The 115,343-nt window shown below is 41.4% G+C and carries 106 protein-coding genes, 4 pseudogenes and 1 riboswitch (1 of these 111 running past the window's edge); of the genes and pseudogenes, 51 read left to right on the forward strand and 59 right to left on the reverse strand.

Features of this window, described 5'->3' with window-relative positions; translation table 11 throughout:
• Positions 1-212: 212 nt before the first annotated feature.
• The 3 genes and pseudogenes from lnt to V7L12_RS19825 all read right to left on the reverse strand — a co-directional run.
• Complete coding sequence (gene lnt / locus V7L12_RS19815) at positions 213-1,826, reverse strand: apolipoprotein N-acyltransferase (RefSeq protein WP_335086793.1); 1,614 nt, start codon at positions 1,824-1,826, stop codon at positions 213-215.
• Entirely contained in the window at positions 1,807-4,419 is a 2,613-nt protein-coding gene (gyrA, locus tag V7L12_RS19820; protein ID WP_335086795.1) for a DNA topoisomerase (ATP-hydrolyzing) subunit A, read from the reverse strand. Before gyrA ends, lnt begins: the two co-directional genes overlap by 20 nt.
• Positions 4,420-4,560: 141 nt before the next feature.
• A pseudogene (locus tag V7L12_RS19825) lies at positions 4,561-5,157 on the reverse strand (chloride channel protein); the annotation flags it as partial.
• Between the two features lie 376 nt (positions 5,158-5,533).
• Here V7L12_RS19825 and V7L12_RS19830 point away from each other — a divergent pair.
• Positions 5,534-6,511, forward strand: coding sequence for a pentapeptide repeat-containing protein (locus V7L12_RS19830; protein WP_335086797.1), 978 nt, complete (start codon positions 5,534-5,536; stop codon positions 6,509-6,511).
• Between the two features lie 202 nt (positions 6,512-6,713).
• On the opposite strand, the gene V7L12_RS19835 is transcribed toward V7L12_RS19830, so the two are convergent.
• The 3 genes from V7L12_RS19835 to V7L12_RS19845 form a co-directional block, all read right to left on the reverse strand.
• Positions 6,714-7,118: a hypothetical protein gene (locus V7L12_RS19835; RefSeq protein ID WP_335086798.1), complete on the reverse strand. Its 405-nt coding sequence runs from the start codon at positions 7,116-7,118 to the stop codon at positions 6,714-6,716.
• Positions 7,119-7,231: 113 nt separating this feature from the next.
• Positions 7,232-8,101 (reverse strand): zinc metalloprotease HtpX, encoded by an 870-nt coding sequence (locus tag V7L12_RS19840; RefSeq protein WP_335086800.1) that lies wholly within the window; start codon positions 8,099-8,101, stop codon positions 7,232-7,234.
• A 286-nt stretch (positions 8,102-8,387) separates the two neighbouring features.
• Positions 8,388-8,939: a Chromate resistance protein ChrB gene (locus V7L12_RS19845; RefSeq protein ID WP_335086802.1), complete on the reverse strand. Its 552-nt coding sequence runs from the start codon at positions 8,937-8,939 to the stop codon at positions 8,388-8,390.
• A 356-nt stretch (positions 8,940-9,295) separates the two neighbouring features.
• Positions 9,296-9,380: riboswitch (Fluoride riboswitch) on the forward strand.
• A gap of 95 nt (positions 9,381-9,475) precedes the next feature.
• On the opposite strand from V7L12_RS19845, the gene V7L12_RS19850 reads away from it, so the two are divergent.
• Both V7L12_RS19850 and V7L12_RS19855 read left to right on the forward strand, forming a co-directional pair.
• Positions 9,476-10,816, forward strand: a complete 1,341-nt coding sequence (locus V7L12_RS19850; protein WP_335086803.1) for a voltage-gated chloride channel family protein — start codon at positions 9,476-9,478, stop codon at positions 10,814-10,816.
• Positions 10,817-10,873: 57 nt separating this feature from the next.
• A complete protein-coding gene (locus tag V7L12_RS19855) occupies positions 10,874-11,065 on the forward strand; it encodes a hypothetical protein (protein ID WP_335086804.1) in 192 nt (63 codons plus the stop codon).
• A 249-nt stretch (positions 11,066-11,314) separates the two neighbouring features.
• On the opposite strand, the gene V7L12_RS19860 is transcribed toward V7L12_RS19855, so the two are convergent.
• The 5 genes from V7L12_RS19860 to V7L12_RS19880 form a co-directional block, all read right to left on the reverse strand.
• On the reverse strand, positions 11,315-11,950 hold the full coding sequence (locus V7L12_RS19860; RefSeq protein ID WP_335086805.1) for a Uma2 family endonuclease: 636 nt from the start codon (positions 11,948-11,950) through the stop codon (positions 11,315-11,317).
• Positions 11,951-12,061: 111 nt separating this feature from the next.
• Positions 12,062-13,297: an LL-diaminopimelate aminotransferase gene (locus tag V7L12_RS19865; protein ID WP_335086807.1), complete on the reverse strand. Its 1,236-nt coding sequence runs from the start codon at positions 13,295-13,297 to the stop codon at positions 12,062-12,064.
• A 132-nt stretch (positions 13,298-13,429) separates the two neighbouring features.
• A complete protein-coding gene (locus tag V7L12_RS19870; RefSeq protein WP_335086808.1) occupies positions 13,430-14,788 on the reverse strand; it encodes an NAD(P)/FAD-dependent oxidoreductase in 1,359 nt (452 codons plus the stop codon).
• A 233-nt stretch (positions 14,789-15,021) separates the two neighbouring features.
• Positions 15,022-15,942, reverse strand: a complete 921-nt coding sequence (locus V7L12_RS19875; RefSeq protein ID WP_335086810.1) for a DUF4349 domain-containing protein — start codon at positions 15,940-15,942, stop codon at positions 15,022-15,024.
• Positions 15,943-16,050: 108 nt separating this feature from the next.
• Positions 16,051-16,683, reverse strand: a complete 633-nt coding sequence (locus V7L12_RS19880; RefSeq protein WP_335086812.1) for a DUF1003 domain-containing protein — start codon at positions 16,681-16,683, stop codon at positions 16,051-16,053.
• A gap of 365 nt (positions 16,684-17,048) precedes the next feature.
• On the opposite strand from V7L12_RS19880, the gene ilvC reads away from it, so the two are divergent.
• Positions 17,049-18,044, forward strand: a complete 996-nt coding sequence (gene ilvC / locus V7L12_RS19885; RefSeq protein WP_335086814.1) for a ketol-acid reductoisomerase — start codon at positions 17,049-17,051, stop codon at positions 18,042-18,044.
• Positions 18,045-18,167: 123 nt separating this feature from the next.
• Here the strand turns inward: ilvC and V7L12_RS19890 are convergent, their stop codons facing one another.
• The 4 genes from V7L12_RS19890 to ovoA form a co-directional block, all read right to left on the reverse strand.
• The gene (locus V7L12_RS19890; RefSeq protein ID WP_335086816.1) at positions 18,168-18,650 is read right to left on the reverse strand and encodes an SET domain-containing protein; all 483 of its coding nucleotides are present in this window, start codon (positions 18,648-18,650) and stop codon (positions 18,168-18,170) included.
• A gap of 88 nt (positions 18,651-18,738) precedes the next feature.
• Positions 18,739-19,584 carry a DMT family transporter gene (locus V7L12_RS19895; protein WP_335086818.1) on the reverse strand — a complete coding sequence of 282 codons (846 nt, stop codon included), beginning with the start codon at positions 19,582-19,584 and terminating at the stop codon, positions 18,739-18,741.
• Positions 19,585-20,249: 665 nt separating this feature from the next.
• Positions 20,250-21,101: a sterol desaturase family protein gene (locus V7L12_RS19900; RefSeq protein ID WP_335086820.1), complete on the reverse strand. Its 852-nt coding sequence runs from the start codon at positions 21,099-21,101 to the stop codon at positions 20,250-20,252.
• Positions 21,102-21,139: 38 nt separating this feature from the next.
• Positions 21,140-22,477, reverse strand: coding sequence for a 5-histidylcysteine sulfoxide synthase (gene ovoA / locus V7L12_RS19905; protein WP_335086822.1), 1,338 nt, complete (start codon positions 22,475-22,477; stop codon positions 21,140-21,142).
• 551 nt (positions 22,478-23,028) lie between these two features.
• On the opposite strand from ovoA, the pseudogene V7L12_RS33260 reads away from it, so the two are divergent.
• The 3 genes and pseudogenes from V7L12_RS33260 to V7L12_RS19915 all read left to right on the forward strand — a co-directional run.
• Positions 23,029-23,097: pseudogene (locus tag V7L12_RS33260) on the forward strand (hypothetical protein); the annotation flags it as partial.
• Between the two features lie 62 nt (positions 23,098-23,159).
• The gene (locus V7L12_RS19910) at positions 23,160-24,155 is read left to right on the forward strand and encodes a glycerophosphodiester phosphodiesterase (protein ID WP_335086824.1); all 996 of its coding nucleotides are present in this window, start codon (positions 23,160-23,162) and stop codon (positions 24,153-24,155) included.
• A 35-nt stretch (positions 24,156-24,190) separates the two neighbouring features.
• Positions 24,191-25,366 carry a DUF3466 family protein gene (locus V7L12_RS19915; RefSeq protein WP_335086826.1) on the forward strand — a complete coding sequence of 392 codons (1,176 nt, stop codon included), beginning with the start codon at positions 24,191-24,193 and terminating at the stop codon, positions 25,364-25,366.
• 153 nt (positions 25,367-25,519) lie between these two features.
• On the opposite strand, the gene V7L12_RS19920 is transcribed toward V7L12_RS19915, so the two are convergent.
• The 4 genes from V7L12_RS19920 to V7L12_RS19935 form a co-directional block, all read right to left on the reverse strand.
• Entirely contained in the window at positions 25,520-26,215 is a 696-nt protein-coding gene (locus tag V7L12_RS19920; RefSeq protein ID WP_335086828.1) for an SAM-dependent methyltransferase, read from the reverse strand.
• 219 nt (positions 26,216-26,434) lie between these two features.
• Positions 26,435-27,532, reverse strand: a complete 1,098-nt coding sequence (locus V7L12_RS19925) for an iron-containing redox enzyme family protein (protein ID WP_335087187.1) — start codon at positions 27,530-27,532, stop codon at positions 26,435-26,437.
• 553 nt (positions 27,533-28,085) lie between these two features.
• Positions 28,086-29,924, reverse strand: a complete 1,839-nt coding sequence (locus tag V7L12_RS19930; protein WP_335086830.1) for a peptidoglycan D,D-transpeptidase FtsI family protein — start codon at positions 29,922-29,924, stop codon at positions 28,086-28,088.
• Between the two features lie 20 nt (positions 29,925-29,944).
• Complete coding sequence (locus V7L12_RS19935; protein ID WP_335086832.1) at positions 29,945-30,625, reverse strand: hypothetical protein; 681 nt, start codon at positions 30,623-30,625, stop codon at positions 29,945-29,947.
• A gap of 491 nt (positions 30,626-31,116) precedes the next feature.
• Between V7L12_RS19935 and V7L12_RS19940 the strand changes: the two genes are divergently transcribed.
• The 4 genes from V7L12_RS19940 (at position 31,117) to ligA (ending at position 37,206) form a co-directional block, all read left to right on the forward strand.
• Complete coding sequence (locus V7L12_RS19940; protein ID WP_335086834.1) at positions 31,117-31,314, forward strand: hypothetical protein; 198 nt, start codon at positions 31,117-31,119, stop codon at positions 31,312-31,314.
• A gap of 513 nt (positions 31,315-31,827) precedes the next feature.
• Positions 31,828-32,160, forward strand: coding sequence for a hypothetical protein (locus tag V7L12_RS19945; protein ID WP_335086835.1), 333 nt, complete (start codon positions 31,828-31,830; stop codon positions 32,158-32,160).
• 219 nt (positions 32,161-32,379) lie between these two features.
• On the forward strand, positions 32,380-34,671 hold the full coding sequence (gene glgB / locus V7L12_RS19950; RefSeq protein ID WP_335086837.1) for a 1,4-alpha-glucan branching enzyme: 2,292 nt from the start codon (positions 32,380-32,382) through the stop codon (positions 34,669-34,671).
• A 504-nt stretch (positions 34,672-35,175) separates the two neighbouring features.
• A complete protein-coding gene (gene ligA, locus V7L12_RS19955) occupies positions 35,176-37,206 on the forward strand; it encodes an NAD-dependent DNA ligase LigA (RefSeq protein WP_335086839.1) in 2,031 nt (676 codons plus the stop codon).
• A 117-nt stretch (positions 37,207-37,323) separates the two neighbouring features.
• Here the strand turns inward: ligA and V7L12_RS19960 are convergent, their stop codons facing one another.
• A complete protein-coding gene (locus V7L12_RS19960; RefSeq protein ID WP_335086841.1) occupies positions 37,324-38,097 on the reverse strand; it encodes a Uma2 family endonuclease in 774 nt (257 codons plus the stop codon).
• A 165-nt stretch (positions 38,098-38,262) separates the two neighbouring features.
• Here V7L12_RS19960 and V7L12_RS19965 point away from each other — a divergent pair, with 165 nt between their 5' ends.
• Positions 38,263-40,479, forward strand: coding sequence for an FUSC family protein (locus V7L12_RS19965; RefSeq protein WP_335086843.1), 2,217 nt, complete (start codon positions 38,263-38,265; stop codon positions 40,477-40,479).
• 183 nt (positions 40,480-40,662) lie between these two features.
• On the opposite strand, the gene V7L12_RS19970 is transcribed toward V7L12_RS19965, so the two are convergent.
• Positions 40,663-41,331, reverse strand: coding sequence for a cadmium resistance transporter (locus V7L12_RS19970; protein WP_335086845.1), 669 nt, complete (start codon positions 41,329-41,331; stop codon positions 40,663-40,665).
• Positions 41,332-42,016: 685 nt separating this feature from the next.
• Here V7L12_RS19970 and V7L12_RS19975 point away from each other — a divergent pair.
• The gene (locus V7L12_RS19975) at positions 42,017-43,156 is read left to right on the forward strand and encodes an aliphatic sulfonate ABC transporter substrate-binding protein (RefSeq protein ID WP_335086847.1); all 1,140 of its coding nucleotides are present in this window, start codon (positions 42,017-42,019) and stop codon (positions 43,154-43,156) included.
• Positions 43,157-43,348: 192 nt separating this feature from the next.
• Here the strand turns inward: V7L12_RS19975 and V7L12_RS19980 are convergent, their stop codons facing one another.
• Positions 43,349-43,540, reverse strand: coding sequence for a hypothetical protein (locus V7L12_RS19980; RefSeq protein ID WP_335086848.1), 192 nt, complete (start codon positions 43,538-43,540; stop codon positions 43,349-43,351).
• On the opposite strand from V7L12_RS19980, the gene V7L12_RS19985 reads away from it, so the two are divergent.
• Positions 43,530-43,757 carry a hypothetical protein gene (locus tag V7L12_RS19985; RefSeq protein WP_335086849.1) on the forward strand — a complete coding sequence of 76 codons (228 nt, stop codon included), beginning with the start codon at positions 43,530-43,532 and terminating at the stop codon, positions 43,755-43,757. The two genes, V7L12_RS19980 and V7L12_RS19985, sit on opposite strands and share 11 nt — an antisense overlap.
• 61 nt (positions 43,758-43,818) lie before the next feature.
• On the opposite strand, the gene V7L12_RS19990 is transcribed toward V7L12_RS19985, so the two are convergent.
• Entirely contained in the window at positions 43,819-44,484 is a 666-nt protein-coding gene (locus tag V7L12_RS19990) for a phosphoribosyltransferase (protein WP_335086851.1), read from the reverse strand.
• A gap of 805 nt (positions 44,485-45,289) precedes the next feature.
• Here V7L12_RS19990 and V7L12_RS19995 point away from each other — a divergent pair.
• On the forward strand, positions 45,290-45,793 hold the full coding sequence (locus tag V7L12_RS19995) for a hypothetical protein (protein WP_335086853.1): 504 nt from the start codon (positions 45,290-45,292) through the stop codon (positions 45,791-45,793).
• Positions 45,794-46,233: 440 nt separating this feature from the next.
• Here V7L12_RS19995 and V7L12_RS20000 read toward each other — a convergent pair whose 3' ends face one another.
• Positions 46,234-47,025, reverse strand: coding sequence for an ion transporter (locus V7L12_RS20000; RefSeq protein ID WP_335086855.1), 792 nt, complete (start codon positions 47,023-47,025; stop codon positions 46,234-46,236).
• A gap of 88 nt (positions 47,026-47,113) precedes the next feature.
• On the opposite strand from V7L12_RS20000, the gene V7L12_RS20005 reads away from it, so the two are divergent.
• The gene (locus V7L12_RS20005; protein ID WP_335086858.1) at positions 47,114-47,539 is read left to right on the forward strand and encodes a nucleoside deaminase; all 426 of its coding nucleotides are present in this window, start codon (positions 47,114-47,116) and stop codon (positions 47,537-47,539) included.
• A gap of 180 nt (positions 47,540-47,719) precedes the next feature.
• Here V7L12_RS20005 and V7L12_RS20010 read toward each other — a convergent pair whose 3' ends face one another.
• The 3 genes from V7L12_RS20010 to V7L12_RS20020 form a co-directional block, all read right to left on the reverse strand.
• The gene (locus V7L12_RS20010; RefSeq protein WP_335087189.1) at positions 47,720-48,217 is read right to left on the reverse strand and encodes a macro domain-containing protein; all 498 of its coding nucleotides are present in this window, start codon (positions 48,215-48,217) and stop codon (positions 47,720-47,722) included.
• A gap of 285 nt (positions 48,218-48,502) precedes the next feature.
• A complete protein-coding gene (locus V7L12_RS20015) occupies positions 48,503-49,165 on the reverse strand; it encodes a response regulator transcription factor (protein WP_335086860.1) in 663 nt (220 codons plus the stop codon).
• Complete coding sequence (locus V7L12_RS20020; protein ID WP_335086862.1) at positions 49,165-50,430, reverse strand: sensor histidine kinase; 1,266 nt, start codon at positions 50,428-50,430, stop codon at positions 49,165-49,167. Before V7L12_RS20020 ends, V7L12_RS20015 begins: the two co-directional genes overlap by 1 nt.
• A 338-nt stretch (positions 50,431-50,768) precedes the next feature.
• Between V7L12_RS20020 and V7L12_RS20025 the strand changes: the two genes are divergently transcribed.
• The 3 genes from V7L12_RS20025 (at position 50,769) to V7L12_RS20035 (ending at position 52,517) form a co-directional block, all read left to right on the forward strand.
• Positions 50,769-51,287, forward strand: coding sequence for a Spy/CpxP family protein refolding chaperone (locus tag V7L12_RS20025; protein ID WP_335087191.1), 519 nt, complete (start codon positions 50,769-50,771; stop codon positions 51,285-51,287).
• Between the two features lie 372 nt (positions 51,288-51,659).
• Positions 51,660-51,902, forward strand: a complete 243-nt coding sequence (gene sipA, locus V7L12_RS20030; RefSeq protein ID WP_334817366.1) for a regulatory protein SipA — start codon at positions 51,660-51,662, stop codon at positions 51,900-51,902.
• Between the two features lie 57 nt (positions 51,903-51,959).
• The gene (locus V7L12_RS20035; RefSeq protein ID WP_335086864.1) at positions 51,960-52,517 is read left to right on the forward strand and encodes a peroxiredoxin; all 558 of its coding nucleotides are present in this window, start codon (positions 51,960-51,962) and stop codon (positions 52,515-52,517) included.
• A gap of 147 nt (positions 52,518-52,664) precedes the next feature.
• Here the strand turns inward: V7L12_RS20035 and modA are convergent, their stop codons facing one another.
• The gene (gene modA, locus V7L12_RS20040) at positions 52,665-53,459 is read right to left on the reverse strand and encodes a molybdate ABC transporter substrate-binding protein (protein WP_335086866.1); all 795 of its coding nucleotides are present in this window, start codon (positions 53,457-53,459) and stop codon (positions 52,665-52,667) included.
• 94 nt (positions 53,460-53,553) lie between these two features.
• On the opposite strand from modA, the gene V7L12_RS20045 reads away from it, so the two are divergent.
• Positions 53,554-53,997, forward strand: coding sequence for a TOBE domain-containing protein (locus V7L12_RS20045; RefSeq protein ID WP_335086868.1), 444 nt, complete (start codon positions 53,554-53,556; stop codon positions 53,995-53,997).
• Between the two features lie 206 nt (positions 53,998-54,203).
• Here V7L12_RS20045 and V7L12_RS20050 read toward each other — a convergent pair whose 3' ends face one another.
• Positions 54,204-55,172, reverse strand: coding sequence for a TauD/TfdA dioxygenase family protein (locus V7L12_RS20050; protein ID WP_335086870.1), 969 nt, complete (start codon positions 55,170-55,172; stop codon positions 54,204-54,206).
• A gap of 627 nt (positions 55,173-55,799) precedes the next feature.
• Here V7L12_RS20050 and V7L12_RS20055 point away from each other — a divergent pair.
• A complete protein-coding gene (locus V7L12_RS20055; protein WP_335086872.1) occupies positions 55,800-57,392 on the forward strand; it encodes a glycosyltransferase family 39 protein in 1,593 nt (530 codons plus the stop codon).
• Between the two features lie 300 nt (positions 57,393-57,692).
• Entirely contained in the window at positions 57,693-61,655 is a 3,963-nt protein-coding gene (locus tag V7L12_RS20060) for a DUF2157 domain-containing protein (protein ID WP_335086874.1), read from the forward strand.
• A gap of 320 nt (positions 61,656-61,975) precedes the next feature.
• On the opposite strand, the gene V7L12_RS20065 is transcribed toward V7L12_RS20060, so the two are convergent.
• On the reverse strand, positions 61,976-62,611 hold the full coding sequence (locus V7L12_RS20065) for a hypothetical protein (protein WP_335086876.1): 636 nt from the start codon (positions 62,609-62,611) through the stop codon (positions 61,976-61,978).
• Positions 62,612-62,850: 239 nt separating this feature from the next.
• Here V7L12_RS20065 and V7L12_RS20070 point away from each other — a divergent pair.
• Positions 62,851-63,558, forward strand: a pseudogene (locus V7L12_RS20070) (DUF2157 domain-containing protein); the annotation flags it as partial.
• Positions 63,559-63,693: 135 nt separating this feature from the next.
• On the opposite strand, the gene V7L12_RS20075 reads toward V7L12_RS20070, so the two are convergent.
• From V7L12_RS20075 to V7L12_RS20110, 8 genes are all read right to left on the reverse strand, one after another.
• Positions 63,694-64,962, reverse strand: a complete 1,269-nt coding sequence (locus V7L12_RS20075) for a GTPase (protein ID WP_335086878.1) — start codon at positions 64,960-64,962, stop codon at positions 63,694-63,696.
• Positions 64,963-64,965: 3 nt separating this feature from the next.
• Positions 64,966-66,678 (reverse strand): GTPase, encoded by a 1,713-nt coding sequence (locus tag V7L12_RS20080; RefSeq protein WP_335086880.1) that lies wholly within the window; start codon positions 66,676-66,678, stop codon positions 64,966-64,968.
• 186 nt (positions 66,679-66,864) lie between these two features.
• A complete protein-coding gene (locus V7L12_RS20085) occupies positions 66,865-67,197 on the reverse strand; it encodes a DUF433 domain-containing protein (RefSeq protein ID WP_335086881.1) in 333 nt (110 codons plus the stop codon).
• Between the two features lie 506 nt (positions 67,198-67,703).
• Complete coding sequence (locus tag V7L12_RS20090) at positions 67,704-68,057, reverse strand: hypothetical protein (RefSeq protein WP_335086883.1); 354 nt, start codon at positions 68,055-68,057, stop codon at positions 67,704-67,706.
• Between the two features lie 23 nt (positions 68,058-68,080).
• A complete protein-coding gene (locus V7L12_RS20095; RefSeq protein ID WP_335086885.1) occupies positions 68,081-68,986 on the reverse strand; it encodes a hypothetical protein in 906 nt (301 codons plus the stop codon).
• Positions 68,987-69,180: 194 nt separating this feature from the next.
• Entirely contained in the window at positions 69,181-69,447 is a 267-nt protein-coding gene (locus V7L12_RS20100; protein WP_335086887.1) for a beta/gamma crystallin-related protein, read from the reverse strand.
• Between the two features lie 279 nt (positions 69,448-69,726).
• The gene (locus V7L12_RS20105; RefSeq protein ID WP_335086889.1) at positions 69,727-70,116 is read right to left on the reverse strand and encodes a hypothetical protein; all 390 of its coding nucleotides are present in this window, start codon (positions 70,114-70,116) and stop codon (positions 69,727-69,729) included.
• A gap of 11 nt (positions 70,117-70,127) precedes the next feature.
• Positions 70,128-70,493, reverse strand: a complete 366-nt coding sequence (locus V7L12_RS20110) for a hypothetical protein (protein ID WP_335086891.1) — start codon at positions 70,491-70,493, stop codon at positions 70,128-70,130.
• A gap of 113 nt (positions 70,494-70,606) precedes the next feature.
• Here V7L12_RS20110 and V7L12_RS20115 point away from each other — a divergent pair, with 113 nt between their 5' ends.
• Complete coding sequence (locus V7L12_RS20115) at positions 70,607-70,774, forward strand: hypothetical protein (RefSeq protein WP_335086893.1); 168 nt, start codon at positions 70,607-70,609, stop codon at positions 70,772-70,774.
• Between the two features lie 62 nt (positions 70,775-70,836).
• Here V7L12_RS20115 and V7L12_RS20120 read toward each other — a convergent pair whose 3' ends face one another.
• Complete coding sequence (locus V7L12_RS20120) at positions 70,837-71,796, reverse strand: NAD-dependent epimerase/dehydratase family protein (RefSeq protein ID WP_335086895.1); 960 nt, start codon at positions 71,794-71,796, stop codon at positions 70,837-70,839.
• Between the two features lie 823 nt (positions 71,797-72,619).
• Here V7L12_RS20120 and purD point away from each other — a divergent pair.
• A complete protein-coding gene (gene purD / locus V7L12_RS20125) occupies positions 72,620-73,897 on the forward strand; it encodes a phosphoribosylamine--glycine ligase (protein ID WP_335086897.1) in 1,278 nt (425 codons plus the stop codon).
• 138 nt (positions 73,898-74,035) lie between these two features.
• A complete protein-coding gene (nblS, locus tag V7L12_RS20130) occupies positions 74,036-75,982 on the forward strand; it encodes a two-component system sensor histidine kinase NblS (protein ID WP_335086899.1) in 1,947 nt (648 codons plus the stop codon).
• 405 nt (positions 75,983-76,387) lie between these two features.
• On the opposite strand, the gene V7L12_RS20135 is transcribed toward nblS, so the two are convergent.
• Complete coding sequence (locus V7L12_RS20135) at positions 76,388-76,759, reverse strand: zinc ribbon domain-containing protein (RefSeq protein ID WP_335086900.1); 372 nt, start codon at positions 76,757-76,759, stop codon at positions 76,388-76,390.
• A 258-nt stretch (positions 76,760-77,017) separates the two neighbouring features.
• Here V7L12_RS20135 and V7L12_RS20140 point away from each other — a divergent pair, with 258 nt between their 5' ends.
• The gene (locus V7L12_RS20140) at positions 77,018-78,394 is read left to right on the forward strand and encodes an AAA family ATPase (protein WP_335086902.1); all 1,377 of its coding nucleotides are present in this window, start codon (positions 77,018-77,020) and stop codon (positions 78,392-78,394) included.
• The gene (locus V7L12_RS20145; protein ID WP_335086904.1) at positions 78,394-79,110 is read left to right on the forward strand and encodes a ParB N-terminal domain-containing protein; all 717 of its coding nucleotides are present in this window, start codon (positions 78,394-78,396) and stop codon (positions 79,108-79,110) included. The genes V7L12_RS20140 and V7L12_RS20145 overlap by 1 nt, the downstream gene beginning before the upstream one ends.
• Positions 79,111-79,243: 133 nt before the next feature.
• Here V7L12_RS20145 and V7L12_RS20150 read toward each other — a convergent pair whose 3' ends face one another.
• From V7L12_RS20150 to V7L12_RS20160, 3 genes are all read right to left on the reverse strand, one after another.
• A complete protein-coding gene (locus tag V7L12_RS20150; RefSeq protein WP_335086906.1) occupies positions 79,244-80,191 on the reverse strand; it encodes a glycosyltransferase family 2 protein in 948 nt (315 codons plus the stop codon).
• A 65-nt stretch (positions 80,192-80,256) separates the two neighbouring features.
• Complete coding sequence (locus V7L12_RS20155) at positions 80,257-81,285, reverse strand: Npun_R2821/Npun_R2822 family protein (RefSeq protein WP_335086908.1); 1,029 nt, start codon at positions 81,283-81,285, stop codon at positions 80,257-80,259.
• A gap of 302 nt (positions 81,286-81,587) precedes the next feature.
• Positions 81,588-82,037, reverse strand: coding sequence for a hypothetical protein (locus tag V7L12_RS20160; protein ID WP_335086910.1), 450 nt, complete (start codon positions 82,035-82,037; stop codon positions 81,588-81,590).
• Positions 82,038-82,276: 239 nt separating this feature from the next.
• Between V7L12_RS20160 and V7L12_RS33265 the strand changes: the two genes are divergently transcribed.
• Together V7L12_RS33265 and V7L12_RS20170 are read left to right on the forward strand one after the other, a co-directional pair.
• Positions 82,277-82,438, forward strand: coding sequence for a hypothetical protein (locus V7L12_RS33265; RefSeq protein WP_442947900.1), 162 nt, complete (start codon positions 82,277-82,279; stop codon positions 82,436-82,438).
• Between the two features lie 248 nt (positions 82,439-82,686).
• Positions 82,687-83,544 carry a lysophospholipid acyltransferase family protein gene (locus V7L12_RS20170; protein ID WP_335086914.1) on the forward strand — a complete coding sequence of 286 codons (858 nt, stop codon included), beginning with the start codon at positions 82,687-82,689 and terminating at the stop codon, positions 83,542-83,544.
• 68 nt (positions 83,545-83,612) lie between these two features.
• On the opposite strand, the gene V7L12_RS20175 is transcribed toward V7L12_RS20170, so the two are convergent.
• The 4 genes from V7L12_RS20175 to V7L12_RS20190 form a co-directional block, all read right to left on the reverse strand.
• Positions 83,613-83,873 carry a MoaD/ThiS family protein gene (locus V7L12_RS20175; protein WP_099103963.1) on the reverse strand — a complete coding sequence of 87 codons (261 nt, stop codon included), beginning with the start codon at positions 83,871-83,873 and terminating at the stop codon, positions 83,613-83,615.
• A 353-nt stretch (positions 83,874-84,226) separates the two neighbouring features.
• Positions 84,227-84,517: an Asp-tRNA(Asn)/Glu-tRNA(Gln) amidotransferase subunit GatC gene (gene gatC / locus V7L12_RS20180; protein ID WP_292856937.1), complete on the reverse strand. Its 291-nt coding sequence runs from the start codon at positions 84,515-84,517 to the stop codon at positions 84,227-84,229.
• 130 nt (positions 84,518-84,647) lie between these two features.
• Entirely contained in the window at positions 84,648-85,169 is a 522-nt protein-coding gene (locus V7L12_RS20185) for a photosystem I assembly protein Ycf3 (RefSeq protein WP_334822439.1), read from the reverse strand.
• 149 nt (positions 85,170-85,318) lie between these two features.
• Positions 85,319-86,044, reverse strand: coding sequence for an SOS response-associated peptidase (locus tag V7L12_RS20190; RefSeq protein WP_335087192.1), 726 nt, complete (start codon positions 86,042-86,044; stop codon positions 85,319-85,321).
• Positions 86,045-86,243: 199 nt separating this feature from the next.
• Between V7L12_RS20190 and V7L12_RS20195 the strand changes: the two genes are divergently transcribed.
• Positions 86,244-86,855 carry a glutathione S-transferase family protein gene (locus V7L12_RS20195; RefSeq protein ID WP_334822443.1) on the forward strand — a complete coding sequence of 204 codons (612 nt, stop codon included), beginning with the start codon at positions 86,244-86,246 and terminating at the stop codon, positions 86,853-86,855.
• 122 nt (positions 86,856-86,977) lie between these two features.
• Here V7L12_RS20195 and V7L12_RS20200 read toward each other — a convergent pair whose 3' ends face one another.
• Both V7L12_RS20200 and V7L12_RS20205 read right to left on the reverse strand, forming a co-directional pair.
• The gene (locus tag V7L12_RS20200; RefSeq protein WP_322670473.1) at positions 86,978-87,205 is read right to left on the reverse strand and encodes a DUF167 domain-containing protein; all 228 of its coding nucleotides are present in this window, start codon (positions 87,203-87,205) and stop codon (positions 86,978-86,980) included.
• Positions 87,183-87,599 (reverse strand): ribosomal maturation YjgA family protein, encoded by a 417-nt coding sequence (locus V7L12_RS20205; RefSeq protein WP_335086916.1) that lies wholly within the window; start codon positions 87,597-87,599, stop codon positions 87,183-87,185. The genes V7L12_RS20200 and V7L12_RS20205 overlap by 23 nt, the downstream gene beginning before the upstream one ends.
• Before the next feature lie 1,108 nt (positions 87,600-88,707).
• Between V7L12_RS20205 and V7L12_RS20210 the strand changes: the two genes are divergently transcribed.
• The 5 genes from V7L12_RS20210 (at position 88,708) to V7L12_RS33270 (ending at position 91,862) form a co-directional block, all read left to right on the forward strand.
• The gene (locus V7L12_RS20210) at positions 88,708-90,078 is read left to right on the forward strand and encodes a calcium-binding protein (RefSeq protein ID WP_335086919.1); all 1,371 of its coding nucleotides are present in this window, start codon (positions 88,708-88,710) and stop codon (positions 90,076-90,078) included.
• A gap of 111 nt (positions 90,079-90,189) precedes the next feature.
• A complete protein-coding gene (locus V7L12_RS20215; protein WP_335087194.1) occupies positions 90,190-90,420 on the forward strand; it encodes a PPC domain-containing protein in 231 nt (76 codons plus the stop codon).
• Between the two features lie 23 nt (positions 90,421-90,443).
• Positions 90,444-90,755, forward strand: a complete 312-nt coding sequence (locus V7L12_RS20220; protein WP_335086921.1) for a hypothetical protein — start codon at positions 90,444-90,446, stop codon at positions 90,753-90,755.
• 535 nt (positions 90,756-91,290) lie between these two features.
• The gene (locus tag V7L12_RS20225) at positions 91,291-91,626 is read left to right on the forward strand and encodes a hypothetical protein (RefSeq protein WP_335086922.1); all 336 of its coding nucleotides are present in this window, start codon (positions 91,291-91,293) and stop codon (positions 91,624-91,626) included.
• A 101-nt stretch (positions 91,627-91,727) separates the two neighbouring features.
• Positions 91,728-91,862: a PIN domain-containing protein gene (locus tag V7L12_RS33270; protein WP_442947903.1), complete on the forward strand. Its 135-nt coding sequence runs from the start codon at positions 91,728-91,730 to the stop codon at positions 91,860-91,862.
• Between the two features lie 186 nt (positions 91,863-92,048).
• Here V7L12_RS33270 and ilvN read toward each other — a convergent pair whose 3' ends face one another.
• The gene (gene ilvN / locus V7L12_RS20230) at positions 92,049-92,567 is read right to left on the reverse strand and encodes an acetolactate synthase small subunit (protein WP_335086924.1); all 519 of its coding nucleotides are present in this window, start codon (positions 92,565-92,567) and stop codon (positions 92,049-92,051) included.
• A gap of 269 nt (positions 92,568-92,836) precedes the next feature.
• Here ilvN and V7L12_RS20235 point away from each other — a divergent pair, with 269 nt between their 5' ends.
• Positions 92,837-93,202, forward strand: a complete 366-nt coding sequence (locus tag V7L12_RS20235; protein WP_335086926.1) for a BON domain-containing protein — start codon at positions 92,837-92,839, stop codon at positions 93,200-93,202.
• Between the two features lie 35 nt (positions 93,203-93,237).
• Here V7L12_RS20235 and V7L12_RS20240 read toward each other — a convergent pair whose 3' ends face one another.
• Positions 93,238-94,170: an alpha/beta fold hydrolase gene (locus V7L12_RS20240; protein WP_335086928.1), complete on the reverse strand. Its 933-nt coding sequence runs from the start codon at positions 94,168-94,170 to the stop codon at positions 93,238-93,240.
• A gap of 333 nt (positions 94,171-94,503) precedes the next feature.
• Entirely contained in the window at positions 94,504-95,523 is a 1,020-nt protein-coding gene (gene bioU / locus V7L12_RS20245) for a (S)-8-amino-7-oxononanoate synthase BioU (RefSeq protein WP_335086930.1), read from the reverse strand.
• 189 nt (positions 95,524-95,712) lie between these two features.
• Between bioU and V7L12_RS33275 the strand changes: the two are divergent.
• From V7L12_RS33275 to V7L12_RS20270, 5 genes and pseudogenes are all read left to right on the forward strand, one after another.
• Positions 95,713-95,799: pseudogene (locus tag V7L12_RS33275) on the forward strand (toxin-antitoxin system HicB family antitoxin); the annotation flags it as partial.
• A 78-nt stretch (positions 95,800-95,877) separates the two neighbouring features.
• Positions 95,878-96,369, forward strand: coding sequence for a hypothetical protein (locus V7L12_RS20255; RefSeq protein ID WP_335086932.1), 492 nt, complete (start codon positions 95,878-95,880; stop codon positions 96,367-96,369).
• Between the two features lie 49 nt (positions 96,370-96,418).
• Positions 96,419-96,625 carry a Uma2 family endonuclease gene (locus tag V7L12_RS20260; RefSeq protein WP_335086934.1) on the forward strand — a complete coding sequence of 69 codons (207 nt, stop codon included), beginning with the start codon at positions 96,419-96,421 and terminating at the stop codon, positions 96,623-96,625.
• A gap of 217 nt (positions 96,626-96,842) precedes the next feature.
• Positions 96,843-97,751 (forward strand): hypothetical protein, encoded by a 909-nt coding sequence (locus V7L12_RS20265; RefSeq protein ID WP_335086936.1) that lies wholly within the window; start codon positions 96,843-96,845, stop codon positions 97,749-97,751.
• Positions 97,752-98,321: 570 nt separating this feature from the next.
• Positions 98,322-98,918: a hypothetical protein gene (locus V7L12_RS20270; RefSeq protein ID WP_335086938.1), complete on the forward strand. Its 597-nt coding sequence runs from the start codon at positions 98,322-98,324 to the stop codon at positions 98,916-98,918.
• A gap of 271 nt (positions 98,919-99,189) precedes the next feature.
• On the opposite strand, the gene gloA2 is transcribed toward V7L12_RS20270, so the two are convergent.
• Positions 99,190-99,576, reverse strand: coding sequence for an SMU1112c/YaeR family gloxylase I-like metalloprotein (gene gloA2 / locus V7L12_RS20275; protein WP_335086940.1), 387 nt, complete (start codon positions 99,574-99,576; stop codon positions 99,190-99,192).
• Between the two features lie 1,429 nt (positions 99,577-101,005).
• Positions 101,006-101,695, reverse strand: a complete 690-nt coding sequence (locus tag V7L12_RS20280) for a Crp/Fnr family transcriptional regulator (RefSeq protein ID WP_335086942.1) — start codon at positions 101,693-101,695, stop codon at positions 101,006-101,008.
• A 242-nt stretch (positions 101,696-101,937) separates the two neighbouring features.
• Between V7L12_RS20280 and V7L12_RS20285 the strand changes: the two genes are divergently transcribed.
• Positions 101,938-102,561: a chemotaxis protein CheB gene (locus tag V7L12_RS20285; protein WP_335086944.1), complete on the forward strand. Its 624-nt coding sequence runs from the start codon at positions 101,938-101,940 to the stop codon at positions 102,559-102,561.
• 212 nt (positions 102,562-102,773) lie between these two features.
• Here V7L12_RS20285 and V7L12_RS20290 read toward each other — a convergent pair whose 3' ends face one another.
• The 4 genes from V7L12_RS20290 to V7L12_RS20305 all read right to left on the reverse strand — a co-directional run bounded on the left by V7L12_RS20290 (position 102,774) and on the right by V7L12_RS20305 (position 106,343).
• Positions 102,774-102,968 carry a type II toxin-antitoxin system VapC family toxin gene (locus V7L12_RS20290; RefSeq protein WP_335086946.1) on the reverse strand — a complete coding sequence of 65 codons (195 nt, stop codon included), beginning with the start codon at positions 102,966-102,968 and terminating at the stop codon, positions 102,774-102,776.
• A 318-nt stretch (positions 102,969-103,286) separates the two neighbouring features.
• Positions 103,287-103,487: a hypothetical protein gene (locus tag V7L12_RS20295; RefSeq protein WP_104905357.1), complete on the reverse strand. Its 201-nt coding sequence runs from the start codon at positions 103,485-103,487 to the stop codon at positions 103,287-103,289.
• Between the two features lie 306 nt (positions 103,488-103,793).
• Positions 103,794-105,074 carry a vWA domain-containing protein gene (locus V7L12_RS20300; protein WP_335086948.1) on the reverse strand — a complete coding sequence of 427 codons (1,281 nt, stop codon included), beginning with the start codon at positions 105,072-105,074 and terminating at the stop codon, positions 103,794-103,796.
• A gap of 12 nt (positions 105,075-105,086) precedes the next feature.
• Positions 105,087-106,343: a vWA domain-containing protein gene (locus V7L12_RS20305; RefSeq protein WP_335086950.1), complete on the reverse strand. Its 1,257-nt coding sequence runs from the start codon at positions 106,341-106,343 to the stop codon at positions 105,087-105,089.
• A gap of 242 nt (positions 106,344-106,585) precedes the next feature.
• On the opposite strand from V7L12_RS20305, the gene V7L12_RS20310 reads away from it, so the two are divergent.
• From V7L12_RS20310 to V7L12_RS20325, 4 genes are all read left to right on the forward strand, one after another.
• On the forward strand, positions 106,586-107,248 hold the full coding sequence (locus V7L12_RS20310; protein ID WP_104905354.1) for an ATP-dependent Clp protease proteolytic subunit: 663 nt from the start codon (positions 106,586-106,588) through the stop codon (positions 107,246-107,248).
• A gap of 120 nt (positions 107,249-107,368) precedes the next feature.
• The gene (locus V7L12_RS20315; protein WP_104905353.1) at positions 107,369-107,980 is read left to right on the forward strand and encodes an ATP-dependent Clp protease proteolytic subunit; all 612 of its coding nucleotides are present in this window, start codon (positions 107,369-107,371) and stop codon (positions 107,978-107,980) included.
• A 257-nt stretch (positions 107,981-108,237) separates the two neighbouring features.
• Entirely contained in the window at positions 108,238-108,861 is a 624-nt protein-coding gene (locus tag V7L12_RS20320) for a J domain-containing protein (RefSeq protein WP_335086952.1), read from the forward strand.
• Positions 108,862-109,227: 366 nt separating this feature from the next.
• Positions 109,228-109,683 (forward strand): hypothetical protein, encoded by a 456-nt coding sequence (locus V7L12_RS20325; RefSeq protein ID WP_334822499.1) that lies wholly within the window; start codon positions 109,228-109,230, stop codon positions 109,681-109,683.
• A gap of 125 nt (positions 109,684-109,808) precedes the next feature.
• Here V7L12_RS20325 and V7L12_RS20330 read toward each other — a convergent pair whose 3' ends face one another.
• Positions 109,809-111,011 (reverse strand): aminotransferase-like domain-containing protein, encoded by a 1,203-nt coding sequence (locus V7L12_RS20330; protein ID WP_335086954.1) that lies wholly within the window; start codon positions 111,009-111,011, stop codon positions 109,809-109,811.
• A gap of 132 nt (positions 111,012-111,143) precedes the next feature.
• Here V7L12_RS20330 and V7L12_RS20335 point away from each other — a divergent pair, with 132 nt between their 5' ends.
• From V7L12_RS20335 to V7L12_RS20350, 4 genes are all read left to right on the forward strand, one after another.
• A complete protein-coding gene (locus tag V7L12_RS20335) occupies positions 111,144-111,959 on the forward strand; it encodes a basic amino acid ABC transporter substrate-binding protein (protein WP_335086956.1) in 816 nt (271 codons plus the stop codon).
• The gene (locus V7L12_RS20340; RefSeq protein ID WP_335086958.1) at positions 111,956-112,312 is read left to right on the forward strand and encodes a hypothetical protein; all 357 of its coding nucleotides are present in this window, start codon (positions 111,956-111,958) and stop codon (positions 112,310-112,312) included. The genes V7L12_RS20335 and V7L12_RS20340 overlap by 4 nt, the downstream gene beginning before the upstream one ends.
• A gap of 152 nt (positions 112,313-112,464) precedes the next feature.
• Positions 112,465-114,459: a serine/threonine phosphatase gene (locus V7L12_RS20345; protein WP_335086960.1), complete on the forward strand. Its 1,995-nt coding sequence runs from the start codon at positions 112,465-112,467 to the stop codon at positions 114,457-114,459.
• 225 nt (positions 114,460-114,684) lie between these two features.
• A protein-coding gene (locus V7L12_RS20350; RefSeq protein WP_335086962.1) for a protein kinase domain-containing protein crosses the window boundary here: on the forward strand, positions 114,685-115,343 show its 5' portion. Its footprint extends 625 nt past the window's final position; only the first 659 of its 1,284 coding nucleotides appear in the window; it begins with the start codon at positions 114,685-114,687; the stop codon falls past the right edge of the window.

Below are 115,343 nucleotides of genomic sequence, written 5' to 3' on the forward strand. Positions count from 1 at the left end.
GAAATACTGAAATACTCTATTCGATTATTACTTCACTACTTGAAGTATCGTTTTATCCTGGTGTTCAATTGATTCATACCGCACTCAGCAACGCCGATAATTTTAGTAAATTGAAAAGTTTTCCCCCAAAAGCCGCCCGATAATAGAAGTTGACTTGTGATTAAATCATTAAATAGTCAAGCGATCGCTAATAACTCCAAAGACTCAATCCGCTAGGAATTGCCCAAATTACTGAATTTCTTTATACCGCGAATTACCAGCCAAGCTCCTCCAGAAGAGATCAATAACAAGGGTGTTAACCAATCACCCCAACGCACATATAAAGTCTGTGTCTGTCGTCGATAAATTGTTTCAGCATGAGTTTCGTAGGTATTATATCCAGACATCCATAAGGTTTTGCCATGAGGATCTACAAAGGCTGAATATCCAGTATTAGTTGCTCGTGCTGACCAGCGATCGGTTTCAATAGCCCGCATGATATCCTGTGCATGATGCTGAAATGGCATGGATGCAGTGTAATGGGCATCGTTAGAAGAACTGAGAATAAACTGCCCACCCGCCGCCGCTTGACGGCTAAATTGTTCAGGAAAAGCAGATTCATAACATATACTAGCGATCGCTCGACCAAAAGGAGTGTCAAATAGCTGATTTGCTGAACCAGCAACTTGGTGTGCATCCAAAGGCGATAAGCGTTGAACTAACCCACCTAAAATTCCTTCAAAGGGAATATATTCTCCCAAAGGTACTAGTTTGGACTTATCGTAGCGGCTGACAATTTCACCTTTAGCATTGAAAGTAAACAAGCTAATTGTATAACTATCTCCCCGTTCGCCAAAAGCCCCAATCCAAGCAACTACGCCTTTTTCTTTCACAGCTGCGACTAAGGCAGTTGCTAGCAAATTACGCTGGAAAATAGGTAAGGCTCCTTCTGGGGTCAGGACTGCATCTACACCTTGATCTGCTAAAGTTAGATATCCACTGGTGTAATTTTCTTGAGCGCGACGAAACCCTTCAGAACTTCGTAAAAGTCGGTTCGGGATATTACCCTGAACAATCCCCACTTTCAAGGCTGCTTCTGGTACTTGGGCGATAGGACGGCTGTATAAGATAAAACCGATGAGGTGTAAGGTAATTAATAATCCTGTGGCGGTAACTAAATATTTATTAACGAACCGCAAAGGCACAGGGGACACAGAGGAAATTCTCTCTGCGCTCTCTGCCTCTTTGCGGTTCATCCATCCTTCAGCAATTAGGCCATTAACAGCAACTATTGCCGCTGTTACAGTATTAGGCCCAGACAGTTGACCCAGATGTACAATTACGAGATTATGCGGACTTTGTGTGTAAGCAAGGGAACTCCACCACAAAGGACCAGCACTCCACAGACTTTCTAAACCGCACCAGACGGCTGTACCAATCAGTATACGTAGCCACGGTTTTTGTCCGGCTAGGCGAACCATGACAGCCGCCCAAATAGCAACGAATACCCCTCCCAAGAGGCTGATAAATCCCCAACAAAAAAGGGTGATTGCCAAACTTGGCAACCACGGAACGCCCAACCAAGTCATGGGATGAATTCCCGTAATCCAAGATAGGGCGACACCATGATAACCGATACCCCAGAAGAAAGCAGGGGGGAATTGGTTTTTGCCTTTGGCTGAAGTGACAACTACCACCCATAAGGGGACTAGGGCAATCCAAGCCAAGAACCATGCACCTACAGGGGCAACGGTTAGCCCCATTAAAATGCCGCTAGCGAATGCAATGAAATAAGGGAGTAAGGCGGTTAACCTCTCCCCCTGCTTTTTATTCTGCTTCTTCTGCATCGCCAGCATCAGGTGGAACTATTGCCACTCCAGTAATGGCGTCGTCTTCGTCTAGACGCTGCACTCTGACTCCAGTCGCCGATCGCGATTGGATCGAAATCGCATTCACTGCTTGACGGATGATAATACCGCGATTTGTCACCATCATAATTTCATCAGCATCATTGTTGACAATGCGTAGGGTTGCCAACTTATCTTTGTTTTTGCGGTTTTTGAACTTGGTTGCCATTAAACCCTGACCAGCACGATTTTGCAGGCGGAATTGGGCAACTGGTACGCGCTTACCATATCCTCCCATTGTAATTACCAACACCCAAGGGCCAATAATGCCACTGCTAGGCACTTCAGCGGACTCTTCATTAATTTCGGTAATTTCGATATCTTCTGTTTCGATTGTTTCGATTGTTTCGATATCTTCAATTTCGGCTTCTGTAACATCCAAAGTTTCAAGAATTGCTGCGGGCAGAATATCCATACCCACGAGTTCATCTTTATTTTTGAGTTTCATGGCTTTCACCCCACGAGTTGCCCTACTTAAAGGACGCAGTTGTTCGTGGTTGCACCGGAAGTTAATCGCCATCCCGTTACGAGAACCAATAATTACACTGTCCTCTACTCTAGCGCGTCGCACCCAGCGCAGTTGGTCGCCTTCGTCTAAGGAAATGGCAATCAAGCCATTGGCGCGAATGTGACTAAAGGCTGCCAATTCGGTTTTCTTGATATTGCCGCCCTTAGTGAGCATGACCAGATATTCTTCGTTGCTAAACTCGTCAACCGGTACAATCGAGGTGATTTTTTCCTCTTTGGGAATCGGTAGCATTTGAACAATTGGTGTCCCGCGACTGGTACGCGAACTCGCTGGAATTTGATAAGCTCTCAAGCAATAAACAACACCACGCTCACTAAAGAATAAAATACTGTCGTGATCGCAGCAAGTCAAAAAATGCTCAATGGTATCATCATCTTTCACCTTGGCTGCGGCTTTGCCTCTGGTAGCACGGCTTTGCGCTTCAAAGGTGTTGACTGGCATCCGTTTGATGTAGCCTTGTTCTGTAACCAAAATAATCGCTTTTTCATTGGCAATTAGGTCACGGTCATCTAATTCCCCTTCCCCTGGTAAAATCACCGTGCGGCGGGGTGTGGCAAAGCTAGTTTTGAGTTGCGTGACTTCGGTTTCAATGATTTCCAGCACTCTCTCCCGACGGGCCAAAATATCCTGCAAGTCGGTAATCTTCGCTTGTAATTCTTCGTGTTCTAAACGAATTTTGTCTGCTTCTAAAGCAGTCAAGCGCCGCAATTGCATTTGCAAAATCGCATCTGCTTGCACTTCTGAGAGTCCGTAAGTTGTGATTAATTCGCCTTTGGCTGTGGGTGCATCGGGAGCATGACGAATTAAGACAATAATTGGATCTAAATGAGACAGGGCAATTAATAATCCTTGGAGGAGATGGTCGCGTTCCTCGGCTTTCCGCAGTTCGTAGCGGGTGCGTCTGGCAATGGATTCTATGCGGAAATCTAAGAAGACGGTTAAGAACTGCTTGAGGGTGAGTACTTGGGGTTCGCTATCCACCAACGCCAGCATATTCGCGCCGAAGTTGGCTTGCAGCGGCGTTTGCTTGTAGAGGTTGTTTAGCACAACACGGGGATAAGCATCACGCTTGAGTTCGATCACAATTCGCATCCCGTCGCGATCGCTTTCATCCCGGATATCTGCAATCCCTTCTAGACGCTTCTCGTTCACCATTTCGGCGATTTTTTCAATCAGCGCCGCTTTGTTGGTTTGATAGGGCAATTCGGTGATGATAATTGCTTCTCTATCTGGGCGTCCCCGTTGTTCAACGGTTTCAATGTTAGCTACACCACGCATGGTAATGGAACCACGTCCGGTAGTGTAAGCTTCTCGAATGGCTGATGTTCCTAAAATCTGCGCCCCAGTCGGAAAGTCTGGGCCGTGGACATACTGCATTAATTCCAGGTCGGTGATTTCTGGATTGTGGATTACTGCCACCAAAGCATCAATCAATTCGCCCAAGTTGTGGGGGGGAATGTTGGTGGCCATGCCCACTGCAATTCCAGAGGAACCGTTAAGCAATAACTGGGGAATTCGTGCTGGTAAAACTGTGGGTTCTTGCTGAGAACCGTCGAAGTTATCGGCAAAGTCTACAGTTTCTAATTCGATGTCGTGGAGTAGACCAGCGCTAGTTAAAGCTTGCAACCGACATTCGGTGTACCGCATGGCGGCTGGCGGATCGTTGTCTACCGAACCAAAGTTACCATGCCCGTTAACTAGGGGCGATCGCATGGAAAAATCCTGCGCCATCCGCACCAAGGCATCATATACTGCCGTGTCACCGTGGGGGTGATATTTACCCAATACTTCACCCACTACACGGGCGCATTTCTTAAAAGGGCGATCGTGGAGCAGACCTAGCTCGTGCATTGCGTAAAGAATGCGACGATGCACAGGTTTTAGACCATCCCTGGCATCTGGCAGCGCCCGACCCACTATCACGCTCATGGCGTATTCCAGATAAGACTGCGACATTTCGTTTCGCAAGTCTGTCGGGATAATCCTCTCCTGTGAGGTTGTCATAACCTAAAAATCTCCAAAAATCGTAGATTTTAGCTTTTTTACTGAACAAAGCGCAAAATTATTCTAAATTGCTCTTGAATAATTGCTATAATTTGATACAATTCTATCACATTATTGCTTTTTTATGCCTGTGCAGCTAACTCAGGCGCTTGTTTGATCCGTAGCTTCTCTCTGGGATTTGAGTTGAGATGCGATCAGAGGAACTTTAAGGGCAAGAAAAAATCCAATCAAACTGGCAAAAAGGTTTGGCGTAAAGGGACTCAAGTTAGTCAGTTTTGACAGTAGCGAAGTCGTACTTATAGGTGTGCGCGTTACGGCTGCGTTGACAGCCGCCATTGTACAAATCATGGCAAGGGCAGGATCGAGTCCTGGAATTAAGACTGCTACTGCTTTACCAATGCAATCACCAGTGAAAAATAGGGGAATGATGAATCCACTGCGCCACCTACCTGTTACCGTAATGCTAATGGCAGCCATTTTCCCAAGAGCTAGAGTTAAGAGAAAAACAGCACCAAAGTTAGCAGTCAGGACTGAATCTAACTCTTCATCTCCAAAATAACGCGTCAGGGGTAATAAAACTGCTAAACTGCCAAGTCCAACTCCTGCTAGTGTTGTGCGTACATAAATGGGGAAAGGAATCAGGGCAAAGACGCGATCGCAACTGCGAAAAATGCCCATAAAAATCCATCCTGCCACTGCCCCGATAATTCCAAACACGATCGCGATCGCAAAATCATCATTCCTTAGTTTAGTGAATCATTTTTAGTCTACAAAGAGCGATATTTTTGACGGGCTATAAAAAAGGGCGTACATCTATCTGTACGCCCCTAAAATATTTATCTGCACGCACCCTTTCCTGTCCTTGGAACCGTAATATTTCTCTCACCGGAAGGATAATTTTTCTGCTCATGTGCTATAAGTCGTATTTCCACGTTAGGCAATCGCAGCCCTTATTGGGAGACTAGAAGCATAACATTTCCGAAAGTCCAAATTGGAAGTATAAGCTTTCTGCAGGACATTGCAGCGTTATAAGCAAGGTAACGTTACACAGAAACACAGGAAAGCTGTCTCCGTAATTAGGTTCTAAAACAAAATGCTAAGGAAACTACAACGATTGCCTCAACTAATAACCCAACAATCTATTCCAGTCGAATTAATTCAGGCTAAGGCTTATGAGATATGGGCAACTCGTGAACGCAAGGGAGAAAACGGTAGTTCTGAAGATGATTGGTCTAATGCAATAGAATTTCTAAATAAACAATGGTGGTTTGTCAGTTCATGGAAGATAAACAGACAATATCAAGAATTAAAAGTCTTTGCTACAACTTCAATAAAAAATGCCATATCCTTTAAAACTTTAAGTCAAGCAGTAAACGCTTCAGTACTGATTGGTGCAATTACATTTATCGCTGGTGAACAGCAACGTCGTGATTTACAAGTCTATCAAGCATGGCAAGTCATTACTGCTGCACATGGACAGCCTGGCAGCGGTGGAAGAGTGCAGGCATTAGAATTTCTCAGCAGTGAACCAAGAAAAATTCCTTGGTTTTGGTTACGCTGGCAGAGAGAAAGTTTGTCTGGCTTAGAAGTACCAACGGCTTATTTGGTTCCTTCTCGTAAAGATATTGAAGATTTTGAGAAAAAGGGTGGTATTCAACTCTTAGAGGCAGACTTGAACAATGCCAATCTACAAGGGGCGGACTTAGAATACGCTAATTTACAAAGGGCACTCCTGATAGAAACAAATTTAAAAGAGGCAATTCTGTTCAAAGCCAATCTGAAGGGGGCAATCCTGTTTAAAGCTAATCTACAGAAGGCACTCCTGTTCAAATCTAATTTACAGGAGGCAAACCTATCCCAAGCTAATCTACAGGAAGCAAAGCTGATAGCAGCTAATTTGCAGAGGGCAGACCTAAGCCAAGCCAATTTACAAGAGGCAAACCTGAGCCAAGCCAAACTGCAAGAAGCTAAATATACAGATAAAAGTACTAGTGCTAAAACGTGTGAATCTTATTCAAAAGACTACCCATGTCCTACTATCTTCCCCCTCAATTTTGACCCGGAAGCAGCAGGGATGACTTTGCTAAAGTGATAATCAATCTTTTCAGTTGCAAGCTAGCAAAAATCATAAGCATCGCACCTCTGTACAAATTTCATCACTACCCTCCTTGCCATGTTTCAAAATTAATAATTTTGTCAAATCTAAAAAATTGTCAGCATAATATTTCCGAAGTGCATTGCAAGCAGAAGCTTTCCGTGACGGAAAAGTTATGCTTGCAGTGACATTTCCCTCTTTAACGAGAGTAAGGATTATTGAAGGTTTCCCAAGCAGCAATAGCCGCCTTTTGCAGACGAAAGCTGAAGTCTACTACGTCTTTCATCAATAAGTGCCAGTTTCTCTCAGCTTCATCTTGAATTACCGCCCAAGAGTTTTCTAAGCGATCGCGTTCCATCAGTTTCCTTCCTTCAATTAATTCCCGTGCTTGACGCACGACTTTCAAATAGGTTTCACGGGTGAGAGTACCTGCTGAATCAGCCTCAGCTTGAGCGCGTCTTTTTAGCGCCTCAATTAACGCTTTGGTTTCGCGTTTCACCTCATCAGTTTCACCAGCCATTTCGGTTTCCACTAATTTGTCGGTTTCAGAACTTATTTTTACAATTACTCTGGATTCAGTAGATTCGATATTGTTAGAATTCATACTTAAAACATCCTTAATTGCAAAGTTTACTCTCCAATAAAAATTGCACCCTATCTTAATAGTCATTAGTCATTTATTTTACAAAGGACAAATGACAAATGACTAATGACAAATTAATAAGTTTTTGTTGGCAGTTGTTGCTCTAATTTTAGTAATGCAGCAACTCGCATTTCTGTCGCCGGGTGACTGGAAAATAAGTTACCCAAAAATTGTCCAGAGATGGAATTGATAATTAATAACGGCTCATAAGCTGGATTGGCATTTAAAGGCATTTGCTTTGCTGAAGCTTCTAAGCGTTGCAATGCCCTAGCTAAGGCGCGGGGATTACCAGTTAATCTAGCAGAACCTGCATCAGCGGAAAATTCTCGTGTGCGCGAAATTCCTAGCTGAATGATTGTCGCAGCCACTGGCGCAAGCATGACTGTTAATAAAACACCTAAAGGATTTCCACTTCTGTTGTCATCTCGTGAACCACCGCCAAACCATAGGCTGTAACTAACCATTTGGGCTAGGAATGAGATCGCACCAGCCACAGTAGCAGCAACAGCTTGTGTGAGAGTGTCACGATTAATAATATGGGTTAGCTCGTGGGCGATAACACCTTCGAGTTCATCATCTGGCAATATATTTAGAATACCTTCAGTGACAGCCACAGCAGCGTGTTCTGGATCGCGCCCTGTAGCGAAGGCGTTAGCACCTTGGCTTGGAACGATATAAACTTTAGGCATGGGAATGTTAGCGCGATCGCTCAATCTCTGCACCATCCGATAAAGTCCTGGTGCTTCACTTTCACTTACAGCTTGCGCCTGGTATACTGCTAGGGCAATTTTATCTGATTGATACCAAGAAAACAGGTTGGTTGCTGCTGCCAAGCCAATCCCGATAATCAAGCCACTATAACCGCCAATTACCCAGTAACTAATTGCAATCAAAAGACCACTTAATGCAGCTAGCAAAGCAGTCGTTTTCAATTGATTTGTCATATTTTTGCTCTCCTGCTAATGCTGTGTAAATTTTTGAGAAAACAGCATTACTTCAGCTACATTTTGATTTTATCCAGCTAAACTTAGATATATGGTATAGAAAACCTATCAGATAAGTACGGTTTTCCTGCTTAAGTTTTAGTAATACTAATTTAGTAATAGAATTAATACGTATAGATACTAAAAACGCATCTATCTATAGGAATAAATTGTTTATCTAGTCAGAAATTACGAGTGTGATGCTTAGATTGGGTTATGCGTACACCATTAGTTAAGAGCCATTTCCTTATGAAGGTTCTGAGTCTATTCCTTGTGCTTGATATACTTGTTCGGTAAATAGCTGAAAATCTAATTCGCACGCCTTCAAAGCTTCAGTAGCTTGTGAATATTTTGGGGCATCAAACAAATCGCGATCGCGAATTTTTGGCAACCAAGAACGCAGTTTCGTTAGTTCTGCCTCATTCTCTTGCAGTTCTGCAAAAGAGAGATTACTTATTCTCCGTTCCTCGCTCAATTCGCTATTGAAATCTCGACATTGCCCTAAAAACTCTTGATATTTTTGGTCTACCTGCTGTTGAAAGCGCTCTAGGAACATAGCATTTTGCTCAGGTTCATCAATGCAAATGGTGAATAAATCTGCTTCACCACCACCTGCTGTAATGTCTGCTTTCAATTCTTTCAAATGGCTCTGCAAGTCTTCTCGCTGTGGTAGCAAGCACACCGACTGCTGTAGATAAAGTGCGCCCAATCCCTTAAGTTTACGCCAAACATACACCCGTTGCGTTGAAGGCTGTGCAGGTACTTTGTACACCAATAGATTCCAAGATTTTCTATCCATAGACGCATTGTAACAAGTGTTGCCTTCAATCTAATATTTCTATCCGAGTTTATAAAACATCTGTTGAATTAAGAAAATTATGATGAATCTGAACTATAAAGTTGGGAGCATTGACCAAATAATTACTAATTCGTAATGACGCTCGATGACTCGCTAACACTGCGCTAAGGTAATTCGTAATTATTAAAAGGGTACAAGCCCCCACTAAATTTTTAATTTAGTGGTCAACAAGACACTGGAGGGTTCAAAATTTCTGATGATGGCAGCATATAATACCGCCAATGATACACATTATTTATCTATATCGTAGAATACCAAAGATATTGACCCACAGTAAAAATGGTATTATTAATCAAATCATTAACGGCGATGGAGCTCGCCAAAACCGCCTTTCCAGTGCGATAAACTCTCTTATGGAAGGCTGATGGCTCCTACTTTCCTTGCTAACTGCGGGAGAGTAGGGCTTGGCTAAATGCATTACCTGACTCTCCTGTAGAAAGTATCTGTCTACAAATCGCACCTCAAGGAGTCATGGGATGAAACACTTTCGTCAGTTTGAACCATTTATTGCCTTGCCTCATCTAATCAAGTGGTTGCCCATCTCCTTTGTAGTTGGCATTCTTGCTGGAACTGCTTCTGCGGCTCTTTTAGCATCATTGGAATGGGCAACTGATTGGCGGGAATCACATCGGTGGATTATCGCCTTGCTTCCTCTTGGTGGCTTCTTGAGTGGTTGGATTTATCATCAATTTGGTCAGACTGTAGAAGCCGGAAATAATCTTTTACTAGAAGAAATTCATAACCCCAAAAATATTATTCCCTTCCGTATGGCTCCTCTTGTTTTACTAGGAACAGACCTTACCCATTTTTTTGGTGGTTCAGCCGGTCGTGAAGGTACAGCATTACAAATGGGTGCTTCTTTGGCAGACCAGTTAACTAAAATATTGCGTTTTCAAGGAGCTAATCGGCGAATTTTGTTAACAGCAGGTATCAGTGGGGGATTTGCTTCAGTTTTCGGCACTCCCTTAGCTGGAACTGTATTTGGTCTAGAAGTTTTAGCGATTGGTAAAATTCATTACGATGCTCTTTTTCCTTCTTTAATTGCTGCGATCGTTGGAAATCAAGTCACCTTACTATTAGGTTTACATCATACAGCATACCGACACCCTCCCTCTATACCGACGCTTACAATTTGGGGATTGATTTCTGCCATTATTGCAGGTGCAATTTTTGGAATTGTAGCGAGATTATTTGCTAAAGTAACTCACCAAATTAGTCACTTCTTTAAAGCAAAAATATCTTATCCTGCACTGCGTCCTTTTATCGGCGGTGCAATAATAGCAGCAATTGTCGGGTTGAGTGGTACAACTAAATACATTGGGCTTGGTATCCCTACTATTGTTGATTCTTTTTTCACTCAGCTACCTCCTTGGGATTTTGCAGCCAAATTGGGTTTGACTGCTCTAACTTTAGGAGCAGGTTTTAAGGGTGGGGAAGTGACACCTTTATTTTTTATTGGTGCAACTTTAGGTAATGCTTTATCGTTGCTTTTAGCATTACCTGCACCACTGTTAGCAGGGATGGGATTTGTGGGTGTATTTGCGGGTGCAGCAAATACACCTTTGGCATCCACCTTAATGGGAATTGAATTATTTGGTCTGAAATCGGGGGTATTTATTGCTATTGCCTGTATAGTGAGCTATTTATTTTCAGGTCATTCAGGAATTTACTCTGCACAGCGTATTGGGTTGAGTAAATACTCTGCTGTATATTTAGAAGAAGGGGTGACTTTGGCTAATTATGGACGAGAAAAAGTTGAGAAAAAAGTTGATTTACTTGATGATGGTGAAGAAGAAAGAAGTAATTCTGAGAAATAACTTTTTGATGTAATTAATTGATAATTGAGAGTTGTTAAGCGATAAGAGGTTTGACAAATGAATAATCATGGATTCAGCAAATTAGTTGCCTTTCTAAATCAATTGGAACAAGAGAGAATTAGTTACACTTTAGCCCATCATCAGGATGAGACTATTATGGTGAATGTGGCGGTGGCTGGTGAACGATGGGAAGTGGAATTTTTTGAGGATGGTTCGGTTGAGGTAGAACGATTTGTTAGTAGTGGATAGATTAATGGGGAAGAAGTTTTTAGTGAATTATTTGCTATGTATTCTGAGCCAGAAAATAATTCTGCCAAACATACTCAAAATGCTAATTTGGCAAGCACGACGTGAAGGCGATCGCGCTTTGTCTAACCTGTAAAATCGAACCTTGAATTTAACTGCTCATCTAAAGGCTAATCATTATTTGTATATGTGATTGCTGGGGAACGAAGTTCGTGTCCGACTATGGCAGAGTAGAGACGGCGTATAACGTCTTCAAATTGCTTCCAATTCTTCCAAAGCTTGAAAACTTCCTACTTGCCAACTACGTTCTACGGCAGAAGGGATAATCTGAGTAATAGCTATATCCTCAAAATCAGGGCTGGTGTTAGATTTTATATATTTCCCCTCTTTCAGCAAATAAATAGAAAGGGTTCCACTGTCGTAAACCCATAATTCTGGGACTCCAATGGCTTCATAAGCATCAAGAGTAGTTTTTGGTGTGACATCAGTCTCAATCGCTAAATCTGGTGGTGGATCATCAGCTTGTAAGCGGCGATGACCAATCATCCGTTGATAATTTTGAATATAAAAGCAAGCATCAGGTTCAACTCCTGCTACACCTTGCTGTTTAAAAGTAGTGGAACCAAAAGGTTGGTATCTGATATCTTTAGCCTTCAGCAATATTTTGACAATATCAGAAATTAAATCTTTGGGTATTTCATGTTCTGGTAAAGGAGCCATAATTTCTAAAGTACTCTGGCTGTAGGCAATTCGTGTGGTTCTTTTTTCTCCCAATTCTTGTAAAATAGATTCAAATTCTTCCCAGCTAACATCTGGAATTGTCACTGTGCTACCAGGTGCTAACTGCATCTGGCTAACAGCTTTGAAAACGGGGATAGCAGTAGTCATAACCAAAATATTAGTAAGCTGAATCTCAATAATTATGTATCAGGTTGCGGTGGATAATACAGCCCACCGTAACCTTTAGACTAATAGAATGAGTTTAACAAAAGCGATCGCCTACACCTTAAAATTCTCGGTAATCCGCTTCATCGCTTCTTCCACATTCTCACGGCTGTTAAACGCCGAAATGCGGAAGTAACCTTCACCCGCAGCACCAAAGCCAGAACCAGGTGTTCCGACAACGTTGACAGTTTGCAGCAACTTATCAAAGAATTCCCAACTGGATAAACCATTAGGCGTTTTTACCCAAACATAAGGTGCATTCACGCCGCCATACACCGCTAATCCTGCGGCTGTGAGTTTCTCGCGGATAATTTTGGCGTTTTCTAGATAGAAACTAACCAATCCCTTGATTTGTGCCTGTCCTTCTTCAGAGTAAACCGCTTCGGCTCCCCGTTGGACGATGTAAGAAACACCGTTGAATTTGGTAGACTGGCGACGATTCCAGAGTTTCCATAGTTCGACATCGGAACCATCGGCGGCTTTTGCTGTGAGTGTCTTCGGTACTACAGTTAACGCGCAACGGGTTCCTGTAAAACCTGCATTCTTAGAGAAAGACCGAAATTCGATCGCAATTTCTCTTGCACCTTCAATTTCATAAATTGAGTGGGGAATCGATGCATCGGTAATGTAGGCTTCGTAGGCTGCATCAAAGAAAATAATCGAGTTATTAGCTTTGGCATAGTCTACCCATGCTTTGAGATATTCCTTGGTAGCAGTTGCGCCAGTGGGGTTATTAGGAAAGCAGAGATAAATTAGATCGACTTTCTTTGAGGGAATCTCGGCGGTGAAGTTGTTATCTGCTGTAATTGGCAGATAGACCAAACCCTCAAATTCGCCTTTATCGTTGGCATCCCCAGTATTTCCCACCATAACGTTAGTGTCTACATACACGGGATAAACTGGGTCAGTAACGGCAATTAGATTGTCATGACCAAAGATTTCCAGAATGTTGCCTGTGTCGCATTTGGAACCGTCGGAGATAAAGATTTCCGAAGCATCTATGTCGGCTCCCCGTGCTTGGAAATCATGAGTAGCAATTTTTTCCCGCAACCAAGTGTAGCCTTGCTCTGGCCCGTAGCCTTTGAAGGTATTGCGATCGCCCATTTCTTCCACAGCTTTAATCATCGCTGTGCGGCAAGCCTCCGGCAGAGGTTCGGTAACATCGCCAATGCCCAGCCGGATGATTTTAGCATTACTGTTCGCTTCTGCAAAGGCATTCACCCGCCGAGCAATTTCTGGAAACAGATAACCCGCTTTCAGTTTCAGGTAGTTGTCGTTAATAGTTGCCATATAGAGATTATGAAAAACGCCCTCAAACAGCTTACTGCTAATTTATGAGGGCGATAACTTTGTTGTGGAGATGAGGAGTGAGAACTTGCAACAAGTCTTCCTCTTGTCCTCTTTTTGATGCCGAATGCCCAACTAGACATTTATCGGCTGTTTATTATCGGCTGACGTGTAACTGTTGCGATCGCTAATTCCGAACTGCGTGATTGATTCTTGACCTGTAATCAATCTTGCTCCGCGATTACGGGTAAAGTAATTCCATCCCCACTGAATTATAACTACTAATTTGTTGTTAAATTCAATTAAGAAGTAGATGTGAATCAACAGCCAAAACATCCATGCAACGAAACCTTTCAGCTTGATAAAGCCCAAATCTACCACAGCAGAATTGTGCCCAATCATTGCCAAACTACCATGATCGGTATAAGCAAAGGGTGGCAAATTGTTACCTACAAGCCGCTTTTGGACTAGTTCTGCTACATATTCACCTTGCTGCTTCGCTACAGGTGCAACACCAGGTAGCGGTTTACCATTTTGATGAGAAAAATTTGCTAAATCGCCAACTACAAAAATATTCGGATGTCCTTTAATACTCAAGTCAGGTTCAACGATAATCCGTCCAGCGCGATCGCATTCGGCATCTGTGTGTTCTGCTAACACTTTTCCCATTGCGGAAGCTTTCACACCTGCTGCCCATAATACCGTTTTTGAGGCAATCTCTTTAACTTCATCGCCTTGTTTGAGGGTAACAATATCATTTTCAATATTTGTTACTAATGTTTTTGTCTGCACAACCACCCCCAAGCGCGTCAGGGATGCTTCCGCTTCTTGTGATAACTCTGGTGCAAAAGGTGGCAAAATCCGCTCCAAACCTTCTAATAGCAAAATCTTGGCTTCTGAGGTGTCGATATTGCGGAAATCTTCTTTGAGAGTTTGATTTGCCAATTCTGCGATCGCACCAGCTAACTCTACACCAGTAGGGCCACCACCCACAATTACAAAAGTTAACCAAGCGCGGCGTTTTTCTGGATCGGTTTCTTTTTCTGCGGCTTCAAACGCCGAAAAAATCCGGCTACGCATTTCTATCGCATCTTCTACTGTTTTCAAGCCTGGGGCGAATTCTTCCCAGTTATCTTTGCCAAAGTAGGAATGCTTCGCACCTGTGGCGACAATTAACGTATCGTAAGCTATTGCTTCGTCGCCCACAATCACTTTTTGCGCTTCTGGATCGATATTATTCACCTCTCCCAGCAGTACTTTCGTATTCTTGCTCTTGCTGAGGACAGAACGCAACGGTGAGGATATATCAGCAGGAGATAGCGCACCTGTGGCGACTTGATATAAAAGGGGTTGAAATAGATGAAAGTTACGTTTATCAATCAGAGTAACCTTTACTGCTGCCTTGGCGAGTGTTTTTGCTGCATAAAGTCCACCAAAACCACCGCCAACAATAACTACTTGATGGGGTGGACTATTGTCAAGTGAATTTACCATAAGAAATATTATCGTGTACGCCGACTATTGTAACTATTCTTAACAAATTTGTATCAAAATTGTCATCAGATATTTTGTATTGCTCTTTACATTTAAAAAAGTATTAAAGTAATCAAGACTACAGGATAAAGAAAATTTTTAGGCGAAAGGTACAGACAATAGGAGTTTGGAATATTTGAGTCCCTCTTTACCTGTGTAGATTTATCAAAGGTAGATGTAAGATTTATGCAAGTTTAGTCAGAACTAGTTGACTCTGGTGTTTGTGTCAAACGTGGTGAATGAGTTCGCCGCCAACGGTTAAAGCCATAGACAAGAGCAGCAAAAATTAACAAATAGGGACTGTAGACAATTAACCAAATACCCAGCTTGAGTAAGCCAACGGAAAATGCCCTCAAAGAATGGGTAGAGTTGTTCCAAGTTTCCTGAACTTGCAAACCGAAGGCAGGTTGGGGACTGGTGCTAGAAACTGCTGCTTCTAGGTTCAGCGTAATAGTGGAATAAGCAACTTGATTTTGTAAGCTTTTGAGTTGGGCATCAATTTGTTCTATTGTTTGTCGGACATTACTCAGTTCTTGAGCAACACTAAGCACATCTCTGACAGAAGCTGCCCGATCCATAATTTTTTGCAAATTGGCTTCAGTTTTTTGCAAATTAGTTAATCTGGCTTGAAAATCCACTAGGCGATCGCCTACATCTTCGGCAGTGATATTACGACTATTAACAGTGCCTAATTTAGCTAGTTGTTCTAGGGTAGGTTCTAGCCGATTCTCTGGTATCCGCAATTGGATTGTTGCTGTGTAACGCGGGTTGTCGTTTTTGGGTTGTTGTTGTTTCAACCCGATTAAATCCCCTTGCTGTTGATTGATAATTTGCGAAACGGCATCAATAGTCCGATCTACAGAGTTGACAGTCAAAGAGATTGCTGCTTTTTTGATAAGTTGGGGACGAGAACGGGCTATTGGTGCAGCTTCCGCCTTTTGGGAAAGACTGCTTTCACGAGCAGGTAATTGATTTACCGCGCCATTGGCTGCAATTGGAGGTAAAGCCTGATTTCCTGACTGATGGGAAGAGGCGCAACTGGTGAAAATCACCCCTCCCAATAACGCACTTATAAATAAAGCAGATGTGCGCGGTAATTTACTCGAAGCGTACATAATCTACCCCCAGATAGATGAAGTTAACCCCAGTATTACTGAAGTAAAACTCCATGTCTGTATTGTTACGATTTATGTAACAGGGATAAAGTTTTGTCCAAAGTCCAATTATTCTTCAATTGATGTTTTTTGCTGAGAGAAACTTGCTAATTCGGATGCTAAAGTCTCTTCTAATACATCTATAATTGCGTGTGGATCAGTAGGGGACTTCATCATTTCAGCCTCCGGGTCAGAGCGATTTTTGACATTAGGAATATCCTGGCGTAATTCCTCAACCAAAGCAATGAGTTTAGCGATTTTCTGCTCAGAGAGCAGATTGAGTTGAAGAATAAGCTGCGTCCGTTGCTCTGCTAACTTTTCTTGTCGCTCTTGTTTAATCAATACCCCTGTTGTCACCAACAATGAACCCGCAGTCAGTGAAAATTGTAACCAAGGAAATGGAAGAGGATCAAATCTTGGTATGCCCAAACGTCGTGGTAAGACATTGGGTGTTACCCACAGAATAATCCCAAGCAGGATGCTATACAGGAATACAGGACGACCGAAAAAAGTAGTTACCGTTTCTACAACCCGCTGGTGTTGTGGTACGTCTTTTTCAGAACGTCTGTGCAATGCGATGATAGTCTCGATATTTTTACTAATAGATTCCGGTAATGGGGCAGTGGGCAGAATGTTTTGACGACGTGTTTCGCACGATCCTTGCGGTGAATCTTTTGGATTTGGTTTATCTTGGGAGAGCATTGGTAGTCTGACTTGATGAATGATTACTTCAATTTACTAACTCAATTTAAACCGCAATTCGACTTTTATATGCTTGATTAATCAATCAAGTTTGAACAAAAATTGGAGGTAATAAGGTTATAGTGTCTACTGGAACCCTTAGTGCAGGTAAGTTTCAAGGTGACAACCTTTACCCAGAGTATCTTTCTGACATTTCTGACGGCTAAAAATTTTAATGCAATGTGAAACTTATGAATCTAGCTTTTATAACGCTTTGAGCAATATTGTGAGAAATCCGGGTTACAGTTCATCTGTGGTTACTCAATTTGGGGTACAATCTTAAGCCTGCCAATAAATGACGATGCTTGCTGACAGGAGATGCTTCTATGGCCCGGATGTATTATGACGAAGATGCCAATTTAGACCTTTTGGCTGGAAAAACTATTGCTATTATCGGCTATGGTTCCCAAGGTCATGCCCACGCTCTCAATCTCAAAGATAGTGGTTTGAATGTGATTGTGGGACTATATCCGGGTAGCAAGTCAGTCGCAAAAGCTGAAGCAGCTGGGTTAACTGTGAAAAATGTTGCAGATGCTGCTAATGCTGCTGATTTCATCATGATTTTGTTACCTGATGAAGTCCAAAAAACGATTTACAAAAACGAGATTGAACCCAATCTAGAAGAAGGAAATGTGTTAGCTTTTGCCCACGGTTTCAATATTCACTTTGGGCAAATTGTACCACCTGCTAACGTAGATGTGGTGATGGTAGCCCCCAAAGGTCCAGGGCATATAGTACGGCGGACTTATGAACAGGGTGAAGGCGTACCAGCGCTGTTTGCAGTTTATCAAGATGCTAGTGGTCAAGCGCGCGATCGCGCGCTGTCTTATGCTAAAGGTATTGGTGGTACTCGCGCTGGTGTTCTCGAAACTACTTTCCGTGAAGAAACCGAAACAGATTTATTTGGCGAACAAGCGGTATTGTGCGGTGGCTTGAGTGCTTTAATCAAAGCTGGATTTGAAACTTTGGTAGAAGCTGGTTATCAACCAGAATTGGCTTATTTTGAATGTCTGCATGAAGTCAAATTGATTGTTGACTTAGTTGTGGAAGGAGGTTTAGCGAAAATGCGCGACAGCATTTCTAATACCGCTGAATATGGCGATTATACGCGTGGACCGCGGATTGTTACCGAACAAACCAAAGCTGAAATGCAGAAGATTCTCAGCGAAATTCAATCTGGGCAATTTGCACGAGAATTCGTTCTAGAAAACCAAGCTGGTAAACCAGGATTTACCGCCATGCGTCGCAAAGAATCTGAACACAAAATTGAGGAAGTTGGTAAAGATTTACGCGCTATGTTTAGCTGGTTGAAAAAGGCTTAACAAAAGAATGTAGAGACGCTAAACTGTACTTTGTCCCGCAGTGTTAACGCGTCTCTACAATAGTTGATACTCCCACTACTTTGAAAAACTATAGTTATCAAAATAAATGTGGTTTAGCAAACATCATTTACTTTGAGTTTTTAGATAATCTGCAATGTGCTCTCCATAAGTATCACGTAACATTTGTTCCCGGAATTTGAATCCTAATGTTTTCCCTCGACAGGATAGAGATTCGCACAAGCACCGGGAGATAGCAATTGATTCATATTCAGTGGTTTCGTAGTCCCAGGTAATCTCCTCACCTGCTTCGATATCGCCCAAAGCAACGAAGTCATATCCTCCAAACTGATTGTTTCTTACCCCAGTATTTGGATCACAAGAATGGTTAATGACGACAGCAGGCTCGTTTAGATTGACATACAAATTAAAATCCATCTGAAAGGAATAAATTGTTCGTTCGGGAACTTCTTCAATTGGGATACCCACCACGACAGTTTCCCCTTGGGCAAATTTTTTGCTAGCAAAGACTCCTCGTCCTTTTGCTGTTTCCTGAATCGTGATATGAGAATTGAGCTTGACAGCTGAAATCGACTCTATTGTAGTCATAGATAAAGATCCACTGGATTTAAATTTCTTGCGGCTTCCAAGTTTCAAACTTGGCTTAGTTAAATTTCACTTTTGAGGTAAGAGTCCGTTAACTGCTCTGTACCTCAACTTTTGCTTCCGGCTCAATCTTTTGAGGGCTTTGACTGAGAAGCAGAGCAACTAAGACAAGAATCGCGCCAATTAGACCGCGTATTCCCAGATGTTCTCCAAGTAGCCAAAACGAGAAAATTGTCGCAAACAATGGCTCAAGTGTAAAAAGTAAAGCAGCTTCTTCAGAGGAAACCCATTGCTGTGCCAATGTTTGAAGCCAGATGACAGCAGCCGTAGCCAACAGCCCTAAGTAGAGAATCGCTCCCCAGTGCTGGCGAATTATCTCAAATTGGTTAAAGATTTGTGTGTTACTCCAGAGTACCCCTACCGTTGCAATGAACAAAAGTTGAACACTAGTAAGTGTTAAAGTCGGGTGACGGGAGGCGACTCGCTCTAGGAAAAGTATGTAGGCTGCATAGACAAAAGCATCAACGAACATTAATAGATCGCCAATTCCTAGTTCTCCCCCTTCCCAAAACATCACACCAATACCGATCACAGCAACTCCAGCGGCTAAGAAAGTTTTCAACGGTACGCGCTGACCACTCAGCCATCCTAGCAGCGGGACGATCAGGGCGTTCAAACTGCCAATGAATGCCGCTCGATTTGCTGGTATGGTCTTGAGTGCAATTGTTTCGATACCTAAGAAAAAGAACAGCAAAAGCCCTAACAATATGCCATCACGAACTAAAAGTGCATTAAGATTACGTAAATTTACGGTAAAAATCCCTGCCGCTATGACAAAGCGGCTGGCAATCAATGCACTTGGTGAAAGGCTAGTAACAATGTCTTTAATCAATGGAAAAGTTGTAGCGCTAATTACATTAACAAGGATAAGTAGCATTATTCCTTTTAAATGCAAGGAATTTTTCGTTTCCATTAAACTAATTGATTAAATAATGTTTCTTTACATCCATAGAGAATGCGATCGCATAAATAATGTTGGTTTTGTTCCGTCCTATCCGTACCTTCAGAATCTAGGCTTTTTAGTTGGCGAAGTTCTAGTAACCCAATTTTCATAATTTCATATCTTTATTCCACATTGCAATTAAAAAGTCAAGAAAGTTCGTATTAATCTAATCCAAACTGTATCATTTACTGTGTTATGTTCGGTGTCTGTAATTATCAAAAATCCGGGAATAATAAAAATTCTATCATTAAGTGGTTGACGATAAGATAATTTCAAATGTAAGGAAGTATCTCAATGGGGCGTTTGATAACATCATTGTTTGTCACTTTAGGAAGCATCCCAAAGACAAAATTTAATTGATTGCCTAATTTGCCCAAATCTGCTATTAATGCCGTAATTGCTCAACTCTAGATATTTGCATGAGAACTTTGAGAGCTATTGACTAATAGTCTCTGCCAATTAGTTGTATATATACGACTTCTGGGTTAAATGAGGTACAACAACTCCACCACCAACCCACTAAGAGCAAGCCAGGAGGGGACTATGATGTGTTTTATATGATTAGGAAACGCTATAATATCATGATTTTTTTAGTTGAATTATGTTTTTTCAGTATCATTACTCATAGATGACTTAATAGTTATATACTCGATAAAACTCACAGGAAACATAATTCCCGGCTTCTTGGTAGGAGGATTCAGTGTGTTGAATACTCTGTCCCAGAATCCCTGAATGCCATAGTTTCCATTAAAGCAAGTGTGATGAAGATCGTGGAAATCTGATGGAATGAAAAATATTGACAAAGAACTATGACCTTCTAAGTTGTAAGCATTACCTATAACGCTCCATGCACACAGTTGAGTAATGTCATATCCAAATATAAAAATAGGTAAAACATCAGCGATCGCAACAATAATATATTCAACCAAACTTTTGTGTCCAGCAACAAAACTTGATGAGTCACGAAACTCATGATGTTTAAGATGGATTTTCTGCAAGAATCTTGTGTGCAAGAGCCGATGAGCAACATAAAAACAGAAATCGGCAGCAACTATTCTCATCAAAAACCATCCAAGATTTAGGAGTAAGCTATTTCCTCTATGAACCTCTGGAGCTAGATATAGAATTATGAGTGCTGATAGAAAAGCTTTAATTTCTCCTGTTATAATACCTTTGATAGTAAAGGAAGGAAATTCTTGATTTTTGACTTTCTTGACCCTTGCAGTCAGCTTATTTCTTAAAATATCGTTACTTTTGATTCCTTTTTCAATGAGAATGCCAATACTATAAAATGAGATAGAACCAAGGAGCCAATACAACAGCACCTGCGTTATAAAGTCGATATCGATATTGTTTAACAGCAAATAAAATACCTGCTGAACAATTGTACAACTAATAGCGATCTTGAGATAGAATTCGATCTCAGAACAGAAATTCAAAATCTTTTGCATCTCTGTAACCTTATAGTATGTGACTGAGGTATATTCTGTTAACTTTTGATATCTTGAATAATCCGAAAACCAGCGTGCTGATAAAAATTTGGACGGAACCAGTTGCGGTAATATTTTAAAGCTTCTGTACCATTAGTTATCCAACATCCTCCTAACATCATTTGATGTTTATCATCAAAAAAGATGGCAGAATTATCTTCATAAAGAAAATGAGGTTGATATCCTGCAAGAGGGTTTAGGTTATTACTCAACCATTCCCAAACATTCCCACGTAAATCATACAATCCCGAAGAACTTTTGGCTGTTTCTAACATCCCAACAGGACTAGGTGAGCCAAATTTTAAATTGAGATTATAATTTTCGACATCATCTAATAAACTATTACCATAAGTTGCTAAATGGTATTCTGGTTCACTCATTAAACGAGTATCTTTCCCTTGCCAACGACAATAAGCCATTGCTTCATAATAATTGACTTCCACGGGCCAATCTAGAGGGAGGTCAATTTCATCAAACATGGCTCGATATTTGTAGCTACCATTTTCATGTAACCAAAATTTAGGATATTGAATATTGTATCGAGTTTTCCAATTCCAAGATTCTTCATCCCAATAGTCTTGATTTTCGTAACCATTAGCTTTTACAAAATAAATAAAATCGGCATTGGTAATCAGATATTTGCTGGCGAAAAAGGGTGCAACTTCAACAGTGCGATCGCCATAATCAATATCCCATCCATAAGTAGAGTCATCTAAGGCTTTACCGAGTTTTACTACCCCACCAGCAACTTCTATCATTTCGTTCTGATGAGTGTAACCATTAAAAGGGGCATATTGCCAATTTTGAGGACGTTTCACTCTCTCAATTGGTAGTTGGCGAATTAACATCGAAGAAGTTTCAATGTGAATACGTTGGTGTTCAATCCCCATCATTAAAGCCCAAAGAGGATGATTAGGATGAATTGGCAGAGTAATAGGGGTTGTCTTAATTAATTCGGAAATTACGGAATATGCTTGTTCTCGATATTCCCAAGTTTGCGCAACTTGCGGCCATTGCAGATGAGCGATCGCTTCATTCAACTCCTCTGGTATTTCTGGATCAACTCCAATTTCAAACAAAATCTCATACTCTGGATTGAGGCGTTTTTCTAATAACCCCACCTGAATTAATTTATTGATGTAGAAAATAGCTGAATGTCCCAGATAAAAAATTAGAGGATTTCTCAAAGGGTCAGGATTGAGATAAAATGTCTCTTCCCCAACTAGACTTTTCAATAACATATCTTCCAGTTGCCAAGCATTCTCAAAGTAATCGAGGATAACTTGGTTATTACAACTATTAAGTTTTGGAGGTTTAGCAGATTGCAGACTATTCATGGTTAAATTGTTATTATAGAACAATAAAACAAATTAATTATCTATCTAGAAAGCCGATTTGGTTCCTGAATTTACTTGCGTAGGTAGGGAATAATAAGACTCTTAAATATGACAGATTTATTATTTAATAGCAATACTTATTGTTCAATAATTAGTTTTTCGTATAGTACCAAAGCTTTATCGATTTAGTGGTCTTAGTATGGTAGATTTGATTAATCTAATATTAGTTGAATAATAATTCAACTATCAGCTAACAAGTAATTCAGTAAGAATAAATATAACTATATTATTAAAGGTAAAAACTATTTAAACTCTTACCAATGAAAAATTACAACCCTCTCTAGACAGTTTTATTTGTCTTGACTTACTTAGAGTTAAATTAAAAATAATTTTAGGTGAGTAGCGATCGCAAAACTAACAATATTCATTTTCTAGTTTCCCATAGAGAACTAAACTATATTGAATTATGAGTTATTCCGGCTCTCGCTCGATGTATTGGAACTAGATTTATCCACCTTTGATACTTATTAACGTAATATCGTTAACCGAATACGGTTGACAAACTGGTTGCTCAAGGATATTTATTAGTTGACGTAAGTGGCTACAGCATCAAACCCTAGTAATGCACTGCTTCTTAACGACATGGTACGGATAGCTTGCTTCTGTGTAGGTGGGTAAAGTAATGACTACAACTTTGCAAGACGCATCTCCAATTATCATTGCACACCGAGGTGCTAGCGGCTATCGTCCCGAACATACTTTAGCTGCTTATGAGTTAGCGATCGCACTTGGGGCTGATTATATTGAACCTGATTTAGTTTCCACCAAAGATGGTATTTTAATTGCTCGTCACGAAAATGAGATTTCTGAAACCACCAACGTTGCAAGCCATGTAGAATTTGCTCATCTTCAAACCACTAAAATAATTGATGGCGAATCAAAAACTGGCTGGTTTACTGAAGACTTTACCCTAACAGAACTGAAAACACTACGAGCTAAAGAGCGAATTCCCCAACTGCGATCGCAAAATACCGCCTATGATGGACTCTTAGAAATTCCCACGCTGCAAGAAATCATCGATTTAGTCAAGGTTAAAAGTGGCGAAATTAATCGGGCGATTGGCATTTACCCAGAAACTAAGCACCCAACTTACTTTAAATCTATTGGGTTAGCCCTAGAAGCACCCCTACTTACAACTTTAACAGCTAACGGTTATCAGGGAGCTAACGCACCTGTTTTTATTCAGTCTTTTGAAATGGCTAATTTACAAGATTTATCCACAAAGACTGATTTACCTCTAGTGCAATTGCTGAATAACAGTGGTAAACCTAATGATTTTGTCGTTAGTGGCTGCGAACGCACCTATACAGATTTAGTCACAGCATCAGGTTTAGCAGAAATTGCTGAATATGCACAAGCGGTAGGAATTCATAAAAATTTACTGGTTCCTAGAGACAACAATGGTAAATTGCGATCGCCTACATCTTTAGTGATAGATGCTCATGCGGCTGGTTTGCTAGTTCATGTCTGGACTTTCCGCAATGAAGACTGTTTTTTGCCATTGGATTTTCAAGGAAATCCTCAAGGTGAATATGAACTATTTTTCAACTTAGGTGTTGATGGCGTATTTAGCGACTACCCAGATACAGCAGCTTACCACCCTACTGTTCAGTGGTAATTTAGTAGGGTAATAGAAAATCACGGCAAAGTAACATGGTTTTACTCAAGTGGAAATCCTGTCTAACAGCAATAACCTTCAGCGCAATCAGTCTTACTGCATCCAAGTCGGCATTGGCGGTATCTTTATACTCAGTTACTGACTTAGGCAGTCTTACAGGAAAAGCCTACAGTTACGCTACAGACATTAATGACTCAGGTGAAGTAGCGATTAATTCTTTGGACGGTTCTTTTTTTTACAGTAATGGTTCACTCCAAAAAATTAGTCCCTTGCCTGGTGATAATGTACTTGCAGTGACTGGTATAAATAACTTGGGGCAAGTAGTTGGTAATTCCATCGGTAAGACTGACAGTGATAATAACGTCTTTATTTACAGTGATGGAACAACGCGAAATACCGGTCTTAAAGGCATTCCTTATGCTATCAATAACTCAGGTGAGGTAGTTGGGGGTACAACTGGTGGCGGTATATTCCCAAAACTTGCCTTTCCCTTCGGAGCCGCTTTCCAGTACAACAATGGTACGACGACTATTATTAACAGTAACTTAAATGAAAATTATGTTGCCTATGGCATAAATAATTTAAGTCAGGTAGTTGGCATTTTCGGTTCTTCCGGTCGAGCCTTTTTATCCGACAACGGTATAATCACTAATCTCGGTACCCTCCCTGGTGACGGGTACAGTCAAGCAAACGATATTAATGATTCAGGACAGGTAGTTGGTAGTTCGGGACTCACTGGCGTAAATGATACTCGTGCTTTTCTCTACAGTTCCAGCACGGGACTCCAAGACCTCGGTAGGTTACGTCCTACAGATTTGTTTAGTACTGGTTTGGGGATCAATAATTTGGGTCAAGTAGTCGGGTTTTCTGGCACTAGCAATAACTTTTTTGCCGCAGATGGCAATGGTTTACGGGCTTTTCTTTATAGTGATAACACTCTCTACGATTTAAATGACTTGATTGCTCCTGGTTCAGACGCTGGCTTTACCTTGACAGCAGCATCTGCCATTAATAGTAATGGACAAATTGTCGGTCGTGGTGCAGTTAATGGTGAATTACACGCCTTCCTCTTGACGCCAACCTCATCTGTCTCTGTAGCTGAACCAACTTCAGGCGTTCCTATTTTGTCGTTTGGTGCTGTTGTAATTTTATTTGCAACGTTCAAGCGCAAACCTCACTCTAGCAATGCAGCCATACAACAAACAAGTTAATGCCATAACTTCAGGCAGACAAAATGATTGCTTGGAAATATGCATTTATAAAAATACTTGTCGAAAATCTTTGAGATATGTCTCTAGGCTGCGCTTAGAGACACATCGTACTTTAGGCAAGGGATAACATCACTGCTAAGTTGTTCTCGATTTTCACAAACTAGTCATCACCTGAGCTAATTGATTAGATAAATCAATTACAGACTCCTGGCATTTTTTAAATAAAACTCCAGCTAAAAAATAATAATCGCCAGAATAAAATGCCATCTGATTTTTTTGGAGTTTTTCGATGTGGTTTTTTACCTTGGGATCGGAGCTATAGTAGCCGAACTGCAAAGGTAACACCATGAAGTTTTGAACATAATAACCATTTTGTTTTGCTAGGTTCAACGTATTGATTGGATTAGAAAAGCTAGATATTAAAACCAATACATTTTCATAATCTAACGATAAAAGCTTGTTGGTAACTGTAGCTCCATCTACACCCCCAAATAATAGTGGCATATAAATATCGTTATCTGGTGCGGGAAGATAGGGTGGATTGGCTACAAGATACTGAGCATCGTGTTGAGAAGAATTAAACAAAGATGAATTATGGATGATGTATTTATTAGTGAGATTGTATTCATCAATGGTTGAATTTGCGACTTTCCATGCAGAAGTATTTAATTCAAATCCCTGGATGACTCCATCAAACTTGTTTCTCAATAAGGAATTAATTACAGGGCTGCCATCTCCTGAACCAAACTCCACAATAGATTCAGAATTTTGACAATTTCTGATCACAAAGCTTTCTAAGCAGTTGGAGTAGAAATTAGATTCTTCAGGGCAAAAAAAGATATCTTTCATTTGACTGCACTTCCAAGTGTATGGTATAATCAATCTAATGGGAGGTTATTTATTACCTTGTATTCAGGCAATAAAAACTGTTTTTTTAGCAACCCTTTGCTAAAAAAATGTATTTGCAGGTGAATTAGCAATAAAATGACTTAAATAATGTCGAATTAAAACGCTAAGAATAACCTGCTGTTTATAATTTTTTGGATTGAGCAAAGCGAGTAAAGCGGCTTATTCTGCTTCGCGTATTGATCGCATAACAGCACCAGCGGCGCGATCGCCCATTCGTTTCTCTTGGTCATAGCCAAGCAGCAGTTCCCACGCATCATTGGGATATCGTTCTGCCAAAGACAAAGCTACATCATCTAACATCCAACGACCGTGGCGTTCATCTTCCCTGATGTGCAGTTCCCAATAACCCATCGCCGCCTCTGATAGTTCCAATCTTTGCGCCGCCGCTAGATAGTTTTTGTAAGCCGCAGGGCCAGCCACTTCAAAATATGTCAACGCGCCACTGTAACGTAGGAAATAGCGTTTGCGATCGGTAGTCAGAAAGTTATGATTATCGCAAGCTAAGACTTCCCAAGGCACTAAATCGAAGTATCCTTCCGGTTCAGTGTTCATTCCAAACTCAGCCAGCATTTGAGCAAAAAATGTCGAGTGCTTACGGGCTAAACGACCATTGCCGTACTCTTCTAGTAGTACTCGCACCAGCGTACACTGCACTTCATTAGCAGCACCACCCAATACGTAGCAAAGACGACTACCTTCAACCAAACCATCAAAGGAGCCAATCGCTAGCAAGTGACGATAGCCAGCTTCAGTCATTTCCTCACGAATGTAGCGGCTATTCTCCGACAAAGGTGGATTTAAATCGGTAGATGCACGCTCAATTAAAGCTTGTTTTACATCCAATTGTTGCAATGCAGCCACATCGATTTGTGCTACTTCCCACTGTTGCCAAGCAGCTTCAATTTTGTCACGACAGGAGTATAAATACAGCGATCGCTCATTGGTATAATGCCGCAAATCGTCGTACCAAAACAGCTTTAGCCGATTAATTCGATAAAGTATCCGTTGGAGAAAACGGTGAGCCTGTTCATCAGAGCGATCGTTTCCATAAGCAGCGCCAATTGCCATAGAGAGCGTCTGTTCAAACTCACTGGCTATTGAAGGTTTTGCATCCAGTTGACGATCCAAATCCTCCATTGCTAGCAGTTCTATAAATTGCTCCTCAGCACGGTCGTACTTGCTAATTGTTTTTTCTTCAGTTTGCGTACTATTTTTCGCAGCCCCAGCATTAGGAAATATGACTAAATTGCTTTGCATGGAATCTTCGGTAGCTTTAGAAAAGTGAAAAATTATTTTCACCTCTAATACTTAAGTTTTCACACAAGTAGCTTTCTCTACATCTTTCCCTGGTTATAAAGAAAGATTAAGTTTCAAAAGAAAGGGGCATTGGGTATTGGGTATTGGGCATTGGGCATTGGGCATGGGGAATATAGGGGATGAGTCTTTAAGACTCGTGAACGAGTCTTTTTTACTCGTGAATGAGTCTTTTTTACTCGTGAACGAGTCTTTAATACTCGTCAATGAGTCTTTTTTACTCGTGAACGAGTCTTTGATACTCGTGAATGAGTCTTTGATACTCGTGAACGAGTCTTTGATACTCGTGAATGAGTCTTTGATACTCGTGAACGAGTCTTTGAACTCCACTCCACTGCTCCCTCTACTTCCTCATCCTCCTCATCCCCCTCCCTGCGGGAAGCTAAAGCTACATCTCCCCTAGTTTTCTTCTGTACGAACGCGAATAGCATGTCGCAGACAGACGCTGCGCCAACAATTTTGAATTTTGAATTTTGAATTGATTTTTCCCCGCTGCCTACGGCACTTGCGTGCGTTGCTCGATCGCTTTACTAGGCGGAATCTGCTCAAGAGGAATCAGTGCTTCGATCACCGACTTCACAATTGGCGCGGCGACAGTAGAACCATAAGCACTTTCTCCTTTTGGCTCATCCACCAGTGCAAACACTACATAACGAGGAGATTCCACGGGTAAAATAGCCACAAAACTGGTCATTCTAGCACCCTTGATGTATCCGCCATTGGGACTAGCTTTTTGGGCTGTACCAGTTTTACCAGCAATGCGATATCCCGGAATTTGTGCCAGCTTACCGCTGCCTTGAGTAACAACAGTTTCCATCATTTCCACAACCTTTTGAGTTGTTGCGGTTGAAAAAATTTGGCGGGGGATGGTGTGAGTGGGTGAATCATGCATCTGCCCTTTGCTATCAATCAACCCGCGAACTACATGGGGTGTAACTAACTTACCGCCATTAGCTAAAGCACCGTGCATTTGTACTAGCTGTAACGGTGTCATGGAAAAGCCTTGTCCAAAGGAAGTAGTAGCTGCTTCAATCGGCGAAGCGATAAATTCTTCTTGACTTTTGAGCCGTCCCCCAACTTCAAAAGGTAAATCTGTATCAACTTTTTGTCCTAGTCCTAAACGTTCTAACCAGTTGTAGTAGATTGAAGGCTTTAAACGTTGGATAATTTGCACCATGCCAATATTGCTAGAATATTGCAAAATCTGAGCGATGCTGATTCGCCCATTACCATTATTCATGGCATTTTTGATGGTGTAATTAGCGACTCGAATAGAACCAGAGTCATTAAACATATCATCTGGTTTGATGATGCCATTTTCTAGAGCGATCGCCACATTCAAAGGCTTAAAAGTCGATCCCGGTTCATAAAGATCCGCTACTGTCCAGTTTTTAAATAGCGAGATATCAGATTTAGCATATTCATTCGGATTATAAGTAGGCTGAGAAACCAAGGCGAGCAAAGAACCATCCAATGCATCCATGACAATTACTGCCCCACGTTTAGCGTCAAACTTCTGCATCTGTTGTTTGAGCGCAATCCGAGCAATTCGTTGCAGACGGCTATCGATAGTGAGTTGTAATCGCAAATCGTCAAAATGCAAAAAACCTTCGGGCGCCCGGTCCGGCATCAAGGTTCCATTTCCCGACCGACTGAGCCGCACCGTTTGCACAGGACGTTCTAGCAACTTCTCTTGAGAATATTCCACACCAGCTTGACCACGGCGGTCAACGTTCACATAGCCCACCACATCAGCAACCAAATCGTCTGGTGGGTAAAATCGGGAGTATTTTTGAGTCCACTCCAGGCCATTTAAGCGCAAAGAGATGACGCGATCGATAATTTCTTCTGGTAAGGCTGGCGCAAGTATAATTCCGCTTCTTTTGCTTTGAAAAGTTTTCACCAATTCAGCAGTATCTTTTGCCAAAATTGGGGCAAGTCGCTCTGCCATATCTTCATTAGACTTATCAAACAGCTTGGGATGAGCGTACAAAGTATATACAGGGCGGTCAATAGCCAACAGATCGCTATTGCGATCTACCACTGGGCGACGGGGCATAAAAGGTCGCACATTCAGCATTTGCTGGTTGCGTGCTTGCTCAGTTAACTTTGGCCCCTTGACAATTTGTAGATTATACAAGTTAATAGCCAACCCCAACCCTGATGCCATTAATACACCCCAGACGATGAACAGTCGGGACTTAGTGTTGGATGTTTGGTCTTGCATACTAGAGGCTAATTTTCCCAAAAGCCCTCGTTTATCACCCTTGTGTCGCCCTGTAAATTTTGGATTCCGAAACTTTCTGAATTTTGTTTTGCTTGGTGACTTCTGCATTGGGTTCTGACGAATTACGATTAGTATCCCAGTGGCGAGAGTGTTTGCGGTTGCGTTTCAGAATTTGGCGTTGTGTTAGGCGATGCTGGCTTAGGACTCTGAGATGCTGGAGGCAAGAAAATGATTCCTTCTGGAGTTGGCGATACCAGCCCTGCTGTTGGTTGTTCTGCTTCATTAGCCATTTTATTTTTCAGCGTCGCGTTGGTTGTCGTTAGCAGCCGTTCATGACGTTGGAGGTTTTGCAATCTGCGATATGACTGACCCCAAAGCTCTTGAGAATAGACTGTCCAAGCATAAACAGCAAGTGTCGATGCTACTAACAAGAACGCTACAACTGACGAATAACGATGAAAGGTATACAAGCGCAGCAACCACAAAGGTGCGGCTCCAGAATTAGGCATTGTGGGAAGACCAAGAAAACCTACCCCCAGAGTCTTTTGGTTCGCATTTAACTGCTCATTGAGATTTGGTAATTGTTGTCTACCCAACTGTTTCACTGATTTGGCTATAACTGCCTCATTTGTGGGAGAAACCGCTAATTTTTTGGAAGAACGCTGTTGTTTTTGAGAGGATACTGGTGTAGAAGCGCTGCGTGCTGCTGACTCCATACGCGCAGAGCGTCGCCTTCCTAAAGAAAGGATAGAATCTCGCCAGAACCAATTACCCCTTGTAGAAACAGTAGATTTACGAGCAACTACCATAAATTTTTAAATTTTTTAGATGGAAAATACTGCACTTTAGATTGATTGTCTGTTTTGCTAAGGTTAAAATCACCTTCTGTGCAACAAGCACACATAACAGACTATACCCTTTTAACTTTTCTGATAGGTAGCTGTATCAATGTTTGCATCCCCTAGATATGCAATGTTTGCAATCAGCGATTAGAAACTGGACAGCTTACCTTTTAGGTATCGCACCTAAAGTATGGCAACGTCACGTAGCCAGATGCAATACTCTGTGAAAAAAATGAAATTTTTTGCTATCATAGCTTCATTTGCTAAATAAGTTGGTAATTTTCGTTTTGCTCCTGAGTTAAGAGAAACTAATCAGGATACGTAATTCCAAAAACAATACCCCAAAGGATTGTTTTTTTTAAGTATCTAATCTCGCAGAATTTAAAAAAAGCAATAAATACGGTATCGTATTCAACAGGCGAAAAATTGTTCTAGCCACAATTGGTGAAAGAGGAGTTATGAAAACAAAAATCTTTGGTTTTGCTCTAATGTTAAGTCTGGCTGCAATTCTTGGGGCCTGTGAAGGTGGTGGTGATGGTGCTGGTACTGCTACTCCAGCTGCTACAGGTGAACCAACTGATGCACCTGTTAAGACTACTCCTGCCGCTACCCCCGCAGCGACTCCCGCAACTACTCCCGCAGCGACTCCTAAATAAGGCATCTTAAACTTTAGTTTAAATCGCGCCCAGAACTACTTAGTGACAGCATTCCTCACTACATAGCTCGAAACATCCTCGAATTAATTGGGTTCACGAAAAAACCTCATTTTTATGCTGGTTTATCAGAGCCTAGAGTTTGCTCGAAATATCAACGAAGTAGGGCAGGAAGTAGAGGACACTGGTAAAGAGGGTTATGTCCTCTACCAAGTGTCCTCTGAAATTCCCGCCCGCTCAAACCTTGTTCTCAGTCCAAGGCAGTTGAGTGAATATAAGCTATTTTGTAGGCAGATACTTCCCTCATTTAGCATTTTAAATTACTTATACTACTGAGTTTTGAGAGGGTAAAATAATTTATCGCGATCGCTGGCAATTGCTCTTGAGCATTCCTGTAGTCTATTCCGTATCAGGAAAGACCTGGTTATCTCCCTTGATATTGCCAGATTTTTATTGGGAAAATTTGGGCATGAGAAAAACAGATTTTCATCCTGCGTTGTGAACGTAGTTCGGGAGATGAGGAGAGTTAAAACGAGAAAATCTCTAAAATTACTGAGCTTAATTGTAATTACTGTAACTTCGATTGTCTTAAGTAGCTATTGGAAATCGGCAGCAATAGCATTACCGCCACCAGAGGATATACCAGAAGAAATATTACGGACAAAGATTATTATAGAAGCGCGATCGCCTATTGACGGAAGATTCCTAACAGCTGCCGAGTATGTCCAATTGCAAGCCCAGCTGCAAGAAGTTCCGCCACCAAAACTAGACCCTAAAATTCGAGAACAGATTTTCTTGCTTCGCTTACGTAAAACATTATTGCAGTTTTTCCCATTTTTAAATTTTTGATAAATTACTTCAGAGTTAAAAGTCAAGAGCTTTTTCCAATGCCCCGGTATCGCTAACGGAACTGTTCTGCCCAATGCCTTATGCCCAATGCCTCATGCCCGATACCCCATTCTGATGTAGGATAACGGTGGCGACAAAATTGCAAATAAATGTAAAGAATATATATAGATGTTAAAAAAGTAGATTTAGTCAATCACGTTATTTCACTTAGGTAGCTTCATGTCCATGACCACGATCGCCCCTGAACAGGTTAACAGCATCGTTTGGAATCAGCATAACGATCCCTTTGAAATACTAGGTTCTCATCCCATAGAGCAAGACGGCAAAACTGTCTGGGCTGTGCGAGCCTACCTACCAAATGCAAGTGCAGCGTGGGTCGTTCTTCCTGAACAACGTAAAGAATACCCAATGCAAACAGTGCATCATCCTCACTTTTTTGAATGCACCATTGAAACTGCCGAACTGGCAAACTACCAGTTACGGATTAAAGAAGGAGAACACGAGCGTGTCATCTATGACCCTTACGCTTTCCGTTCTCCCAACTTGACAGACTTTGACTTGCATTTGTTTAGTGAAGGCAACCATCACCGGATATATGAAAAACTGGGAGCGCACCCCACGGAAATAGGCGGCGTTAAGGGCGTTTATTTTGCTGTTTGGGCACCTAACGCTCGTAATGTTTCATTGCTGGGAGATTTCAACCTCTGGGATGGGCGTAAACATCAGATGCGTAAAGGTCGCACTGGAATTTGGGAATTATTTATTCCTGAAATCGGTGTAGGAGAGCATTACAAATATGAAATCAAAAATTTTGAAGGACACATTTACGAAAAATCCGATCCTTACGGTTTCCAGCAAGAACTTCGCCCGAAAACTGCATCCATTGTCACTGATTTAGATGCTTATAGTTGGAGTGATGAAAACTGGATGGAAAAGCGGCGTCGCATTGACCCCCTAACTCAGCCAGTTTCAGTTTACGAAGTGCATTTAGGCTCTTGGTTACACGCTTCGAGTGCAGAACCAGCTAAACTTCCCAATGGTGAAACTGAACCAGTAGTTGTCGTTTCTGGACTAAAGCCGGGCGCACGCTTCCTTACCTACCGAGAACTAGCTGACCGACTCATTCCTTATGTCAAAGAATTAGGATACACCCACATAGAAATGTTGCCCATTGCGGAACATCCCTTTGATGGTTCTTGGGGTTATCAAGTAACTGGTTACTATGCCCCTACCTCGCGTTTTGGCAGACCCGAAGATTTGATGTATTTTATTGACAAATGTCACGAAAATGATATAGGGGTAATTGTAGATTGGGTTCCTGGTCACTTCCCCAAAGATGGACATGGTTTAGCTTTCTTTGATGGTAGCCACCTATACGAACACGCAGACCCCCGCAAAGGCGAACATAAAGGATGGGGTACTTTGGTGTTCAATTACGGTCGCCATGAAGTTAGTAATTTCTTAGCAGCAAATGCCCTCTTCTGGTTTGACAAGTACCACATTGACGGGGTTCGTGTCGATGCTGTTGCCTCGATGCTCTATAACGACTATTGCCGCGAACCAGGAGAATGGCTGCCCAATCAGTACGGTGGCAGAGAAAACCTAGAAGCAGCAGATTTTCTACGTCAGGTAAATCACATTATCTTTAGCTATTTCCCCGGTGCTCTCTCAATTGCTGAAGAATCCACTTCCTGGCCAATGGTATCTTGGCCCACCTATACAGGCGGACTGGGTTTTAACTTGAAGTGGGATATGGGCTGGATGCACGATATGCTGGATTACTTCAGCATGGACCCTTGGTTCCGCCAGTTCCACCAAAACAATATCACCTTTAGTATGTGGTACAACCACACCGAGAACTTCATGCTGGCCCTGTCTCACGATGAAGTCGTGCATGGCAAGAGCAATATCATCGGCAAAATGCCGGGAGATACATGGCAAAAGTTAGCTAATGTGCGTTGTTTATTTACCTATATGTTTGCTCACCCAGGCAAGAAAACCATGTTTATGAGCATGGAGTTTGGGCAATGGAGTGAGTGGAATGATTGGACAGATTTGGAGTGGCATTTATTGCAACATGAAGCCCACCAACAGTTAAAAACGTTTTTCCACGATTTGAATTATCTTTACCGTTCTGAACCAGTTTTGTACACCCAGGATTTTGCCCAACCGGGGTTTGAGTGGATTGACTGTAGCGATAACCGCCATAGTGTAGTTGCCTTCATGCGTCGTGACAAGGATTCTGATGATTTTGCGATCGTCGTTTGCAATTTTACACCACAACCCCATTCTCACTACCGTATCGGTGTACCGCAAAAGGGATTTTATACTGAGTTGTTTAATAGTGATGCCCGTCAGTATGGTGGCAGCAATATGGGCAACTTAGGTGGTAAATGGACGGATGAGTGGTCTTTGCACAGTCATCCTTATTCACTGGATTTATGTTTGCCACCTTTGGGTGTGTTGATTCTCAAGTTGGATAAGAAGAAGACTGCTGAGGTAGTTGGATAACAGTTAAGGGTGGGTGATGCCCCACCCTACACCTAAGGAATCGCCTATTCACTAGCTAATCAACCCAGTTCTCTAATAGACTCTGGTGCAATTAAATATGCGTTATTCATAATCCTTGTAGAGACGTAGCAATGCTACGTCTCTACATTTTTTTCACAATTTTTCAACTAGCGATCGCTCTGCATTTACCCGTGGAATTATACTTAGCATTCAGGGAAAGTGCACTACTGAAGGCTGACAGTAGCTAGTTGCTAAGTAATAATAAATCCATCTGTCGATAGATACACTTTAGATGATGTATTTAATCAACTCCTCTTGCTACGATCCCCCCTGTTCTAATCAGACAAAGTTTCGTGCCACTATCGCCCGATTCAGGTACTGAGTAGCGGAAAATTTGGTAAAACTTATTTAGCTTTAGATATGGCTCAAAAGCCAAAAAAAATTTTGTATAGTACAAATGTATGATTTGTTAGCCCTAATTCTAGATATTTTATAATAATTCTAATGACACAGATTAAGCCGGAAGTAAAGCGCACAGAAGAATTGCGCCAGTTATTGCAACAAGCAAGCTTCGCTTATTACGTCCTAGATGCTCCAATCATGGAGGATGCAGTCTATGACCAGCTATATCGAGAATTGCAACAACTAGAAACTCAATATCCAGAATTGACAGCACCCGATAGTCCGACTCAGCGGGTGGGTGAGCTTAGACATACACAGTTTACCTCGGTGCGGCACAATATCCCCTTGTACAGTCTGGAGAATGCATTCAATATTGATGAGTTGCAAGGGTGGGATCGGCGTTGGCGGCGACAAGTACCGAAAATAGATTCAGTGGAATATGTCACTGAACTTAAAATTGATGGTTCTGCTTTGGCTCTTACCTACCAAAATGGCATTCTAGTTAGAGGGACAACTAGGGGTGATGGGGTAACGGGTGAAGATATCACTCAAAATGTGCGGACAATTCGCTCAATTCCCTTACGTTTGAATTTTGAAGGGTTAGAAATTCTAGAAAGGGTGGAAGTGCGAGGCGAGGCGTTTTTGCCGTTGGAAGTATTTAAACAAATCAACGAGGAAAGGCAAAAAGCAAGCGAGCAATTATTTGCCAATCCCCGCAATGCCGCAGCTGGTACACTCAGGCAACTAGACTCTCGCATTGTGGCTAAACGGCGGTTAGATTTCTTTGGCTACACCCTGCACATTCCTGGTAGAGATGACACCAGTATTGCGAATACCCAATGGGAAGCTTTGGAGTTGTTAGAAAAGATGGGTTTTCGAGTCAACCCCAACCATAAACTCTGTGCTTCGATCGCAGAAGTGGCAAAATATTATGAATACTGGGATACGGAACGGCTGAATTTACCCTACATGACTGATGGGGTAGTAGTGAAGCTGAATTCTTTTAAACTTCAGGAACAGCTAGGGTTTACGCAGAAATTCCCCCGCTGGGCGATCGCTTTGAAGTACCCAGCCGAAGAAGCGCCTACCCGTGTGGAAAATATTGCTGTAAATGTGGGGCGAACGGGGGCGTTAACGCCATTAGCAGAGATGCGCCCGGTGCAACTGGCCGGAACAACGGTTTCCCGCGCGACTTTACATAATAGCGATCGCATTACTCAATTAGACATCCGCATTGGCGATACTGTGATTGTCCGCAAAGCTGGAGAAATCATTCCAGAAGTGCTGAGGGTAATCAAAGAACTCCGTCCCGCTGACACCGAACCCTTCGTTATGCCTACCCATTGCCCAGTCTGCGGTCAATTAGTGGTGCGAGAATCAGGTGAGGCGGTGACTCGGTGCGTCAATGCTTCCTGTGCGGCGATTCTCAAAGGTTCCATTGAACATTGGGTAAGTCGTAATGCCTTGGATATTAAAGGTATGGGGGAAAAGCTGGTGTATCAACTCGTTGATAAAGGTTTCGTGCATTCCGTTGCCGATTTATATGAGTTGACAGCAGAGAAATTATCTGCATTGGAAAGGATGGGGAAAAAGTTGGCAGAGAAATTGCTCGATGCGATCGCTCAGTCAAAAAATCAACCTTGGTCAAGGGTCTTGTATGGTTTAGGCATCCGTCACGTTGGCAGTGTAAATGCCCAATTGTTGACTCAGAAGTATTTCACTGTAGACCAGTTAGCTACAGCAAAGCAATCAGATATTGAAGGCATTTATGGTATTGGTGCTGAAATTGCCCAATCTGTGTACCAGTGGTTTCGGATTGATGCTAACCAAAGATTGATAGAACGCTTGCAAGCAGAAGGATTGCAATTAACTGCCACAGAGGAAACAAAAATAGATGGTAATCAAAAGTTCGCAGGTAAAACTTTTGTAATTACAGGTACATTGCCAACCTTAAAACGAGATGAAGCGAAGGCTTTGATTCAAAAATCTGGGGGAAAAGTAACTGATTCAGTGAGTAAAAAAACAGATTATTTAGTATTAGGAGAAGATGCAGGTTCCAAGTTAGAAAAAGCAATTTTTTTGGGAATTACGCAGTTAAGTGAGGCGCAATTCTTAGAGATGATTGAAGGTTGAAACAAGGTATCTCTTCTGCAAATAATTTAGGATTTCTATATCACAATACAGTTCATAGCATCTCAAAACCCTGATGTAGAGACGCGATTTATCGCCTCTTAAAAGACCAATCATCTACTAAGAGGGGGGCAAGTTATTCGGGTCAATACCCTGAGATTGCAAATAAGCAATCAGTCGTTCTTTTTGCTGGCGTTCTTGTTCAGCACGTTGACGTTCTTGTTCAGCACGTTGACGTTCTTGTTCAATCTGTTCTACAGCCCACGGTAACAAATTACCAGCTTGATCCCACCAGCGCAACCAATACCCAGTGCGACCTTCTTTTGTTCCTTGCCAAGTTCCTAAAAATAAGCCCATTAGATCAATCCAATGACGACCATTTTCGTCAGGTTGCTTTAACTCATAGCGCTTATTTTCCAGTTGATAATATTCTAATAAACCGCCATAAGGTTCAAAAATAACGTAGATGGGAATCTGCAAAATTTGCTCGTAGAAAAACCATTTTCCTGGTGGATAAGTTCGCTTAACTGAATATTCTCCACCCTCAGTATCGGATAAAAATTCGATAGCGATCGCCGGAATATCTCCTTCTAAATTGGGTGTATAACTTTTGCGGTTAGCCACCACTTCATTAACCGACGGCACATAAACCCAGTCTGGTGCTTTGGTAATAAATTGCTGGTTGATAGTGGCACAAAGACCAAAGTTTGAAGCTATCAACATCTGAGGTTGAATGAATCCACTGATTTCTAGGCTTTCACGCAAAGCACCAGCCAAAAGTGGCTGACCGGTATTCTCCACTGGTTCATCCTCTAGTTGAAAATCTTTGGGCAAGGCTTCCCAAGAGATTACCAGTTCTGTTGGTGATTTGGCTTGGCTGAGTTGGGTTGCCATAAACACAGGATGAATTTATTTTTGATCTTATCGCTTCCCGGAAGGGGAATGGGAAAAAATTTGTTTAACCCCAATGCCCAATGCCCACTATGAATTAGAATAAATCTGAATATATCAAAATATTAAGATAATCCAGATAAAATTTTTGTTTTGTTAACAAAAACAATGCAGTTGAATCGAAGTAATTTCCTCAGATTTCTGCTCCAGTCAGAGCCAGGAAAACCAGCAATATCTAACGGCTTACGAGCTGCATTAGCGTTGGGGGTTCCCATGCTAATTGGGCAACTGATCAATCAAAGAGAAAGCGGATTATTAGTTGGTTTAATGGCTCACTTTGTCAACTTAGCGAATGTTGGTGGCACTTACCAAATCAAAGCTAAGGCGATGGCACAGGCTACTTTGGGAATAACTGTTTCAGTATTTGTGGGTACTCTAGTCACTAAAGTTCCAGTACTAGCTGTAGTGCTGACATTTCTCTGGGGACTTGCTTCCGGTTTTGCATCGCTGTACGGCAATGCTGGTGCCAATGTCGGCCTAGTGGTAGGGATATCATTTATTACCACGATCGCACAGCCAGGAAACTTGGAAGTTGCACTCATGCGATCGCTGCTATGTCTAATTGCAGGTGGATGGGCGATGCTACTTTCCTTAGTAATGTGGCCTTTTAGACCTTATGACCCAATACGGATAGCTTTGGCTGACTGCTTCAGTGCAATCGCCAACTACATTCAGGCATTTGTAGGTAAAGTAGCAACATCTGAAAATATTCTCGAAATTAGAAAAGCATTAGAAACAGCACGCACTACTTTAGGTAGATTACGGATTGGACAGTCGTCTCGGAGTTGGATAAATGAGCCGTTTTTGCTGCTAATTCAGGATGGCGATCGCTTGCTTGGTTTAGTTGTTGCCTTAACAGAATTACTAGAAACTCACTTCCAACAACAGCAATATCATACAGTCCAGCAATTAGTAGACGATGCACTCGAACAAATATCAGTCATTCTTCAAGCCATAGCGAAAGTCATCTCTCGCAAGCCTGCTAGCATCGACTTGGGAAATCTCAAGCGCATCTATGAAGCACTAAAAGAACAAGAAAGTCTGCAAAGAAAAGCAATTGCTGGGAGTGAAACAGACTACACAACCCTCGTTGCTCTCAGTAACCTAGTGCTAACGATCGAAAAGCTGATCAAGCAACTGCAATACACGGCTCAGACAGCTAAATCTCTGGCAGATCGTAGCAAAATGAGTCAACGAGATGTAGATAGACTTCTTTTATTTGAAGACGAACAGCGATCGCTCTTAAGTTTACTCAAAGAAAACCTTACCTTAGACTCAGCAATCTTTCGCCATGCTCTCCGCATTGGTGTGAGTCTAACTGTAGGCGTGATATTATACAGTGTTACGAATTTACCAATGGGCTATTGGGTAACGCTGACAATTATATTAGTCCTGAAACCAAACTTGGGTGCAACTTTCAAACGGTTTTTCCAGCGAGTTGGTGGGACAATCTTGGGAGCTGTCTTAGCTGCTGTCTTACTTGCAACCATCACGAGTAAGCCTGTATTAGACATCATCATTCTGCTGACAGTATTTTTTGGCGTTTCCTTGATCGGTTTCAACTATGGGTATTCAGTGGTTTTCTTCTCAATCTTTGTCTTATTGATTATCGATATTGGTCATCCTATTAGTTGGCAATTTGCTGGCTTTCGGGTGTTGAATACATTAATTGGGGCGGGACTGGCTTTTGCGAGTCATTACTTTATATGGCCAAACTGGGAACGCGATCGTTTACCCAGTCAACTCGCCACAGCGCTGCGAGAGTGTCACAAATACTTTCGGGATGTGATGGCTGTTTACCAGGGGACAAAAGAGCGTGACTCTAGCATTATCAGTCAACGGCGACAAACTGGACTGGCAATTGGCAATGCTCAAGCCTCCTTCCAAGGATTGCTGCGCGAACCCCAAATGCACCAAGAATTAGTAGAACCAGTAATGACGCTGCTGTTGTACATGGGACGTTTTGCTAACGCCGTGACAGTTTTGGCAGTACATCTCGAACATTTCCGAAAAACAGTGCCACTCCCGGAATTAGAAACCTTTGTCTGCCAAATTTCCCTACTCTTAGAACAGTTAGCTGATTCGGTACAGCAGGAAATTACCCCACCGCCCTTACCTGATTTGGAAGAAACGCTGCAAAAAATCCAGCCGCACCTACAAGCACTGCGTACAGCCCGGATAGAAGAGTTAGCCGTCAATCAAGGACATACACCGATTCGTCAGGCAGTCATTGATTACAGCATATTAGATTTGGAGATCGATCAGATCGTTCGGCGGTTGACTGCTATGCACTCAGCGATGGTACGGCTAATATCAGGTAAATAAAAATAATATTGGGTTTCATTGCCTCAACCCAACCTATAAAAACAGCGCTCGCACTGAAGTAATCAGGGAATATCAAGCTTTAACGACAATTGGGAAACCCAAATCACTTCTTCAAGCAGCGTATAAAAAATCAGATAGGGAAAACGTTGAATAGCATAACGTTAATATAAGTGGTCATAGCAGTCAAGTGTTCGGTAGAAAAAGACGATAGGATTCGCTGTCCATCAAAATTCTAAAACCTAGCCACATCAGCACGAAGGGGAAAATCTTGCCAGCATAACGGCTGAGTACCAAGGCGATACCGGGTTGATGAGTCAAAGTATAGGACATAAATAGCCAGCAGCAAACAATGAAATAGCAAACTGGTACGATCACGGCCAGATTTTGAATGCTGCTGCTGGCAAACAGGGGTATATAGATCCCAAGATTGTTGCCGCCGTTAGAAATTGTTACCGCAGAGACGCGATAGGTTTGGGGATCGCGGATTAAGTCCCAAAGCGATCGCTTTCTGGAATCAAATCCTTTAAATTTAGAGTTTCTTTTCAGATTAGCTGACTTATCTTCGGCTGAATCATCCTTATTCAGGTTGAACAAATTGTTCAAGCCAATGAGTATCGGCAGAATTCCCAGTAAACCAGTCCAAGTTGACGGAATTGCTAGACCGAGTAAGAAACCAAGGAAACTTACTGTCACTAATACCGTGAACCCGATAATTTCGCCAACCACAATATGCTGAGGACGAAAAGTCCGATTAACCTCACTGAAGAAAGCAGTTAGATAAATATTGTCGTCAAACGTTGTTGCCACAGCAGTAGCTAGCCCGATCTTAATTGTTGCAATTAACCAATCCATCACCATTCCTCACTCAACACCTATCTGATAAACGAAACTAGCGATCGCTCAACCTTTGTAATCAGTCCCACAATATCCAGAAATATTAATCTGAGAACGCAAGTTTCGCGCATCGGGCGTGACTCGACTTCTTATTTCTTCAACTTAGTTATAATACAAGAATTACGTAGCAAAACTACTCATAGTGGCGATTGTGCATTATGCTACGCTTCTCTGAAATGCCTTACCCTATACATATAAAATATTTGCGTAAGTCCTAATAATATATAATAGGAATTACGCATTGACAAGAAATACTAAATAGGTGTTATTTCAAAAACCATACTGTTGGAGCAATTCATGAATTCCCCCCTACAGTGTGGGTGTATTTATCATCAAAAAATGATGAATAAAAGCCTGAAAAAATCTATTTTGTCAAACGCATACCACGATTAATTTGTACAGTGCGTAAGTCATATATAATAAATAGCCCCAAAAAGTCTAACATTCTGGCTGTATTCTCGTATATAAGGCGCCATTCATTTCCAGCATCAACAAAGGAGTCATTATGATTAGCCGTTTGATTGACCTTGTGCGTAGATGCACAGGTCAAAACATCTTAGGGTGGTTCAGATCAGCCACTCGTAGATCGGCTACCTATAGGTTTGCAGTTCGGTTTTGCCTCGGATTTGTCTCGATTTTGGTTTTGACTCTAATTTTTGACGGTCATGCTGTTGCCACTTCTGAATCTGGCAATCAGCTCTCCACTCTCATGAATCAGTTTAAACTACCCAAAAGCTCCATAATCCAGTTACTGGAAACCGTGGGACTTTTTATGGGGGGGATAATTTTCTGTGTCGTTTTGGATCGCTGGTTTTCTAACCGTTCCGATCGCTCTAGCAATACGCCCTTAGCAGAGCAAGCGCGGCGGCTCAAGCAACTCAAAATAGGATATCCAGAAGGGATGACCAATCTGGAAGTTCTGCGTGCTCAAGGCTTGCTAGAAACGCGTCTGCGACCTTATGGGCTGATTGTCACCTGGACAAGCTTTTTATCAGCCTCTTCTCTGATAGAAGCACTCAGCAACGGGACGATTGACTTTTGCGGTGGCGGCGGCACGGCCAGCATCTTCTCTCAAGCAGCAGATCATGTATTTGTGCGAGTGGCTAAGGAAAAATATACCGCTCCCAAAGGTCAAGCGATTCTAGTACCGGAAGATTCGCCGATTCAGACGCTAGCTGACCTAAAAGGTAAAAAGATCGCTTTTGACAAAGGCTCAAGCGCCCATTATGTACTTGTGCGATCGCTGGCAAAAGTCGGCCTCGATTTTAGTGATATTGAGCCAGTTTATCTGACACAACCGGAGGCGTTACCCCGATTCTGCCGGGGTGAAATCGATGCTTGGGTGATTTGGGTTCCCTACACAGCTACTCTTGCCCGAAGCGCTTACCCAGGACGATCGATTGCAGATTTAGAGAGCATATTTGGTGACAAAGGCTCTGTGGAAGTTCCGACCTATTACTACGCGATTCCAGAGCTGGTACGCGACTATCCTGACCTGCTCAAGGTGATTTTAGAAGAGGTAAACGAAGCTGGAGCTTGGGCTAAGAGACAGGAATTAGAAGCGGTTCAACGAATGGCAGAACACCATGAAATCGATCCATCTATCGTTGGAACTTTACAGCAACGTAGCGCCGAACGCGCCATCATCCCGATCGACGACCAATCGCTGACTGCTCTACAGCATCAGGCAAATATATTTAGAGATTTAAATCTGATTCCTGAGCGGGTGAATGTGAAAGATGGAACCTATAGCTTGCAGACTAAGCAAAACTGGACTTATTAATCTGACACTGACATATTTATACAGCTTTGCCTAAGATAGTTACGTTTTTAAACGCAGAGGGACGCGTTCGCAAAGCGTCTCGCAGAGAAGGAAAGCGCAGAGGTACGCAGAATTTTTTTTAAGCGAATTCTATACTTGCTTGTTCGGTGAGAGAGTTTATCTGAGCCGAATGCTTGCTTTAGAAACCTAAATTTAAAGTTCTTGACGTGTCGGACGGATGATGATTTCATTCACATCAACATCACCGGGTTGCTCAATGGCGTATGCGTTGGCGTAGCCTCTCTCAAAGAGAATCGCACGAGCAATGGCATCTGCATCAATGGCGATCGCATAAAGTTGATTAATTCCCGCTGCTGTGTCTTTATCAGTAATCGTGGTGGTCAACTCAGTAGCAACGGCTCCTGGTGATGATTATCACTTTGTTTTGAATCTCAGACATATTTATTCCTGGGGATTATTGAGTATGGATCGTGAAACATCGGGTGCTGTTTCAGATGAACTCAGCATTATTCAACCATATCAACTAATTTGTATACTCGATCAACGTTTTTGTCCTGGCAACGTCACTACTAATCCGAACCACTATCATCACACCGTTTGAGTTCTGTCCCGTTAAAACTTCAGTTGGTGAGTTGAGACCATCTCATAAACTTAACCTTTATCTACATACCAAGAGGTATTGCTTCAGCGTTATTTGCCGCTTTTGCAAGTAAGTCACGGACTTCTTCATCCGTAGTTTGAGGAAAGCTTTCGTACCAAAGACCAACGCTCTGGAAAGGGCTGGGTCTGGAGATGCAAACGATTTCGTCTACCTCAGTTTCTAACTCTTGGCAAGTTTCAGGTGCAGCTACAGGCACAGCAATCACAATCTGAGCAGGTTGCTGTTTTCGCACAGTTACAACAGCAGCCCACATGGTTGCACCCGTGGCTAAACCATCATCTACCAAGATAACTGTACGTCCTTGTAAATCTCTTAAAGGGCGATTTCCCCGATAAAGCCGTTCTCGCCGCTCTAACTCCCGTTCTTCTTGCGCTGCCACTCTGGCAATTACTTCATCGGATATCTTCACCAGGCTGATAATATATTTATTGACTATCCGCACACCACCAGAAGCGATCGCTCCCATTGCTAGTTCTTCTTGATCGGGCACACCCAATTTACGTACCACTAAAACATCTAATGGAGCATTTAACGTTTTGGCAACTTCAAAAGCAACGGGTACACCACCCCTTGGTAGCCCTAATACCAGAACATCTGGGTTGTTAGCATAAGCGGTTAACTCCTTAGCCAAAACTTGACCCGCAAACCTCCGATCTTTAAATAGCATGGTGTGATATTCCTAATTGGTTTCCAAAAAATCAAATAAATATTTACATACGTTTGTTATTGGCTATCAACCTCAAACAATGGGGCAATTGAGCAAATTCCAAAATTGTTGTTATAGTTCAAGATGTTCTGAATCGATCTTAGAAAGCTAAATATTCCCTGTCCTCCACTAACGGAGCGACATCTTCTATCTACAGTTCTATCAAACGGATGAGTTAGCTTTAATGCAACAAGATTTCTGCATCTGGCGCTGAGACTATTTTACTACTCCACACTCAATATCCGTCCCCAAATGGCTTGTTGAGAAGACACGGTGACGCGGTGAACTCTCGCTGTAGGGGGTTTACTGCTGTAGGTAACTGGTGTTAGCGTGAAGCAAAGTTATAGTACGACCACAGGAGAAGGGTGACATGGAAAACCTAATGTTTAAGTAGGGGTGCATTTGAAAACTGCTATAAGTTTTGCCACTTGCTAACATTTACTGTTAAACTTTTACTGATTATTTTTTTTACTGTACATTAATAACAAATTACTTAATTGCTAGCAGATGCAAAAATCTCTGAAAATCCAGTGATAATTCAATTGTTAATTCTTTGCGTGTCCCCTGTTACTGAGGTTGTGTTGATATTATCTTTACATTATCCCTAAATTGTGAATATGAGATAATGCACCATCTGCTTGTTCGTTATATAATGCTTAATATTACAGACAAAAGTCATCAAATTTACCCAATTAACACTTTTGAATAAAAATTAATCGGGTAGAATTACTGAATATGTTTGAAAATCAAAAGAAGGGTGTTTTTAATGATCGGCTTAACTAATTCAGAAAACGGCACAATTAGCAGCACAGCAGCCACTAAGAGACTGGCAAGGGCGATGATGGTTTCTGGTGGAGAGTTTTCGCTATTATTGGCGTGTTGTAACTGTGTTCAAAGGCAGCAGAAAGTGCTGAATTTGTTAACAGAATTTTCATCAGCAGATATCCACGAAATTTTGCTCTCACCTACGGTTGACAAGTTATACACAGCTATTACAAGTGAAATTGGTACTACTCAACCCGAAGCTTTGATGGTAAGGGGCTTAGAATCTGTAGTGGCAATTAACCAACTGATTATTAGTACCAATATCATGCGAGATGAGTTTCGGAAACAGTTTCAGTTCCCCTTGGTGTTGTGGGTCAATGATGAAATTCTGCGTAAGCTAGTCTGGCTAGCACCCGATTTCAAAGACTGGGCGGCTAGTACTATTAGATTTGATGTACCGAATAATCAGTTAATTGAATCTGAACAACAACCCATCAGTGCCTAATATTGCCTGAAATTACTTTCAAAATCTTATATACGCTAGGTTGAGCCGAGTAAAACCGAAGCTGATGTTCTGTCACATTCTTTTCTAAAATTACTTTTATTGAACCCTCCTTTACCAAAGTGAGATAAAAATCTTTGGAAGCTATTTTCCAAATTAGAAGATGGTATGGGTATGGGGTGTGTTATCGCCTTAGTACACGTCACCCTAAAAAAAGTGTGGAGATTAAGCTGCGATCGCCAGGTTTGTTTGAATCGTATAATTAAAATCTTGAATTTGTTAAGCTAAAATTTTAATCGTTGCTAATTATTGGATTTGTTATTATTGAACCTAGGTTTTCCTCAAGGGAGATATCCTATAGGAGTGAAAAAGAATATAGAGACATAGCAGTGCTACATCTCTCCAAGGATTGTGGATAACGCATATTTAATTTCCCCAGATGTCTAATCAATCCTGCGACTAGGTAACTTAGTCCCGCACCTCTGACAAAATCCAGCATTTACATTATGGAAAGCTAAACCACAACCTGAACAAACTATTTCTACCTGATTAGCAGTTTTCACCACTTGCTTAATTAAATCTCCCACTTGCCAAGGAATCAATGCAATTCCGGTAAAAATCATCAATACTGTTAGCAAGCGTCCTAATTCTGAAATTGGAATAACATCACCAAATCCTACAGTTGTCATTGTGACAACAGAGAAATAGAATGCATCCAAAAATGTACCGTAATTTTCAGGATTAACCGGATGCTCGACTTGATAAATTAAGCCAGAGTAAATAAAAACAATTGCAAATAACGTAAATAATATTCGCGCAAAAATCATCCCATCTTCACTGCTGATACTAGCGAATAAAAACTTTCTATCTATAAATCTAATTAATCGTAAAATCCGAAACCATCGTAATAGGCGGATAAAGCTAATATCCACCATACCTAGAAAAAATGGCAGAATTGCCATTAAGTCAATAATCGAATAAAAGCTAAAAATATACTTAATTTTGTTTTCTGCACTCCACAGGCGGAGTAAATATTCCACAGCGAAGATGATGACGATCGCAGTATCAGCTACATTTAACTGAAACCGCATATAATCAGGAATATTATATGTTTCTGCCACAAAAATTCCTGATGATATTAGCACAAAAGAGGCAAGTGTTAAATTAATCGCTTTACCTATTGGTGTTTCTAGGTCTTCTAAGTAAAATTCTGTTTCTTGTCTGCTCAGTAACATATTCGACCATTAATACATCTTAATTCCCAGTTATAACATTAGAAATACGATATTATTAACCATTATCCTTATGTTAACCTCAGCTTATATGAACCCAGAATTTTTTATGCGTTTAGCATTGGCAGAAGCAAAAGAAGGCGATGCACCCTACGGTGCAGTGATTATTAAAGATAACGAAGTCGTTGCAGTAGCTCATAATACTGTGAGTAGAGACAACGATCCATCAGCCCATGCAGAAATCAATGCTATTCGTAGTTTAACAGCTAAACTGAAAAACCCCTCTTTAGAAGGTTATAGCATATATACAACTGGCGAACCTTGTCCGATGTGTGCAACTGCTTGTGTTTGGAGTGGTTTATCAGAGATTGTATATGGTGCTTCCATTCAAGATTTAATTACTGTAAATCAATCACAAATTAATATATCTTGCGAAGAGGTAATCGATAAGTCATTTAGGAAAATAAAAGTTACAAAAGACGTTTTAAAAAATGAATGTTTGGAATTATTTAAATAAGCTATCAAAAAACTTATTTTTAGTAGGAGTAGTCCTTTCAAAGTAACTCGATAATTTTCATTTTTTCTCCTTGGTCTACGAACACTTGAATCGAGTTTGAAAACTTTCTCAAGCAAGTGTTATACTCTGTACTTCTGTGGTTTAAAAGTCATTTATCTAACCAATATTAATTTACTTCTGTCAATGCCTAAGTCCTAAAATATTTGTATATATTCCATAGTTTTCTGGGTCATAGCAGCAAAAAATTATTCTTTGTGGACGACCATTCTTTTGTAGCTGTTCATCGCATATTTTCACTGCCACCTCAGCTGCTAAAGTTTTAGGATATTTATAAATGCCAGTACTGATGCAAGGAAATGCCAAACTATTAAACTCTTTATCTGCGGCAATTTGCATACATTTATAATAACACTGAGTTAGAAGTTCGGGTTCTCCGTGATTACCTCCTCGCCATACTGGTCCTACGGTATGAATGATGAAGCTTGCAGGCAAGCGATATCCTTTGGTTAGTTTAGCATCACCAATCTTACATCCTCCAAGTGACCTACACTCATCAACTAGGTCTGATCCAGATGCCTTGTGTATAGCTCCATCTACGCCACTACCCCCAAGCAAACTAGTATTTGCAGCATTGACGATGGCATCAACTTCTAACTTTGTGATATCACTCAAAATCACTTCCATAAAACAATTAAGCCCAATCAAGACTAATCTATATACTACAAACGTATTATGTAGATGTCCATTATACAGTTTTAGCTTCAAGCTTAACGATCAGTCTGCTTAAAGTGATGAGCGATCGCAAATAATGATAGGTTTGCAATTCTTAGCGATCGCCTGCTTTTTCCTGATTTATTCAATCACTTTTTGTCTACTTTATCAATGCGTATATAATTTTCTCATTTATATAAGTATCTCGGTGAAGAATTACGTTAGCGACATAGGAGCGTCATGACGAATTATTTAACTTGGTTCATTCAAATAGGATAAATATGTATTTGCCCAAATTGCAGCTTGAGTGCGATCGCGCAAATTTAATCTGTTTAAAATATTCGTAACATGATTTTTCACCGTCCCCTCAGAAATGTAGAGTTCCTGAGCAATTTCTCGGTTACTAGCGCCTGTAGCAATTAACCGCAAAACCTCTTTTTCTCTAGGAGTAAGTTCAGTTAAACTAGATGGTACAGGCGGGGACTGGGTTGATGCAACATGAGAAAATTGAGTCAACAGTTTTTTAACTATACCTGGGCCTAATTGCGTATATCCTTTATGAACGGCACGAATAGCAACAGCTAATTCTTCTGATGGTGTATCTTTCAATAAATAACCCATAGCCCCATTCTTTAAAGCTGCTGACACATATTCATCATCATCAAAAGTCGTTAGTACTAAAATCTTAGTTTTGGCAAAACGTTTTTGAATTTCCTGCGTGGCTGCAACTCCATCCATAATTGGCATTCTGATATCTAGCAATATGACATCTGGCTGAAATTGTGCAACAAAATTAATTGCCTGTTCACCGTTTTCTGCTTCTCCAACTATTTCTAAATCTGGTTCTAGTTCCAATAACGCTCTTAATCCTTGACGAATTAAACTTTGGTCATCTACCAGCAACACTTTAATCATTATGTTAACCTTGTTAATGGAATATTAACTGTAATTTTGCAACCAGAGCCAAGAGCGCTATTAATATTAAACTTACCTCCAAGTGCTAAAGTGCGATCGCGCATACTATGAAGTCCAAAACCAGTAGTATTTTGCCCGACATCAAAACCTTTACCATTATCCTGAATTATCAATCGCAAATTGCCTTTAGTCGTAGTGAGTTCCAATTTAACCTCTGTGGCATCCGCATATTTAGATATATTAGTTAAAGATTCTTGAGTAATCCGGTAAATAGCAGTATTTATTTCAGGTGGTAGAGAATATTCCAGGTTGATTTGATAAATTGGTAATATCCCATTAAAGCGATGAAAATTTTCTGAAAGACTAGCGATCGCATCTTCTAAAGATTGTTCTTGTAAGGGATTAGAACGCATAGTAGAAACAGATTGGCGAACATCTTTTAGCGCCTTGGAACCTAATTCCTTTGCAGTTGCAAGAAATGTTTCAGCCTTACCTGGGTTAGATTGCCATAGTTTTAAAGCAGTTTCTAATTGTAGATTTAAAGCAGTCAGAGAGTGTCCTAATGAATCATGAATTTCACGGGCAATGCGGTTACGTTCTTCTAAGGTAGCTTGATTTTCAATTTGCATGGCATATTGACGGAGTTTTTCGTTAGCAAGAGCTAGCTTTTCTCGACTTTGCCGTTCAGACAAAACTGCATTCATCAACAACAACACAAAAACCAAACTTAAGCCAAATACTAGCGACGAATTCAAAATCAAAAATCGATATCGCTCTTGTGCCTGCGGCGATGCTTGAAAATTGAATAACTGATATTTTAGTTGTGTAGTAACTAAAAATAAGGCAAATGACAAACTTGTAACGAATAAACGCCCATTTAACTGAAAAATTAAACAACTGCGAGTCACTAAAATTATATAGAGAAAAGGGAAAAGCCGAGCAAATCTTTCTCCAAAAAGTCCAATTATTAAAATTAATAAAAATTCAATAGCTGTATATATTACCTTAGTTGTCTGGTTATTTCTGGGTAATCTTAAGCCCATTAACGCAAAAACAACCAGACTATAAATTGATAGTTCTGGCAATATACTACAAACTGACAAGTCTGGAAATGCACCACAAATTGATAGTTCTAGAGGCTTAGGACGAAAACGCCGTAACGGAGGTGGTATCATAGCTGTCAATGCCGTGATCGCTAGTAATGTCCACTCCAGATAAAGCAGAGACGGAAAAGGATGTTTCTTAATTTCAATTGGACGACTCATTAGTCGCATTGCTCCAGTTATAATTTATAAATTAGAAGTTAATAATTCCGAAAATTTGAGTAGATATTTTACAGCTAAAATTTTTCGCTTAGTGAGAAATCGAAAGTAAATTGAAAGAAGAAAACAGTTAGTTAATCAGCTAAATAATGACTTATAAAATCATCATAATCAAAATTTCATAATTTATAACTCCTAACTTCTAACTTCTAACTCTTAACTATCTATTGTCAATCATGACTAAAGTCATGGGTAAAACCATGACTTTCTCCTCATGTAACTACTGAAGATAAGTTCTTATGATGGTGGCATCCAACCAGGAAAAACCCACCAGACAAGTAATGAAACTCAAAGCATTATCGCTAGTTGCTTCCGCCATCGCTCTCACTTTAACTGCAACCTCCTTTGCTGTTCACGCTCAAACAGCCTCTCCTTCACCCGTGTTACTTGCACAAACTCCACAAAAAGAAAGAGGCCCTTGGAAAGATTTGGGTCTAACAGATGCCCAAAAAGACCAAATTCAGACGATTCGCCGCGATAGCCGCACCAAATTTGAAGCAGTTTTGACACCAGAACAAAAAGCAAAATTAGAGGCAGCGAAACAAGCACATCGGGCTGAGTGGCAAGCGCGTAAGGCTCAGGGGCAAACAGGTCAAGATCAACGGCAACCCGGTCAACGTCGAGGAAAGGGTGGTTTTGCTGACTTAAATCTAACTGAAGCACAAAAAACCCAAATGCGACAAATCCGCGAGTCTGAGAAACAACAGATTCAAGCAGTCTTAACCCCGGAACAGCGTCAAAAATTAGAGCAATTCCGTCAAAATGCTCCTTCACGCCGTCAACAAGGCAATCCTCAATAATCATCTTTCAAAAAATAATAATTCTGGGGTGGGCAGTGCCGCTCATCTCAATCCCAAAATAGATTATGATGCAACCCTTTGCCGCTTCCCTAAATCCCGCTCCTCGTCTATAACAGGTTTTAGATGTACTTGATCGCATCGCTGAAGCGCAGAGGCGAGATTGGCAACCAGAATTACCTTGGCACTTACCTTTGACTGATGTCCAGGTATTGTTTTCCATAGTTAAAAATTAATAGACTTCTTGCAGAAGATGCGGAAAGGGGAAAAACTTTATCCCCTTTCCCTTTCCCTCTTTATTCCCCTGCCCAATTTAGTAGACTTTCAAGCTAGTTTTGAGTTATGAGTTAATTCAAAACTCCTAGCTTGATTAAGATGTCCAAAGAATTCGCAATTGGTAGTAAAGTCCGTGTTGTGGCGCTACCAGCCTACGTCAAAACTGCTGAACCTATGCCCATGCTGCGCCCTCCCAATGTAATTCACATTGGTGAAGAAGGTATAGTCATTGACCGCAGACCCGGTGGATATTGGGGTATTCGCTTTACTAGGGGGGTGTTTCTGCTAGATAGTCAATATATCGAAAGCACAGATACCCCTCCCGAATCTCACTTAGAATAAGATTTCTCGCAACCAATAATTGTAAACTTGTGTAAAGTTGTGATTCTGGTTTACACCATGATTTCCCGCCGTACTTTTTTAAGCATATTATTTGCCAGCTGTATTTCTATCATCAGCTGGCTGAATTTTACTCCTGTTGCTAATGCTCTTGGTGGTAAACTTCCGGCAATTAATCAACCAGCACCAGAGTTTACTTTGCCAACCAATACAGGTGATGGCAAAATTTCCCTCTCTGACTTGCGCGGTAAATGGCTAGTCCTGTACTTTTATCCTAAAGACTTCACCTCTGGTTGTACTATAGAGGCTCGTCGTTTTCAGCAAGACTTACCCCAATACCTCGAAAAAAATACCCAAATTATTGGCATTAGTGCCGATGATATTGATTCTCACGCCAAATTTTGCGATTCAGAGGGACTCAAATTCCCCCTGCTGGCTGACACTGATGGCTCAGTCAGCAAAGCTTACGGTTCGTGGCTCGGCTTTTTATCTATGCGCCACAGTTTCATCATCGATCCTCAAGGCGTCTTGCGCGAGACTTTTGTCAAAGTCAACCCAACTATTCACAGTTCAGAAGTGCTGGCACGATTAGAAAAATTACAGTCCACAGCTTCTTAAACTTCAATTAATCAGATATAGTGGTTCTCGTTTGCGTGAGGTACACCCGTAGGGGCACGGCAGTGCTGTGCCCCTACACCCCACGATATAATTAATGTTGTACCGCATCTGAATGGGAACCGCTATAAGGGGCTTAAGCCCCTTATTTTAACTCACAATAAACCCATATTTTCTGAGTACAGTTTTGACTTCACTGCCAGATAAAAACTGGACAAATTCTTTGGCAGCAGAAAGATTTTTACTGCTTTTAATTATTGCTACCGGATAGACAATCGGTGAGTGAAATTTATCATCAGCAGCGACTACGACTTTTACCTTGTTGGAAATTTTGGCATCAGTGGCATAAACTAAACCTGCTTCGGCATTACCACTTTCTACTGCTGCTAAAACTTGACGCACATTGTTAGCAAAGACAAATTTCGACTTGAGGCGATCGTAAAGTTTCAATTTCTTCAAGACTTGCTCGCCATATTGACCGGCAGGTACGCTTCTGGGTTCACCGATCGCAATTTTTTTAATCTTACTATCTGTTAAATTATAGAAGCTATTGATGCCAACAACATCCTGAGCCACAATCAAGACTAGACGGTTATTTGCCAGGTTAGTACGGCTACCTGGTAGCAATAGTCCTTTTTCTTCCAAGGCATCCACTTGCTTTTTGCCAGCAGAAATAAAGATATCCGCTGGCGCACCTTGCTCAATCTGTTGCTGCAACGCACCAGAAGCCCCAAAGTTATAACTAATATTGATATTTGATTTATTTTGTTGGTACAAAGGCTTAATTTCTTCCAGCGCCTCTTTTAAGCTGGCAGCTGCGGACACGAGTATGCTGTTGTTCGATTGTGCTATTACAGGAGAAGGAGTAATCAGTGGTAAACCAAATGCTAGCAGCAAGCCAGCGATCGCTATACCCAGGAAACCAAAAATTTGTCTTCTTTTCATAGAAAAGGCGTTTGAAGGGTTTCTTCCATAAAATTGATGCTAGGTAAAATAGTAGCAAAGATACCAACATATAACCAACTATATCAGTAAAAATATGCCTAGAAAAGAACAAGGGTGGGTAACATTCCAAACTTCAGAAGAGGAGCGAAAGATTTTGGAAGAGTTTTGTGGCCAGTCTCAGCGAACTAAAACCGAGATTCTCCGAGAACTGGTACGTGGTCTTAATCAACACTCTTCACCATCTAACTTGCTATCAACCATAAATGCAGATGAGGAAGAAATCTACACTCAAATACCTGAGATAGAAATTAGTTTTCAAAAGAAACCACTCAAAGTTAGCTCTCGCAATATTCTCAAGGGTGTTGTTAAGCGAGTTGTTACTGGAGCCGTTAATAGTGAAGTAACGCTAGAGATTGTTCATAAAGTTGAGTTAACTTCAATTATTACCAGAGTATCGGTAGAAGAGTTGGATTTGTCTGAAGGGAAAGAAGCTTATGCTGTTATTAAGTCCAACGATATAGTTATCGCCAGAGAATAGGCTGTGGTGATGTCTCTGAACTATTGCTTGGGGTGGGTGTAGACATCACTATTCACTCAAAAGAAACAATCGAAATGTTCTCATGAATCATTCAAAGTTGCTGTAAAAATTACTTAATGCTACACAAATAAATTTATATTTTGCTAAATACTTCAGTAGGTAAACTAGGCTACGAACAGCGCAGCCCTTGTTTACCACTCTGTAACTTATGAAAGCGCTGGTACTGCTTCTAATTTCTCAGCTTTGTTCTTCAATACAGTTGGTAGTTCGCTGTTGAACGCCTCACCTTCAACTACTTGCGATCGGAAACCATCGGGCCCAACTGGAACATCGCCCGTGATGGTGGTGCGATAGAGGACGCGCTCGACCTCCAGATGATCCAAGTCTTGAGGGGCCAAATGGGAGGTGGCGCGGTTGTCCCAAAACGCAATGTCACCGTTATTCCAGCGGAAGCGGGTAGTGTAGGCGGGCTTGGTGATCTGGTTGAAGAATAACTCAAGCAGCAGATCGCTCTCTTGTCGTGATACGTCAATAATGTGCGAGGTGAAGCCAGGATTGACGTACAATGCGCGTTCACCAGTCTCAGGATGAACCCTTACTACTGGGTGGATTGAAACCAGGGGATTGGCTGCGATGCGCTGGGCAATCTTGCTGTTGCTGGGGAAATTCAAACGCGCATTGAAGCGATGTTCGGCTTTTAATGTGTCTGCCAAGGCCCGTAGGGGTGCTGACAGACCCTCGTAGGCTGCGACTAGATTTGTCCATTGTGTGTCACCACCGAAGCTAGGGACATTAACCGCACGCAAAATTGACGCCGCAGGTGGGTTGACAACTGCTGTGACATCGGTATGCCAACGGCTCTCGTAGCTGGAACGGCGCAGACCATTGCGCCGCTCGTAACGACTGCGGTCAATGGGCAGGATTTCTGAGAAGCCTTCAATCGGCTCATCTTCGTGGGGATGTGCGTAAGTCACTTCGCCGAAACGAGCCGTGAATGCAATCTGTGCCGCATGATCGATGTTTTGACCGCGAAAGAACACGACTTTCCACTTCAATAGTGCTTGACGAATTTCTTTGACTGCATCATCGTGCAGAGGACGCGACAGGTCTACGCCGCTGATTTCGGCACCGATGAAACCTGCTACCTGTTTGACTTCAATGTGTTTATTGCTCATGTCAATTCTCCATAATTTGATCGATAGGGCGGTGTTCGCAAGCGATCACAATTTAAATTATCATACTATAACTCGATCAATTTACAGTAGTATTTGCTCACAGTATTTTAGACTGCTGGAACAACGGTCGATTTAATCCAAGCAAGGGCAAGTTAAAATTTGCAACACAGATTAAGAAGCAAGCTACGTAATTAAATGGGTATAGAGCAAGCACTAAATTTTTGCTGCAAGTGCCTTTTTTGGAACTTACAACGATTCCACAATAGCCTCTCTGTATTCTTCGCTACTCATAGGCGTATTTATAATACTTTTATATAAAATTTATAAAATCTTTTTATTTGTAACACCAGTATTTGATTGATTAATTTCTACTATAGAATGAAAAAAAAATTATATTTGCTATAAGTATAGTTTTGCCCAAAGCTGCAAAATAAATACTGGTTAAAAGGAAAATAATACCTTGTATTTATTTTTTCATTTGTAAATTATATAAATAAATCCTAATTTTAGTCTCCTCTCCTATTTGAAGATACTAATTTTAATTTTTCGTTAGCACCAGGCTAATAACAAATTATGATATGCCTTTTTACCAACGTTGATTAAGGCTTTTAGGAGATTAAAAACTACATGAAAAAGCAATTATCACAGAAATGGACTATTTCTAAATATTGGTTACGTTTTTTAATTATCATCCTATTAGTAATAGGCGTATTTTTTCGCTTCGTCAATATTGACAAAAAAATTTATTGGGGTGATGAAGTTTTTTCATCATTACGCATATCTGGCTATACGCAGTCAGAAATGAAAACGCAATTAGGTAATGGTCGTTTGATTGGCATAGAAGATTTACATAGATACCAGTATCCTAATTCTGAAAAAAATGTAATTGATACAATTAAAGGGCTTATTTTAGAAGACTCGCAGATTTTGCCACTATACATCTTGATTACCCGGTTTTGGGTAGAGTGCTTTGGCAATTCTATCGCAGCGATCAGAAGTTTTTCGGCATTTATTAGTCTGCTTACCTTTCCTTGTCTTTATTGGCTATGTCAAGAATTATTTGAATCTTCACTAGTAGGGTGGATAGCCATCGGGTTAGTAGCCATTTCACCTATTCATATCGTGTATGCACAAGAAGCGCGATCGTATAGTTTAGGGATAGTAGCCATATTAATATCGAGCGTAGCACTGCTACGAGCCATGCGCCTTCAAACAAATGTTAGTTGGTACATTTATGTAGCAACATTATCAATAGGGTTCTATACTCATCTAGTTTTTACCTTTGTTGCTTTTGCACAGGGAATTTATGTAGTTGTAATCGAAGGTTTCCGATTGAGTAAAATATCGATTTACTACGTGCTATCATTGCTTGCGGGGTTTATAACTTTTGTACCTTGGATTTGGATTATTATTACCAATCCTCAGCCAGAAGCAGTCACTTGGGCGAATACTAAACAAACATTATTGATGTCAGCTACAAGGTGGGCTGGTATCTTTAGTCGTGCGTTTCTTGATTTAGGTATTAGTCCTAACGAACCGGGGAAACTTAAGTTTGTCTTAATTCCTTTTATTTTAATTATTTTAGCTTTAATCAGCTACTCAATTTATTTTGTGTGTCGAAAAACCTCTAAAAAAGTTTGGTTATTTGTCTTAAGTTTGATTGGATCTGTAGGGCTTCCTTTACTGATAACAGATTTCGTCTTTCAAAAGCGATTTGCTACTAGTCGATATACACTTCCTTCAGTTTTAGGTATACAGTTAGCTGTTGCTTACCTATTTACCACTAAGATTGCGTTTATTTATACTCAAGCTTGGCAAAAAAAGTTTTGGTCACTTGTAGCGTTTATGGTAATTATGGGCGGAGTTGTATCTTGTATGGTTCACTCTCAAGCGCAGATTTGGTGGAACCAATTCCCTGAAAAATACCAAGAATATCCTAAAATTGCTAATATTGTTAATCAAGGGAAGAAACCGCTTTTAATTAGTGATGAGGATAACCTTTTTCCACCGCTACAAGTACTTAGTAAATTAATCGACCCAAAAGTGCAATTTCAAATTGTAGGAAAAAATCAGTTACCAGAGATTACTAATGGCTTTACCGACATATTTTTGTTCTTGTTCGAGCCATCTGACTTTTTAAAAGCTGGAATTGAAAAAGTTTATAACTCAAAGTTACAGCAGGTAAACCACTATCTCTGGAAAATAACAAAACCTAATTAAACCAAGTACACGGGTATATCTAGGGGTTGGGAGACTGCAAGGTGGAAAATAAAAGCAGACATGGCATTTGAATATCACTTGTAGGTTAAAAATCAATATGCTTGGGTTAAGGGTTATTGGTGTAGATAATTGGTCTTGAAAGACGCGATAAATCGCGTCTCTACATTAGGGTTTTGGACTTATCTGAACTGTATTGGGTTAAAAATTAATATCAATTAGCCTTATAAGTGGCACAGTTAGAGCAAAAATATACTTTAATTAAACAAATAATTTAAGTATATACTTGTACTGCTGCCGCTTATGTCATCGCCCCTTGAGCGCCCGCTAAAAATTGAAATCAGACTGCCATCTTCCCATCCTGAATTATTAGAAGGACTGGATATATGGCTGCGTTTAGGTCTAATATCTGATGCCCAAGTCAGGCAGTTATGTCGAGAGTTTCTGGTGTGTGCGGTGGTGTTGCAACCCCAGGCTGAAGCTCAAACAAAGGTAGTATTTGCAACTTCCGACCCCGTGCAGCAGTTGCCCATAGCAGCTTTACAATCTAGTAGCGGTAAACAACCACAACAAAAACCAGCTAAACCCAACTTTATCAGCACAATGTTGCAGTCCTTGGGGGCAGAACTGAGTGTGCGTTGGCTACTTTTTCTAGGGGTTTTCCTGGTAGTGGTATCGTCTGGGGTACTGGCTGCTAGTCAATGGGCGAGGTTTCCTGCTTCTGGACAGTACGGGGTTTTATTTGCTTATACTTTGAGTTTTTGGGGATTAAGCTTTTGGGCAACTAGGCAAAATAACCTCAGATTGACGGCTCAGACATTGCTGATTGCCACTCTTTTGTTAGTGCCAGTGAATTTTTGGGCAATGGATAGCTTTCGGTTGTGGCAAAATCCTGTGGATTGGATTGTAGTTGCGATCGCCTGTCCTACCCTGACTGCTATAACTGTTTTACTCTCCAAAAATCGGACTATTTTTACCAATTTACATACTGACAAATTACCTCTGGTAAATATTCTGGGGCTGAGTTATCTGCATTGGGGTTGGCAATTAAGAGGATTTCCCTTAATTGCTGTTTATCTGGCAACGATCGCCACAACTATCATTACCGTTTATCACAATCTTTTCCAACAGCCTCATACTGTCAGCGACGATCGCCGTGGGGTAAGTATTAGTTTACCTGCTACTGTAATTATTTATTCTTTAATAGTATTGTTGGTGCGGGCAATTTTTGTTACCAAGGTAGATGTCACACTATTGGGGTTAGCTATTGGTATTTGCGGCTGGTTGATGACTTGGTTAGCACAGCAGGGAAGGAGAGCAGGGGGGCAGGGGAGCAGGGGAGCAGGGGAAGCGGGGGAAGCGGGGGAAGTAGGGGAAGTAACATTAATATACTCCTCATCTCCCTTATCTCCCTCATCTCTTTTACTCTGGGAAAGACTTGGGGGCGTTTTACTCTTTCTGGGTTGGGTAGTATCGGTAGTAAATTATCCTTGGCAAGCAATAGCTGTCAGTGGTTTGGGTTTGTGGTTTGTGGGGAGTCGCTTGCGGCGGTACAGTTTAAAGCGAGACTTTGCAGCGGTTTTCGTCATCGGCTTAGAGACGATTTTGCTAGGTTGGCGATTAGTACCTGATCACTTACAGAAATTAGCGATCGCAACTAGTACCCAACTCACCAATTCTCAAAATCAACCTTGGGCGCTACTGGGTATAGCTTTATTTCCCTACGTAATTTTGATGGTGGCGCTTACAGATAGTTTGTATCGCAGCCAAAAGCGAGAATTAGCTAAATTTGGCGAACTGCTCACCCTGTTATTTGGAGCTTTTTTAACAACGATCGCTATAGTAAATCCCACATTGCGATCGCTAAATCTGCTATTCTCTACCGCCACTCTCGCATTCGTTACTCAACGGCGCTCCCCCTCATCCCTTCCCCTGGTATACCTAACTCACATCATGGGGGTGCTGACGTTTTGCTTTACCATTAATTGGTTATTCCCCAGCCTGACTCAACAAGCTTGGGCAAGTATTTTATTGGCTCTCATGGTTGCAGAATGGCGATTTAGCTTGGAGGAAGGACTATGGCAACGTAGTGCATGGGATATCGGTTTAGGATTAGCCGCAGCTAGTTTTTTCCTTTTGTGGATGAATGCAGAATCATCTTGGTATGGCATCGCTGATAACCGATCTGATTGGGGAGTTTTATGGCTAGTTACGCCTTTAGCTCTCACAGGTGTTGCCAATGCCACAATTATGGAGCGGCGGATTACTAGCCGTTATTTGAGTGTCTTGGCTGTGATAGTTGCCCAGCTAGTGACTTTACAACTACCAGGAATCAGATTAATCAGTTTGGCTGTAGGTGCTGGATTGATGTTTGCAAATACGCACTATTTGCGAAACCAAGTATCTGCGGTAATTACAGAAGGATTTGTTTTAAGTTTCATTGGAGCGTTGCTGTGGACGGGTGTACCTGGTTTACCTCGCCTAGCGGTAGCAGGTTGGTTTATTGTCGGAGCGATCGCAACTTTAAGTCTATGGTTAGCGCGGACTGTTTTGAACCGACGCGGTAACGAATTAGCAGTTATCTATGCAGCCGCTAGCGATAAATGGGCGATCGCCTTATGTGGTTTGGAATTGTTAGGTTTGACACTGCACTCAGTGCTGATTTACCAAGGGTTTACTACTTCAGGATTTTTGTTCTTAATTGCCACTGCGATCGCCCTGGCAGCTATTGTTTATCGCAGTTGGCGAGAACCGACAAATTGGGCATTTTATGGGATTGGTTGGTGTTTGGAATTGTTGATTAGCCAGGTGCTAGGGTTGGGGGAAGGCTCAATTATTAGAATTGCAATCGCAAACATCACCTTGGGTTTAATTACTCAACTTGTCGGCGAGTGGTGGCGACGACGACATCAATTAGAAAGGTTTCCTAGCAGTCTGCACATTTTGCCATTAATTTATGGTGCATTTAGTGTATTGCTGCGTTTGAACACCTTCACCGAGTGGACAGGTTTGTATTCCTTGGGTGTAGCTTTAATTATTATTGGCGTGGGGCGACGGCGCGAAAACTTCAAACCCTTGCTGTATTTAGGAATTATTGGCGTATCAATTTCTGCTTATGAACTTTTGTTCTATCAAATGTCACAAGCTTCAGGAGGAGCATTAGGTGATGGATTAATTGCCATGTCTGCCCTTGGTGCAAGTATCATGTATGCTTACCGCATTCTGTCGCCTTGGCTTGTCAGCTACTTCCGCCTAACTCCCCAAGAATTGAAAAGAATTGCCCATATTCACTGGGTTTGGAGTAGCTGTTTATTAATGGCTGCCATTCCTCTTCCTATTGGAGTTAACCGTTTGGTGGGATTGGGAACTGGAGTATTTTTGATTCGTTATGCTGTCTTTCAGGGACGAAATTCACGCACTTCACCCAGTTTCTTCGGAGGAATTACAATCGCCGAGATGTGGGTTTACCTTGGCTTATTAGAGGTAGCCGGCATGAGGATTTATTGGCGAGAGACAGCAGTAGGGCGATTTTGGGCTGGGCCATTAGTTCCTTGGAATGGTGCGATCGCTTGTGTGGTAGCCTACTTTCTGTACATCCTACCTTGGGAAAGTTGGGGTTGGTCTAAAAGACCTTGGCAACAAGCTGCATACATCACACCACTGATAATTTTATGGGAAACCAGACTGCAAACTTACCCCATTACTTTAGTACTCGCAGCTGGATTCTACATCTTTTTAGCAAAAGTGGGTGAAAACATCCGTTTCACCTATATTAGTATGGCGTTGATTGATTGGGCACTTTATCGCTGGTTTGATTCTTTACGCCTGACTGATACTTTATGGTATGTAACGCCAATTGGGTTATCACTGCTTTATATTGCTCAAGTAGATACCCAACTGAAGCTACCAGAGTACAAAACATCTCGTCATCTTCTGAGAGTGCTAGGGAGTGGTTTAATTTGTGGGTGGGCAATTTTATTTGATCAAAATACAGCTTGGATACCGGGAATCTTCAGTCTCATCGCCATTTTTGCTGGATTAGCTTTACGAGTACGAGCTTTTCTCTACATTGGTACAGCCACTTTTTTAATTACTACAATCTATCAATCGGTAATTTTCAGCTTGCAGTACTCTTTTTTAAAATGGGTTGTTGGCTTGTTAGTTGGCATCTTACTAATTTATATCGCCGCCAACTTTGAAACCCGTCGCGCTCAAATAACTTCCTTAATTCGTAGCGCCATTGATGAATTTCAATCATGGGAATAGGAGTATTACCGCAAGGCGGAATTCAAAATTCAAAATTCAAGCAGGAATACACCGTAAACGTTTCATTGATTTTGAATGGTGAGACAGTCGCTCAAAGGGGGTTCCCCCCATGAGGAACTGCCGTTAGCGAACCTGCGTACTCTGTAAGAGTTGCAAGCTACGCGCAGCGTCTCGTAGAGAGCGTCACCCGTTAGCGCAGCGTTAGCGAGTCCTCGAGCGTCAGGGGTGGTTTATTTACGCGCCCGTTGTACTAGGTATTAAAAATTTCTAATTCCTAATTTGTAATCGCGTACTTCGGAATACGCAATTGACTATAGCGATCACCTTTGGGCAACGTTTGCCAATTTTAATGAATTGATCGCTTCATTAAACGCTTTTCGGTAGACTGCATCATTACTACTACCGTTATTCGTTTTGGCAAAGCTAATCAAAATCATATTGTTATCTCTAGGGTTTTTGAAAATGATATTTTCATGCTCATAAAGTCCACGATAGGTAAAGAATAGTCCTTTATGTCCAGCGATTGTTCGCTGCTGAAAGTTTTTTGCGTCTACAATCCAGTCTTTCTGCTGAATCCATTGTTGTAAAGAAAGTTGCTGAGGATTGCGATGCACCGATATAGTGACGTTGGGTGGATAGTCTCCTTCGTATACACTTACACTACTGATCTTTTGATAGTCCTGTTTTGTCCAGATGGCGATCCAGCCTACCGCCGAGGTATCGCCCGATTGAGGTGATTGAGAAACAACGACAAACTGAGTTGGAGAATAGCTGAATTTAAAGCCGTAGCGATCAGTATAGACAGCTTGATTGTTTATGCCCGATGTCGAAGCAGGATTCGCTTGATTCGCTTGGCTGATTCTTAAAAAACTAAGTGACGTTAGTGTTGCGATTCCCATAACTAAAATTGCGGTAGATGACAGTAAACGATATTGCTTTAAGTGTTTGAAATTCATAATTCTCTGTAAACCATCAATGTGAAACTTAGGATTACATATAGATTCAAGTTTGAATCAGTTAATTCCGCAATGTGACCAAAACCAGGAAGGCACTCATGCAATAAAAAAAAGGATACAAGCCCCTTAATTTATTAATGTCAGAAAAGAAAAGATGCGTTTCGAGATACATAGTGCGATCGCTCATCCCCGTAGGTTGGGTTGACGTAAGGAAACCCAACATTCATTAGCTCAAACAAAGTGCGATCGCTTGTGTGGTAGCCTACTTTCTGTACATCCTACCTTGGGAAAGTTGGGGTTGGTCTAAAAGACCTTGGCAACAAGCTGCATACATCACACCACTGATAATTTTATGGGAAACCAGACTGCAAACTTACCCCATTACTTTAGTACTCGCAGCTGGATTCTACATCTTTTTAGCAAAAGTGGGTGAAAACATCCGTTTCACCTATATTAGTATGGCGTTGATTGATTGGGCACTTTATCGCTGGTTTGATTCTTTACGCCTGACTGATACTTTATGGTATGTAACGCCAATTGGGTTATCACTGCTTTATATTGCTCAAGTAGATACCCAACTGAAGCTACCAGAGTACAAAACATCTCGTCATCTTCTGAGAGTGCTAGGGAGTGGTTTAATTTGTGGGTGGGCAATTTTATTTGATCAAAATACAGCTTGGATACCGGGAATCTTCAGTCTCATCGCCATTTTTGCTGGATTAGCTTTACGAGTACGAGCTTTTCTCTACATTGGTACAGCCACTTTTTTAATTACTACAATCTATCAATCGGTAATTTTCAGCTTGCAGTACTCTTTTTTAAAATGGGTTGTTGGCTTGTTAGTTGGCATCTTACTAATTTATATCGCCGCCAACTTTGAAACCCGTCGCGCTCAAATAACTTCCTTAATTCGTAGCGCCATTGATGAATTTCAATCATGGGAGTAGGGCGGCGTTGTTGATTGCGGTATGAATTAAGTAGATACAGGAATAGAACGCAACAAGTTAAGTTATCGGTTGATTTGGTGCGTTAAACTCACTTTGTTAACGCACCCTACAAGATCAGGCGCTCGCATTGCAGTTTTAGATGGGTTTGAGCTTCAGATAGATTTCCTTAACTTGCTCTTGACAGCGCTTAATAATTTTTCCTTCCCCTTCTTCTCCCCAAGAAAAGTTATTGCGAATATACTCTATTGTTACTTCACCTAATGTAGCACTGTACTTATAGTTAAGATAGCCTACACCACCTATGCTTCCCAGAAATCCCACAAGTACGCCAATTCCGCCAACAGGAGTCAGTACAGTTGAAGCCATATCTGCTGCAAACACTATTCCAACTGTACCCACAAAACTTGCCCCAATAACCTTACCACAAGTCCCAAAAACGTTTTTGGTTATTTTTATTGCCTCGGACTTGCTTTGCTTTTTTCCCATAATGACACAGATCGTAAACACCATACTTACCAGGAGTGGGGGATGAACGAGAAACGTGGCAAATGGTACTACTCCAGCCAATGCAGCAACACTACTGAAGACACCGATGAACCTCCGTGCAAGTTTTAACCTAGTATCAAAAATACGATTGTTAATGCTATCAGTCAATGAAACGGCACGTTGGGCTGGATCTAGAATATTCATTAATGCACCCAAAGTCCCAGCACTCTCATGTAAGCGATCAAGCAGTTGAGGTAATTCCTGTCGGATCATTTCATCACACTTTTGGTCAAAAAGCATGGCACTACCATAAACAATATCCTCTGGAGACTTCACAAATTTGCCCATCTTTTCTGAAATCCGAGAGCGGATAATCTCTTGATCTTTCTTGGGTTTATTGTTTTCAACCATATCCCACTTGTTCACAAATACAATCTTGGGAATGTCAGGTGAATTCTTCTGGACTAAATCGAACAATTCTATTTCATCTTGATAAGGCTCACCATCAATCACAAAAATATGTCCATGAGCTTTCTTTGCTTCTTCAACTGCTAATTTTTCGTTCAACGCTTCACCCATTACCCCAGGCACATCTACTATATTCCAAGGTTCTTTTTTATAGGGAGTTGGTATAGTAGTTTTATCATGTTCAACACCAACTTCAGCGACATCAGCATTCATTAATGAATTGATAATTGCTGACTTACCAACAGAGGTTTTGCCAAATAGGGCTACCCAAATTAAGCCAGTTTTTAAACGTTCTAGAAGTTCGTTGATTTCCTTAAATTCGTTTTCAATCTCTTGACGCTCCTTATCATTAAGTTTTTTACCAAATTGCCCCTTCAGATTTTCCAGTGCTTCCTGTAGTTCAGTTTGAACTTGAGAAATTTCATCACGAATTTCTTGATTGCTAACCATATTCTAAAAAATCTCCTTTATTTTATTAATTAATTGAGGTAATTCCTGTCGGCTCATTTCATCACGCTTTTGATCAAAAAGCATGGCACTACCATAAACAATATCCTCTGGAAACTTCACAAATTTGCTCATCTTTTCTGAGATCCGAGAGTGTATAGTCTCTTGATCTTTCTTAGGTTTATTGTTTTTAACAACATCCCACTTGTTCACAAATACAATCTTGGGAATATCAGGTGAATGTTCATGAACTAAATTAAATAATTCTATTTCATCTTGATAAGGCTCACCATCAATCACAAAAATCTGTCCATCAGCTTGTTGAGCTTTTTTAATTGCTAGTTGTTCATAATCTTTGTTGCCAATTATTCCAGGCAAATCAACCAAAATTAAAGGTGATTGGAAACAGATAGTAAGTAAATTACCTTGCTCAGAAGTTTCAGCTATATCAGCACCAATCAATGAATTGAGAATTGCCGACTTACCAACAGAGGTTTTGCCAAATAGAGCTATGATCTTATCTTTGATCTCAAATACCGTGCTTGAAAGTAGCCGAGAAAACTCTACAGAACCTTTACTAGTGTTAGCTTCAATTGGTTCTACAAATGTCACAACACTAATTAATTCAGTTTGATCGTTAAAATCAGCTAAATTAACTTGGTGTAGATCAATAGACCTAGCCTCTATTTTTGTACCTTGTATCTCTGCTTCAATATTTTGCTCTCGTAGCAACTTCTTGAGATCATCATTTGATAAAGATAATTTACCAGCTATCTTGCCTTTAATTTGTGTCAATGCTCCTGCGTCAGCATTTATCTCAGCAGCAGGATCAAATTTCCAGTGATTCTCACTTTCATCTTTAGTGAAAATCTTATTTAGTTCTTTGGTCAGAATGTTAGGTTTTAAATCATCCTGATTATATGTTGATTGCCATTTAGTTTCGTCAAAATTTTTTGAAGATTCAGATTGATTCCAATAAGTTAATAGTTTTTCCAATAGTCCAGCTTCAAAATCCTCTGGTTTTTCAATAACAGCATTAAAAGAAACTTCTGTGTTAATTCCCTCAAGTAGCTTTCTTAAGTCGTCACGATGTACATAAGCTACATTACCCAAACCATTTAATTCTACATATAGTTTGCTATTCTTTAGTTTCTGGAGTGAGAACTTGACTGTATTTTGCTGTGATTTTCGAGCAGACACAGAGAATTCATAATCAAGAGTCATTGAAGATAAACTATTTTCAATTTTAAAAGCAGTCTCTTTATCTGGAGATTGAATTTTGATGGTAAATTCTTGTGATGGTTGAGCAAATTGAAAATTATCTTTGATAATTTTAGCTTCGGGTGTCAACTCTTTTAAATCAGGAATATTAATTTTAATATAGGGAATTTGCAGAGCAAAAATGCTTGAACGTTGAATTTCTCGCGCTTGTTGTGGTGGATACAGATTACATACAGCTTGATGTGCAAGTTTTCCAGCTTCATCGTTGTCTAACTGTATTGTCAAGCTAGTTCTCCAAGAACTTTCATTCCATTGCTCACTTTTGACTAATAGCTGATTATTGCTGATTTCTGGAATAAAAAGCGGATCGTAGCGAAATTGCCAAGTTTGTGGGTTGTCAGGGCGATTTTTTGTTGCTTCCCAAATGCGTTTTCTTTGTTTATTAAAATCAAAAGCCGCTATCTCTGTTGCGGAGAAAACAAAATCAGAAAAATTCATATTTAGCTACCGTTCGCTATTGTTAAAATGCCTGTTATTTCCTTCTACACGCCCCAAGTAGTCGATTTCGGAATTTTTCGAGCGCGTTAGAGGCTTTTTTTCCTAACTCAATGCCTACCATGAAACTAATCTCAAACACGAGAATCCTTTCACCGCCTCTTCTACCTCCTTTTCAAGGGCAGATATTTAGGTTTGCGAGAAATTATTGAGAAAATTCTCAATTATTAAACATAGTTTTAAGGTTTCTGCATACAGCCATGCATTCACCAAATCAGCAGCAGTTAGCGTCGGGTAATCTTCTAACAAATAGGCTTCACTTGCCCCTTGATGGCGCAGGCTAACCAACAGCCAAACCGGAATCCGAGTCTGCCAAATACAGGCATCGCCCCCCATCACGCCTGGTGTTTTCTCAATGCCAATCAACCCATTGCCCAGACATGTCGCCAAAATCTGAATTGCCTGTGCCTTTTCTTCCAAAGACAGGGCTAAAAGTTGAGGTTGTAGCTCTTTGAGTGTCATTGTGGGCATCAAGCTGAATACTTGAGATGATGTGTTCTCTCTTATAGGTAAAAACCAACGAACAAACAAACAGCGTGTATGCTCTTTAAGCTAAGGGTTGAACTAATTAGACAGGCGATCGCCCAAATTCAAGATACCTGTAAAATTAAGCAAGAGCGATAGTTTCGCCAAAGCCTTCTAGTAGTCTGTCAAGTTTAAATTGATGAGTAAGCAAGTTTGTAGTAAAGACTTTAGTCATTAATTTTCTCAGCACTAAAGTCCTTACTACAAACCCTCAAAATTAGCTTGACAAAGTACTAGCTATCTTGTTGCAAAGGAGCCACTACGGTCAATTAATTATAACCTCTAATTGCACTTTCAATTTAGGTATTAAACCGATCGCCAATATCTTGAAGTTGCTTAACTAGATTGCCGATTGCAGCTACATCGCCGCCTGAAATGGCGTTTGAAACAGCGTTACCTAATTAGGTTATAAGACTTAAAACATCGAAAAACTTTATGCCATGTCAAATTCCTAAACCAACAATATTTCCAATAATATCAATTGTCTTACCAAAAATATTTAAGAAACCTACAGTATCATTTATTTCCTGAATTTCTTGATTTATCGCTTTAATGCCATCTTCAAAACCTTTTTCATTTTGCTCCAATTTGTTGACTAAAATAGTAGCAAGATTGTTCTTGACTGTGTTGACATAACTCTTCCATTGACTACGATACTTGTTAAATTTTTTTTTCTGTTCTGGATCGGTAAATTTACTTTCAATACCAGCTTGATCTAAATTTTCATCTATATCACTGATCTTTTTAAAAAATGCTAATTTTTTATTATTATCGATATTAAATGCTATCTCTGACATAAAATTACTTTTCCTTTGGTTTATTAGTTATTTTTGATTTCTTCGGCTAGATTAACTAGGGAGTTTATCTCAGATAAAAGTTCATTAGCGCGTGCAATAGTAAACTTATCTTCTAGGAGTAACTTAAAAGCTTCTTGGAAGTCTTTGGCTGATTCACTAGCATCATTCAAAGCTTCTATCGAAAGTGTCATCGTCAATATATTCCGCCGTCTTTCTATCCATGCGTCAGGATCGCTAATTGGATCGGCAGCCGTATAAGGTCTGAAGAGTAAACGATCTTCCTGATTATTTTGAATGCTTTTTAAATCTTTTGTTAGTTCAATAGTAAGAAATTTAAGCACTAATTCCTGAATAGCAAGCTCTCGATAAATCGTTTCTTTCCTCTGTTCTAATTCTTTTCTCAATGCACCTTTAATTTTATTACTCAATATTATTTTAGGAATTTCAGATAAAGCAGAGCCACTTGTCCCCGAGACAAGAGAATTACCTTGAATATTAGTGCTGACATTATTTAATTGAGTGAAAATATCCTCAGTAACTTCTTGTGCTTGTATTGGAGCATCCGAGGTTGCTAGATTTTCTAAAGCAATAAAGTAGCGTTTGAGTAGATCGGTATGTTGGCGCATTCGTCCAATTAATATAAGCCATTCCTTATCTTGTTTAGTAGTTTTGAAATACATTTCTTCACGATCTTTTACTGTCTCTTCTGCGCCGTGACGCAGCAAACTTTCCGAATTTGCATCAACAGCATAATTTCCTGATGCAACTAATAAAGTATCTAGTGCAATTGCATATTCTTGTCCAGCGTTGGCAAATTTTTTATATTCTCTTAGAGAAGCACCACAGGCAACTAATGAAGCTCCAATCAAAGAGATGATTGATGCTTTAATAACAAATTTAGATTTGATAGTAATCTCCTTTTTAAACATAAAACATGAATTAAAAAAATAAGGATTATAAATGTAATCAAAAACCCGGAATTTTATATGAACCTATCCCACTAATAATATTGTGCTGCAAAGCTTAAGTTGATTGAGAACTAAAAACCGAAAACCAAGGTTTTCAGACATCCTTTACGGCAAGAATTAATATTTTTTAGAATAGTGGGATAGGTTCATATTTTTTATGATACTCGGTATATGGAACGGATACTATCGTTGCCGATGCCAACGTTCCGAACATCTGAAATTCTTAGGGCTTGATTACTTGCAGAAAGTTGAACTGGCCAGCCTTTATAATTTACTTCTGGATAAAAATTCCAAACACCTTGATATATTACTAATGCGGTAGTTTGGTTAGCAGCACCACCTAGATCAGGTTGTGAAATGTCTGTAGCATACATTGCTCCACCATTAAAGTTAACATTGTCATAAAGTTCTACAGCAGCCATAATTTCCATCCTCCGAAAAAATTATTGAATATCAAGCTTCTTGTGTTTCTGACTTTTTGCTTTTCTATAAACCATAATAGTTTGAATTTTATCTATAGGAAATCTATATAACTAATATTTTTTCATATAAAGCTCATATAAAAACTCATCCTAATCTAAGTTCAAGCCTTATATTCCATATTTATTGCTTATGATAAAAAACACTTGGGTTAGCCAAATTTAGGATAATTTAATTGATACATTATCGAATGGCACTAAGAAAAACTGAAACACTTGTGTTTAAGGAGTTTGCAATTGCTTTCGTAATTCGTGCCGGGGTTTCGTCATCAAGGGGTAAATTTTTGGGCGACGTTTGCGGATTTGTGCTTCACTTATATCGGGGCGATGTCTGACGACAAGCCGCAAGAGAGCGGCAACGCCAAAGGCGAACGCGTCTACGCTCACAGTCTTGTGAGTAATAACTTTAAGTAAAGTACAATAAATTTGAAGACGTTTTGTTGAAGTTGCGGCTAACAATTCGGGAATAAAGTTATTTAAATGATGGCGAGTACCTTGCAATGATAGGCGTAACGGAGGACTACCGTAAGTAGTACCTGCCCACCGCACCATAAATATATGGATAGACCACAAAGCGATCGCTTTGTGCAAAATCTTGGTAAATTCCTGCAAGATTGGATAATTTATTTGTTGGAAGTCCCTAATACATCAAAAAATATTGCTCCAGGGTTGACGTTTCGGTGTTTCGCGCAGTCTGTAGGAACTTCCGCCTTCCCTGTAAGAGCTTCCGGCTTGACGTTTCGGTGTTTCGCGCAGGCTGTAGGAACTTCCGCCTTCCCTGTAAGAGCTTCCGTCTTGACGTTTCGGTGTTTCGCGCAGTCTGTAGCAACTTCCGGCTTGACGTTTCGGTGTTTCGCGCAGTCTGTAGCAACTTCCGTCTTCCCTGTAGGAACTTCCGCTTTTGCTGTAGCAATTTCTGCCTTAAATTTACTAAGTCTTGAGTGAGAAAAAAGTAAGAGCGGGTTGACTAGACTTCTTGCATGAATCAATGAGCTTTCACCCTAAATCCCTCTCCCAAAATTGGGAGAGGGACTTTGAAATTGGCTCCTCTTCTCCCAAAATTGAGAAAAGGGGGTTGGGGGATGTCGCAAGTTTGTGCAAGATGTCTATTCTACAGATTTCTCATACATCCAAATTTTTCATAAACTCGCCCTTAGTAAATAGCTATGAGTATCAGATGGCTGGGGGTACTCGTAAAAGCGATGTCTACGACGGGCTATGCCTACGCAAGCGTACTGTGCGCCAAGGTGTTGTTTTGACTACCAGCTAAGAGCAAAACTTTTATCAATACAGTTTACATAACAGTTAAAAAGATAAAGAGGATGAGGAAAATTAGGAAGATAGGGAATACAAAGATTTCACCCACTCCCATTCCTGCGTCAAACCCTCTTTTAGGGAGACTTGCGGTTGATATCCGAGAATTTTCTGGGCTTTAGATACATCAGCACCAGTGTGGCGCGCGTCTCCCATCGCTTTTTCTATGTGGTTTCTTTTGATTGGCTTCCCAACAATTTCTTCAATCGAATCTAAGACTTCTGCTAAAACCACGCTGCTACCACCACCGATATTAAAGATTTCTCCCACTGCTTGGGGTGCGGTAGCGGCGGCTAAATTAGCGGCGACAATATCACTAACAAACGTAAACTCCCGCGTTTGCTGGCCATCGCCGTAAATAGGAATCGCCTCATCGTGCAAAATGGATTGAAAAAACTTATGAAATGCCATATCTGGGCGCTGTTTGGGGCCATAAACTGTGAAATAGCGCAATGTCACACAGGGCACACCAAAGTTCTTGTAATACAGTTCACACAAAAATTCTGCTGCTAGCTTCGTAATACCGTAAGGAGAAACCGGTTGAGGACAAATTCTCTCGTGGGTAGGCAATGTTTCTGCATCACCATATACACTAGATGAAGAGGCAAACACTAATCTTTTTAGGTGTTTAGCATCTTTAGCTGCTTCCAGCAAAACTTGTGTAGCGTTAACATTTCGTTCTGTATAGCCTCGAAAAGCTTTACCCCAACTTGCTCTGACCCCTGCTTGTGCCGCTTGATGGTAAATTACATCAACATCTTTTAGGAGTTTTTGCCAATCTAAAAACTGCATATCTCCTTCAATTAATGCAAAACCAGGTAAACGATACAAGTGTGCAACATTGTTTCGCTTTAACATAGGATCGTAATAATCATTGAATTCATCAATCCCGATCACTTCGTTTCCTTGTTTTAGCAATGTTTCTGCAAGATGAGAACCAATAAAGCCTGCGACTCCAGTAACGATAATTTTAGCCATGTTGCTGATTTTTTATATCCTGATTAACCGCTATATTCACAAGTTAATAATTATAATCAAAAATTGATGATTAATTGAGGATTTTTTCATAGATACTTTTAGTTATATCAGCAGAAAAGATAATTAAACTAATACACTTCGGCTGAAAATATGTTATTAACTTGATTTAGTAATTGCTAACAATAAAAATTAAAACTTTACTAATTAGTGAAATTTAATTTTTAGAATAAATGCAGTTGGAATTCAATAGCTAAAATAGGTCAGCAAATGGAATAATTAAAGTGATGCATAAATAAAACAACCCCACCCCGCCTGCCTACGGTGTATACACAAATCTGAAATAGTTTACTCACCTGGTTTTTCGCGTCAGTTTTACCCCACCCTAACCCTCCCCGATGCATTGGGGAGGGAATTAGATTCCTGTTTCCCCCCAATAAACCTACGGTGTACACACAAGTCCTTCTGACCCCCTCTAACTCCCCCTTGGCAAGGGGGAGAACCGGATATTTCCCCCATTGGCAAGGGGGAGAACCGGATATTTCCCCCATTGGCAAGGGGGGATTAAGGGGGGTAAATCCGGGGTTTGGGCTTTATTAGCAAGATGTGTGTACACCGTAGCCCAATAAACGGGGAGATTAAGGGGGGTAATTTGACTTGTGCGTACACCGGCCGAGGAGGGGCTGGGAGTGGGGTGTTAGGGGAATTTTGCAAGAGGTATACTAAATCATCAGAGACTTGCACAAGTGTGAGAATTGATGAAAAAATTGATCCGCGAGAGTCGAATCAGGTATTCTCATTTTGCAAGGGACGCACGAGGAAATCAGTGAAAGTTTTAGTTGTTGGTAATGGAGGGCGCGAACACGCTCTGACATGGAAACTGTTGCAATCTAAGCAAATTGAGCAAGTTATCTGTGTACCAGGAAATGGCGGCACGGCAAGTATGGAAGGTTGCCAGAACTTGCCTTTAGCAGTAGATGATTTTGAGGGCATGAGCCGATATGCTCTAGAACATGGCATAACTCTGGTAATAGTTGGGCCAGAAGTCCCCCTATCTAAGGGAATCACAGATTACCTCCAAGAAAAAGGATTGATGGTATTTGGCCCAGTCAGAGCGGGAGCGCAAATTGAGGCGAGTAAAGCTTGGGCAAAAGCCCTGATGCAAGAAGCAGGGATTCCGACGGCACGGGCTGCGGTATTTACGGAGGCTGCGGCAGCAAAATTTTACGTTAAATCTCAGGGAGCGCCAATTGTTGTTAAAGCTGATGGCTTGGCGGCTGGTAAGGGTGTAACGGTAGCTGAAACAGTTGCACAGGCAGAAAGTGCCGTTGATGCAATTTTTCAAGGACAATTTGGCAGTGCTGGTAAATTTGTCGTCATTGAAGAATGTTTGATTGGGCAAGAGGTATCAGTTTTAGCGTTGACCGATGGGGTAACAATTAGACCCTTGTTGCCAGCTCAAGATCATAAGCGAATTGGTGACGGCGATACAGGAGAAAATACTGGCGGAATGGGAGCATACAGCCCCGCACCCATTGCTACACCAGAGTTGATGGCACGCATTCAAACAGAAGTATTAGAAAGAGCGATCGCCACCTTACGAGCTAAAAGCATTGATTACCGAGGGGTGCTGTATGCTGGGTTAATGATTGCACCCGATGGCGACTTGAAGGTTTTGGAATTTAACTGTCGCTTTGGCGATCCCGAAACCCAAGTGATTTTGCCACTGTTAGAAACACCCCTAGAAGAGTTGATTCTAGCCTGTGTACAGCAGCGCTTAAGTGAATTGCCGCCCATTGCTTGGAAAGGAGGAGCATCTGCCACTGTCGTTGCCGCTTCCGGTGGTTATCCAGGAGAATATCAGAAGGGCCAGGTGATTACTGGCATTGAAGAGGCAGAAGCAACAGGAGCAACTGTATTTCATGCAGGTACAAAGTTGAACCAGCAACAAGAAATAGTCACAGATGGAGGTCGAGTATTAAATGTGACTGGAATCGGAGAAAATTTTGAGCAAGCGATCGCCCAAGCCTACGCTAGTATCAAACATATTCAGTTTCAGGGGATGTATTACCGGAGAGATATTGGGCATAGAGTTAGGAGTTAGGAGTTTGGAGTTATTCACTATGCCCAATGCCCAATGCCCAATGCCCCATTCCCTTTTTCCCTAACATATTTGTCAAATTAACTGTTAATTTTTTAGTTGTTGGGCTTTATAAAAAGACTACTAACAACTTTATTTAAGATGCTAACTCTGTTAAAAACAATTCGACATGCGATCGCAAGTTGGTGGTCGGAGTTCACCCTCCAGACTAAACTGCTGGCTGTGGCCACAATGGTAGTTTCATTGGTGATGAGTGGTTTGACCTTCTGGGCTGTAAATACAATTCAGCAGGATGCGCGGATGAATGACACCCGCTTTGGTCGTGATTTAGGGCTGCTGCTTGCTGCCAACGTTGCCCCCTTGATCGCGGACAATAATCTCACAGAGGTTGCCCAATTTTCCCAACGCTTCTATAGCAGCACCTCTAGCGTGCGTTATATGCTTTATGCCGATGAAAACGGGGAAATCTTTTTTGGCATTCCTTTTTGGGAAGCTGAGGTAGAAAACTCCCTTACTATTAAACGGCGGATACAACTGCCAGAAGATTACCCAGGTGATGGGGAAAAGCCGATGGTGCGGCAACACACAACCCCAGATGGGATAGTTACCGATGTATTTATTCCCCTGATTGTCAATAAAAAATACTTAGGTGTATTAGCGATCGGGATCAACCCCAATCAGACCGCTGTTATCTCCACCAATTTTACCCGCGATGTCACCATTGCCGTTTTTATCACAATTTGGGTAATGGTGATTTTGGCAGGAGTGATTAACGCCTTGACCATCACCAAGCCCATTAAAGAACTACTAGTTGGGGTGAAGCAAATTACTACCGGGAATTTTAAGCAGCGGATTAATTTACCTTTAGGCGGCGAACTAGGGGAATTAATTTTAAGCTTTAATGAGATGGCAGAGCGATTAGAGCGCTATGAAGAACAGAATATTGAAGAACTGACCGCAGAAAAAGCCAAGCTAGAAACCCTAGTTTCCACGATCGCAGATGGTGCCGTGTTGATTGATAACAACATGCAGGTGATTTTAGTCAACCCCACAGCAGAGCGAATTTTTGGCTGGGAAGCCGCTAATGTCGTAGGTTGCAATGTCTTACATCACTTGCCAGCATCAGTACAAATCGAAATCACCCGTCCTTTGTACGAAATGGCAGCAGGCGAATGCGAAAGCGCCGAATTCCGAATTTTTATTAACCAACCCATCCCACGAACGATCCGCATTCTCTTGACTACAGTACTCAACCTGCAAAGGGAAAGCATCAAAGGTATTGCGATTACTATTCAAGATATAACCCGTGAGGTCGAACTAAACGATGCAAAAAGTCAATTTATCAGCAACGTTTCTCACGAACTGCGAACGCCTCTATTCAACATTAAAACTTATATTGAAACCCTGCACGACTACGGCGAAGACTTAGCTTTACAAGAACGGCAAGAGTTTCTGCAAACAGTCAACCATGAAACCGATCGCCTAACCCGCCTAGTTAACGATGTTTTGGACTTGTCAAAACTCGAATCTGGTCGCAGCTACAGCTTCGATGGCGTAGATTTAGCCCAAGCGATCGAGCAAACCCTGCGTACTTACCAACTCAATGCAAAAGATAAAGGTGTTGAACTGGTTCAGGAAGTTGACCCTAATTTGCCGCTAGTATTAGGTAATTACGATCTGTTAGTACAAGTGTTTGGCAACCTGATTGGTAATGCCCTTAAATTCACCAAAGCCGGTGGTCAAGTAGCAATCCGCGCCTACCAACTAGATTTCAAACCCAGTCACACCGAATCTGCACCAGTGCGGATTGAAATTTCCGATACTGGAATTGGCATCGCCACAGAAGATCAACACTCAATTTTTGAACGCTTCTTCCGCGTAGAAAACCGAGTTCACACCCTAGAAGGCACAGGTTTAGGTTTATCGATTGTTAGAAATATCATCGACAGACATCGTAGTAAAGTCCATCTAGTCAGTGAAGTCGGCATTGGCACCACTTTTTGGTTCGACTTAGCTACCTTTGAAGAAAAAGCGCCACTGATACAAGTTGAACCTATTGCAGAAGCATCCAAAATCACCACAGTTTGAAAATTGCGGAAGCATCCAAAATCATCACAGCCTGAAGATTAGACCTCTTGCACAAATGCAAAATTCGCCCTCATCCCCCAACCCCTTCTCCCAAAATTGGGAGAAGGGGAGCCAAATTCAAAGTCCCTCTCCCAAGCTTGGGAGAGGGATTTAGGGTGAGGGCTTTTGATTCATGCAAGCAGTCTATTAGGGATTGGGCATGGTTTGTTATTTTTGACCATTCCCTCAATACGAGCAAGAAATTCAAATAGCCGATAATTCAGATGCATGAACCCGGATTTTTTTGATACATCATCAATTCCAATTTAGCTGGGGAGACAATTTAAATATAAAATCGTAACTATTTAGGTCTGTATTAGACTCAACACAGAAGCGTTATATTCCCCACTCCCTAGAAAACCCAAATCAAGACCTTAATATCACAAACAACAAACAGACCAATAATAAACCTAATAGCAACAGCAAAGCCTGATTGCGTTTGACCCAACTTTTCACAGTTACAGCAAAACTGTTAGTGTAACGCTGCTGTTCCAACTCTAACTTTGTCTCTTCAATATTTTGGTAGAGGGTACAGTCTTTGGCGTAGGGACGTTTAGGAAAATTGCAAGTATCATCAGCGTGATAGGTGCAGGTGTCGCACAGATACCCATCCCCAGCGGTGCGGTGCAATGGAATACCGGGATGACCGTAAGCTTTAAGTGTCGTCCGGCAATAGGGACAACTAATAGCTTGACTATCAACAAGTTGATGGCAGTGGGGACAAGATACAGTAGCCAAAACCTTTAGCGCAAATAGGTAAACACTTTGATTCTAGCCATTTACAGGGATAATGGGGAAATACATATTTAGCCTGTTAATTTTGAATATGGCTAGCTCTCAAAATTGGTTACTTTATCAGCAGAAGTACTAATTTTCTGATGGCCTTTTATATTTTTTAAGTGATTTATATCACTCAACATAATTAAGGTTATGCCATAATCTAGCAAATATCAGGTTTTGTCCCAAGCCCAATAATTATTTAGAGGTAGAAAAATATTGCCTTTTAATCCTGAGCTGTGCCGTAACGAAAGCGAAGTTGAAAGCAAACTCATAGTGCAATATTTGCTACCACAGCTAGGTTATACTCCTGACACCTGGCATCAAGAAGTTGCCGTTGGTAGCATCCGCTTAGATTTCTTAGCATTTGCCGCACAAGTGATTCCCTTTGTCTTAGATGCCAACTCACCACTGAGTGTCGTCATGGAGGCAAAACATCCCAAACAAAATTTAAATAATCATCTCCCCCGACTCAGGCATTATTTAACCAGCTTAAATGTCAGGTATGGATTGCTGACTAATGGCAAAGAGATTAGAATTTATCAAAAATCGCAATATGATATTCAGCTATTATTTCAATGTTCTGGGAAGGAAGTTGAGATCAAGTTAGATGAAATTAAATTTTTTATTGGTAGAGATAGCCTGAAAGAAGGACAGTTAGTAAATAAACCAGAAGTTCAAATAGAAAATAATTTAAATTTGGAAATCAAGAGGCAACATTTAATGAAAACGATTGCAATTTATCACAATAAAGGCGGCGTTGGCAAGACTACTGTTGCAGTCAATCTTGCAGCAGCATTGAGTAAAAAAGGTAAAAGAGTACTTTTGATTGATATAGATTCCCAGGCAAATACTACTTTTGCTACAGGATTAATCAAATTTCAATTTGAAGAAGATGATAACTTAAGAGAGCGAAACGTATATCATTTATTAGAATCAGGAGATTTTAACTTTATTCCAGAAGTAGTGCGTACATCTGATTATTTCAACAATCCAGAAATTGATGTTATTCCTTCACATATTACATTAATTGAATATCAAGATAAACTGAATAAAATATTAGCTAGTAGGAGCAGACTAGTAACAAAACTAAAAAGGGTAGAAAATAACTATGATATTGTAATTATTGATACTCCTCCTTCTAGAGATTTGTATGCTGAAGTTGCACTGATTGCTAGTGATTACCTGATAATTCCATCCGATTTGAAACCATTTGCTAACCAAGGTTTACCAACGGTCAAAAATTTTGTTAATCAAATTAATGAATCCAGAGAAATTATGGGTAAACCACCCATTAATATAATGGGGGTTCTTGCTTCTAAAATATCAACAAATGCTAAATTTTTACAATACAATTTTACTAAACAGAGAGAAGTAATTTCAGAGCGCTATCAACTGCCACTTATGGAAGCTGTAATTTATGACAGAACAGCATTATCAGAGTGTATGAATCAGACTATCTCAGTTGGAGATTTAGAATATCCTGACCCTAAGTCTGTTATTAAATTTGCCGAATTAAAAACTTCTGCTCAAATTTCTGCTGAGGAATTTAATGTATTAGCAGATGAAGTTATCCGAAAAATGGGAGTTTATTAATGATTAATTTTTCTTTGGTGGATGTAGAAAGTATTGCTTCTAATGAACCTCGTTCAAATTTTGCAGAAGCTGATTTAGAGAACCTTGCAGACATAATTATAGAAACAGGAGGAATTATCAGACCATTAGTTCTGAAGGTAACAGGGGTAGAAAGCTATACGGTAGTTGATGGACATTTTGAATATTATGCTGCTGTCAGGGCAAGAGAAAAAAATCCTCGACAAGGTGAAATGGTTAATGCTTGTGTCATTGCCCCAAAAGTAGAGGATTTAGTAGAAAAGCAAGTTGTATCTCTCAAAGGAATTGATTCTTCTACCAAACCAGTAATACCAAAGCCTGAAACAACAAAATTAGAACCACGTTTAGCAAATTTAGAATTACGTCTTGAGAAGCAATTTAATGAGTTTAAGTCAGAATTTATACAAGAAAGACAGAGAATAGATAGTCAGTTCAAGCAACTTGAGAACCTTATTCCCCAAAAGGGTGAACAGAGTAATCCGCTTACTTTATTGAACACTTTAGATAAAGACGAGTTATCTATAAAGTTACAACGCTCTAGGATTTCTGGGGCGGAAAAACTTGCGAAAGCTATAGAAGATGCTCGACATAAGAAGCCAAAGCAAGAGTTTGAAGATTATCGTGATGTAGTACAATCTGTTAAGAACTTGGGTGATAAAACAATTTTGACTATTATTGATGAGTGGTCAAGAACTTAGTACTTAGCTAGTAGGTTGGGTTGAACGAAGTGAAACCCAACAATTAACACTTAATGTTGGGTTTCGTTCCTCAACCCAACCTACACAGCTTTTCCAAATAACGTCAAAAGTCAGTTGCACAATATGTCAATTTCTAACCCTGCATCTGTCGTAGTGCATTAAATGCCTTACCTCGCCAGCCAACTGGTAACAACGATAATCCTAAACCAGTCCAAGCTTTAGCAGTCGAAAAAGATTGTCCTGCTAAAACTAGCTCTCTGCCTTTCTGCGTTTCACCCTTTTCAATTAAACGCAAACCTAATAATAATTGCGTTTCAGTTAAACGATTTTTTCTGACTTTCTCTAATTTTTCAGACTCAAACTTATAACTTTCTAAATACTGAATTTTATCAAACAAATAAGGAATAGCTCGATTAATACCTTGCTGCTCTGCATGAGAGCGGTATTCCATCAATAATTCTGGTAAGTAATAGCCTTTTTTTCCAGCCAAAGCCAGACGCACAAATAAATCATTATCCTCACAATTTTGCAGATTTGGCTGCATATATCCTAATTCTTGCAATGTTTTACGGCGAAATAATGTCGCCCCAACTTGAAAACTTTGCTGAATAAATGCAACTTCCAACAAATTATTTACAACACCTGCGGGTAAATTCTTCCTACCCCAGCGATGAGAATTTTCTTGAGTTTTTGCCTCATCTCGCACATTGTTAATATCAATTATCCAATGGTCTGTACCAACAAAATCAATGCTAGAGTCTTCAGCAAGAATAGCTGCTGTACTTGCGATAAAATCGGGTGTTAGCCTGTCGTCATCATCAAATTTAATAAAATATTCACCACTGGCAGCATCAAAGCCAGAGCGCATATTATTACTTTTACCAATATTTTGCTGATGACGGATATATTTAATCCGGTTGTCTGTGTACTGTGACATCAATTCAGGCGTACCATCGCTAGAACCGTCATCACAAATAATTAGCTCAAAGTCTTGCTCAGATTGGTTAAGTACACTGTCAATTGCGAAAGGCAGTAAATTAACTCGATTAAACGTGGGAATGGAAACACTAACTTTAGGCATTTTTGCAAGATGAGAGTGGACATTGCTCACTAACTAAACGCTTAATGAGCAAGGCTGGGCAAAAGCTAAGTGTAGGAAATAGTTTGATTAATTTTATTCAAAAGTTTTTTGATAAATCGATTGCTTCTAGCCGCTATGGTGGGTGGCTTTAATCGCTTCGGTTTTTTCTCTGGTTGCTTCAGAAAGCGATAGTGTAAAAATTCATTTTTGTAACGAATATCAACATCTTCACCTTTACACAAGCGGGCAAATCCAATAGCAGAATAGCCCATATAGTGAAGGCGATGAATTGGTTTTAATCCCTGTTGATTATAAAGAACATTATCAATATTCACAAATGGATTTGCATTAGCACAGTTGCCAGTTCTATCTTCGCCATCGGGACTGAGTGTAAAGTTAAATAGTGGTCGCGCAATTCTGAAAGTCATGTAACTAAATAAATCTGCGTCACACCACCAAGCGATTTCGTTAATCCATTCGACTTCTTTATCTTCTATCAATCGCTTTTTGAGTATTTTTAATTCTTCAATGCCTAAAATACCCTTTTTTGAACCAAAAAAACTAGAACAGTGTATTTCTCGTCTGATTTCAGATTCAGGCAAAGACATTTTTTGTTCTAACTTTGGCAAGTTGAAAGCTGCAACTGAAGTTTGTTTTGCGTGTTCCCAGTCATCAAACACAAAGTCGTATTGGTCTAGTTTTTCTAATACCTTATCCAGCTTATTCATTGCCAAACTATCAGCATCATAAAATACAAATCTTTCAAACTCTCCATCAAAAACAGACATTTTTCTGATTAAATTATTTTTTTTGTTCCATTCGATAGAATTTTTCTTTTTTCGGCTATTTCTTGGATAAGCGTTCCAAACTTGAATGGCAAAATCCTCCCATTTTTTGATCGAGCTTTTATCGTCAAACAGGGTGACATTAGGTCGAGAACGTATTTCCTGCTTAACTCGGTTTAAGCGGTCATCATAGGGAATAATACAAATAGGAATATCTGAACTAACATTCACCTCAATGCTGTTTAGCAAAGCTACTAGTTGGTCAAATACCACGTCATTAGCAAGTGTATAAATCCCAAAATTATCCATTGTAATAAATTATTTTGATCTTTGATTTACTGAGTAAAGCCAATTCTCTGTGAAGCTGCACATCATTTCGACCCCTCCCAACCTTCCCGAACTTGCGGGAAGTGCCGCAGATGGTGGGGTTATTTCTACACATCTTTATACAGAATTGGTCTAATGCGAATAATACGATCGCTATTTTTTGACCTATTATTCTCAAATAATAATATACACATTTTTAACTTTATGCTGAAAATAAGGAGCAAGCTATTTTGGTTAGTTTGGATGATACTAACATTACCCACCTACTTAGAAGTGCCTAAAACCTAGCTGTTAAACAATTGCCTCCTAGAGAATAATCTCAGCAACCCGGCGGTTCCCACACCCCAAGCACCATTAACTAATAAACCTGTGACTATTCCCACAACTTTCCAACCGCCAGCGATGGGTTGACCCTTGAGTGGTGCAACCACAAACCAAGCCACTAGCGTCGGAGCAATTGCACCAAATACTAAGGCTGCTAACCAATAGTTTTTATCATGTCGAAAACGAGGTGCAATTACTACCCAAGTCAGTCCCCAAATGCCTCCCCAGAAAGCATTTGACCAAATTTGCGGGATTCCTAATGGTTGTGTTGGTGCAGTTGAATAAGGGGTGCGAGGTGTAAAATTCACTGCATATAGCAGCGCCAACATACCTTGATGAAATAGCAAAACAGACACAAAGCCTGCAATAAATCCTAATGCAAATCGAGATAAGGCAGCTTTTTGAGTCATTGCTTATACAAAAAGGTACTTAAGTACTCTACCAAATATATGACAAGTGGAAAAGCCAATCTTGCCGATTGAGAAGTAGATACCTGACATAAACCTGAATTTTTCATTCATCCAAAGCATTTCCGATCAACCAAGCGCCTGCTGCGATCGCACTCAACAAAATCGCCAACGTTAGGGATGTAATCTCCCCACTCTTAGCCAACATAGCACTCAACAGAATCGAAGAAGTAACGGACGGAATGTTTAAGGGTAGAGATAACCAAATCACTTGCTTAAGGTACGCAGATGATTTAGTCTTCATCTGCAAAACCATCCACCGCCATTGCCACCAGCACCAGCCTATCCACAGAGAAGCTCGTGTAGCTCGAAATCGCAATGATGCGAAACTAGAAATCGACTAGGATCTGTATGCGGTGAAAGCCGCACGTACAGTTCTGAAGGAGAGGTGTCCCGTGGTAACACGGGCATCGACTCTAACTGGGGTGCGCGAAGCGTCAGAAATCTTGCTCTGTGGGGATGTAGAAACCCCGCCCACGGGCGTAGTAGGGCGGGGTAGTTCATTACAGAGTTTTAGCTTTAACCCAACCGTATTGAGTTATATCTAAACAAGGGATTGTTTGAACTTTGCCAATGCTGTTAGAATGCATCAATGTCAAAAAAGCAACATTTCTTAAACAAAAAACCCGGTTGGTCTTTGGATGAGCGAGATCCAAAGTTCATAGAATCTCTGATGCCGCTGTTTGGCTTTTTGTATCAGTACTATTTCCAAGTTCAAACTAGTGGCTGGGATAATATTCCACCCCAAGAAAAAGTCTTACTTGTTGGTTCGCACAATGGGGGACTCGCGGCCCCTGATATGTCAATGATGATGTACGACTGGTTCCGAAGATTTGGTGTAGAGAAACCAGTTTATGGTTTGATGCATCCCAAGGTTTGGCAAGTTAGCCCGCCACTAGCGCAACTGGTCGCTAAGGCTGGAGCAATCTTCGCTCATCCAAAAATGGCTTACACTGCCTTACGCTCTGGAGCGAGTCTACTAGTTTATCCCGGTGGAGCCGAAGATCTCTTCCGACCGAATTATTTACGTAACAAAATCTACTTGGCGGGGCGACAAGGATTTATCAAGTTAGCGTTACGGGAAAATGTGCCGATTGTGCCTATGATTTCCTGGGGCGCTCACGATACACTCATTATAATTGCTGACTGCTACAAAGTTGTGCAGCAACTCCATGAGTGGGGAATGCCTTGGCTATTAGGTATCGATCCAGAAGTTTTTCCAATCTATCTCGGACTGCCTTGGGGATTAGCAATTGGCCCGTTGCCCAATATTCCATTGCCAGTGCCCATCTACACGCGGGTTTGTCCGCCAATTGTATTTGAACGCTACGGCCCTGAAGCAGCTAGCGATCGCTACTATATCAATGAATGTTATGAATTAGTTGTTAGTCAAATGCAGCAAGAGTTAGATAACTTAGTACAGCTAACTGCTAAGAACAATTCTCTTTGAATAGTTATGAGTTAGAAGTTTTGAATCTTTAATTTATCACTCTTAACTCATAACTCCTAACTGTTTTCCTAGCCGCCGCTGACTGGTGGAATCAACACAACCTCATCCCCATCTTGTAGTAGGGTATCTGGTTCGACAAATATCAAATTAATCCCAAAACGGGTTATATCACGCCATTGTGAGAGTTCAGGGTGTTCAGCTATGAGGCGATCGCATACTGCTTTGACTGGCATACTATTAGGAAATTCCAGCACTAGTTCCGAAACCCTAAAGGCTTCTTGATAAGCAGCGAACAATTTGACGGTAACGGTGATTACAGATTTAGACATAGAACATACTTTGGCAGTACGAGCAAGAGTTTTAATATTGCCAATAATGTAAACAAATGTTAAAGATAACTTATGTATGTTTTGCTTCGCCGCCCCTTGTGCGTGAAACAAATCTAAGTATACGCTGTTAAGACTTGCTCTAAGCGTACTCCTACGCAGAAGCAAGCTACGCGGTAGCATCTCTAAGAGTTGCCATGCCGTTGGCGTACTCTTGCAAGTGTCGCAGACAAGCCTCTCGTACCACTTTGTGGAAGCAAGAACTACGCGTAGCGTCTCCCTTTGTGAGAAGAGAAGGCTTTACGGTGCGCTATCGTCAATCTAAAATTGCAAATCTAAAATCCCAAATTGTTTGACTATTCAGCATTGAGGATTTTTGGTACTTTAAAAAATTCACCTTCCTGTTCAGGTGCACTGTTGAGAATACTTTCCCGGTCAGGATAGGGTTGCAATTCATCCTCTCGTGTGATATTGCTGACATCAATTGCGCGTGTTGTTGGCAGCACATTACTAACATCAAGTTCATTCAATTGTTCGATATAGTCCAGAATACTTCCCAACTGGGTAGTGAATTGTTCCTCTTCTTCTGGAGTCAATTCTAAACGAGCAAGATTAGCTACTTTGTGAACTTGTTCTTGGTCAATCATCTTTTTTTAGTTAGGAGTTAGAGACGCGATTAATCGTGTCTGTACAGAAGTGAGGAGTAGAGACGCGATTAATTATCGCGTCTGCACAGGAGTTAGGATTGATTGATTAATAATTCCTAACTCATCACTTTTAGAAGAATACGTCAATTTGCGATCGCTTGGTGGTTTTCAGCCAGTTTTGGGCTTCGACGTAGTTATTGGGAGCCATGCGAATAGCACGAATCCAATAGTCTGCTGCTTGGTCAAAAAGCGCTTCGCCAGCCTCGTTATCTCCAGCTTCTTTCTGCTTTTCACCTTGGTAGTGATAAATCACAGCGATGTTGTTCAAGGCTTGGGGCATACGTGGGTTTAACTCAATTCCCTTGTGATATAGTTCTAAAGCCTTATCGTGGTCGCCATTGCTGGCATAAATTAGCCCCATATTGTAGAAAATATAGCCGCGATCGTTGGTATCTTCCTCTAGTGTTAGAGCTTCTTCATAGTATTCCAACGCCTCAGCATATTCCCCTTCCGCTTGGGCCGACATACCATCTCGATAATAAACAAACGCTTCTTTAGCTTTTTTGTTGGTTGGCAGGATCTTTAGAATGATATCCGCCATCACAGTAAAGGATTTGTCAATAAAATTATCGTTTTTTTGTGTTCTTGGCATATTTCTCTCTGGATATTGGGCATTGGGGCATTGGGCATGGGGCATTGGGCATTGGGCAGAGACAATGGAGGTAAACTTGTTCCCCTTGTCCCCCTATTCCCCTGCCCCTCATCTCTCTCATCTCCCCAATCCCCTAGTTCACTCAATAGTTAATTTAACTGATTTGCGGGGGCATTCTTCTCGCTGAGGGGTACGATACATTCTGAACTATTATGTCGAGAGTTGTTTACCAAGGTGCTAACTGGATATGCAATCATTGCTGGCGCTGGATAGGGACGCAATAGCTGCTGTAGGGTTTGGGCCGTTTCCACTTGGGAATCTAGCCATAAATCGTAATCTTCTGGCTCCAGAATCACTGGCATCCGCTCGTGGATGGGTTGGAGTAATTCGTTAGCTGCCGTTGTCAAAATTGTACAAGAGATTATTTCTTCGTTAGCAGGCGTTCCCGCTTCGGGTTGCCGGAGGCATCGCCATCTCTCCCACAAACCTGCAAAACCGAAGGGTTGCCCATCTTGAAGACGAAAATAAAATGGCTGCTTCTTACCTTGTTGGCGTTGCCACTCATAAAAGCCATCAGCTAGCACTAAACAGCGTCTGTGCTTAAAAGCCGAACGAAAAGCAGGTTTTTCGGCAACAGTTTCTGCCCTAGCATTAATCAGCTTTGCCCCCATTCCTGCATCTTTCGCCCATGACGGAATTAATCCCCAATGCAAATGCTTAAATTCCCGATTTTCGCTTTCGGGATTTTGTAACACTGTCGCCACCATTTGCGTAGGTGCAATGTTATATTCGGCTGCTAAATCAGGAACTGACTCGATATGGAAAACTTCAGATAATCCTGCTGCCGACTGGTTTAGAGTAAATCTTCCACACATAGTTTTATTTTCGACCATTAACTAAATTAAACATCTCAATCTAGAAATAAATAATATTTTTTTTTATTTTATCGAATAATTTTCTGTAGTACGTTCAGATACTAAATACAAAAAAAATATCCGGTTTTGGGAAAATCTTTTGGTAAGATATTGTATTTTGAACCCTCACTTATCAACATATTACTAACTGTATTTTAACATGGAACTACTGCATCTGTACGATTTTTTACCTTCTGGTCATGGTTATAAGATACGTCTTTTATTGACACAACTAGGTATGCCTTTTAAGAGGATAGAGCTTAACATCTTAAAAGGTGAGACTCGAACACCAGAATTTTTAAGTAAAAATCCTAACGGTAAGATACCTGTTCTAGAAATCGAGCCAGGGAAATATTTAGCAGAATCAAATGCCATATTGGTTTATCTGAGTGAAGGTACAGAGTTTTTACCTTATGACCGCTTTTTACGAGCGCAGGTGCTGCAATGGTTATGTTTTGAACAATATAGCCATGAGCCTTTTATTGCTACATCAAGATTTTGGATTTCTATTTTAGGTAAAACTAAAGAATATAGTGAAGCTATCAAACAAAAACGTGAACCAGGCTATGCAGCACTTAACTTGATGGATAAACACTTAACTTCTCAAGATTTTTTTGTGGGAGAACGTTATACGATTGCTGATATTGCCTTGTTCGCTTACACTCATGTAGCTGATGAAAGTGGGTTTGATTTAACACAATATCCTGCTATCCAAGCTTGGATAGAAAAAGTCAAAACTCAACCCAGGTATATCAGTATTACAGAGGCATAAAAATTAGATTTTGCAAGTTTATATCTCTCGTTTATTGTCTATAGTAGAGAATGTCCTGGGTGGAATGTAGCTCACATTCAGAAGGCAGCAAAATCTTCAAAAAAGATATTATTAAGCAGCAGTTAGGTATTCGGATCAATTTCCATCAGCTTTTGCCGAGAGGAGAAACCTGACTTAATTCTGATATGAGACTTGGGTACATCAAATTTATCTGCTAGTAGTTTAATTAACTCTTCATTAGCCTTACCATCAACTGGGGGCGATTTTAAATAAACAGTTAGACTGCCATCAGGTTGTTCTTCAATTTTTTGCTGTTTTGAATTAGGTTTAACCTTGACTTTTTTTTGCATAACCTATTCCGTGTAATTGTCGCAGCCACAACCAGCCTAAAACAGAACCCAATACATAATGAGGAAAATCCCACCAAACAAAAGTCGTACCAAGTAACAATTTACCTATCAAGGTGGCGCGAATTTGCTCTAGTAGTGGCGGATGCCAAAGTTGCAAGAATTCTAGTATACAGGTGATGACAAAAACCCATATAGGAATTTGGATTACCGCTGCCCGACTTCTGAAAAACCAAAATGCGAACAGACACCAAAATATTTCGTAAAATACAGCTGCTCCGTAATCATTAAACCAGTTATGGGCAGGCCCATTATAATACTTAAACAAAAATCCTATCGGTACAACGATGAGTGCAGAAATAATAATAAATATTGTTTGGTTACGGTATCGAAGCATTTTCTATAGACTAGAGACTATGCAAGATTTTAGCAGCGGAATGACTATAAGTCTCGGCTGGGTACTAGGGAAGAAAATATAAGTAAGATTTGGTTGAGGTCTGAATCTCCATTCAAATTTTCAAGAGTCCACAATTTACGCGCTCTGGTTTGGCTTCAGTCCCCTTTCAATCCTACATGGGCTATTGCTCCAAATACAGATTTGGGATGTATTGATCTGGAGGAAGCAATATATGACTAAATATTCATATTTATCATCCTACAGCTTGGTGCATGAGTTTTTATCTGAAATTAGTACTTTTCTATTACTTTCGTTAGTACACAATCTCAAACATGTGTTTGAGATCGGCTTTTCTCCATCGACATTTGTTTAGATGGTTTTTGTGGGTATGCGTAGACTAGCAAAAACCGCAGAGATCGCTAATTTCCAAAAAAGTATATAAAATTTATGTAAAGCTCAAGTGTTATTAAGCATAAAAATCTTCTGGAGAGACATCAATTTAACTTATCTATTTAAAAATTATTTTTTTAATATATAAATGGTTTGTTGTAATAAAATACAATATTTTTTTAACAAAAATAAATGATATCGAAACCTAACTTAATGATAAACCCATCAAGCTAAAAAAACTGGCAACATTAACCAAATAAATCAGTAGATTTTAAAAAAGATTTAATTTAAGGTTTACAAACATATATCAATGTATTATGAATCGGATCTATTAAGTATTTTGAAGATTTAGTAAAGAAGTTTGTGTAACCTTGTGCCTCATGATAATTAAATAATTACAGCATGGATTCAAAAAGTTGGAAAAAAACCAAAATATTTGATCTAATTACTTAATCATTTGCGTAATCAATTTAATGGATTGTCAGGAAATAAATTATCTGATTTTTTAGGTATGTGTTTCGTTCGTAACCGAGGGCTGGCTTTTCGGATCAGCCCACAGGAAGTAATTGGATATTTTTTCTTGAGAAGCTCCTAACTAAATAGTTAATGTTTTTAACATAAAATTACGCAAATTACAAGTAATCTACATTTAACTGATAAATAGTTTTTTGATTGATGCTGAACTTACATATTTAGTGAGAAATTTAGGAGAGATAATATGGCTTTCGGTACTACAAATCCTGACACGATAAATGGGAGTTCGGGAAATGACACCATAGTTGGTTGGGCTAGTGGTGGTAATGCCAATAGTACCTCCGGTAACGATATCTTGAATGGTTTGGCTGGTAACGATTCCCTCGCAGGTGGGACGGCAAACGACAGTCTCAGCGGTGGAGATGGCAATGATACACTTGATGGGGGCACAGGAAACGACACTTTAAAAGGTGGTGCAGGCAGTGACACCTTCAAAGGCAGTCAGGGTAACGACAACATTGATGGTGGAGATGGCATTGATACCGCAGATTACAGTCAATTAGGTCAAAGTATTACCTTGTCAGGTGTTGGAACCATTCAAAAAGCTGGGGGATTGGGAAAAGACCAACTCTTTAAAGTAGAAAAGGTTATTGCTAATGCTAAGGTTGCCAACAATACCATAGATGCATCCCAATCTTTGGCTGGGGTATTTATCACCGCTAACCTGCAAACCCAAAGTTTAGCTGCCAATAACGTTCCTGGTTTGGGAACATTGTCATTTACCGCTGTCAACTTTGATAATGTCATCGGTACAAATGGAAATGACAGCATTGCTGGCGACAACCAAAATAACCAATTATCCGGCAATAATGGCAATGACACACTTAATGGCGGTTTAGGTATTGACACTTTGAATGGGGGAGCAGGTGACGATACTTACATCGTTGACACTACTCTTGATACCATTACAGAGGCTGTGAATTCAGGCATAGATACTGTCCGGTCTTCTGTAAACTACACACTAGGAGCCAATCTGGAGAACCTGAGGCTGAGAGAAGGTGGCAACATTACTGGGACAGGTAACAGTCTTAACAACTTTCTTTTTGGTAATACTTCTAATAACACTCTAAATGGAAGAGTAGGTGATGATACGCTAGACGGTAGTAATGGCGATGATATCCTCAATGGTGAGGACGGTAATGATAGCCTACAAGGCGGGCCGGGTAATGAAATACTCAATGGGGGATCTGGAAACGATATCCTCATTGGTACTTTTCCTGGTAGTCCGCTTCCACCTGGATTAGGGGAAACTGATACCTTAACTGGCGGGCCTGGAGCAGATAGATTTATCCTGGGGGACGCTGTAAATATTTTCTACGATGATAACAACAGCGTAAATCCTGGTTTTGGGGACTACGCTACTATTATTGACTTCGACTCTAGCCAAGATCGAATTGAACTCAAAGGATCTTTACAGGACTACCGCCTGCAAGTTGTTGGAAGCAACACACGAATCTTCTCAAACAAACCGGAAGCAGAACCAGATGAGATCATAGGTATTGCGTTGGGGAAAAACAATCTCAAACTTGATAGTGATGACTTCCTTTTCTTTTAGGGGGAAAATGCTGGAGAAGGTACAAACAACACACTGGCTACCGCTGAAGGATTAGGTTCCTTATCATCAGGCTCAAACATTAATGTTTCAACCCAGATTGCTACAGTTCAACTGGGGGACGGTTCCGATTTCGACTTTTTTAAGTTTTCTTTAGCAAATCCAGGAACTGTCACTATTAAGACAGTGACATCGGGAGATACAGTTCTCGGACTGTTTGATGATAATGGGATTGAGAATTTACTGGAAACGACCGACGATAGTGGCGGTAGCAATTCGTCATTAATTACCAGTTCCCTGGGTGCAGGTACGTACTACCTGGACTTTAGACTAAATGAGGAATGAACAAGAAAAAAAGGGGAGTCTGATTGAACACAGACCCCCTTTTGGCAGAAGCGTCAGAGTTGAACTACCTACCCTCACCTGCCAATATGAAATTTGCCAAACTCCAGGAATTTCGTCAAGCAGCATACAAACATTTAGGTAAAGCAGATGATGTTACTTTTGAATTAACAGATGCAATATTGCTAACTCGTAACGCCTACAGTTTGGCAGACTTATCGCTATCACCAATATTTAGACGTAAATGGCCAAGCATCTATGAAGCATTACAAGATAGCAGACCACATCGGCAGAAATTGATGCAGTTATACATCAAAATAGACTTTTACCCAATATAGACATCACTATTTTGCATGAATTTTGATTCCCTAAACAGACCAATTGCGTCAACGGGTTCAAGATAAATTAGCACAATTATCTTTTGAGTCAATCTCCTCTTTAACAAGTTATGACTTCATCCTTGAAGCTCTGTTTCATCAAGCTTTACTCTATATGGGTTCATAGAGAATTGGTATCAGTAATCTAAAGTTTCCACAAGAAATACAATAAGAAAGGTGCAGCAATGAGAATAGCTAAAAGTTTGACCACTAGAGAGCGAAACATTGACTATTGCTATTTGAGCATGAAAAAATAAGTACTACTAGCGTACTCTCTCTCAAAGAACCTTCTAATAATGTCCGTTGCAAACCTGATACTTTAATAAAGTATCGACTTAAATAAAATACTAATAATTAGACCAACTATTCCAGCAATAAAATCAGCACAAAATAAGTAGAAAAACAATTCAAAACTTGCTTGAATATTTTGGGTATATCTGAAATAAAATATTGCCCAAATCGCTCCAAGCATTCCTAATCAGAGCAGGTTTTCTGGATGTTGGTCAAAGGGAACTTTACTGCTGCTAATCTACCAGAAAGTACAAGTAATGAAGAAGATAATGCTTGGCTACAGCTTGCTCAAAGTATCCCAGCCCAAGACCATAGTCAGACAGAAGAAGCTTTGAAGGAGATTGCTAATTTTTGGATGGCGGAAGATGAAGATGAGTGGATGAATTTTCATCCTCCTAGTTATCCAGACTTTGAAACACCTGTCTGTGCAGTCGCGGCTTTAGCTCGTCATTATGGCTTTACACCCATTTCCATAACTCCTGAGCAATATAGCTTTTTGGAAGCTGGTCTAGCTATACCTGAACCTTCACAGTCACGATGATGGATGAATACCTGCCAGGGATTATGTCTGTCATCTATGGTAATGTATCGCCAGAAGAAGCGATCGCTCAAGTTGAAAAGTAAGCTATTTATAGTAAAGATATTGATGAAAGCGATACCCCCCACTTAGCACTAACATTGGAATTAAAGGGCTTCTTGTGGACAGGGGATAAAAAACTCAAAGAGGGATTGAAACGCAAAAACTTTAACCAGTTCTTTGAAACCAGCAGCTTGTAGGGTAGTCAACATGAGCGCCCCGAAATATAAGGGATGCTCATGCCATCCCACAAAACTAGCAAAATCATCCCGCAAATATGTAACGTCTTATTTTTTTGCTAATCCCTAAGCAGAAGTCATAGTAACAATTGCCACTATGACTTCTACTGCGGTTGAGTATTTCTGAGTCTTAATTTAAATTCCCAACTAAACCTTTGCTTGCAAAGATTTGAGTAACTCGGTATTCACACCCGACTCACGAGTCAGGGCTATTTTGCCAGTGCGGGCGATTTCTTTCAAACCAAATTTTTGCAACACTTGCACGATCGCTACCATTTTACCTGGATCTCCCACAACTTCTAAGGTGAGAGAATCTTCCGCCACATCCACGACTCGCGCCCGGAAAATCTGAGACAATTCGATTACTTCTGAGCGATTGCTGCTACTAGCATTCACCTTCAAAAGCATCAATTCTCGCTCTACACAAGGGGTTTCGGTAATATCCTGGACTTTTAGGACATTGACTAACTTATACAGTTGCTTAGTAAGTTGCTCGATAATGCGATCGTCACCAGGTACAACCATTGTAATTCGGGAGACTCCTCCTTGTTCAGCAGGACCAACAGCAAGGCTTTCAATATTAAAGCCGCGACGCGCAAATAAACTAGAAATGCGGGAAAGAACACCCGCCTCATCTTCTACAAGAACTGAAAGGGTATGTTTCATCTTCGCCAACAGAGGCTAGAGCAGGAATTGAGTAATGCAGACACTAGCAAAGGGCAACGCTAGACCTACTACCGCACTAAATTTTCAGTGCGACCTCCTATTGTAAACTTAACAGCTGCACTCATTGCATTCTCAATCGAGAAATTGTTTAGAAATCATACTGCAAGCAAGAATTTGATTGAATGTATATCTTTTTGTTGGTAGATGCAGCATTTTTGTAAAGCTTTTATACTCAGATTTGATAAGCCTCTAATAGGAGAAAATTTTTTATGGGTTGGTTAAAAAGATTGTTTGGAATGGAAAAACCTCAAAATGCAGAAGTAAATCCGGCTCCACAGGCTGTACAGCAAGCTCCTAGTAGTGATGTCGCTAGTGCTACGCAATCAATACCCCCAGAACGTCTAGGATTAAGCGGAGAATATGACCAAAGTGGTTTAGCAAAGCGGGTTGCGTTGGCATTTGATCAAGACCCCCAACTCGACGATGTTAATACCCTTTGGGTTGCTCAGACGGGTAGCACTGTGGTGTTGAAAGGTAAAGTCCCCAGTCAAGAAATTCTCAACAAAATGATTTCTGTGGCGGGTTCTGTAAATGGTGCTACAGATGTTGACACTAACCAGGCGACGATTGGCTAGGTACTGCTGATGCGATCGCTCCCATTGCATAATATTTAGGAAACAACCAATGGTTGGCGATCGCCAACCCATCTTTCAATCCAATCTAAAATCGCTTGGTTAACTTGTTCTGGACATTCATCATGTGGACAATGCCCGACACCCTCCATATTCAGCAGTTCCAACTTTTCATTATATTGGGCAAATTGGCTAGCCAGGGCTGGCGGAACAAATCGGTCTTTTTGTCCCCAAATTAAAAGCATGGGAATTGTTAAGGTTGGTAAAACTGTCTTGACACTGGGACTAAAATTAATTCCGATCGCAGCTTTAAACAAAGCACTAAACGCCCTCGCAGAACCCTGATCTTGGGGAGGCCCTGCTAAAATTTCGATCAGTTCATCGGTAATCGCTTCTGGATTAGCGTAGGCGAGACTAGCCCAGCGACGCAGCACCCCAGGACGGCGCACGAAGTTAAACACAGGTTTAAGTATCAACGGCGAAGCAACAACATTTTTAATTGCTGTGACGAGTGGACGCAGTACAGGAGGAATTGCTTCTTGTTCTAATGACGGGTCGGGTAAACTCATCATCACCATACCCCGCACCATATCGGGGTGAGTGGCGGCGGCGGCCATCGAAATCAGTGAACCGTTGGAATTGCCTATTAATATCGCTGGTTGACGGATAAATGTTTTCCAGAAATCGTAAACCTGCTCAACCCAAAGTTCGATGCTGTAATTAGCTGCGGCTTTTTCAGAAGCGCCAAAACCCAACATATCTATGGCGTAAACTGTGTGATGCTCACCCAACACCTCTAAATTATGTCGCCAATGACCAATGGAAGCGCCAAAGCCATGTAACAGAATTAGGGGTGTTGTATTGTGGTGATTTTGGCTAGGGCGAATGTAAGTGTAGCGGGTTTGCCAGCCACGCCAAATCCAATCTCTTTGATTACCAACCCGTTCCTGCCAGTGTACCGTAGTGGTCACACTTACCTCCAATTTATCAGCGCTGAAATACCATTATAAGAAAAATACCTTTTGGGCATTGGGCATTGGGCATTGGGCATTGGGCATTGGGCATTGGGCATTGGGCATTGGGCATTGGGCATTAGACCTCTTGCAAAAGTCCCTAACACCCCTCCCCGCAAGCGGGGAGGGGAGACAAAGCGTAGCTTTGGCGGGGTGGGGTTCTTATTTTGGATTTATGCAAGAGGTCTATTGAAAAGAGGCACAGAGGCGGGGTGCTGTTCTTGCTGAGGGGAAAACTCTTGTTCCTATTCCCCATTCCCCATTCCCCATGCCCCATTCCCTATTCCCTATTTACCTAACAAATTGGGGCATAATTTCGGCAGCGGTGAATATTCCATAGATGCCGCGTTGGTGCAATTGTCTACCAGCTTTGAGATAGCCGAAAGCAGGACCGCAGACATTTGCAGCCATACTGGTTTCATCTCCGAGAGTAAATGTATGGGTAGAAATCTTCCCTTCAAAGGTACGTCCTGTTACCTTCACATTGGTGCTGAGGGGCTTTTTGGGATTGCGGGTATCGACTACACCACCAACTGTAACGCGATCGCGCCCCACTATCCCCGCTACTTCTAACATCACATCATCAGCGTGTTCCATATTTTTTAAGGTCAGCACGCCGTTAGTTTTATCTAGTAGTGCTTCTACTTCGGCGTCAGTCATCGCCCTAGCAACTTCTACTGTGTAACCAGGCATGTGGCCGATATCTTCCCGAACAGTGGCGCGGTAAGCTTCCCAGTTCGCAATTCCCACCCCAAAGGTAATTTCAACTTGATGAATTTCGGCATAGCTTTGGGCGGCTAAAGCTGCTGCTGCTGTTAATAGTCCAGGGGTAGCACCACATCCTGTCATATAGGTAATCCCGGCGGCTTGCAGTTCCTCCTTCATCGCTAGGAGTTGTTCTACAGCAGTGGTGCGTTTAATCGCATCTACTAGTACCCCACGCCAACCAGATTTGATAAATTCTTTGGCGACAGTGGGAATAAAGTCATTAGGCAGGTTGGGTAAAGCCAAAAAATACCCATCTACTTCAGCTATTTCGATTAAATCCTGAATACTTTGATTTGTTAATGTACCAATTGGCTCTAAGTAACCCACCGAACCTTGGGACTGATAGGTTGCAATGGATTCTTCAGTATTTAAACCGTCAGCAGCATAAGCGTAGCCTTTATGATCTGCTGCTGCAACTAAAATCATTTCTCGTTTGCCAGCAACTACCTTAGCGGCTGCTTGTCCGAGTCCGCCGAAACCCAATACTCCCACACGTATCGCTGGCGAAATATTTAGAGAATTTTTGATTTTTTCAGAATTCATAGTTAATTCGTTAAGTTGAATCAAAAGCCTTGAGTATTCCGCATCTCAGCTTCCGGCTGGTAACTGGTGGCTGATGGCTGATAACTCAAAGCTATAGAGATTAATTATGATTCATTATCCTGGGTTCTTTAGCCTGATATTGCAGATATTTATCTCTGAGCGATCGCTTTTGAGTTTTTTGACTGAAAATATACCAGATTTAAAGCAATGGTCGCAACTGGCAACCGAGAGGAAGGCTTAAGAATACTGGCTAAACTTGATGTTCTGACAGAATAGAGTTTATCGGGCGATGATGCAAACACTCATCGGAGCGATCGCTTAAAGTGATATGAAGTTGTTAGGATTTTGAGTATTATGAAGCGTATTTGCACTATGTTTAATATTTTTACAATAACTTCATTATCTGCTTTTATATTTGCTAGCACCACTAATTTATTGCTAGTACAGACAGTCATAGCTAAACCAGTACAGACAAAGCCAGTCAATCAACCAATACCATTCAACTCAAAAGTACGAATATATCCTGCAAATAATAGCTTACCAGCAAGCCGTTTGATGACGATTGAAAGCGTTATCAAAAAGTCTAGTAAGATGCAAATAACAGAAGCAAAACTTACAATATATGACGAATTTGCAGCCAAAACAGGAGAATACAAATCATCGATTTCTAACAACCGAATGGTGTGGATAGTAACTGGTTTTGTCCAAGGAGAGTTGAGAATGTCTAAAGGTAGAAGTGTCTGTACTAATAACGCTAAACTTGTGGAAGTAACGGATGCAGAAACTGGCGATTCTTTTGGTAGAAGTATTTACTGTCCTCCAAACAACCAGATAAATTTTATGTAGTAAAGTTGACTTAGAATCAAAACAACTTGCTTTCAGGAGATTGACTTTCATGACATATATCTCCCCAAAAACCCTCACATTTGAAGATTTTATCTCCCAATACCAAGACAATCCCCGCTATGAACTAGCAGATGGAGAACTAATTGACATGGAACCCACTGGCCCGCATGAAACGGTGAGTGGCAAACTTGCAACCCAAATTGGCATCTATAATCATCATTATTGTATTGATTTCTGTAGCAGATACACTACATAATTATTAAAGGTCGCGGATGCTTTGAGGCTGACAAGATAATATTTTTAATCTCTAATTCCATTTGATTTGCATTCTCTCATATCGCTTTTAGTCTAAACTCCAGTCATTTCACCTTATATGTGTTTCTTTAGAGTGATTAAGTTGCACTCTGTGCTAGCTAGATTAGGTATTAGAAATAACTAACAGCTATCTAGTTTTAATCAAGGAGATTATTGATATGGTTGAGAGTAAGCAAGCTTTAGACAAACAGGTTGAAAATGCTAACCGCACGACAACGGGTCAATCCTATGCTGGTTCAACTAGTACAAACATAGATGCTGGAGTATCTGAAATCGAGTATGCTAACCGTACAACAGCAGGTCAATCTTATGCTGGTTCAACTGACACAACCATAGATGCTGGAGTATCTAGACCTGCAAATGCTCCTACAATTACGCCTCAATCCGATGTTCGTCCAGCAAACGGAGGTAGCAATCCTACATTAAATAGAGCACTGATAGGAGGACTCATTGGTGTTACGTTAGGCTCATTAGCTGGCGCTTTCGCTGGTAAAAGAATAGGTAAAGGCTTTAACCACACTATAAAAGGTATAGGAGACGCATCAAAGATTATTGGTGATGGTCTTGGTCAAACAGCAAAAGGTCTAGGAGACGCGGCAAAGAGTGTCGCTGAGGGTACTATCCAAGCTGTTGTAGGTGGTACAATCGACACCGTAGAAGGGGTTGCTGACGTAGCCAAGCAAACGACTGTAGGAACACTAGACGCATTGCAGAGTACAGCAAAAGGTGTTAATCAAGCTGTACAAGTTGCTGGAGACACAGTAAAGGATACAGCACAAAATGTCGCTGAGGGAATTAAGCAAACCACGGTAGCAACACTAGACACAGTACAAAGTACAGCCGAGGGTCTTAATCAAGCTGTACAAGGTGCTACGGACAAGGCAAAAGATACAGCAGAAAATGTCGCTGACGTAGCCAAGGAAACCACTGTAGGAACACTAGACTCAGTAGAGAGTACAGCAGAAGGTGTTAATGAAGCTGTACAAAGTGCTGCGGACAAAGCAAAGGATACAGCAGAAAATGCTAGACCATCTGAAAATCAGAGCAATCAATATAAGCGGAGATAGTTGCAATTAACCCGTAAATCAAGAATGATGAAATTGGTATAGGAGATATAGACCGTACCTCGACCTTGTATATTCCAGATTCAGACCAGACAAAGGGGGTTTTTGGAAAGTCGCTTATGTCTATAAATGAATGAATACCAATAGCTTCTGTTAAAGAAGACTCCTTTTCAGAAAAAATTGCTCGGCTTTAGTGACTCTTAGAAACAGGCGCATAGGATTGCAAACCAATAATTTTCTGAGTTTGTAGCTGAGAGAAGTCTAATAAAGTAGTTTTTAAAGATTAAGGATAAGCAATAGTTGCTTTTTTCAAAGGACATATAGCGTTTCCTAAGCAGATGAAGTACACCCAAATCTTTTTTATCAAGGGTAGTAGCTTTTAAAAGGTACCTCACTAGATCGGGAACCGCTATATACTTATTCCTTCTACTTTAAGGACTACCTGCAAACATAGAAAGTTCATGAATTATTAGTTACTAGACAACTTACGTTTTTCCAACTTAAACTCCGCGAGACTAGGAAAAAAACGTCTAGGTATTGTTTTTCTGTCTTATTACAAAAGAGAAGATTATTATGAATGCAAATCAACAGTTTTCAGAGCAGCCTGAAGGAAATATTGATATCCCTACAGATCAAGCCAATAATTATACAGCAGGTCAAAGCACGAATAATAATTTAGCTAAAGTAGCATTTGGAGCGCTCATTGGTGCTACATTGGGTGCAGTAGCTGCGGCTTTAACTATTAAGGGTACAACCGAAAAAGTTGACAAAACTGTAAAAAGTGTAGGAAATGCAGTAAAGGGTGCCACCGGGAGTTTTAATCAAACTGTAAAAAATGTAGGAAACGCAATAAAGACTGTAGCTGACAGTGTTAACGAAACTGTAAAAGATGTAGGAGATGCTGTTAAAGATACAGCTTTGGACGTTAACAGCATTGCAATAGATACAGTGGATGCTGTTAAAGGTACAGCTGTAGGCGTTAACGATACTATAAAAAATACAGTGGATATTGTTAAGGGTGCAGCTGAAGGTGTTAAAGACACTGTAAAAGGTACAGTGGACGTAGACAAGAGTGCAGTTGAGGATGACACTCCATCTGCTAGTCAGAACGCTAATATACCTAATAACCAGACAACCTACATTTTGGTTCCACTAGACAAAAAGCAGTAACAGGCAAATTCTGCCTTCATCATCAGCACTAAACTTCTCTTGTACAGAAGCGATCGCACTATCCTAAGTATCAAAGCTGTCAATAAACCCCTTGTCAAACGGTTACGACAAGTAATCTATTCCTACGGAATAACTGGAGTTTAGACTAAATCAGTCATGTTCAAGAAAAAAAGGGAGTCTGATTGAATACAGTCTCCCTTTTGGCAGAAGCACCAGAATTGAACTACCATTACTCGCCTGCCAATGACAACTTTGCCTGTCAGCAGTAATTTTAACGCTCATAAATTTCTAATGGTAAATTATCTGGGTCTTTGAAGAAAGTAAATTTCTTGCCTGTAATTTCATCAACTCTGATATTTTCTACCTCTAACCCTTTGGATTTTAAATAAAAAACAGTTTCTTCTACATCATCAACTTGAAAAGCAAGATGTCTTAAACCACAAGACTCTGGTTTACTAGGCCGTTCTGGAGGGTTTGGAAAAGAGAATAGTTCTATTTGAGTATTTTCTGTAACTTGTAAATCTAATTTATAAGAATTTCTGGCGGCGCGAAAAGTCTCTTGAATAATCGAAAAGCCTAAAACTTCTACATAAAAATTTTTTGAGCGATCGTAATCAGAACAAATAATCGCTACATGATGAATGCCAGTGGTTTTCATGTGTACTTCTCAAGCTACCAATCATTTACCGTTAGCACTTTTAGCAGAATTTTACTAGTACACTATAGCGGAAGTTTACCCACCTTTAAACCAAAGTTTAACTTGAGAAATTACATTTAATATGAATTTTAGTTTGAATGCAATACACTTTGACCTCACTTCCATTCCTCTCTCCTAAAAGGGGAGAGGCTTTGAATCTTACTCCCCAACGCTAGTAGGGAAGGGGCTAGGGGTTAAGTCTATATTCTATGCAATTGAGAACCGCTATATAAAATTGGGCGCAAGTAAGAAACTAAAATAAGCAATAGCATAAAGCAATATACTGCAAAAGTCCCTAACACCCCACCCCCAACCCCTCCCCGCTCTTCGGGAGGGGAGACGAAGCGTAGCTTTGGCGGGGTGGGGTTCTTATTTTTGATTTATGCAAGAGGTCTATTATTCATGTGGGTGAAATTGCGATGTCTGAAGCTGAAGATGCAGAAATCATCTGTTGCCTGATGTCTAACTTTTCGCGTATTTAACTAAAATTTATATTTAATCAGCAAAAAGGCTTATTGCTTTCTCAAAACTTCATATTCAATAAGCAAAAAGGCATATTGTTTACTCAAAATGCTTGATTGTTTACTCAAAATGCCTGATTGCTTTCTCATTTCGGTAGATTCAGCAAGTAAAAAGAGATATTGTTTTCTCAAACTCCAGTTTGCTTTCTCATTTCGGTAGATTTAGCAAGTAAAAAGAGATATTGTTTTCTCAAACTCCAGTTTGCTTTCTCATTTCGGTAGATTTAGCAAGCAAAAGGAGATATTGCTTTCTCAAACCCCAGTTTGCTTATTTATTTAAGTAATTCACGTATTGATTTTGGTGTATGGTTGAGCCGAAAGCTTGCGATGTCTACGATGGTCACTGAGCTTGTCGAAGTGCGGGCTATGACGCTCGTTCGCGCCAGCGTGCCGTAGGCAAGACTCGCTAACGCTTCTCTACGAGACGCTGCGCGAACGCTATTCGGCGTCGCGATCAGTTGATTCAGCAAGAATTTTTCAACGGCTTACTGCTGATGCTGGCTTATTGGTTAAATATAAGCGATTGACAAGGGTTTGAAGCGGTGAACCAGTCATTGAAAACTAAGGCTAAACACATTGATTGAACCACGACTACTCAATTGAATGCACAAGTTTAGCCTGAATCCTCAGATATGAATGATCAAGGATTTGACGAGGCATAAATGAGAATTAATGCCTAAATAATGTTAATCAGGGATTTGTTTATAAAACAATACAGTTCAGTTAAGGCTTGATCCTCCCTAACCCTCCGATAAATTGGAGGGAACTAGAGCAAGCCTTTTTAAGGGGAGTGCGATTGGTGCATTTACGCGCACGTAGTTTTGGCTCTTGGGGCTTCGTGTGCAGATCCAAACATGAAGCCAATAACCTTAATTGTTGTTAAGCAAACGCTCAAACTCCGCTCTGACAACTAGGTAACACTCGCAGGTGATATCTTCTAGAGCTAAGCGGTCAAGGATAGTCATTTGCCCGCGACTATAGTTAATTAGTCCCGCTTTCTGAAGAATAGAGGCATTGAGGCTAACAGTGGAGCGATTCACACCTAGCATTATGCTGAGAAATTCTTGAGTCAGTGAAAAAGTGTCTGTCTCTACTCGGTCGAGAGTCATCAGCAGCCAACGGCACATTCGCTGTTCTATTGAGTGCAGGCGGTTACACGCAGCTGATTGGGCAATTTGATTAAACAGCGCTTGTATATATCGTTGTACAATCTGGTACAACGAACTACCTACGGTGACATGAGTTTTAAATGCATCTGCTCTCATCCTTAAGCCAGAGCCAGCAACTTGGATAAAACACTCGCCCGGAATCTTATCGGCTCCCAGGAATACTGGAAGACCCACCATTCCTTCATTGCCCACCGTAGCCACTTCGATTGCCGAACCGTCCATCATCACTGTGAGCATAGAGGCTACGCCATAGTTGAGAAAATAGACGTGCTCAATTGGTTGGTTAGGTAAATAAAGTTCTTGCCTCAACTCTAGAGAGACAACCTCCATATAAGGAGCAAGACGAGAGTATTCCTCAGGGGGTAGGGCAGCTAAAAGTTGGTTTTTCACAAGTGCAGAATGCTTGATACACAGATAGTAAAAGGCTGTTTAAGCCAGTGTTATCTGTATTAAATAAGCGGTAGCAATCAAGAACCTCTGACAAAAGATTTATCTTTTGTAAATATTATATGTTGCCTAAACAACATATAATAATTGTATGTTAGTTATATAACATAGCAGTGTGACTTGTGAAGCTGCTTCAATAGTAATTAGACAATCGCTACTGAGCGCTAAGCACTTGTAAAGAAAAAATGGCGTTACAACAACGACACCGAATTTTGTCACACTTCCCCAATGTTGCCTATAACATAGTGGCGATTGGAGCTTCTGCGGGGGGGCAAAAGCCAATCATCGAAATTTTGTCGGCTTTACCAGCAAATTTCGCGGCGGCGATTATTGTAGTTCAGCACATGAATCCTCTCTACCATAGTCGTCTGGCACATATCCTCAGCCGCTACACAGCCTTGCGGGTAGAGCAGGCAAAATCAGGGCAAATAATGCGTCCAGGGACAGTTTATACTTATGTTCCAGATCGGCACGTAGTAGTCGATGCTAACGGTAGTCTGTCTCTATTAGAGTCGCCAAAGATGAACTTTGTTCGCCCTTCAGTAGATAAACTATTCATGTCGGTAGGACTTAATTACGGAATTCGAGGGATTGGTGTTGTCCTAAGTGGGTGTGGCAGAGATGGTGCTTTAGGAGTGATGGCAATGAAAAAGTATGGCGGCATGACGATTGCTCAAGATGAAACTACTTCGGGGTACTTCGATATGCCTTCGGCTGCTATTGACACCGGGAAAGTAGATTTTGTTCTGACTCCAGAGGCGATTGCCAATAGCTTGTGCAGCCTGGTAATGATGGAATTAGTAGTATAAAGAGTAATTATATTAATTACAGCAGTTTTCATGTATTTGAACCACATCTGTTGTAGGGGCGCAAGGCCTTGCGCCCCTACCGCGTGGTCTATTTACCTGAAAATAGCTGTAAATAGGCAGTTTTGGCTGCTGTTTGCAGCATTGTGGCTGCACTAGCGCGATCGCCTTGTTGCAATTTCGCCTCGGCTAACTGGGTTTGGCGATACTTTGCTTTACTTGAGGTCGGGAATTACCTGAATCAGTCCAGTCTGGAAGGCTTTGTTGTAGGTGATTACAGTTAAACTTTCGAGTTCAGCCTGAGCCATAATCATGCGATCAAAGGGATCTCGGTGGGCAATCGGTAGGCTTCCGGCTCTGAGTGCATGGGCTGTGGTGATGGCAAGTTCAATAAATTTAGCCTGATGCAATCTAGTGAATATTGCTCAACAAGTTGTTTGGCTTCGGGTAGTTTACCCATCCGGTATTTAGTGGCAATTTCCCAAGCAGAAGCACTGCTGACAATAGACCTATTGCAAAAGTCCCTAACACCCCACCCCCAACCCCTCCCCGCTCTTCGGGAGGGGAGACAAAGCGTAGCTTTGGCGGGGTGGGGTTCTTATTTTTGATTTATGCAAGAGGTCTAATAATGCGATGATCTGGGTTGCGAATGATGTCTCGGCAGTCGGTGTGGAGTTTTGGGTCGTCAAAGAGCCACCACAGCAGGATATGGGTGTCGATGAGGTAGCTCATTCCCATTGCTGGAGTTCATCTTCTGGTAGTGGTTCAAAGAAAGCATCGCCGAGTTGTCCTTTTAATAAACCAGGGGTGCGGGGTTGTGTACGTTCTTGACTTAAACCTAGCCGAAAGTAGTGAATTAGATCATAAAGTTCTGCTAGTTTGTCTTCAGGGATGTCTTGCAATTCTTGGACAATCTTCTGGATCAGCATAAGTCAAACTCTTCGCTGGTTGTTAATCGATAAGTTAACGTGAATTCGACGGCTTATATAGTGTCCGCTTAATTAGCTCAATCAAAAAGACCTCTCCCTGATTTTACTACGCAAAATCGTCCCTCTCCGACTCGGAGAGGGACAGCCTTGAACTTTAGTTCAAGGCAGGGAGAGGTTTATCGATCTCACGTTAAATTAGGAATATGCGACTACTTTGTTGCTCAATTGAGGAATAAAATATTTTTTATCACTTTGCGTCTTGGCGCGAAACTTGCATACCCGTTAATCAGCAAGGCTGAATTTTTACTATTCCTGTAAAACAGTCTTTGATACAATCCTAGTTTTCTTGAGGTCTGCTTCGGAAAGTTCTTCTCCAGCTTGCAAGCGAGTGGCAGAAGTTTGCAACACTGTCGCTGCCCCTTTATCTCCAATTTGTAAGGCGGTTTTAGCAGCCGTTTGCAACATCGTTGCTGCACCAGTGCGATCGCCTTGTTGCAATTTCGCCTCAGCTAACTGGGTTTGGCGATACTTCGCTAATGCTAAAATTGACTGTTGCACCTGGGGATTAGAATCTGGTTGATACGCCCGCACCACATCTGCATACACTGGCACCAGAGGCGAAAGTAAACCTTGTTCATTAACTAACGGGTCATCGTAACGGATTTGTAGATGAGCGATCGCTTGTTTACCTTCTGGCAATTGTCCCAGATAAATGTTTGCCAAAACTACCCGTTCTACATCCTGCATCAAATCTCCCAAACGCACAGCAAAGCTACCATCAGCATCGGGTTCTACTGGTAACTCAATTGTGTCTGGGGCAACTTGGGCAATAGGTTTAAGTTCTGCTAATCGCACATTGGGCACTAGAGATAACAGCAAGTAGGCATTAGTTAGCCCAATCGATTTAATCCGCCCAAACAGCCGACTAAACTGCTCCACAGCTTGTTCAGGATGTTCAATATGGGCTAGAGTGCCACCACCGACATCGGCAATGTTTTCTAGCAAATCCTGATTCCAGCTATTACCAAATCCAAAAGTATTGATAGTCAGGTTCAGCTTGGCAGCCTTTTGCGCCAGTTTAAGACAGCGCTTGTTGTCATCTCGCCCAATATCCCATTTCCAAATCCGCAAACCGCTTTCACCATGTCCATCCGTCAGCAGAAACGCCTGGGAAACAGCGCCTCTTGTACCCTTCATCAGTTCTGTAATTCCCAATTCCAAACCATCAGCGATCGCAGTACCACCGCTAGCGCTGAGTTTGCTTTTTATTTGAGATTTGATGCTTTCGGGGTCTTCAATCGCTTGGTTAGGGATAATGACTTCCGCAGAACCAGAAAAAGCCACAACCGAGATGCGATCGCCTACTTTCAACCTGTCTATTAATCCTTCCACCGCCTGGATCACCGTTTTAATTGGTTGTCCATGCATGGAACCACTTCTATCCAAAATCAAGCAGAGATTCAGGGGGAGATTTTGGTCAAGCTCACCAGCGATTGCAAAAATCGTCATTGCTAGTTGACGTTGGCTACTTGTTTGAGCCAGATCAACATTATTGTCATTTAACGCCGAGAGCAATTTAACTTTCATCTAAACCTGAGTTTACTGGGGAGGGGTATCTTGCAAAACTGTTTTAGAGACAATTCTGGTTTTCTTGCGATCGCTTTCGGATAAATCTCCACCAGATTGTAGCTGGGTGGCAGAAGTTTGCAACACCGTCGCCGCCCCAGTATCTCCCATTTGCAAGGCAGTTTTCGCAGCCGTTTGTAACATCGTCGCCGCACCAGTGCGATCGCCCTGTTGCAATTTCGTTTCCGCTAGCTGGGTTTGGCGATACTTAGCTAATGCTAAAATAGAATGCTGCACCTGGGGATTCGGGTCTGCTTGATAATTTTTGACTACATGGGCATAAACTGGGATACTTGGTGTAACTAAACCTACTTTGTTGGCGGCAGGGTCATCGTAGCGGACTTGCAGATTAGCGATCGCTTGTTCACCTGTTGGCAATTGTCCCAAATAAATATTAGCTAAGATTACCCGTTCTGCATCTTTCATTAAATCTCCCAACCGCACAGCGAAACGTCCATCAACTTCTTGTTGCAGTGGTAACTCAATTGTGTCTGGAGAAACTTGGGCGACGGGTTTGAGTTCTGCTAGCCGGACATTGGGCATTAGGGAAAATAAGAGATAAGCATTAGTCAATCCCACAGTTTGAATGCGGCTGAACAGGCGATTAAACTCTTCCACTGCCTGTTCGGGTTTTTGAATATAAGATAAAGTACCTAAGCCAGCATCGGCAATTTTTTCTAAAACATCTTGGTTCCAGTTGTCACCAAATCCCAAAGTATTTAAAGTCAAATTATAGCTAGCAGCCAATTGGGCAAATTTCAAACAGCGATTGTTATCACCGTGTTCATTTTCCCCATCAGTTAACAAAAAGGCTTGGGAAACAGTATCTTTTTTCCCCTTTGCTAACTCCTCAATCCCCAAACGCAGTCCTTCATCAATCGCAGTTCCCCCATCGGCAGCTAGGCGATTAATTTGCTGTTTGATCTTCTCTGGATTTTCGATACTTTGACTGGGTACTAAGACTTTGGCACGGTGATCGAAAACTACCACACTGAGGCGATCGCCCGGATTGAGTCTATCTACCAGACGAATTGCTGCTTTTTTCACCGTTTCTAGCGATCGCCCGTTCATCGAACCACTATGATCGAGAATTAAGCATAAATTCAAGGGTACATGGCGGTCTTGAGTCTCTGCGATCGCCGAAATCGAAATTCCCAACTGACGTTGACTGTTCAGTTGATTTGCGTCCAAATTACCATCATTCAAGGCAGGCTGCAAATTAACCTTCATAACTCAGAGTCCCTATTCAGGATATACATACATACTAAAAAATAACTTCAAAGCACCACTTTAGCTCTACGGAAAACCTATCCAATACAAATACACTAATATAATCAGAATATCTTAGAAGCCAAGCATTGGCAGATGCGAAGCCGCCTTTAGCATTAGGGAGAAATCCGCACCTTAAGGAAGACTGGCATCGCGCTAGGATGTATTACAGTTAACGGCATAGTTTCAGGCGATCAGTTGCTATGGACATTTCCCCAATTAAGGCTGTTCAAGCCCCATATTACGGCGATAACTTTTACCGGACACCACCGCCAGATTTACCTTCCCTCTTATTGAAGGAGCGAATTGTCTACATTGGGATGCCACTGGTACCTGCTGTCACGGAATTAATCGTAGCCGAATTGCTGTTTTTGCAATCCGACGACCCCGAAAAACCGATAAAAATCTATATCAACTCCACCGGCACTTCCGGTTACAGTGGCGAACCGATTGGCTTTGAAACCGAAGCCTTCGCCATTTATGACACCATGAAATATATCAAGCCTCCGATCCACACCATCTGCGTCGGTTCCGCGATGGGTATGTCAGCGATGCTCCTCAGTGCTGGTACAAAAGGTTGCCGCGCTAGTTTGCCTCACTCCTCGATTATCCTGCATCAGCCTAAGAGCTACGCCCAAGGTCAAGCAACGGATATTCAAATTCGCGCTAGGGAAGTTTTGGTAAATAAAGGGGCGTTAGTTGATATCTTGCATCAAACCACTGGACAGACCCCAGAAAAAATTATTAAAGACATGGATCGGCTGTTATATCTGACACCCTACGAAGCAAAGGAATACGGGCTGATTGACCGAGTTTTTGAGAAAGAAGAACTCGCAAATCCCCCACTCCCTGCCAGTGTCCTTTAATTTGTCTTTTGTCATTCGTCTTTTATCTTTTGTTAATAACCAAAAATTATTAATGACCAATGACCAATGACTAATGACCAATGACTAATGAGTAATGACTAATTAAAAACGGAGTAAATTATGCCTATAGGCGTTCCTAAAGTTCCTTACCGGATGCCCGGTGGACAATATACAGATTGGATTAGCATCTACGATCGCCTTTACCGGGAACGGATTATATTCTTGGGGCGAGATATTGATGATGAAATTGCCAATCAAATTATCGCGGTAATGCTGTATCTGGACTCAGATGATCCAGGTAAAGATATTTATTTATACATCAATTCCCCCGGTGGGATGGTTACATCTGGCATGGCTATTTTTGACACCATGCAACATATCAAATCAGATGTAGTGACTATTTGCGTGGGTTTAGCTGCTTCAATGGGGTCTTTCCTGCTGGCAGCTGGCACCAAAGGCAAACGCATAGCATTGCCTCACTCACGGATTATGATTCACCAGCCTTCAGGTGGTACCCGTGGACAAGCAACCGATATCGAAATTGAAGCTAGAGAGATTCTGCGGATTCGTCACCAGCTCAATGGGATTTATGCTGATAAAACAGGTCAGACCATAGAAAAAATTGAAAAAGATATGGATCGTGACTTTTTCATGTCTGCTGAAGAGGCAAAACAATACGGTTTAATTGACCGCGTGATTGAAGACCGAACCTCCGTAGTAACTGGGGAGTAGGAAGGCAGGGGGCAGGGAGCAGGGGAGCAGGGGAGCAGCACTTCGGCTACGCTCAGTGACCGAGGAGAAGTTGCAGTAAGTTTACCCCTCTGCCCCTGTGCACCCCTGCCTCTTGTACCCAATGCCCTTCCCTGAACAAACTGTCAACATTGAACTTTAAAATAGAAAATTAGCCTTTATCATTAATAGTCCGGGCTTGAAGCTGATATTGACAGATAATAGCCAATAGCTAAATATTCGATAGCTGATAGCTCAAGATGGATCTTGGAGATTGCTACCGTTTGCTAGGTTTAAGATCGGGAGCTTCTTTTGCTGACATCAAAGCGTCTTACCGACGACTGGCGCAGCAATATCATCCCGATATCAACCCAGATGACAACAAAGCCAAAGATAAGTTTATTGCCTTGACAGAGGCTTACAAACTCCTGCTGACGGTAGTACTACCAGAGGAAATTGGCGCACATTCAAGTCAGGTGTCAACGTCTGGATGTGACGACGCCAAGGCAACGCAACGGCAAAAAACACCAGTAACAACGGTGACAAGCCAAGAATCAGGGAAACCAAAGCCGCCGAATCTGTTGGAAATAGAAGAACGGCTGAAGTGGAAGACTTATGAGCAATTGCAGCGATTTTTGCAAGAAAGACGATTTCCGCAAGCGATCGCCCTGGCGGAAGCTTTAGCAGAACGTTTGTCAACAGATGCAGAAGTTCGTCAATGGCTAGCGATCGCCTATCAAATTTGGGGACGGGCGCTAATTTCCGAAAAACAACTACTCAAAGCCAGAATTTATCTCAAAAAAGCCTTGAAAACAGACCCACATAATAAAAGTCTTTGGTATGAAGTCCAGCGTGATTTCCAGCGCTTGGAGCAAATTTTTTAAAGATTCAAAATTAGCCTTTTCAAGACGGATAAAATTTTTGGACAAGAATTCTTCTTATTTTTGTGTTACCTGCGACTAATGCAGTTAAATAAATTCCCAAAAAAATGCTGATTCACCTTGAAAGGACTGGTTCTGAGTATAAAACTTTTACCAAAAACCTTGATTTTAGGATTCTGTTAGAAAATAAACGCTTCAATTATCGCTTTATTTACAGTTGAAAAATAAGCTCTTATTTTTCTTTTTCCAGAGTGATTAAAGAGGGTTAATTACTTGAGATTTTTGTTACATATTTGGAAATTTTTCTGCCTATTTACTATAAACAATTAATCTAGTAAGTAAATATAAAATTGAATTTGGAAATCACTCATGGGGATCAGAACAATCACCAGGGTTGTCAGCCTATTCATCTCCACATCGCTAGCATTTGCGACCGCCGCTCAGGCTGCGCCGTTCAACAGTCCGGGCTATCCAAACTACCCTTATGAAGGTCGCTACCCGGAGTCCACGCCCTGCCGTTACAACCTCCAGCAGAGTAAGAAGGCAACCTGGGCTGGAAGCAACATAACGCTGAAGTACTTCTACAGCGGCCAATGCGGTTCATTCGCGCGAATCGACAACGCACCGCCCTACTGCAAGGTCTACCTCGATCGCACTCGGAGCAGTAACCCCAACCCCAGCAGCTGGGACTATGTTGGCGAGACCGTCGATCCGGGCATTAACTTTGCCTACACGAAGGTCGGCAGTAACCTCAGTGGCCGCCTCTCCCGCGCTGCTTTAGTCTGCGGCACTGGAACCGTCGTGACCCGCACTAACTGGTACTGAGCGTGACTTTTCACCGGATGTGGAAAGGAGAGAGCGGTTTGTGAATTGCTACAGTTCGGAAGTTGGAAAGTCTGACCGGAGGTTTCCTTTGATCGGACTTTCTACAAAATCTAAAATTGGTACGATCATCGCTGCCATCCGCGCAGCACTGCTCCCAAGGTAGCGATTCCCTCGACAATCTTCTTAGTTGGTTGAAAGCTAAAAGCTAACCTGATGGCATCATCTCCCTGTCCATTAGCGTAGCAGCGAGTTCCTGGCAGAAAGCTGATGCCCTGTTCATTGGCAGCAGTTAGGAGTGCTTTGGCGCTGATGTCTGGCGGCAATTTACACCAAACGAAAAAGCCACCACCTGGTCGCAAAGCAACTACATCACTAGGAAACTCTTGAGCGATCGCTTCTAACAACAAATTACACTTATGCTTGTACCAGGCGATTAGCTCCTGAATATGATAATCTAGTTTGCCTGTAGCACAGTAGCGGCCAACCACATGGCTGACAAATGGCCCCACAGGTCCTTCACTTTTGAACATTGCCAACCGCTCAATAATTGCTGGATCGCCACAAGCCCAGCCTAATCTGATACCAGGCGCAATGATTTTCGAGAAAGTATTCACGTATAACACCCACCCTTCCTTATCAAGGCTTGCCAACGATGGCACAGCTTCGCCTTGGAAGCGCAAATCGCTGTAAGCATCGTCTTCCACGACCAACACGCCATACTCAGCCGCTAACGCTACCAGTTTTTCGCGGCGAGATAACGGCATAGTAGCGCCTGTAGGATTATGAAAAGTGGGAATCGTGTAAATAAACCGGGGTCGAATGCCCTGTTTCTTCAAGTCGCTCAAAGTTTCTTCTAACGCATCCACATCCATTCCCAATTCGTCTACAGGAATGGTAATTAGGCGTGCGCCAGCCTGGACAAATCTATTAACTACTTCCAAAAAGGTTGGCCCTTCCACAATTACGACATCACCAGGTTCAACAAACACATCTGGTAGCAAACGCAAAATCTGACCGGAACCGTAGCCAACGATCAGGCGATCGCGATCAGCAGGGATTCCTTGAGCTTGCAAGCGGAGGATTATTTGTTCATAAAGTTGGGCTGAAGGGGGCCCGTAATTGAGAGCGATCGGAGCTTCTTCTGCCAGTACAGCAGCACTTGCAGCAGACAAGTCAGCATGGGGAAAGAGAATTGGGTCAGCGAGACCATAGGCAAAGCTGACGGTGATGATTTTGGTTAACTCTGTACCATAGGTTGGTGGTGCTAGCTTTCTAGCTCGTTCGGCGAACAAATCAGCAATTTGGTAAGCAGAAGTGGTAGAAGCCATAAGCAATTCAAAATTGGGAGTCAGAATATAGAACACACACAAAGGCAATTAGCGAAAAGTCATACGTATGTATTCTTTCTTATAACATCATGACAAGTATCGTAAATATTGAATTACTAGAACAAAATTACTATGGTGAAATTAATTAACTTCAAGTGGCAGCAGCTAATTCTAAGCTTAAGCTGCCTACTACTGATTATTGCCTGTCAGAGTTTATATCCCGCTACTAACCCAGACGCTAAACCTCTCAAGGTGGCCACAGACCCCACCTTTGTCCCTTTTGAATTTCAAACAGCTGACAGTAAGTTAGAAGGTTTTGATATTGATTTGATGAATGCGTTGGCGTCACCCGCCGCAGGCATCGCTAAAGTAGCAGGTTTTGCAGTCCAGTTTGAAAGTCTGCCCTTTGATGGCATGATCTCGACCTTACAAGCTAAAAGAGTTGATGCAGCAATTAGTGGAATCACAATTACCGCAGAACGCCTGAAAACAATTGCTTTTTCACGACCTTATTTTAAAGCCGGACTTGCGATTACTGTCCGCGAAGACAATCAAAATATTAAAGACTTCAATAGTCTCAAAGGCAAAAAAATTGCTGTCCAAATTGGTTCCACTGGGGCAGATTTTGCCAAAACCATCTCCAACGCCAAAATTAGTACTTTTAATTCTGGGCCAGAATTTTTCCAAGACTTACTCAATGGCAATGTTGATGCTGTGGTTAGTGATGCTTTCGCAACTTTGTATGCGATTAAAAATGGCAAACTCAAAGGCATCAGAGTTGTTGCTGATTTGCTCACTGAAGAATACTACGGGATTGCTATGCCCAAGAATTCCCCCCATTTGGATGCAATTAACAAAGGTATAGCGACTTTGTTATCCAATGGCAATTACAAGCAAATTTATCAAAAATGGTTTGACACTGAACCTCCACAATTGCCAAACTCTTGACAATTGGGCATTGGGCATTGGGGAAACCCTTCTCCCCTGCTTCTTCCTCATCCCCATCATCTTCTCCATTAGATATCTTGCAAAATTCCCTAACACCCCACACGCCAGATGCTCCACTTGGGGAAACCCCAGACGCTCGCAGACTCGCTAACGCTGCGCTATCGCCCTTGGCGTCTCCCCTTGGGAGAAGACCGCACTGGCTCCCCTTAATCCCCTCCCCGATGCTTTGGGGAGGGGAGACAAAGCGTAGCTTTGGCAGGATGGGGTTGTTATTTGTGCAAGAGGTCTATGCCCCATGCCCCATTCCCCATTCGCCATTCACCATTTATAAGGAATTACCTGCCAATATATGAAATATTTATCTAATATGCGTCACAATTAATACTGCCACCAAAATTCATTGATAAACTACAATCTACTGTAGTCAGGGACAGCCAATTGTGGCACCTTGGATCTTAATGGCTAGAAGCACCTTGGAACGAACGGGAATAAAGGAATTTCCACTATGCTGATTTGCCCTCAGTGTAAATTTGAAAACCCCAATAGCAATAAATTCTGTCAAAACTGTGGCACGTCCCTGACTCACAAGGTCTGTCCTGAATGCAGTACCGATGATGTACCAGTGAATGCACTACGTTGTCATAACTGTGACACAGAATGTGGAACAGTGTTTTGGGCAATTATTGCTAAAGAAACGACTGGGGAAGCTTTGAGAGTAGAAGGGGATGTAGGAGATGTTGGAGGTGAGGGAGATGAGCAAGCAATACCCTCCTCATCTCCTACATCACCTAGTTCTGAAATTACATTAGGTTCCTATTTAGACTCCCAAGAGCGCTATCAATTGTTAGATACGCCACTTGCCCAGACGGAAACTGCCATTATTACTGATGTGGGTGTGAGAGTTCTAGACTGTCAGCCGTATCAAATATCACCCATTGAGGCAATACTAGCAAGTCAGGAATCAGATTTGCTAACGCCATCAGTAGAAGCGAGTGAGATTCCTCGCCTTGCTAAACTTTATATTGCTTTACAATCCCAAGGTGAGCGGGGGATACCGCCGATTCATGATGCATGGCAGCAAGGTGATATACAGGTATTAATAATCGAAAACCGCTCGGATTGGCAGCATTTACTCGACCTGTGGCAAGAAGAAACAACCAGTTCGTTAAAAATTTTACACTGGTGTTATGAAATGACCCAACTTTGGGCAGTATTGGAACCAGTAAATTGTCGTCAAAGCCTTTTAGATTTGTCGAATTTGCGATTGGATGAAGACCAAACGTTGGCGCTACAAAGGTTGTATGTGGAATCATCGAATTCTCAGCCCGCCACGGAGTCGCCAGAAGATGCCCAAGCCCAAACATCTGCCATTCCAGAGGAGCCGTTAACTATCCAAGCTTTGGGACGGGTTTGGCAAGCACTATTTAGACAGTCGCAACGGACTCAATTTGGCTCTGTAGTCCAGATGTTGGGGGATTTAGAGTTAGGTAAGATTCAGACGATCGCCCAATTGCGATCGCGTTTGGAGGAAATTTCTGTTGAACTGGAAGCACTAGGAAGCGCAACTTTGCCCCCAATAAAGGAGAAAAATACTGCTGTGTCCATCATCCCGCAATTAGATGAGTTAGAAGATATCATTAGCAAAACTGATGATATGCCAACTGTTGTGCTGGCGATGCAGTTAAGTAGCTTAGAAGATGCAGGGCGCACAGATGTAGGGCGTCAACGTCATCATAACGAAGACAACTTTGGTATTGAAACCAAAATTCAGAAACTGGAGTTCCCCAAAAGTCGAGTCTTAGAAGGGCATGGTTTGTATATTCTTTGTGATGGTATGGGTGGACACGCTGGCGGCGAGATAGCCAGCGAGTTAGCAGTCAACACCCTACGGCAATACTTTCAAGAACACTGGATTGCCAACCAGCTGCCAACAGAAGATAGCATTCGGGAGGCAGTGTATTTAGCTAATGAGGCGATTTACAAGCTCAATCAACAAGATGCCCGTTCTGGAGTTGGGCGTATGGGTACAACTTTAGTAATGCTTTTAATTCAAGATACTCAAGCAGCAGTTGCTCATGTGGGAGATAGCCGTCTCTATCGCCTGACGCGTAAGCAGGGACTGGAACAAGTCACAGTAGATCACGAAGTTGGGCAACGGGAAATTAACCGAGGAGTGGAAGCAAGCATAGCTTACGCCCGTCCAGATGCCTACCAACTTACCCAAGCCTTGGGACCTCGTGATGAAAACTCGATTAATCCCGACGTAGGCTTTTTCGACATCAATGAAGATACTCTTCTGCTGTTGGCATCGGACGGTCTATCAGATAATGATTTACTAGAAACCCATTGGCAGACTCACTTAGAACCCTTACTTAGTTCTGGCGTTAACTTAGAACGGGGCGTTACAGATTTAATTGATTTGGCAAATCAACACAACGGTCACGACAATATTACTGGTATACTTGTTCGGGCAAAAGTACGCCCAAATCTGGAAAGTTAATCATAACTGGGCATAGGGCATCCCTTCGGCTTAGCTCAGGGCAAGTGGGCATGGGGAATAAGAAGAAAGAACAATCACCAATTCCCAATGGGAGCAATGCGAATTAGCTCAAAGCTGTATAAATCAAGGGTTAAAGCCTAATTTACGTATAAGTTTAATGCCCAATGCCCAATCCCCAATGCCCAATGCCCCATTCCCTAATCCATTTACCTTGTAGGTTGTATTGTGGTTAGTCTGACCCTGTTAGAACCGCAACAGAAAACTCCCCTTCAGCAGTGGTGCTTTGAGAACTCCTCCATAATTCGGATTGGTCGAGCGGCAGATAATCACGTTGTTTTAACTGATAGTTTAGTTTCGCGGCATCATCTAGAACTGAGAAAAGTCGGTGACGCTAGCAATGGCGATGCTTGGCAGCTGATTAGTCAGGGTACAAATGGGACTTTTCTCAACGGTATCCTTGTACTTCAGAGTCCGTTACCAGATAATTCCCTTTTGCAATTGGCACAGGGAGGTCCAATACTGCAATTCCAAATTCAGGAGGTAACAGTACTGGAAACTGGTTTGCGATCGCCACAAATGCAAGGGACAGAAGAAAACGCCGCCGAGACACTTTACTCAGCCAAAAATCTGGCAAATTCATTCTCCACTTGCACGCACGAAGGCAACTCCCCAAACAATTTGTTTTGCATCCACTGCGGTCAACCTCTCTCAGTCCAGCAGAGAATTCGCCATTATCAGGTGTTGCAAACTCTCGGACAAGGAGGTATGGGTACTACCTATCTCGCTTGGGATGAGGCTGGTGTGATTGCGGGTATGCCACAACTGCTGGTGTTGAAGCAAATGAATGCTGATATGCTGAAAATTGTCAAAGCTCAAGAGTTATT

Origin of the sequence: Nostoc sp. (assembly GCF_036918245.1) — a bacterium.
Taxonomy (GTDB): Bacteria; Cyanobacteriota; Cyanobacteriia; order Cyanobacteriales; family Nostocaceae; genus Nostoc.

What these genes read in the sequence shown, in the direction of transcription:
- lnt (WP_335086793.1), bottom strand. Translation starts at nt 1,826, where the DNA reads ATGCAGAAGAAGCAGAATAAAAAGCAGGGGGAGAGGTTAACCGCCTTA.
- gyrA (WP_335086795.1), bottom strand. Translation starts at nt 4,419, where the DNA reads ATGACAACCTCACAGGAGAGGATTATCCCGACAGACTTGCGAAACGAA.
- V7L12_RS19835 (WP_335086798.1), bottom strand. Translation starts at nt 7,118, where the DNA reads ATGAATTCTAACAATATCGAATCTACTGAATCCAGAGTAATTGTAAAA.
- V7L12_RS19840 (WP_335086800.1), bottom strand. Translation starts at nt 8,101, where the DNA reads ATGACAAATCAATTGAAAACGACTGCTTTGCTAGCTGCATTAAGTGGT.
- V7L12_RS19845 (WP_335086802.1), bottom strand. Translation starts at nt 8,939, where the DNA reads ATGGATAGAAAATCTTGGAATCTATTGGTGTACAAAGTACCTGCACAG.
- V7L12_RS19850 (WP_335086803.1), top strand. Translation starts at nt 9,476, where the DNA reads ATGAAACACTTTCGTCAGTTTGAACCATTTATTGCCTTGCCTCATCTA.
- V7L12_RS19855 (WP_335086804.1), top strand. Translation starts at nt 10,874, where the DNA reads ATGAATAATCATGGATTCAGCAAATTAGTTGCCTTTCTAAATCAATTG.
- V7L12_RS19860 (WP_335086805.1), bottom strand. Translation starts at nt 11,950, where the DNA reads ATGACTACTGCTATCCCCGTTTTCAAAGCTGTTAGCCAGATGCAGTTA.
- V7L12_RS19865 (WP_335086807.1), bottom strand. Translation starts at nt 13,297, where the DNA reads ATGGCAACTATTAACGACAACTACCTGAAACTGAAAGCGGGTTATCTG.
- V7L12_RS19870 (WP_335086808.1), bottom strand. Translation starts at nt 14,788, where the DNA reads ATGGTAAATTCACTTGACAATAGTCCACCCCATCAAGTAGTTATTGTT.
- V7L12_RS19875 (WP_335086810.1), bottom strand. Translation starts at nt 15,942, where the DNA reads ATGTACGCTTCGAGTAAATTACCGCGCACATCTGCTTTATTTATAAGT.
- V7L12_RS19880 (WP_335086812.1), bottom strand. Translation starts at nt 16,683, where the DNA reads ATGCTCTCCCAAGATAAACCAAATCCAAAAGATTCACCGCAAGGATCG.
- ilvC (WP_335086814.1), top strand. Translation starts at nt 17,049, where the DNA reads ATGGCCCGGATGTATTATGACGAAGATGCCAATTTAGACCTTTTGGCT.
- V7L12_RS19890 (WP_335086816.1), bottom strand. Translation starts at nt 18,650, where the DNA reads ATGACTACAATAGAGTCGATTTCAGCTGTCAAGCTCAATTCTCATATC.
- V7L12_RS19895 (WP_335086818.1), bottom strand. Translation starts at nt 19,584, where the DNA reads ATGCTACTTATCCTTGTTAATGTAATTAGCGCTACAACTTTTCCATTG.
- V7L12_RS19900 (WP_335086820.1), bottom strand. Translation starts at nt 21,101, where the DNA reads ATGCAAAAGATTTTGAATTTCTGTTCTGAGATCGAATTCTATCTCAAG.
- ovoA (WP_335086822.1), bottom strand. Translation starts at nt 22,477, where the DNA reads ATGAATAGTCTGCAATCTGCTAAACCTCCAAAACTTAATAGTTGTAAT.
- V7L12_RS19910 (WP_335086824.1), top strand. Translation starts at nt 23,160, where the DNA reads ATGACTACAACTTTGCAAGACGCATCTCCAATTATCATTGCACACCGA.
- V7L12_RS19915 (WP_335086826.1), top strand. Translation starts at nt 24,191, where the DNA reads ATGGTTTTACTCAAGTGGAAATCCTGTCTAACAGCAATAACCTTCAGC.
- V7L12_RS19920 (WP_335086828.1), bottom strand. Translation starts at nt 26,215, where the DNA reads ATGAAAGATATCTTTTTTTGCCCTGAAGAATCTAATTTCTACTCCAAC.
- V7L12_RS19925 (WP_335087187.1), bottom strand. Translation starts at nt 27,532, where the DNA reads ATGCAAAGCAATTTAGTCATATTTCCTAATGCTGGGGCTGCGAAAAAT.
- V7L12_RS19930 (WP_335086830.1), bottom strand. Translation starts at nt 29,924, where the DNA reads ATGCAGAAGTCACCAAGCAAAACAAAATTCAGAAAGTTTCGGAATCCA.
- V7L12_RS19935 (WP_335086832.1), bottom strand. Translation starts at nt 30,625, where the DNA reads ATGGTAGTTGCTCGTAAATCTACTGTTTCTACAAGGGGTAATTGGTTC.
- V7L12_RS19940 (WP_335086834.1), top strand. Translation starts at nt 31,117, where the DNA reads ATGAAAACAAAAATCTTTGGTTTTGCTCTAATGTTAAGTCTGGCTGCA.
- V7L12_RS19945 (WP_335086835.1), top strand. Translation starts at nt 31,828, where the DNA reads ATGAGGAGAGTTAAAACGAGAAAATCTCTAAAATTACTGAGCTTAATT.
- glgB (WP_335086837.1), top strand. Translation starts at nt 32,380, where the DNA reads ATGTCCATGACCACGATCGCCCCTGAACAGGTTAACAGCATCGTTTGG.
- ligA (WP_335086839.1), top strand. Translation starts at nt 35,176, where the DNA reads ATGACACAGATTAAGCCGGAAGTAAAGCGCACAGAAGAATTGCGCCAG.
- V7L12_RS19960 (WP_335086841.1), bottom strand. Translation starts at nt 38,097, where the DNA reads ATGGCAACCCAACTCAGCCAAGCCAAATCACCAACAGAACTGGTAATC.
- V7L12_RS19965 (WP_335086843.1), top strand. Translation starts at nt 38,263, where the DNA reads ATGCAGTTGAATCGAAGTAATTTCCTCAGATTTCTGCTCCAGTCAGAG.
- V7L12_RS19970 (WP_335086845.1), bottom strand. Translation starts at nt 41,331, where the DNA reads ATGGATTGGTTAATTGCAACAATTAAGATCGGGCTAGCTACTGCTGTG.
- V7L12_RS19990 (WP_335086851.1), bottom strand. Translation starts at nt 44,484, where the DNA reads ATGCTATTTAAAGATCGGAGGTTTGCGGGTCAAGTTTTGGCTAAGGAG.
- V7L12_RS19995 (WP_335086853.1), top strand. Translation starts at nt 45,290, where the DNA reads ATGATCGGCTTAACTAATTCAGAAAACGGCACAATTAGCAGCACAGCA.
- V7L12_RS20000 (WP_335086855.1), bottom strand. Translation starts at nt 47,025, where the DNA reads ATGTTACTGAGCAGACAAGAAACAGAATTTTACTTAGAAGACCTAGAA.
- V7L12_RS20005 (WP_335086858.1), top strand. Translation starts at nt 47,114, where the DNA reads ATGAACCCAGAATTTTTTATGCGTTTAGCATTGGCAGAAGCAAAAGAA.
- V7L12_RS20015 (WP_335086860.1), bottom strand. Translation starts at nt 49,165, where the DNA reads ATGATTAAAGTGTTGCTGGTAGATGACCAAAGTTTAATTCGTCAAGGA.
- V7L12_RS20020 (WP_335086862.1), bottom strand. Translation starts at nt 50,430, where the DNA reads ATGAGTCGTCCAATTGAAATTAAGAAACATCCTTTTCCGTCTCTGCTT.
- V7L12_RS20025 (WP_335087191.1), top strand. Translation starts at nt 50,769, where the DNA reads ATGAAACTCAAAGCATTATCGCTAGTTGCTTCCGCCATCGCTCTCACT.
- sipA (WP_334817366.1), top strand. Translation starts at nt 51,660, where the DNA reads ATGTCCAAAGAATTCGCAATTGGTAGTAAAGTCCGTGTTGTGGCGCTA.
- V7L12_RS20035 (WP_335086864.1), top strand. Translation starts at nt 51,960, where the DNA reads ATGATTTCCCGCCGTACTTTTTTAAGCATATTATTTGCCAGCTGTATT.
- modA (WP_335086866.1), bottom strand. Translation starts at nt 53,459, where the DNA reads ATGAAAAGAAGACAAATTTTTGGTTTCCTGGGTATAGCGATCGCTGGC.
- V7L12_RS20045 (WP_335086868.1), top strand. Translation starts at nt 53,554, where the DNA reads ATGCCTAGAAAAGAACAAGGGTGGGTAACATTCCAAACTTCAGAAGAG.
- V7L12_RS20050 (WP_335086870.1), bottom strand. Translation starts at nt 55,172, where the DNA reads ATGAGCAATAAACACATTGAAGTCAAACAGGTAGCAGGTTTCATCGGT.
- V7L12_RS20055 (WP_335086872.1), top strand. Translation starts at nt 55,800, where the DNA reads ATGAAAAAGCAATTATCACAGAAATGGACTATTTCTAAATATTGGTTA.
- V7L12_RS20060 (WP_335086874.1), top strand. Translation starts at nt 57,693, where the DNA reads ATGTCATCGCCCCTTGAGCGCCCGCTAAAAATTGAAATCAGACTGCCA.
- V7L12_RS20065 (WP_335086876.1), bottom strand. Translation starts at nt 62,611, where the DNA reads ATGAATTTCAAACACTTAAAGCAATATCGTTTACTGTCATCTACCGCA.
- V7L12_RS20075 (WP_335086878.1), bottom strand. Translation starts at nt 64,962, where the DNA reads ATGGTTAGCAATCAAGAAATTCGTGATGAAATTTCTCAAGTTCAAACT.
- V7L12_RS20080 (WP_335086880.1), bottom strand. Translation starts at nt 66,678, where the DNA reads ATGAATTTTTCTGATTTTGTTTTCTCCGCAACAGAGATAGCGGCTTTT.
- V7L12_RS20085 (WP_335086881.1), bottom strand. Translation starts at nt 67,197, where the DNA reads ATGACACTCAAAGAGCTACAACCTCAACTTTTAGCCCTGTCTTTGGAA.
- V7L12_RS20090 (WP_335086883.1), bottom strand. Translation starts at nt 68,057, where the DNA reads ATGTCAGAGATAGCATTTAATATCGATAATAATAAAAAATTAGCATTT.
- V7L12_RS20095 (WP_335086885.1), bottom strand. Translation starts at nt 68,986, where the DNA reads ATGTTTAAAAAGGAGATTACTATCAAATCTAAATTTGTTATTAAAGCA.
- V7L12_RS20100 (WP_335086887.1), bottom strand. Translation starts at nt 69,447, where the DNA reads ATGGCTGCTGTAGAACTTTATGACAATGTTAACTTTAATGGTGGAGCA.
- V7L12_RS20115 (WP_335086893.1), top strand. Translation starts at nt 70,607, where the DNA reads ATGTCTATTCTACAGATTTCTCATACATCCAAATTTTTCATAAACTCG.
- V7L12_RS20120 (WP_335086895.1), bottom strand. Translation starts at nt 71,796, where the DNA reads ATGGCTAAAATTATCGTTACTGGAGTCGCAGGCTTTATTGGTTCTCAT.
- nblS (WP_335086899.1), top strand. Translation starts at nt 74,036, where the DNA reads ATGCTAACTCTGTTAAAAACAATTCGACATGCGATCGCAAGTTGGTGG.
- V7L12_RS20145 (WP_335086904.1), top strand. Translation starts at nt 78,394, where the DNA reads ATGATTAATTTTTCTTTGGTGGATGTAGAAAGTATTGCTTCTAATGAA.
- V7L12_RS20150 (WP_335086906.1), bottom strand. Translation starts at nt 80,191, where the DNA reads ATGCCTAAAGTTAGTGTTTCCATTCCCACGTTTAATCGAGTTAATTTA.
- V7L12_RS20155 (WP_335086908.1), bottom strand. Translation starts at nt 81,285, where the DNA reads ATGGATAATTTTGGGATTTATACACTTGCTAATGACGTGGTATTTGAC.
- V7L12_RS20160 (WP_335086910.1), bottom strand. Translation starts at nt 82,037, where the DNA reads ATGACTCAAAAAGCTGCCTTATCTCGATTTGCATTAGGATTTATTGCA.
- V7L12_RS33265 (WP_442947900.1), top strand. Translation starts at nt 82,277, where the DNA reads ATGTTTAAGGGTAGAGATAACCAAATCACTTGCTTAAGGTACGCAGAT.
- V7L12_RS20170 (WP_335086914.1), top strand. Translation starts at nt 82,687, where the DNA reads ATGTCAAAAAAGCAACATTTCTTAAACAAAAAACCCGGTTGGTCTTTG.
- V7L12_RS20175 (WP_099103963.1), bottom strand. Translation starts at nt 83,873, where the DNA reads ATGTCTAAATCTGTAATCACCGTTACCGTCAAATTGTTCGCTGCTTAT.
- gatC (WP_292856937.1), bottom strand. Translation starts at nt 84,517, where the DNA reads ATGATTGACCAAGAACAAGTTCACAAAGTAGCTAATCTTGCTCGTTTA.
- V7L12_RS20185 (WP_334822439.1), bottom strand. Translation starts at nt 85,169, where the DNA reads ATGCCAAGAACACAAAAAAACGATAATTTTATTGACAAATCCTTTACT.
- V7L12_RS20190 (WP_335087192.1), bottom strand. Translation starts at nt 86,044, where the DNA reads ATGTGTGGAAGATTTACTCTAAACCAGTCGGCAGCAGGATTATCTGAA.
- V7L12_RS20195 (WP_334822443.1), top strand. Translation starts at nt 86,244, where the DNA reads ATGGAACTACTGCATCTGTACGATTTTTTACCTTCTGGTCATGGTTAT.
- V7L12_RS20200 (WP_322670473.1), bottom strand. Translation starts at nt 87,205, where the DNA reads ATGCAAAAAAAAGTCAAGGTTAAACCTAATTCAAAACAGCAAAAAATT.
- V7L12_RS20205 (WP_335086916.1), bottom strand. Translation starts at nt 87,599, where the DNA reads ATGCTTCGATACCGTAACCAAACAATATTTATTATTATTTCTGCACTC.
- V7L12_RS20210 (WP_335086919.1), top strand. Translation starts at nt 88,708, where the DNA reads ATGGCTTTCGGTACTACAAATCCTGACACGATAAATGGGAGTTCGGGA.
- V7L12_RS20225 (WP_335086922.1), top strand. Translation starts at nt 91,291, where the DNA reads ATGTTGGTCAAAGGGAACTTTACTGCTGCTAATCTACCAGAAAGTACA.
- ilvN (WP_335086924.1), bottom strand. Translation starts at nt 92,567, where the DNA reads ATGAAACATACCCTTTCAGTTCTTGTAGAAGATGAGGCGGGTGTTCTT.
- V7L12_RS20235 (WP_335086926.1), top strand. Translation starts at nt 92,837, where the DNA reads ATGGGTTGGTTAAAAAGATTGTTTGGAATGGAAAAACCTCAAAATGCA.
- bioU (WP_335086930.1), bottom strand. Translation starts at nt 95,523, where the DNA reads ATGAATTCTGAAAAAATCAAAAATTCTCTAAATATTTCGCCAGCGATA.
- V7L12_RS20255 (WP_335086932.1), top strand. Translation starts at nt 95,878, where the DNA reads ATGAAGCGTATTTGCACTATGTTTAATATTTTTACAATAACTTCATTA.
- V7L12_RS20260 (WP_335086934.1), top strand. Translation starts at nt 96,419, where the DNA reads ATGACATATATCTCCCCAAAAACCCTCACATTTGAAGATTTTATCTCC.
- V7L12_RS20265 (WP_335086936.1), top strand. Translation starts at nt 96,843, where the DNA reads ATGGTTGAGAGTAAGCAAGCTTTAGACAAACAGGTTGAAAATGCTAAC.
- V7L12_RS20270 (WP_335086938.1), top strand. Translation starts at nt 98,322, where the DNA reads ATGAATGCAAATCAACAGTTTTCAGAGCAGCCTGAAGGAAATATTGAT.
- gloA2 (WP_335086940.1), bottom strand. Translation starts at nt 99,576, where the DNA reads ATGAAAACCACTGGCATTCATCATGTAGCGATTATTTGTTCTGATTAC.
- V7L12_RS20285 (WP_335086944.1), top strand. Translation starts at nt 101,938, where the DNA reads ATGGCGTTACAACAACGACACCGAATTTTGTCACACTTCCCCAATGTT.
- V7L12_RS20295 (WP_104905357.1), bottom strand. Translation starts at nt 103,487, where the DNA reads ATGCTGATCCAGAAGATTGTCCAAGAATTGCAAGACATCCCTGAAGAC.
- V7L12_RS20300 (WP_335086948.1), bottom strand. Translation starts at nt 105,074, where the DNA reads ATGAAAGTTAAATTGCTCTCGGCGTTAAATGACAATAATGTTGATCTG.
- V7L12_RS20305 (WP_335086950.1), bottom strand. Translation starts at nt 106,343, where the DNA reads ATGAAGGTTAATTTGCAGCCTGCCTTGAATGATGGTAATTTGGACGCA.
- V7L12_RS20310 (WP_104905354.1), top strand. Translation starts at nt 106,586, where the DNA reads ATGGACATTTCCCCAATTAAGGCTGTTCAAGCCCCATATTACGGCGAT.
- V7L12_RS20315 (WP_104905353.1), top strand. Translation starts at nt 107,369, where the DNA reads ATGCCTATAGGCGTTCCTAAAGTTCCTTACCGGATGCCCGGTGGACAA.
- V7L12_RS20320 (WP_335086952.1), top strand. Translation starts at nt 108,238, where the DNA reads ATGGATCTTGGAGATTGCTACCGTTTGCTAGGTTTAAGATCGGGAGCT.
- V7L12_RS20325 (WP_334822499.1), top strand. Translation starts at nt 109,228, where the DNA reads ATGGGGATCAGAACAATCACCAGGGTTGTCAGCCTATTCATCTCCACA.
- V7L12_RS20330 (WP_335086954.1), bottom strand. Translation starts at nt 111,011, where the DNA reads ATGGCTTCTACCACTTCTGCTTACCAAATTGCTGATTTGTTCGCCGAA.
- V7L12_RS20335 (WP_335086956.1), top strand. Translation starts at nt 111,144, where the DNA reads ATGGTGAAATTAATTAACTTCAAGTGGCAGCAGCTAATTCTAAGCTTA.
- V7L12_RS20345 (WP_335086960.1), top strand. Translation starts at nt 112,465, where the DNA reads ATGCTGATTTGCCCTCAGTGTAAATTTGAAAACCCCAATAGCAATAAA.